The organism is Brachybacterium phenoliresistens (assembly GCF_039530785.1).
In the GTDB taxonomy this organism is placed as follows: domain Bacteria; phylum Actinomycetota; class Actinomycetes; order Actinomycetales; family Dermabacteraceae; genus Brachybacterium; species Brachybacterium phenoliresistens.
In genome coordinates this window covers 169738-278410 of the sequence record NZ_BAAAOW010000002.1, presented here as the reverse complement: position 1 = coordinate 278410, position 108673 = coordinate 169738, and the positions used below count along the sequence as shown (strand labels likewise).

General features: G+C 72.8%; 125 protein-coding genes and 2 pseudogenes (2 of these 127 running past the window's edge). 65 read left to right on the top strand and 62 right to left on the bottom strand.

Going from position 1 to position 108673, the window contains the following annotated elements:
- The 4 genes from infB to ABD234_RS05700 form a co-directional block, all read right to left on the bottom strand.
- Positions 1-1247, bottom strand: the beginning of a protein-coding gene (infB, locus tag ABD234_RS05715) for a translation initiation factor IF-2 (protein ID WP_344354579.1). The gene continues 1708 nt to the left of window position 1, outside the view; only the first 1247 of its 2955 coding nucleotides appear in the window; it begins with the start codon at positions 1245-1247; its stop codon lies beyond the left edge, outside the window.
- A gap of 95 nt (positions 1248-1342) precedes the next feature.
- Positions 1343-1648, bottom strand: coding sequence for a YlxR family protein (locus ABD234_RS05710; RefSeq protein ID WP_344354578.1), 306 nt, complete (start codon positions 1646-1648; stop codon positions 1343-1345).
- A 167-nt stretch (positions 1649-1815) separates the two neighbouring features.
- Positions 1816-2841, bottom strand: a complete 1026-nt coding sequence (nusA, locus tag ABD234_RS05705) for a transcription termination factor NusA (RefSeq protein ID WP_344354576.1) — start codon at positions 2839-2841, stop codon at positions 1816-1818.
- Position 2842: 1 nt separating this feature from the next.
- On the bottom strand, positions 2843-3418 hold the full coding sequence (locus ABD234_RS05700; protein WP_051486827.1) for a ribosome maturation factor RimP: 576 nt from the start codon (positions 3416-3418) through the stop codon (positions 2843-2845).
- A 151-nt stretch (positions 3419-3569) separates the two neighbouring features.
- Between ABD234_RS05700 and ABD234_RS05695 the strand changes: the two genes are divergently transcribed.
- The gene (locus ABD234_RS05695) at positions 3570-4655 is read left to right on the top strand and encodes a DUF4439 domain-containing protein (protein ID WP_051486826.1); all 1086 of its coding nucleotides are present in this window, start codon (positions 3570-3572) and stop codon (positions 4653-4655) included.
- Here ABD234_RS05695 and ABD234_RS05690 read toward each other — a convergent pair.
- A complete protein-coding gene (locus ABD234_RS05690) occupies positions 4652-6433 on the bottom strand; it encodes a proline--tRNA ligase (RefSeq protein ID WP_344354573.1) in 1782 nt (593 codons plus the stop codon). The genes ABD234_RS05695 and ABD234_RS05690 overlap by 4 nt on opposite strands.
- A gap of 311 nt (positions 6434-6744) precedes the next feature.
- Between ABD234_RS05690 and ABD234_RS05685 the strand changes: the two genes are divergently transcribed.
- Positions 6745-8376, top strand: coding sequence for a ribonuclease J (locus ABD234_RS05685; protein WP_232226321.1), 1632 nt, complete (start codon positions 6745-6747; stop codon positions 8374-8376).
- Between the two features lie 117 nt (positions 8377-8493).
- Here the strand turns inward: ABD234_RS05685 and ABD234_RS05680 are convergent, their stop codons facing one another.
- The 9 genes from ABD234_RS05680 to rpsB all read right to left on the bottom strand — a co-directional run bounded on the left by ABD234_RS05680 (position 8494) and on the right by rpsB (position 17405).
- Positions 8494-9351, bottom strand: coding sequence for a GNAT family N-acetyltransferase (locus ABD234_RS05680; RefSeq protein ID WP_038372453.1), 858 nt, complete (start codon positions 9349-9351; stop codon positions 8494-8496).
- A gap of 224 nt (positions 9352-9575) precedes the next feature.
- Positions 9576-10916 carry a M50 family metallopeptidase gene (locus ABD234_RS05675; RefSeq protein WP_344354569.1) on the bottom strand — a complete coding sequence of 447 codons (1341 nt, stop codon included), beginning with the start codon at positions 10914-10916 and terminating at the stop codon, positions 9576-9578.
- 46 nt (positions 10917-10962) lie between these two features.
- A complete protein-coding gene (locus ABD234_RS05670; protein ID WP_038372450.1) occupies positions 10963-11511 on the bottom strand; it encodes a DivIVA domain-containing protein in 549 nt (182 codons plus the stop codon).
- A 116-nt stretch (positions 11512-11627) separates the two neighbouring features.
- Positions 11628-12914, bottom strand: a complete 1287-nt coding sequence (gene rlmN / locus ABD234_RS05665) for a dual-specificity RNA methyltransferase RlmN (RefSeq protein ID WP_344354567.1) — start codon at positions 12912-12914, stop codon at positions 11628-11630.
- On the bottom strand, positions 12911-13948 hold the full coding sequence (locus tag ABD234_RS05660) for a phosphatidate cytidylyltransferase (RefSeq protein WP_344354565.1): 1038 nt from the start codon (positions 13946-13948) through the stop codon (positions 12911-12913). Before ABD234_RS05660 ends, rlmN begins: the two co-directional genes overlap by 4 nt.
- Before the next feature lie 24 nt (positions 13949-13972).
- Entirely contained in the window at positions 13973-14539 is a 567-nt protein-coding gene (gene frr, locus ABD234_RS05655; protein ID WP_344354563.1) for a ribosome recycling factor, read from the bottom strand.
- A gap of 124 nt (positions 14540-14663) precedes the next feature.
- A complete protein-coding gene (gene pyrH, locus ABD234_RS05650; RefSeq protein WP_038372447.1) occupies positions 14664-15419 on the bottom strand; it encodes a UMP kinase in 756 nt (251 codons plus the stop codon).
- A 158-nt stretch (positions 15420-15577) separates the two neighbouring features.
- Positions 15578-16402, bottom strand: coding sequence for a translation elongation factor Ts (tsf, locus tag ABD234_RS05645; protein WP_038372445.1), 825 nt, complete (start codon positions 16400-16402; stop codon positions 15578-15580).
- A 91-nt stretch (positions 16403-16493) separates the two neighbouring features.
- Positions 16494-17405: a 30S ribosomal protein S2 gene (rpsB, locus tag ABD234_RS05640; protein WP_344354560.1), complete on the bottom strand. Its 912-nt coding sequence runs from the start codon at positions 17403-17405 to the stop codon at positions 16494-16496.
- A 390-nt stretch (positions 17406-17795) separates the two neighbouring features.
- Between rpsB and ABD234_RS05635 the strand changes: the two genes are divergently transcribed.
- Positions 17796-18482, top strand: a complete 687-nt coding sequence (locus ABD234_RS05635; protein ID WP_344354558.1) for a murein hydrolase activator EnvC family protein — start codon at positions 17796-17798, stop codon at positions 18480-18482.
- Positions 18483-18618: 136 nt separating this feature from the next.
- Here ABD234_RS05635 and ABD234_RS05630 read toward each other — a convergent pair whose 3' ends face one another.
- The 20 genes from ABD234_RS05630 to ABD234_RS05535 all read right to left on the bottom strand — a co-directional run bounded on the left by ABD234_RS05630 (position 18619) and on the right by ABD234_RS05535 (position 37759).
- Positions 18619-19626, bottom strand: coding sequence for a tyrosine recombinase XerC (locus tag ABD234_RS05630; RefSeq protein ID WP_344354556.1), 1008 nt, complete (start codon positions 19624-19626; stop codon positions 18619-18621).
- Between the two features lie 140 nt (positions 19627-19766).
- On the bottom strand, positions 19767-20948 hold the full coding sequence (gene dprA / locus ABD234_RS05625; protein WP_344354554.1) for a DNA-processing protein DprA: 1182 nt from the start codon (positions 20946-20948) through the stop codon (positions 19767-19769).
- Positions 20945-22483, bottom strand: coding sequence for a YifB family Mg chelatase-like AAA ATPase (locus ABD234_RS05620; RefSeq protein WP_344354553.1), 1539 nt, complete (start codon positions 22481-22483; stop codon positions 20945-20947). The genes dprA and ABD234_RS05620 overlap by 4 nt, the downstream gene beginning before the upstream one ends.
- The gene (locus ABD234_RS05615) at positions 22483-22899 is read right to left on the bottom strand and encodes a YraN family protein (protein ID WP_084148462.1); all 417 of its coding nucleotides are present in this window, start codon (positions 22897-22899) and stop codon (positions 22483-22485) included. The genes ABD234_RS05620 and ABD234_RS05615 overlap by 1 nt, the downstream gene beginning before the upstream one ends.
- A 102-nt stretch (positions 22900-23001) precedes the next feature.
- Positions 23002-23304 carry a DUF2469 domain-containing protein gene (locus ABD234_RS05610; protein WP_038372435.1) on the bottom strand — a complete coding sequence of 101 codons (303 nt, stop codon included), beginning with the start codon at positions 23302-23304 and terminating at the stop codon, positions 23002-23004.
- Positions 23301-24098, bottom strand: a complete 798-nt coding sequence (locus ABD234_RS05605; protein ID WP_344354549.1) for a ribonuclease HII — start codon at positions 24096-24098, stop codon at positions 23301-23303. Before ABD234_RS05605 ends, ABD234_RS05610 begins: the two co-directional genes overlap by 4 nt.
- Complete coding sequence (gene lepB, locus ABD234_RS05600) at positions 24095-24940, bottom strand: signal peptidase I (RefSeq protein WP_084148452.1); 846 nt, start codon at positions 24938-24940, stop codon at positions 24095-24097. The genes ABD234_RS05605 and lepB (ABD234_RS05600) overlap by 4 nt, the downstream gene beginning before the upstream one ends.
- 17 nt (positions 24941-24957) lie before the next feature.
- On the bottom strand, positions 24958-25533 hold the full coding sequence (gene lepB / locus ABD234_RS05595) for a signal peptidase I (protein WP_038372434.1): 576 nt from the start codon (positions 25531-25533) through the stop codon (positions 24958-24960).
- Positions 25534-25567: 34 nt separating this feature from the next.
- On the bottom strand, positions 25568-25915 hold the full coding sequence (rplS, locus tag ABD234_RS05590; RefSeq protein ID WP_038372432.1) for a 50S ribosomal protein L19: 348 nt from the start codon (positions 25913-25915) through the stop codon (positions 25568-25570).
- A gap of 262 nt (positions 25916-26177) precedes the next feature.
- Positions 26178-26936: a tRNA (guanosine(37)-N1)-methyltransferase TrmD gene (gene trmD / locus ABD234_RS05585; protein WP_038372431.1), complete on the bottom strand. Its 759-nt coding sequence runs from the start codon at positions 26934-26936 to the stop codon at positions 26178-26180.
- On the bottom strand, positions 26936-27484 hold the full coding sequence (gene rimM, locus ABD234_RS05580) for a ribosome maturation factor RimM (RefSeq protein WP_038372428.1): 549 nt from the start codon (positions 27482-27484) through the stop codon (positions 26936-26938). Before rimM ends, trmD begins: the two co-directional genes overlap by 1 nt.
- The gene (locus tag ABD234_RS05575; RefSeq protein ID WP_344354544.1) at positions 27481-28419 is read right to left on the bottom strand and encodes a hypothetical protein; all 939 of its coding nucleotides are present in this window, start codon (positions 28417-28419) and stop codon (positions 27481-27483) included. The genes rimM and ABD234_RS05575 overlap by 4 nt, the downstream gene beginning before the upstream one ends.
- Positions 28403-28645, bottom strand: a complete 243-nt coding sequence (locus ABD234_RS05570) for an RNA-binding protein (protein WP_038372427.1) — start codon at positions 28643-28645, stop codon at positions 28403-28405. Before ABD234_RS05570 ends, ABD234_RS05575 begins: the two co-directional genes overlap by 17 nt.
- 2 nt (positions 28646-28647) lie before the next feature.
- Positions 28648-29109, bottom strand: coding sequence for a 30S ribosomal protein S16 (gene rpsP, locus ABD234_RS05565; protein WP_038372424.1), 462 nt, complete (start codon positions 29107-29109; stop codon positions 28648-28650).
- Positions 29110-29335: 226 nt separating this feature from the next.
- A complete protein-coding gene (locus ABD234_RS05560; protein ID WP_344354543.1) occupies positions 29336-30748 on the bottom strand; it encodes an Nramp family divalent metal transporter in 1413 nt (470 codons plus the stop codon).
- A 30-nt stretch (positions 30749-30778) separates the two neighbouring features.
- Complete coding sequence (locus tag ABD234_RS05555; protein WP_344354542.1) at positions 30779-31936, bottom strand: amidohydrolase family protein; 1158 nt, start codon at positions 31934-31936, stop codon at positions 30779-30781.
- A 107-nt stretch (positions 31937-32043) separates the two neighbouring features.
- Positions 32044-33630 carry a signal recognition particle protein gene (gene ffh, locus ABD234_RS05550; protein ID WP_344354540.1) on the bottom strand — a complete coding sequence of 529 codons (1587 nt, stop codon included), beginning with the start codon at positions 33628-33630 and terminating at the stop codon, positions 32044-32046.
- 118 nt (positions 33631-33748) lie between these two features.
- Positions 33749-36094 (bottom strand): [protein-PII] uridylyltransferase, encoded by a 2346-nt coding sequence (locus tag ABD234_RS05545; RefSeq protein ID WP_051486824.1) that lies wholly within the window; start codon positions 36092-36094, stop codon positions 33749-33751.
- Positions 36084-36422 (bottom strand): P-II family nitrogen regulator, encoded by a 339-nt coding sequence (locus tag ABD234_RS05540; protein ID WP_038372420.1) that lies wholly within the window; start codon positions 36420-36422, stop codon positions 36084-36086. The genes ABD234_RS05545 and ABD234_RS05540 overlap by 11 nt, the downstream gene beginning before the upstream one ends.
- Positions 36419-37759: an ammonium transporter gene (locus tag ABD234_RS05535; RefSeq protein WP_038372419.1), complete on the bottom strand. Its 1341-nt coding sequence runs from the start codon at positions 37757-37759 to the stop codon at positions 36419-36421. Before ABD234_RS05535 ends, ABD234_RS05540 begins: the two co-directional genes overlap by 4 nt.
- Positions 37760-38041: 282 nt before the next feature.
- On the opposite strand from ABD234_RS05535, the gene ABD234_RS05530 reads away from it, so the two are divergent.
- Positions 38042-39421, top strand: a complete 1380-nt coding sequence (locus ABD234_RS05530; protein WP_344354537.1) for an acetamidase/formamidase family protein — start codon at positions 38042-38044, stop codon at positions 39419-39421.
- Positions 39422-39500: 79 nt separating this feature from the next.
- Here the strand turns inward: ABD234_RS05530 and ftsY are convergent, their stop codons facing one another.
- From ftsY to ABD234_RS05505, 5 genes are all read right to left on the bottom strand, one after another.
- Positions 39501-41075, bottom strand: a complete 1575-nt coding sequence (gene ftsY / locus ABD234_RS05525) for a signal recognition particle-docking protein FtsY (RefSeq protein WP_425546777.1) — start codon at positions 41073-41075, stop codon at positions 39501-39503.
- Between the two features lie 169 nt (positions 41076-41244).
- The gene (locus ABD234_RS05520; RefSeq protein ID WP_269519892.1) at positions 41245-41379 is read right to left on the bottom strand and encodes a hypothetical protein; all 135 of its coding nucleotides are present in this window, start codon (positions 41377-41379) and stop codon (positions 41245-41247) included.
- Between the two features lie 136 nt (positions 41380-41515).
- The gene (gene ndk, locus ABD234_RS05515; RefSeq protein WP_038372415.1) at positions 41516-41941 is read right to left on the bottom strand and encodes a nucleoside-diphosphate kinase; all 426 of its coding nucleotides are present in this window, start codon (positions 41939-41941) and stop codon (positions 41516-41518) included.
- Between the two features lie 89 nt (positions 41942-42030).
- Positions 42031-42435 carry a DUF4233 domain-containing protein gene (locus tag ABD234_RS05510; protein WP_038372414.1) on the bottom strand — a complete coding sequence of 135 codons (405 nt, stop codon included), beginning with the start codon at positions 42433-42435 and terminating at the stop codon, positions 42031-42033.
- The gene (locus ABD234_RS05505; RefSeq protein WP_344354531.1) at positions 42435-43784 is read right to left on the bottom strand and encodes a bifunctional folylpolyglutamate synthase/dihydrofolate synthase; all 1350 of its coding nucleotides are present in this window, start codon (positions 43782-43784) and stop codon (positions 42435-42437) included. The genes ABD234_RS05510 and ABD234_RS05505 overlap by 1 nt, the downstream gene beginning before the upstream one ends.
- A 700-nt stretch (positions 43785-44484) precedes the next feature.
- Here ABD234_RS05505 and ABD234_RS05500 point away from each other — a divergent pair.
- Positions 44485-45795, top strand: coding sequence for a hypothetical protein (locus tag ABD234_RS05500; protein ID WP_344354529.1), 1311 nt, complete (start codon positions 44485-44487; stop codon positions 45793-45795).
- Here the strand turns inward: ABD234_RS05500 and ABD234_RS05495 are convergent.
- The 4 genes from ABD234_RS05495 to ABD234_RS05480 all read right to left on the bottom strand — a co-directional run bounded on the left by ABD234_RS05495 (position 45782) and on the right by ABD234_RS05480 (position 53235).
- Positions 45782-46999 (bottom strand): cation:proton antiporter, encoded by a 1218-nt coding sequence (locus tag ABD234_RS05495; protein ID WP_344354528.1) that lies wholly within the window; start codon positions 46997-46999, stop codon positions 45782-45784. The genes ABD234_RS05500 and ABD234_RS05495 overlap by 14 nt on opposite strands.
- A 405-nt stretch (positions 47000-47404) precedes the next feature.
- Entirely contained in the window at positions 47405-50701 is a 3297-nt protein-coding gene (ileS, locus tag ABD234_RS05490; protein WP_038372409.1) for an isoleucine--tRNA ligase, read from the bottom strand.
- Between the two features lie 288 nt (positions 50702-50989).
- On the bottom strand, positions 50990-52498 hold the full coding sequence (locus ABD234_RS05485; protein ID WP_038372408.1) for a sensor histidine kinase: 1509 nt from the start codon (positions 52496-52498) through the stop codon (positions 50990-50992).
- A complete protein-coding gene (locus ABD234_RS05480; RefSeq protein ID WP_038372405.1) occupies positions 52495-53235 on the bottom strand; it encodes a response regulator transcription factor in 741 nt (246 codons plus the stop codon). Before ABD234_RS05480 ends, ABD234_RS05485 begins: the two co-directional genes overlap by 4 nt.
- 269 nt (positions 53236-53504) lie before the next feature.
- Here ABD234_RS05480 and ABD234_RS05475 point away from each other — a divergent pair, with 269 nt between their 5' ends.
- Entirely contained in the window at positions 53505-53777 is a 273-nt protein-coding gene (locus ABD234_RS05475; RefSeq protein ID WP_038372403.1) for a 2Fe-2S iron-sulfur cluster-binding protein, read from the top strand.
- Between the two features lie 53 nt (positions 53778-53830).
- Here ABD234_RS05475 and ABD234_RS05470 read toward each other — a convergent pair whose 3' ends face one another.
- Positions 53831-54847, bottom strand: coding sequence for an N-acetylglucosamine kinase (locus ABD234_RS05470; protein WP_198025404.1), 1017 nt, complete (start codon positions 54845-54847; stop codon positions 53831-53833).
- A gap of 82 nt (positions 54848-54929) precedes the next feature.
- Between ABD234_RS05470 and ABD234_RS05465 the strand changes: the two genes are divergently transcribed.
- Positions 54930-55919 carry an N-acetylmuramic acid 6-phosphate etherase gene (locus tag ABD234_RS05465; RefSeq protein WP_038372400.1) on the top strand — a complete coding sequence of 330 codons (990 nt, stop codon included), beginning with the start codon at positions 54930-54932 and terminating at the stop codon, positions 55917-55919.
- Positions 55920-55990: 71 nt separating this feature from the next.
- On the opposite strand, the gene ABD234_RS05460 is transcribed toward ABD234_RS05465, so the two are convergent.
- The 3 genes from ABD234_RS05460 to ABD234_RS05450 all read right to left on the bottom strand — a co-directional run bounded on the left by ABD234_RS05460 (position 55991) and on the right by ABD234_RS05450 (position 59013).
- Complete coding sequence (locus tag ABD234_RS05460) at positions 55991-56236, bottom strand: hypothetical protein (protein ID WP_038372399.1); 246 nt, start codon at positions 56234-56236, stop codon at positions 55991-55993.
- Positions 56237-56380: 144 nt separating this feature from the next.
- Complete coding sequence (locus ABD234_RS05455; RefSeq protein WP_051486823.1) at positions 56381-58162, bottom strand: ABC transporter ATP-binding protein; 1782 nt, start codon at positions 58160-58162, stop codon at positions 56381-56383.
- A 56-nt stretch (positions 58163-58218) separates the two neighbouring features.
- On the bottom strand, positions 58219-59013 hold the full coding sequence (locus ABD234_RS05450) for an SDR family oxidoreductase (RefSeq protein ID WP_344354524.1): 795 nt from the start codon (positions 59011-59013) through the stop codon (positions 58219-58221).
- Positions 59014-59156: 143 nt separating this feature from the next.
- Between ABD234_RS05450 and ABD234_RS05445 the strand changes: the two genes are divergently transcribed.
- A complete protein-coding gene (locus ABD234_RS05445; protein WP_038372395.1) occupies positions 59157-59816 on the top strand; it encodes an HAD family hydrolase in 660 nt (219 codons plus the stop codon).
- 34 nt (positions 59817-59850) lie between these two features.
- Here ABD234_RS05445 and ABD234_RS05440 read toward each other — a convergent pair whose 3' ends face one another.
- From ABD234_RS05440 to ABD234_RS05410, 7 genes and pseudogenes are all read right to left on the bottom strand, one after another.
- Complete coding sequence (locus tag ABD234_RS05440) at positions 59851-60870, bottom strand: cation diffusion facilitator family transporter (RefSeq protein WP_084148448.1); 1020 nt, start codon at positions 60868-60870, stop codon at positions 59851-59853.
- On the bottom strand, positions 60867-61307 hold the full coding sequence (locus ABD234_RS05435) for an ArsR/SmtB family transcription factor (protein WP_084148447.1): 441 nt from the start codon (positions 61305-61307) through the stop codon (positions 60867-60869). Before ABD234_RS05435 ends, ABD234_RS05440 begins: the two co-directional genes overlap by 4 nt.
- An 85-nt stretch (positions 61308-61392) precedes the next feature.
- On the bottom strand, positions 61393-62673 hold the full coding sequence (locus ABD234_RS05430) for a dicarboxylate/amino acid:cation symporter (protein WP_038372393.1): 1281 nt from the start codon (positions 62671-62673) through the stop codon (positions 61393-61395).
- Positions 62670-63191: pseudogene (locus tag ABD234_RS05425) on the bottom strand (MFS transporter); the annotation flags it as partial. The gene ABD234_RS05430 and the pseudogene ABD234_RS05425, both read right to left, overlap by 4 nt.
- Before the next feature lie 15 nt (positions 63192-63206).
- Complete coding sequence (locus ABD234_RS05420; RefSeq protein ID WP_344354521.1) at positions 63207-64613, bottom strand: recombinase family protein; 1407 nt, start codon at positions 64611-64613, stop codon at positions 63207-63209.
- A 69-nt stretch (positions 64614-64682) separates the two neighbouring features.
- Entirely contained in the window at positions 64683-65066 is a 384-nt protein-coding gene (locus ABD234_RS05415) for an ImmA/IrrE family metallo-endopeptidase (RefSeq protein WP_344354519.1), read from the bottom strand.
- A gap of 107 nt (positions 65067-65173) precedes the next feature.
- Positions 65174-65776 (bottom strand): helix-turn-helix domain-containing protein, encoded by a 603-nt coding sequence (locus ABD234_RS05410; RefSeq protein WP_344354517.1) that lies wholly within the window; start codon positions 65774-65776, stop codon positions 65174-65176.
- A gap of 273 nt (positions 65777-66049) precedes the next feature.
- Here ABD234_RS05410 and ABD234_RS05405 point away from each other — a divergent pair, with 273 nt between their 5' ends.
- The 25 genes from ABD234_RS05405 (at position 66050) to ABD234_RS05285 (ending at position 75926) form a co-directional block, all read left to right on the top strand.
- Positions 66050-66376: a hypothetical protein gene (locus ABD234_RS05405; protein WP_344354516.1), complete on the top strand. Its 327-nt coding sequence runs from the start codon at positions 66050-66052 to the stop codon at positions 66374-66376.
- Positions 66376-66600 (top strand): hypothetical protein, encoded by a 225-nt coding sequence (locus ABD234_RS05400; protein ID WP_344354514.1) that lies wholly within the window; start codon positions 66376-66378, stop codon positions 66598-66600. The genes ABD234_RS05405 and ABD234_RS05400 overlap by 1 nt, the downstream gene beginning before the upstream one ends.
- A 32-nt stretch (positions 66601-66632) precedes the next feature.
- Positions 66633-67022 (top strand): hypothetical protein, encoded by a 390-nt coding sequence (locus tag ABD234_RS05395; protein ID WP_344354512.1) that lies wholly within the window; start codon positions 66633-66635, stop codon positions 67020-67022.
- A 103-nt stretch (positions 67023-67125) separates the two neighbouring features.
- Positions 67126-67440 (top strand): hypothetical protein, encoded by a 315-nt coding sequence (locus tag ABD234_RS05390; RefSeq protein WP_344354511.1) that lies wholly within the window; start codon positions 67126-67128, stop codon positions 67438-67440.
- Positions 67437-67607 (top strand): hypothetical protein, encoded by a 171-nt coding sequence (locus ABD234_RS05385; protein ID WP_344354509.1) that lies wholly within the window; start codon positions 67437-67439, stop codon positions 67605-67607. The genes ABD234_RS05390 and ABD234_RS05385 overlap by 4 nt, the downstream gene beginning before the upstream one ends.
- Positions 67607-68032 (top strand): hypothetical protein, encoded by a 426-nt coding sequence (locus ABD234_RS05380; protein ID WP_344354507.1) that lies wholly within the window; start codon positions 67607-67609, stop codon positions 68030-68032. The genes ABD234_RS05385 and ABD234_RS05380 overlap by 1 nt, the downstream gene beginning before the upstream one ends.
- Positions 68032-68373, top strand: a complete 342-nt coding sequence (locus tag ABD234_RS05375; RefSeq protein ID WP_344354505.1) for a DUF6248 family natural product biosynthesis protein — start codon at positions 68032-68034, stop codon at positions 68371-68373. Before ABD234_RS05380 ends, ABD234_RS05375 begins: the two co-directional genes overlap by 1 nt.
- Before the next feature lie 9 nt (positions 68374-68382).
- Positions 68383-69129, top strand: a complete 747-nt coding sequence (locus tag ABD234_RS05370) for a hypothetical protein (protein ID WP_344354503.1) — start codon at positions 68383-68385, stop codon at positions 69127-69129.
- Positions 69129-69623 carry a hypothetical protein gene (locus ABD234_RS05365; RefSeq protein WP_344354501.1) on the top strand — a complete coding sequence of 165 codons (495 nt, stop codon included), beginning with the start codon at positions 69129-69131 and terminating at the stop codon, positions 69621-69623. The genes ABD234_RS05370 and ABD234_RS05365 overlap by 1 nt, the downstream gene beginning before the upstream one ends.
- Positions 69620-70261 carry a hypothetical protein gene (locus ABD234_RS05360; protein WP_344354499.1) on the top strand — a complete coding sequence of 214 codons (642 nt, stop codon included), beginning with the start codon at positions 69620-69622 and terminating at the stop codon, positions 70259-70261. The genes ABD234_RS05365 and ABD234_RS05360 overlap by 4 nt, the downstream gene beginning before the upstream one ends.
- On the top strand, positions 70258-70491 hold the full coding sequence (locus ABD234_RS05355) for a WhiB family transcriptional regulator (protein WP_344354497.1): 234 nt from the start codon (positions 70258-70260) through the stop codon (positions 70489-70491). Before ABD234_RS05360 ends, ABD234_RS05355 begins: the two co-directional genes overlap by 4 nt.
- Positions 70488-70637, top strand: coding sequence for a hypothetical protein (locus ABD234_RS05350; RefSeq protein WP_344354495.1), 150 nt, complete (start codon positions 70488-70490; stop codon positions 70635-70637). Before ABD234_RS05355 ends, ABD234_RS05350 begins: the two co-directional genes overlap by 4 nt.
- Complete coding sequence (locus tag ABD234_RS05345) at positions 70634-70822, top strand: hypothetical protein (protein ID WP_344354493.1); 189 nt, start codon at positions 70634-70636, stop codon at positions 70820-70822. Before ABD234_RS05350 ends, ABD234_RS05345 begins: the two co-directional genes overlap by 4 nt.
- Positions 70819-70971, top strand: coding sequence for a hypothetical protein (locus ABD234_RS05340; RefSeq protein ID WP_344354491.1), 153 nt, complete (start codon positions 70819-70821; stop codon positions 70969-70971). The genes ABD234_RS05345 and ABD234_RS05340 overlap by 4 nt, the downstream gene beginning before the upstream one ends.
- A complete protein-coding gene (locus ABD234_RS05335; protein ID WP_344354489.1) occupies positions 70971-71294 on the top strand; it encodes a hypothetical protein in 324 nt (107 codons plus the stop codon). The genes ABD234_RS05340 and ABD234_RS05335 overlap by 1 nt, the downstream gene beginning before the upstream one ends.
- A complete protein-coding gene (locus ABD234_RS05330; protein WP_344354487.1) occupies positions 71291-71479 on the top strand; it encodes a hypothetical protein in 189 nt (62 codons plus the stop codon). The genes ABD234_RS05335 and ABD234_RS05330 overlap by 4 nt, the downstream gene beginning before the upstream one ends.
- Positions 71476-71637: a hypothetical protein gene (locus tag ABD234_RS05325; RefSeq protein ID WP_344354485.1), complete on the top strand. Its 162-nt coding sequence runs from the start codon at positions 71476-71478 to the stop codon at positions 71635-71637. Before ABD234_RS05330 ends, ABD234_RS05325 begins: the two co-directional genes overlap by 4 nt.
- The gene (locus ABD234_RS05320) at positions 71634-71798 is read left to right on the top strand and encodes a hypothetical protein (RefSeq protein ID WP_344354483.1); all 165 of its coding nucleotides are present in this window, start codon (positions 71634-71636) and stop codon (positions 71796-71798) included. The genes ABD234_RS05325 and ABD234_RS05320 overlap by 4 nt, the downstream gene beginning before the upstream one ends.
- Before the next feature lie 2 nt (positions 71799-71800).
- Positions 71801-72019 carry a hypothetical protein gene (locus ABD234_RS05315; protein WP_344354482.1) on the top strand — a complete coding sequence of 73 codons (219 nt, stop codon included), beginning with the start codon at positions 71801-71803 and terminating at the stop codon, positions 72017-72019.
- Between the two features lies 1 nt (position 72020).
- Positions 72021-73535, top strand: a complete 1515-nt coding sequence (locus ABD234_RS05310) for a hypothetical protein (RefSeq protein WP_344354481.1) — start codon at positions 72021-72023, stop codon at positions 73533-73535.
- A 208-nt stretch (positions 73536-73743) separates the two neighbouring features.
- Positions 73744-74145 (top strand): hypothetical protein, encoded by a 402-nt coding sequence (locus tag ABD234_RS05305; protein ID WP_344354479.1) that lies wholly within the window; start codon positions 73744-73746, stop codon positions 74143-74145.
- Positions 74142-74603 carry a hypothetical protein gene (locus ABD234_RS05300; protein ID WP_344354477.1) on the top strand — a complete coding sequence of 154 codons (462 nt, stop codon included), beginning with the start codon at positions 74142-74144 and terminating at the stop codon, positions 74601-74603. Before ABD234_RS05305 ends, ABD234_RS05300 begins: the two co-directional genes overlap by 4 nt.
- Complete coding sequence (locus ABD234_RS05295; RefSeq protein WP_344354475.1) at positions 74600-75016, top strand: DUF4326 domain-containing protein; 417 nt, start codon at positions 74600-74602, stop codon at positions 75014-75016. The genes ABD234_RS05300 and ABD234_RS05295 overlap by 4 nt, the downstream gene beginning before the upstream one ends.
- Positions 75013-75291: a hypothetical protein gene (locus ABD234_RS05290; protein ID WP_344354473.1), complete on the top strand. Its 279-nt coding sequence runs from the start codon at positions 75013-75015 to the stop codon at positions 75289-75291. The genes ABD234_RS05295 and ABD234_RS05290 overlap by 4 nt, the downstream gene beginning before the upstream one ends.
- Positions 75288-75926, top strand: coding sequence for a hypothetical protein (locus ABD234_RS05285; RefSeq protein ID WP_344354471.1), 639 nt, complete (start codon positions 75288-75290; stop codon positions 75924-75926). The genes ABD234_RS05290 and ABD234_RS05285 overlap by 4 nt, the downstream gene beginning before the upstream one ends.
- Positions 75927-75930: 4 nt before the next feature.
- On the opposite strand, the gene ABD234_RS05280 is transcribed toward ABD234_RS05285, so the two are convergent.
- Together ABD234_RS05280 and ABD234_RS05275 are read right to left on the bottom strand one after the other, a co-directional pair.
- Positions 75931-76149: a DUF3263 domain-containing protein gene (locus ABD234_RS05280; RefSeq protein WP_344354470.1), complete on the bottom strand. Its 219-nt coding sequence runs from the start codon at positions 76147-76149 to the stop codon at positions 75931-75933.
- Positions 76150-76335: 186 nt separating this feature from the next.
- The gene (locus ABD234_RS05275) at positions 76336-76893 is read right to left on the bottom strand and encodes a hypothetical protein (protein ID WP_344354468.1); all 558 of its coding nucleotides are present in this window, start codon (positions 76891-76893) and stop codon (positions 76336-76338) included.
- 686 nt (positions 76894-77579) lie between these two features.
- Between ABD234_RS05275 and ABD234_RS05270 the strand changes: the two genes are divergently transcribed.
- The 29 genes and pseudogenes from ABD234_RS05270 (at position 77580) to ABD234_RS05135 (ending at position 102743) form a co-directional block, all read left to right on the top strand.
- A complete protein-coding gene (locus tag ABD234_RS05270; RefSeq protein WP_344354467.1) occupies positions 77580-78104 on the top strand; it encodes a hypothetical protein in 525 nt (174 codons plus the stop codon).
- 180 nt (positions 78105-78284) lie between these two features.
- The gene (locus tag ABD234_RS05265; protein ID WP_344354466.1) at positions 78285-78509 is read left to right on the top strand and encodes a hypothetical protein; all 225 of its coding nucleotides are present in this window, start codon (positions 78285-78287) and stop codon (positions 78507-78509) included.
- 278 nt (positions 78510-78787) lie between these two features.
- Entirely contained in the window at positions 78788-79099 is a 312-nt protein-coding gene (locus ABD234_RS05260) for an HNH endonuclease (protein ID WP_344354464.1), read from the top strand.
- On the top strand, positions 79096-79437 hold the full coding sequence (locus ABD234_RS05255; RefSeq protein ID WP_344354462.1) for a hypothetical protein: 342 nt from the start codon (positions 79096-79098) through the stop codon (positions 79435-79437). Before ABD234_RS05260 ends, ABD234_RS05255 begins: the two co-directional genes overlap by 4 nt.
- A 165-nt stretch (positions 79438-79602) precedes the next feature.
- Positions 79603-80031 (top strand): hypothetical protein, encoded by a 429-nt coding sequence (locus tag ABD234_RS05250; RefSeq protein ID WP_344354460.1) that lies wholly within the window; start codon positions 79603-79605, stop codon positions 80029-80031.
- A 25-nt stretch (positions 80032-80056) separates the two neighbouring features.
- Entirely contained in the window at positions 80057-81538 is a 1482-nt protein-coding gene (locus ABD234_RS05245) for a hypothetical protein (RefSeq protein WP_344354458.1), read from the top strand.
- 11 nt (positions 81539-81549) lie between these two features.
- The gene (locus tag ABD234_RS05240; RefSeq protein ID WP_344354457.1) at positions 81550-82866 is read left to right on the top strand and encodes a phage portal protein family protein; all 1317 of its coding nucleotides are present in this window, start codon (positions 81550-81552) and stop codon (positions 82864-82866) included.
- On the top strand, positions 82847-84076 hold the full coding sequence (locus tag ABD234_RS05235) for a head maturation protease, ClpP-related (RefSeq protein WP_344354455.1): 1230 nt from the start codon (positions 82847-82849) through the stop codon (positions 84074-84076). Before ABD234_RS05240 ends, ABD234_RS05235 begins: the two co-directional genes overlap by 20 nt.
- Position 84077: 1 nt before the next feature.
- Positions 84078-84434 carry a capsid cement protein gene (locus ABD234_RS05230; RefSeq protein ID WP_344354454.1) on the top strand — a complete coding sequence of 119 codons (357 nt, stop codon included), beginning with the start codon at positions 84078-84080 and terminating at the stop codon, positions 84432-84434.
- Positions 84435-84450: 16 nt separating this feature from the next.
- The gene (locus tag ABD234_RS05225; RefSeq protein WP_344354453.1) at positions 84451-85362 is read left to right on the top strand and encodes a phage major capsid protein; all 912 of its coding nucleotides are present in this window, start codon (positions 84451-84453) and stop codon (positions 85360-85362) included.
- Between the two features lie 2 nt (positions 85363-85364).
- Positions 85365-85748, top strand: a complete 384-nt coding sequence (locus ABD234_RS05220) for a hypothetical protein (RefSeq protein ID WP_344354452.1) — start codon at positions 85365-85367, stop codon at positions 85746-85748.
- 15 nt (positions 85749-85763) lie between these two features.
- Positions 85764-86171, top strand: a complete 408-nt coding sequence (locus tag ABD234_RS05215; protein WP_344354451.1) for a hypothetical protein — start codon at positions 85764-85766, stop codon at positions 86169-86171.
- A gap of 2 nt (positions 86172-86173) precedes the next feature.
- Positions 86174-86509 (top strand): hypothetical protein, encoded by a 336-nt coding sequence (locus tag ABD234_RS05210; protein ID WP_344354449.1) that lies wholly within the window; start codon positions 86174-86176, stop codon positions 86507-86509.
- A complete protein-coding gene (locus tag ABD234_RS05205; RefSeq protein WP_344354447.1) occupies positions 86509-86799 on the top strand; it encodes a hypothetical protein in 291 nt (96 codons plus the stop codon). Before ABD234_RS05210 ends, ABD234_RS05205 begins: the two co-directional genes overlap by 1 nt.
- Positions 86796-87239, top strand: a complete 444-nt coding sequence (locus ABD234_RS05200; RefSeq protein ID WP_344354446.1) for a hypothetical protein — start codon at positions 86796-86798, stop codon at positions 87237-87239. Before ABD234_RS05205 ends, ABD234_RS05200 begins: the two co-directional genes overlap by 4 nt.
- A 2-nt stretch (positions 87240-87241) precedes the next feature.
- The gene (locus ABD234_RS05195; RefSeq protein WP_344354444.1) at positions 87242-87823 is read left to right on the top strand and encodes a hypothetical protein; all 582 of its coding nucleotides are present in this window, start codon (positions 87242-87244) and stop codon (positions 87821-87823) included.
- 118 nt (positions 87824-87941) lie between these two features.
- The gene (locus tag ABD234_RS05190) at positions 87942-88259 is read left to right on the top strand and encodes a hypothetical protein (RefSeq protein WP_344354442.1); all 318 of its coding nucleotides are present in this window, start codon (positions 87942-87944) and stop codon (positions 88257-88259) included.
- Positions 88260-88378: 119 nt separating this feature from the next.
- The gene (locus tag ABD234_RS05185; RefSeq protein WP_344354440.1) at positions 88379-88669 is read left to right on the top strand and encodes a hypothetical protein; all 291 of its coding nucleotides are present in this window, start codon (positions 88379-88381) and stop codon (positions 88667-88669) included.
- Between the two features lie 17 nt (positions 88670-88686).
- On the top strand, positions 88687-92988 hold the full coding sequence (locus ABD234_RS05180; protein ID WP_344354439.1) for a phage tail tape measure protein: 4302 nt from the start codon (positions 88687-88689) through the stop codon (positions 92986-92988).
- Positions 92985-93794 (top strand): hypothetical protein, encoded by an 810-nt coding sequence (locus ABD234_RS05175; protein WP_344354438.1) that lies wholly within the window; start codon positions 92985-92987, stop codon positions 93792-93794. Before ABD234_RS05180 ends, ABD234_RS05175 begins: the two co-directional genes overlap by 4 nt.
- Before the next feature lie 266 nt (positions 93795-94060).
- Positions 94061-96043 carry a hypothetical protein gene (locus tag ABD234_RS05170; protein ID WP_344354437.1) on the top strand — a complete coding sequence of 661 codons (1983 nt, stop codon included), beginning with the start codon at positions 94061-94063 and terminating at the stop codon, positions 96041-96043.
- Complete coding sequence (locus ABD234_RS05165; RefSeq protein WP_344354436.1) at positions 96040-97512, top strand: SGNH/GDSL hydrolase family protein; 1473 nt, start codon at positions 96040-96042, stop codon at positions 97510-97512. The genes ABD234_RS05170 and ABD234_RS05165 overlap by 4 nt, the downstream gene beginning before the upstream one ends.
- A 72-nt stretch (positions 97513-97584) precedes the next feature.
- A pseudogene (locus ABD234_RS19175) lies at positions 97585-98469 on the top strand (sialate O-acetylesterase); the annotation flags it as partial.
- Positions 98470-98716: 247 nt separating this feature from the next.
- Positions 98717-98941 carry a fibronectin type III domain-containing protein gene (locus ABD234_RS05160; protein ID WP_344354434.1) on the top strand — a complete coding sequence of 75 codons (225 nt, stop codon included), beginning with the start codon at positions 98717-98719 and terminating at the stop codon, positions 98939-98941.
- 10 nt (positions 98942-98951) lie between these two features.
- A complete protein-coding gene (locus ABD234_RS05155; protein ID WP_344354432.1) occupies positions 98952-99560 on the top strand; it encodes a hypothetical protein in 609 nt (202 codons plus the stop codon).
- Between the two features lie 77 nt (positions 99561-99637).
- On the top strand, positions 99638-101479 hold the full coding sequence (locus ABD234_RS05150) for a peptidoglycan-binding protein (protein WP_344354430.1): 1842 nt from the start codon (positions 99638-99640) through the stop codon (positions 101477-101479).
- Positions 101479-101901: a hypothetical protein gene (locus ABD234_RS05145; RefSeq protein WP_344354429.1), complete on the top strand. Its 423-nt coding sequence runs from the start codon at positions 101479-101481 to the stop codon at positions 101899-101901. The genes ABD234_RS05150 and ABD234_RS05145 overlap by 1 nt, the downstream gene beginning before the upstream one ends.
- Before the next feature lie 12 nt (positions 101902-101913).
- The gene (locus tag ABD234_RS05140) at positions 101914-102360 is read left to right on the top strand and encodes a hypothetical protein (RefSeq protein ID WP_344354428.1); all 447 of its coding nucleotides are present in this window, start codon (positions 101914-101916) and stop codon (positions 102358-102360) included.
- Positions 102357-102743 carry a hypothetical protein gene (locus tag ABD234_RS05135; protein ID WP_344354426.1) on the top strand — a complete coding sequence of 129 codons (387 nt, stop codon included), beginning with the start codon at positions 102357-102359 and terminating at the stop codon, positions 102741-102743. Before ABD234_RS05140 ends, ABD234_RS05135 begins: the two co-directional genes overlap by 4 nt.
- Before the next feature lie 166 nt (positions 102744-102909).
- Here the strand turns inward: ABD234_RS05135 and ABD234_RS05130 are convergent, their stop codons facing one another.
- From ABD234_RS05130 to ABD234_RS05105, 6 genes are all read right to left on the bottom strand, one after another.
- Positions 102910-103449, bottom strand: a complete 540-nt coding sequence (locus ABD234_RS05130; protein WP_344354424.1) for a hypothetical protein — start codon at positions 103447-103449, stop codon at positions 102910-102912.
- Positions 103450-103496: 47 nt separating this feature from the next.
- Entirely contained in the window at positions 103497-103748 is a 252-nt protein-coding gene (locus ABD234_RS05125; RefSeq protein ID WP_344354422.1) for a hypothetical protein, read from the bottom strand.
- A 26-nt stretch (positions 103749-103774) separates the two neighbouring features.
- Positions 103775-104164 (bottom strand): hypothetical protein, encoded by a 390-nt coding sequence (locus ABD234_RS05120; RefSeq protein ID WP_344354421.1) that lies wholly within the window; start codon positions 104162-104164, stop codon positions 103775-103777.
- A gap of 109 nt (positions 104165-104273) precedes the next feature.
- Positions 104274-104627, bottom strand: coding sequence for a hypothetical protein (locus ABD234_RS05115; RefSeq protein ID WP_344354420.1), 354 nt, complete (start codon positions 104625-104627; stop codon positions 104274-104276).
- Positions 104624-104857 carry a hypothetical protein gene (locus tag ABD234_RS05110; RefSeq protein WP_344354418.1) on the bottom strand — a complete coding sequence of 78 codons (234 nt, stop codon included), beginning with the start codon at positions 104855-104857 and terminating at the stop codon, positions 104624-104626. The genes ABD234_RS05115 and ABD234_RS05110 overlap by 4 nt, the downstream gene beginning before the upstream one ends.
- Before the next feature lie 51 nt (positions 104858-104908).
- On the bottom strand, positions 104909-105655 hold the full coding sequence (locus tag ABD234_RS05105) for an MFS transporter (protein ID WP_344354417.1): 747 nt from the start codon (positions 105653-105655) through the stop codon (positions 104909-104911).
- A gap of 112 nt (positions 105656-105767) precedes the next feature.
- Here ABD234_RS05105 and ABD234_RS05100 point away from each other — a divergent pair, with 112 nt between their 5' ends.
- The 3 genes from ABD234_RS05100 to ABD234_RS05090 form a co-directional block, all read left to right on the top strand.
- Positions 105768-107165, top strand: a complete 1398-nt coding sequence (locus ABD234_RS05100; protein ID WP_051486822.1) for a hypothetical protein — start codon at positions 105768-105770, stop codon at positions 107163-107165.
- Positions 107166-107199: 34 nt separating this feature from the next.
- Entirely contained in the window at positions 107200-108258 is a 1059-nt protein-coding gene (lplAB, locus tag ABD234_RS05095; RefSeq protein ID WP_038372586.1) for a lipoate-protein ligase LplAB, read from the top strand.
- Positions 108259-108405: 147 nt separating this feature from the next.
- On the top strand, positions 108406-108673 hold the 5' portion of the coding sequence (locus tag ABD234_RS05090; protein WP_344354414.1) for an ABC transporter permease. Its footprint extends 527 nt past the window's final position; 268 of the gene's 795 nt are visible here — the first part of the coding sequence; it begins with the start codon at positions 108406-108408; the stop codon falls past the right edge of the window.

The following is a 108673-nucleotide window of genomic DNA, read 5'->3' as shown; positions in this document are numbered from 1 at the left end:
ATCTCGCCCATCGCGAAGAGCACCGTGATCAGCGACGCGGGGTTGACGTCGATGCGATCGGCGAAGTCGGTCAGCGAGGCGCCGCGGCGCAGGCGCACCACGGTCGAGCCGTCACCGCGAGGGACCTGCACGCCGCCCGGGGCGGGCGCCTGCATCTGCTCGAACTCCTGGCGCTTCGCGCGCTTCGACTTGCGCGAGCGCGCCGGCTTGCCGCCGCGCCCGAAGGCGCCCTGGGTGCTGCCGCGGCCGCCGCGGCCGGCGCGCAGCGAGCCGCCACCGCCGCCGGGGAAGCCCCCGCCGCCGCCGGGACCGCCGCCGGGACGACCGCCGCCGCCGGCACCGGGACGACCGCGGCCGCCCGGTGCGGGACGTGCTCCGCCGCCCTGACGGGAGTCGGCGAGACCGCCGGAGGAGTGCTGGCGCATGATGCCGGGGGTCGGCATGCCCGGACGGGGCGCACCGCCGCCGGGACGCGGGGCGCCGCCGGGACGGGGCGCGCCCTCGCCGCGGGCCGGACGGCCTGCGGACTGGTCGTTCCCGCCGCGCTGCGGACGCGGACCGCCCGGACGGGGCATGCCCTGCGAGGACGCGAAGGGGTTGTTGCCCGGACGGGCCGGACCGCCGCCGGGGCGCGGGGCACCGCCGCCGCGCGGACGGGGGCCGCCCGGACGGGGCATGCCCTGCGAGGTGGCGAAGGGGTTGTTGCCCGGACGGTTGGAGCCGCCGGGACGCGGCGCGGAGCCCGGCTTGGGGGCGCCGCCGGGGCGGGGCGCGGACTGCTCCTCCGCCGCCGGAGCGGGCTTCGGCTGCGCTCCGGGACGCGGTGCCGCGCCGGGACGGGCGGCGGGGGCGCCGGGACGACGCTCGGACGGCGCCGGGGCGGCGGGGCGCTCCTCGGCCTGCGGGCGATCCGCGGCCGGGGTGCGGGGAGCGGACTGCTCCGCCGGCGATCCGGCGGCCGGGGCCGCGGGCTTCTCGGCGGCAGGGCGCGGCGCCGGCTTGGAGCCGGGCTTGGGCGCGGACGGGCCGCCGGGGCGCGGGGCGCCGGCGGGCTTGGGGGTTGCGGGGCCGCCGGAGCTGCCGGCGGAGTCGCCGGGGAACTGCTCGCGCAGACGGCGGGCGACGGGTGCCTCGATGGTCGACGAGGCGGAGCGGACGAACTCGCCCATGTCCTGCAGCTTCTGCAGAACGACCTTGCTCGGCTGTCCGAGCTCCTTGGCGAGCTCGTGGACGCGGACCTTAGCCACATTTCTCCTGTCTCGGTCCGGCCGACAAGAGGGCGCGGACCATTAATTCCTGAGGGTGCTCATGCTCGAGTACTCATCGGATGTCCATGGTTCTTCTACCTTTTCCACGATGTGGTGGGGGCGAGCTCCTCGAGGTCTCCCACGAGAAGCCCGGTGTCGACCGCGCCCCGGAAGGACCGGGCCAGGCCGCCCCGCGTGATGGCGAGGTCGAGGCACTGCGCGTCGGCGTGGATCCAGGCCCCGCGTCCGGGTGCCGACCGCGAGGGGTCGTACCGGATGCGCGGCGCGGCTCCGGAGAGGGTCTCCTCCCGGACCAGGCGCAGCAGCTGCGCGCGGGGGGCGGCCTTGCGGCAGCCGACGCACGTGCGCTCGGGACCGGTGCGCTCCGCGTCATGTCCCACGTGCGCACCTCCGTTCCCAGCGCCTCCGCGCCCCCTGCCCGGCCCGCGAGGCGAGCCGGCCGATGAGGCGTGAACAGCCTCCCCAGTGTAGCGGACGGCGTCCGGGACCGGCGGGCCGGGGAGGCGTGGGCCACATCGCACCGCCCGGCCTCCCCGCGGCCGGCGGCTCAGGAGGGCGGATCCTCCGGGGCGGGCGCCGGCGCGACGGCGACATGGGCGCTGTCCTCCCCCGCCCCCTCGGGACGGATGTCGATCTTCCAGCCCGTGAGCTTGGCCGCGAGGCGCGCGTTCTGCCCCTCCTTGCCGATCGCGAGGGAGAACTGGTTCTCCGGGACCGTCGCGCGGACGGCGCGGCCGACCTCGTCGATGACCACGACGCTGGTCACCCGCGAGGGCGAGAGGGCATGGGCGACATAGCTCGCCGGGTCCTCGTCGAAGTCGACGATGTCGATCTTCTCGCCGCCGAGCTCGTTCATGACCGCACGCACGCGCGCGCCCATCGGCCCGATGCAGGCGCCCTTGGCGTTCAGCCCGGGGATCGTCGCCCGCACGGCGATCTTCGTGCGGTGGCCGGCCTCGCGCGCCAGGCCGGCGATCTCGACCGAGCCGTCGGCGACCTCGGGGACCTCGAGCGCGAACAGGCGCCGCACCAGGTTCGGGTGCGAGCGCGAGAGCGTGATCTGGGGGCCCTTCATGCCGCGGCGGGCCTCCACGACGTAGGCGCGGATCCGGCGGCCGTGGGAGTAGTCCTCCCCCGGCACGCGCTCGTGCGGGGGCAGCACCGCCTCGACGCCGCCGAGGTCCACCAGGACCATGCGCGGGTCGCGGCCCTGCTGGATCACGCCGGAGACGATGTCCTCGGTGCGGTCGGCGTACTCGCCCAGCACCGCCTCGTCCTCGAGCTCGCGGATGCGCTGGAAGATGACCTGCCGCGCGGTGGACGCGGCCACCCGGCCGAAGTTCTCGGGGGTGTCGTCCCACTCCTCGACGATGTTGCCCTCGCCGTCGAGCTCGCGGGCGAGCACCGAGACCGCGCCGGTCTTCTCGTCGATGACGACCTCGGAGTCCTTCACCGGATGGTCCGTGTGCAGGTAGGCGGCGTGCAGCGCCCGGCGGATCGCGTCCAGCAGCACGGGCAGGCTGATGTCCCGCTCGCGCTCCAGCGCGCGCAGTGCGCCCATATCGATGTCCATGTCAGCGCTCCTTCGTAGGGGTGTCGGTGCTCGTCGCGCCGTGCGCGTCGCCCGGAGGGGCGGAGAACTCGATCTCGACGCGGGCGCTCTCGACGTCCGCGATCGGCAGGTCCAGGACCTCCGGGGTGCCGGCGGGGAGGCGCTGCGGCCGGCCGCGGGAGTCCAGGGGGCGCTGCGGGCGCAGGCGCAGGACATCGCCGTCGACGTCCTCCAGGCGGGCCAGCAGCTCGGTGCCGTCGGTGCGCACCAGGCGCACGAGGCGGGTCCGGGCGCGGCGGAAGTGCCGGGGCTCGCTCAGCACGCGCTCCGCGCCGGGGGTGGTGACCTCCAGCACGGACGGGCCGGGGCCGATGAGGGACTCGTCCTCGTCCAGCAGCGCGGAGATCTCCCGGGAGGCGTCCGCGACGGTGTCGAGGTCGGCGCTGCCGATCCGATCCTCGGGCAGGTCCACGACGACGCGGATCTCGGTGGTGCCGCCGCGCGTGCGCAGGCTCAGCTCCTCGAGCACGAGCTCGTGCCGGGCGAGGATCGAGGAGATCGGTCCGTCCAGCGCGGCGGGCATGTGCTCATCGGTCATGCGGAGCTCTCCTCGTCTTGATTTGTCATGCGCCCCTGCGGCGGCTCCCGGCGCGCCGGAAGCGCAGCGGATGCGTGGTCCAGCCTATCGCGAGCGGCCGCGCTCGCGCCCCGAGGCGGGCCGGTCAGGACCGGATGCGAGAATCAGCACCGTGACCCGTGCCGCCCGCCGCTCCCGTCCGCACCCGAGCTCCCCCGTCACGGCCCGCCGGTCCCTGCTGCTCGCGGCGGGCGTCGGGAGCCTGGGCCTCGCCACGGGCTGCGCCCGGCTCCCGGTGCGCCTGGGGCAGCCGGACGCCTACACGCCGCCGCCCCCGGGGATCGACGACCTGTACCGGGTCGATCTGCTCGACGCCCTCGCGCAGGCGATCGCGCTGGCCGGCTCCGCGAGCGACGTGCGCGCGGCCCAGGCCGAGCTGCCCGACCTCCTCGTGGGCGCCCTGCAGGAGCAGCGCGGGGCGCTGCTGACCGGCGCCGAGGCCGAGGACGAGACCTCTGCGGCGGCGTCCGGGGGCGCGGAGTCCCCCACCGTCGCGGCCCCCACCGCCATGGCCTCCGACGGCGGCGGGGCGACGGTCGACGCGGTCGCCCTGGTCGCCTCCCTGGTCGCCCTGCGGGATCTGTGCGTGCAGGCGGCTCGGCAGGTCTCGGGCTCGCTGTCGCGGCCCGTCACCGCGATCGGGGCATGGACGGCCTGGGCGACGGCCCGGCTGGTGGCGCTGCTGCCGCAGGCGGCATCGGCCCTGACCCCTCTGCCCGCACCCGAGGACGTGGTCCCGACCCGCGAGGTGCCCGAGACCGATCCCCCCTCGGTCGGCGCCCAGGTCGACTTCCACGGCACCCTCGAGACCGCGCAGACGGACGAGTGGTACGTCGGCTACGTGTACGAGGTGCTGGCCGCACGCAGCGGGGGAAGCACCCGCGAGGCGCACCTGGCCGCCCGCGACCTGCACCGCTCGCGGGCCGAGCAGCTCGCCGCGATCGCCGTCGAGGCCGGGGCCCCGGTGCCGGTGCGCCAGGCCGTCTACCCGCTGCCGAGCTCCTTCGGGTCCGCCGCAGGCATCGACGCCTGGCCGTCCCAGGCGTCGCACGATCTCCTGACCACGTACCTCGCCCTGGTGGGCGCCGCCCCCTTCGCGCAGCGACCGCTGCCGATCGTGGTCGCGCTGACCGAGGCGGCGGCGCTCGCCCCGCACGTCGGCCGGCTCGAGGCGCTGCCCTCCTTCGACGAGGACTAGGCGCGGACCTCCGCGAGGGTCTCCTCGACGACCTCGGACAGCGCCACGTTCCGCGAGGTGCCGCCGGCGCGGTCGCGCAGCTCGACCGTGCCCTCGGCCAGCCCCCGCCCCACGACCACGGAGGTGGGGATGCCCAGCAGCTCGGCGTCCTTGAACTTCACGCCCGGGGACACCTTGGGGCGGTCGTCGTAGAGGACCGTGAGCCCGGCGGCCTCGAGGGCGAGGGCGATCCTCTCGGCCTCCTCGAAGACGGCGGCGTCCTTCCCGGTGGCGAGGACGTGGACATCGGCCGGGGCCACGGCGCGCGGCCAGGCGAGGCCCTTCTCGTCGTGGTGGGTCTCGGCCAGGGCCGCCACCGCGCGGGTGACGCCGATCCCGTAGGAGCCCATGGTGACCGTGGCCTGCTTGCCGTTCTCGTCGAGGACCTTCAGATCCAGCGCCTCGGCGTACTTGCGGCCCAGCTGGAAGATGTGCCCCATCTCCATGCCGCGGGTCTTGCGCAGCGGGCCGGAGCCGTCGGGGGCCGGGTCGCCGTCGCGCACCTCGGCGGCCTCGATGGTGCCGTCGGCGGTGAAGTCGCGGCCGTACACCAGGTCGTAGACGTGCTTGTCCGCCTCGCCGGCGCCCGCGACCCAGCGGCTGCCGGGCACGACCCGCGGATCCACCAGGTACCGGATCTTCGAGGGCGCGTCGAGGCCGAGGCCCTCCGGGCCGATGAATCCCTTGGCCAGCACCGGGTAGCGGGCGAAGTCCTCGTCGGTGAAGGGCGCGGCGATCGCCGGGGCCAGCGAGGACTCCAGTCGCTTGGGGTCGACCTCGCGGTCGCCGGGCAGGGCGATGACCAGCGGCTCGGTGGAGCCGTCGGGCATGGTGAGCATGTAGACGAGGTGCTTGAGCATCTCGTAGCGGGTCCACTCCCCCGAGGGCGCGACCGGCCCCTGCCCCGGGAACGCCTGGTTGGAGAAGTCCGTGAGGGCGGCGATCGTGCTGGCGCCCGGCGTCTGCTCGACATGGGCGGCCGGCAGCGCGGCGATCTCCTCCGCCGACAGCGAGGCCGGAGGCAGCGTGGTGACGGCCTCGACGTTGGCGGCGTACCCGCCGTCGGAGACCACGAAGGTGTCCTCGCCGACGGGGGTCGGGTGCAGGAACTCCTCGGAACGGGAGCCGCCCATGGCGCCCGCATCGGCCTGGCAGATCACCGTCTCCAGCCCCAGGCGCGCGAAGATCCGCTGGTAGGCGGCGCGCTGGGCGGCGTAGGACGCCTCCAGCCCCTGGTCGGAGATGTCGAAGGAGTAGGCGTCCTTCATGACGAACTCGCGCACCCGCAGCAGACCGGCGCGGGGACGGGCCTCGTCGCGGTACTTCGTCTGGATCTGGTACAGCGTGGTCGGCAGGTCCTTGTAGGAGTTGAACAGGTCCTTGACCGTGAGCGCGAACATCTCCTCGTGGGTGGGCGCGAGCAGGTAGTCCTCGCCGCGCCGGTCCTGGAGGCGGAACAGCAGCGGGCCGTACTCCTCCCAGCGGCCGGTCGCCTCGTAGGGCGCGCGCGGCTGCAGCGCCGAGAACAGCACCTCCTGGCCGCCGGCGGCGTCCATCTCCTCGCGCACGATCTGCTCGACCTTGCGCAGCACCTTCAGACCCAGCGGCAGCCACGTGTAGACGCCGGCGGCGCTGCGGCGGATATAGCCGGCGCGCACGAGCAGCTTGTGGCTGGCGACCTCGGCGTCGGACGGATCCTCACGCAGGGTGCGGATGAACGACGAGGACATGCGGATCATGGGCGGGCCTTTCACGATGACGGGTGACGTCATCGTAGTAGAGCGGCGACCCCCTCACGGACAGGGCCGGGCACCCGGATCGCCGCGGAACCGGCCGCCCCCGACCGGCCAGGAGTGACGTGCATCGGATCCGGGGATCCGGGACCCCGGCCCGGCGCCCGCCGTGCCGTACCGTGACGGTGTACCTCGCTGCGCCCACGTGAGCGCGCGAGCACCGAACTTCGACCGCAGTCCCCCCTTTCGAGAGAGAGTCCTCCATGCCCCTCGGCCATCGTCACCTCACCGCACCCCCGCGCCTGCCCAAGGGAGGGATGCGCATCACCGCCCTGGGCGGCCTCGGCGAGGTCGGCCGGAACATGACCGTGTTCGAGCACGCCGGCCGGCTGCTCATCGTGGACTGCGGCGTGCTCTTCCCCGAGGAGCACCAGCCGGGCATCGACGTGATCCTGCCCGACTTCACCTCGCTGCGCGACCGCCTCGACGACATCGACGCCATCGTCCTCACCCACGGGCACGAGGACCACATCGGCGGCGTTCCGTACCTGCTCAAGGAGCGGGCCGACATCCCGATCATCGGCTCCGAGCTCACGCTGGCGTTCATCACCGCGAAGCTCAAGGAGTTCCGCATCACCCCCAAGACCATCCAGGTCGCCGCCGGGGAGCGCCGCACGGCCGGAGGCTTCGACCTCGAGTTCGTCGCGGTCAACCACTCCATCCCCGACGGCCTCGCGGTGGCGATCCGCACCCGCGCGGGCCTGGTGCTGCACACCGGCGACTTCAAGATGGACCAGTTCCCCCTGGACGACCGGATCACCGACCTGCGCGCCTTCGCCCGCCTCGGCGAGGAGGGCGTCGACCTCTTCCTCACCGACTCCACCAACGCCGAGGTCCCGGGGTTCACCATGTCCGAGCGGGACCTCACCCCCGCGATCGACAAGGTCTTCGCCTCCTCCCCGCGCCGGATCATCGTCTCGAGCTTCGCCAGCCACGTGCACCGCATCCAGCAGGTGCTCGACGCCGCCCACGCCAACGGCCGCAAGGTCGCCTTCGTCGGCCGGTCGATGGTGCGCAACATGGGGATCGCCCGCGACCTGGGCTACCTGAACATCCCCAAGGGCCTGGTCGTCGACTTCCGCAAGATCCAGTCGATGCCCGACCACAAGATCACCCTGATCTGCACCGGGTCGCAGGGCGAGCCGATGGCCGCGCTGGCCCGCATGGCCAACGGCGACCACCAGATCCAGGTCGGCGAGGGCGACACCGTGCTGCTGGCCAGCTCGCTGATCCCCGGCAACGAGAACGCCATCTACGGGATCATCAACAAGCTCATCGACCTCGGCGCGAACATCGTCCACAAGGGCAACGCCAAGGTCCACGTCTCCGGCCATGCCAGCGCCGGCGAGCTCGTCTACTGCTACAACATCGTGCGCCCCAAGAACGTCATGCCGGTGCACGGCGAGTCCAAGCACCTCCATGCCAACGCCGAGCTCGCGCGGCGCACCGGCGTGCCGGCGGAGAACGTCGTGGTGGTCTCCGACGGCGTCACCGTCGACCTCGTCAAGGGCCGCGCCCGCGTCTCGGGGAAGGTCCCGGCCGGGCTGGTCTACGTCGACGGGCAGACGATCGGCACCGCCACCGAGGACACCCTCGCCGAGCGCCGGCTGCTCGGCGACGGCGGCGTCGTCACCGTGGTGGCCCTGCTGGACCCCAAGACGAACCAGCCCGCCGAGCCGCTGGAGTTCCTCACCAAGGGCTTCGTGCACGACGACCACACCTTCGACGGCGCCTCGGTCGCCGTGTCGAAGGCGCTCAAGCACGCCACCCCGGACCAGGTCGACGACATCGGCGCCCTGGAGAAGATCATCGTCGAGGCGGTCAGCTCCTACCTGCGCCGCACCTACCGCCGCGAGCCCGCGGTGATGGCGGTCGTCGTCGACGCCTGATCCCGCGGAGATCCCGGCACGCCGGCCGGACGGGGCGGGGGCATCCACCAGGCGGTGGACGCCCCCGCCTCGTCCTGTTCGCGAGGGAGCACCGGGAGCCCGGTGGCCTCCGGGCGCTCAGAACAGGATCGTGGCGAGCTCGCCGGCCTGGGTGAAGCCGGCGGCGGCATAGGCGCGGCGCGCCGGATCGTTGAAGTCGTTGACGTACAGCGAGACCTGCGGGGCGTGGTCCCGGCGGACCAGCTCGACCATCTCCCGCATGGCCCGCCGCGCGATGCCCTGGCCGCGCAGCGGCGGCGGCACCCACACCCCGTGGATCTGGGCGACAGGGCCGAAGATCGCCCCGACGTCGGCCTTGAAGCAGATCTCGCCGTCGCGCTCGACGATGTAGGTGCGCCCCGCGCCGACGAGCGCGCGCACGCGCGCCCAGTAGGCCCGGCCGCCGTCGAAGGCGGTGGGATCCGTGCCGACCTCCTCGCGGAACATCGCCACGGCGTGGTGGTACACCTCCTCGGCGTCCTCGGGCCGGGCGGGGCGCACGGCGAGCCCGCCGTCGCCCGGCAGCGCTCCCGGGGCCTCGGTCGCCACCAGCAGCGGCTGGCTCCACCGGTACTCGCGCACCATCGGCCCCCAGCGCGGGGCCAGGGTGCGCCAGACCCGTTCGACGGCGCGCCGCTCCCCCACCACCGAGCTCGCCCGGCGCCTCCCGGTCGCGACGGAGGCGGCGAGGTCGTCCAGGACCGCGTCGTCCTGCGCCATCGGCGAGAGGTTCACGCCGTTCCACAGCAGCCCGGTCGGGGCGTCCTCGGGACCGGTCCGGCTGAACTCGTGCGCCAGGCTCGCCGTGCCGCGCAGCTCCATCAGCCGCGCCCCGGGCAGGGCGTTCACCAGCGGATCCCGCAGGGCGTGGCGCAGCGCCGCGGCCTCGCCGTCGTGCCGCACGGGTCGCACCCGTGCCTCGGACCGTCGGAACATGCGCGCCTCAGCCACCGTGCTCCGTGCCCGCACGGCGGTGCACGGCGCCGTGGGGCACGAGGCGGGGCGCGGCCACGGCGGGCGCACGGCCCGGCCGGGGCGCAGGGCCGGTTGCGGTCATCGCCCCATTATGTGGCACCGATCGGCTCATCGGGGACGGTCCGGGGAGCGCCGTGCTCCCGGGCACGGCGGCGCATGCCGCGGGCCGCGCCGGCGGGGTGCAGTCAGGGGAAGAGGGTGATGGGCTTGACGATGTCCGCATACAGCAGCAGCACCGTCATCACCAGGAACACCGAGGCGACCGCATAGGTCAGCGGCAGCAGCCGCGACATGTCCACCGGCCCCGGGTCGGGGCGCCCGCGCAGACGGGCCCACGCGCGCCGCACCCCTTCGACGAGGGCGCCGAGGACATGGCCGCCGTCCAGCGGCATCAGGGGGATCAGGTTGAAGACGAACAGGGCCATGTTCAACGAGGCGAGCATCGACAGCAGGGTCGCGATCTTCTCCCGCAGCTCGAAGCCGGGCTGCTCGGCGGCGGCGACCTCCCCCGCGAGGCGGGACACGCCCACCACGCCGATGGGACCGTTCGGGTCGCGCTCCTGGGTGCCGAAGGCGGCCTGCCCCACCTCCCACAGGCGCACCGGGAGGCTGATGACGATCCGGGCGGTGCCGGTGAACGCCTCCCAGGCCATGCCCGGAACCCGGGCGGGCGACTGCCGTACCAGGTCCGGGGTGCCGGCGACGCCCAGGAATCCCACCTGCTCGGTGACGAGCTCGCCGTCCGCGTCGAGCACGGCGCGGCCGTCGGCGTCCAGCACCGGCCGGGCGTCGACGATCGGGGTGGCCTGCAGGGTCAGCTGCTCGCCGTCCCGGGAGACGACGACGTCGACGGTGCGGTCGCCGGCGGCCCGCACCGAGGCCGTCACGTCGCCCCAGCCGTCGATGTCCCGACCATCGATGCTCAGCAGCACGTCCCCGGGCTCGATGCCCGCGGCGGCCGCGGGCGCCGGCGGCATGCCCTCGCAGCTGGTGCCCTCCGGCGCATCGGCCGGCAGCACGCACTGCGAGACGGTGCTCACCGTCGGGGTGACGCCCGGCAGACCGATGCCGCACACCAGCACGCCCAGGATCAGCACCGACAGCACCAGGTTCATGGCGGGCCCGCCGAGCATGACGACGAGCTTCTTGGGCACCGCGAGTGCGCTGAAGGTGCGGTGCGCGTCCTCCGGGCCGTACTGGGATGCCTCCCAGTCCTTCGCCTCCGCGGACATCTGCTGGAAGAACCCGGTGGAATGCTCGCGGATGGTCCCCGGGGCGTCGTCGCGGCGCGGCGGGTACATGCCGATCATCCGGATGTAGCCGCCCAGCGGCAGCGCCTTGATCCCGTACTCCGTCTCGCCGCGCCGGCGCGCGAGCACGGTGGGGCCGAAGCCGATCATGTACTGGGTCACGCGCACGCCGAAGGCCTTCGCGGGGACCAGGTGCCCGAGCTCGTGCAGGGCGATGGACACCGCCAGCCCCACGGCGATCGCCAGCACGCCCAGGACGAACAGCAGGACGCTCATGCGCGGGGTGCCCGGCGGGGCGGCCGCGGCGCCCGGGGTCCACGGGTCACGGCACGGACGCCATCACATCCGCGACATGGTCGAGGTACACGTCGACCACGGCCTCCTGGTAGCCGACCGGGCCCTTGCGGCGGCGGAAGGCCGCCCGGCGGACGTCGTCCACGCTCATCGGCAGCCCGTCGGTGAAGTAGGCGATCAGCTGGTCGCAGAGGGCGTCGACATCGGCCATGTCGTAGGAGGGCTCGCCCGCGGAGGCCGGGGCGAAGCGCTGCCCGGCCGGGCGCTCGAGACGCTCCTTGAGGGCCTCGGCGCGCTCGGTCAGCTGGGCGATCCACGCGGCCTCGCCCTCGCGGGCGATCGCCTCGTCGCGGGCCTGCAGCGCGAACGCGTCGGAGAGGCGGTCCAGCGCCTCGTCCACGGTGCGCATGTCGTAGCCGCCGCGCTCGGTGCCGAAGCTCGCCGTGGCGACATCGGAGCCGTCGAACGAGGGGTCCTTGCTCTCGTAGGCGCTGCGGGCCCGCGAGAGGAAATCGTCGACCTCCGCCGTCGCATAGCCCACGCTGAAGCGCGAGACGCGCTCGAAGGATGTGCTCACCTGTGGTCCTTCCTCGATGCCGGAACGGGTACCACTGTAACCATCCGGGGACTGTCCTCCTGGGAGGCCGCCCCGCTCCGCGGACGGGGCGGGCGCGGCCGGGCCGGCGGCCGCGGTCACGAGTCCTGGGTCGCGATCGCCTCGACCCGGGCGACTCGCGCCTCGCGGTCCGCGCGATGGGCGTCGGACTCGAGCACCTCCGCGGCCAGCTGGCCGCAGGCGCCGTCGATGTCCGAGCCGCGGGTGTCGCGGATCGTGGCGCGGATCCCGGCCGCGCGCAGGGTCTCCACGAAGCGCCTCTCGACGAAGGGATCCGATGCCGTCCACTTCGAGCCCTTCACGGGGTTCAGCGGGATCGGGTTCACGTGCACCCAGCCGGTGCCGCCCTTGGCGATGAGACGGTCCGCGAGCAGCTGCGCCCGATGGGCCTGGTCGTTGATGTCGCGGATCAGCGCGTACTCGATGCTCACCCGGCGGCCCGTGGCCTGGAAGTACTCGTGGGCGGCCGAGAGGATCTCGTCCACGTCGAAGCGCGTGTTGATGGGCACCAGCTCGTCGCGCAGGGCGTCGTCCGGGGCGTGGAGGGAGACCGCGAGCGTCACCGGGATCTCCTCCTTGATGAGCTTGCGGACCGCCGGGGCCAGGCCGACGGTGGAGACGGTGATGCTGCGCGCGCTCATCCCGAAGCCCTCCGGCGAGGGGGCGTTCAGGCGCTTGCAGACCGTCGCCACGGGGCGGTAGTTCGCCAGCGGCTCGCCCATGCCCATGAAGACGATGTTGCTCACGCGGGTGACGGGGTTCTCGCCCTCCTGGGCGGGGACCTCCCCGGCCGCGAGCTTGGCGTTGGCGATGCGGACCTGCTCGAGGATCTCCGCGGCGGAGAGGTTGCGGGTCAGGCCCATCTGCCCGGTCGCGCAGAACGGGCAGTTCATGCCGCAGCCGGCCTCCGAGGAGATGCACAGCGTGACCCGGCCCGTGTAGCGCATGAGCACCGACTCCACGAGGGATCCGTCGAACAGGCGCCAGAGCATCTTCTGCGTGGCGCCGTGGTCGGCGGCCTGCATCGAGACCAGCTCGAGCAGCGGCGGGAAGAAGCGCTCGACGAGCGTGGCGCGCAGATCCTTGGGGATGTCCGTGAGGTCGTCCGGATCGGTCGTCGCGTGGTCGAAGTAGTGCTTGGACAGCTGGTTGGCCCGGAAGGCGGGCAGGCCCATCTCCACCACGGCGGCGCGCCGCTCCGCGAGGGTGAGGTCGGCCAGGTGCGAGGGGGCCTTGCCGCGGCGGGTGGGCCGCAGCTGCAGCTGGCCGGGGGCCAGGGCGACCTTCTCCCCCGGCACGGCCTCCCGGGAGAGGTCGGGCAGGTCGACGGGGCGGCGGGAGGGGTCGGAACCGGTGGCGCTCATGGGAGCAGGATCTCCAGGAGGATGTAGGTGCAGGGGGCGGCGAGAAGGATGGAGTCGACGCGGTCCAGGACCCCGCCGTGCCCGGGCAGCAGGTGCCCCATGTCCTTGAGGCCCAGGTCGCGCTTGATGAGGGACTCGGCGAGATCCCCGCAGGTCGAGACGACCACGATGACGGCGCCGAGGATCAGCCCCGCCCACCAGGGCGCCCCCAGCCCGAGGACCATGACGCCGACGGCGCTCGCGACGCCGATGACGAGGGAGCCGGCGAAGCCCTCCCAGCTCTTCTTCGGGCTGATCCCCGGGGCCATCGGATGCGCCCCGAACAGGACGCCGGCGACGTAGCCCCCCACATCGTTGGCGACGGGGACGACGATCGCCAGCAGCACGGCGAAGGCGCCGGCGGGACGGTCGTGCAGGAGCAGCAGGAAGCAGCCGAGGAAGGGGATCCACGCGATCGTGAGCACGCCCGCGCACACGTCGCGCAGCGCCGGCAGGCCGAGGGACTCCGAGACCCGCCAGACGATGAGCACGCAGATCGCGACGGCGGTCGCCACGATCAGGCCGTCCACCCCGAACACGACGGCCGAGACGACCATGCCGATGCCGCCGACGAGGACGGGCATCGCCGGGACCTGCAGGCCGCCCTGGCCCAGGGCGCGGGTCAGCTCGAGCACCCCCAGCACGATGCCGACGGCCACCACCGCGGGAAGGGCCGCAGGCAGCAGGAACAGCGTGCCCAGGACGACCGCGCCGAGACCGAGACCGACCCCGATCGCCGCCGGGAGGTTGCGCCCCGGCCCCCGACGGGCGCCGTGGCTCTCCGCCCCGTCCCCGCCGGCCGAGCGCGCCTCGGCGGCCTTCTGCACGCGCGAGCGGGCATCGGCCTCCTGGGCGCGGGCGAGGACCGCGCTGTGCCGGATCCCGCCCGTGCCCGCACCGTGACGGTCGGGGCGCCCGGGGACGCCGACGACCGCCTCGGCGGGTGCCGAGGCGGTCTGCGGGCCGCCGGGCTGCGGCGGGGTCGGGGAGGTCACGGGAGCGGCCGGCTCTGCTCGGTCTCAGACCGTGGCCAGCTCCGTCTCCTTCGCGGAGAGGGCGACGTCGACCAGCTCGATGTACTTCTTGGTGAGGACCTCGAGCTCCTTCTCGGCGCGGGTGCCCTCGTCCTCGCCGATCTCCTTGTCCTTGACCAGCTTCTCGATGGCCTTCTTCGCGTTGCCGCGCGTGCCGCGCACGGCGACCTTGCCGTCCTCGGCCTTGTTCTTGGCGAGCTTGACGTACTCCTTGCGCCGCTCCTCGGTGAGGGCGGGCAGGACCACGCGGAGGTTGTCGCCGTTGTTGGTCGGGTTGACGCCGAGATCGGACTCGCGCAGCGCGGACTCGACGGCGGGCATCGCCGTCTTGTCGTACGGGGTCACGATCACGGTGCGGGCCTCGGGGAACTGCAGCGAGGCGAGCTGGTTCAGGGGGGTCGGGGCGCCGTAGTACTCGACCTCGATGCCCTGGAACATCGCCGCGTTGGCCCGCCCGGTGCGGATCGCGGAGAAGTCCTCCTTGGTCACCTCGACGGACTTGGTCATATTGGCTTCGGCGTCCTTCAGGATGCCGGCGACGTCGTCGCTCACGATGTGCTCCTCTTGGTTCTAGCGGATCTCACGGGACATTCTCCCCCACCGCGGCGCACAGGTCGGGGACCTCGGCGGGGCGGGGCGGTCGGGCGCCGGTCGCCGCAGCGGCCGGCACCGGGGCTCAGCTGCCGGTGACGACGGTGCCGATCCGGTCGCCCTTCATGGCGCGGGTGATGTTGCCGGACTCGTCCAGGCCGAACACCATCATCTGCTGCGCGTTGTCCATGCACAGGCTGAAGGCGGTCGCGTCGACGACCTTGAGCCCCTTCTTCAGGGCCTCGTCGTAGGTGATGTGCTCGAGCTTCTCGGCGTCGGGGTTCGAGCGGGGATCGGCGGTGTACACGCCGTCCACCCCGTTCTTGGCCATCAGCACCTCGTCGCAGCCGATCTCCAGGGCGCGCTGCACGGCCACCGTGTCGGTGGAGAAGTACGGCATGCCGGCGCCGGCGCCGAAGATGACCACGCGGCCCTTCTCGAGGTGGCGCACGGCCCGCAGCGGCAGGTAGGGCTCGGCGACCTGGCCCATGGTGATGGCGGTCTGCACGCGGGTGGAGACCCCCTTCTGCTCGAGGAAGTCCTGCAGGGCCAGGCAGTTCATGACGGTGCCGAGCATGCCCATGTAGTCGGCGCGGCGGCGGTCCATGCCGCGCTGGGAGAGCTCGGCGCCGCGGAAGAAGTTCCCGCCGCCCACGACGATGGCGCACTCGATCCCCTGGGCGACGCCCTCGGCGATCTCCGCGGCGACGCGGGAGACGACATCGGGATCCACGCCCACGGCCCCGCCGCCGAACGCCTCTCCGGAGAGCTTGAGCAGCACGCGCCGGCCGTCGCCCTTCTTGGGGAGGACGGGGATCGGGGAGGTGTACGTCTGGGTCATTCGGGGGTCCTTCCGCTGAGGGTCACCGGTGATGCTACCGGCGCGCCCCCGCACCGAGAGTGCGGGGGCGCGGGTTGGAGAGGGCGATCACGCCGGGCCGGGAGAGGTTCTCCGGGCCGATGGCGCGACCGCCCTGCTCGGGTGCTGCGATGCGTCGGTCAGTTGCCGACGCGGAAGCGGACGAATCCGGTGACGGTGCCGCCGGCGGCCTCGAGGACCTTGCCGACGGTCTGCTTGGCGTCCTTGGCGAAGGCCTGCTCGAGCAGGACGTTCTCCTTGAAGAAGCCGTTGAGGCGACCCTCGACGATCTTCGGCAGAGCCTTCTCGGGCTTGCCCTCGTTCTTCGCGGTCTCCTCGGCGATGCGACGCTCGTTCTCGACCTGGTCGGCCGGGACCTCGTCACGGGTGAGGTACAGCGGCGAGTACGCGGCGATGTGCATCGCCACGTCGCGCGCCACCTCGGCGCCGGCGGCGTCGGTGGCCACGAGGACGCCCACCTGCGGGGGGAGGTCCTTGTTGGTGCGGTGCATGTAGGCGGTGACGACCTCGCCCTGCACCCGGCCGATGCGGCGGACCAGGATCTTCTCGCCCATGGTGGCGCCCGCGTTGGTGAGCGCCTCGCCGAAGGGGGTGTCGGCGAGCTGCTCCGGCTCGGTCGCGCCGGACTCGACGGCGGCGGCCACGGCCTCGTCGCCCAGGGCGACGAACTTGTCGTTCTTGGCGACGAAGTCGGTCTCGGAGTTCAGCTCGACGAGGGTGCCCTGCTGGCCGCCCTCGACGTCGCGCACGTCGAAGGCCACGAGACCCTCGGAGGCGCTGCGGCCCTCGCGCTTGGCGATGCCCTTGAGGCCCTTGACGCGGATCAGCTCGACGGCCTTCGCCTTGTCGCCGTCGGCCTCGTCGAGCGCCTTCTTGACGTCGAGCATGCCGGCGCCGGTGGCCTCGCGGATCTCCTTGATGTCAGCAGCGGTGTAGTTCGCCATATGTCTCTCCCTAGGGATGGTGGGGAATGTCGATGGGTGACGGGGCTGGTCACAGTTCCGGGGAGGCGGATCCGCCTCCCCGGAACGATGATCACTCGGCCTTGGCGGCCTCGGCGTCCTGGGGCGCCTCGGCGGGGGCCTCGGTGGACTCCGCGCCCTCGACGGCCTCGGCGCTCTCGGCCTGGAGGGGGGTCTCCTCGGCCGGGGCGTCGGACTGCTGGACCTCGGACTGCTTGAGCAGCTCCTGCTCCCACTCGGCCAGCGGCTCGGCCTCGACGGCCGAGACGTTCTTCTCGCCCTGGGTGTTCTTCTGGTGACGCTCCTGCAGGCCCGCGGCGACGGCGTCGGCCACCACGCGGGTCAGGAGGGTGACGGAGCGGATCGCGTCGTCGTTGCCCGGGATCGGGTAGGTGACCTCGTCGGGATCGCAGTTGGTGTCCAGGATCGCGACGACGGGGATGTTGAGCTTCTGCGCCTCGTCGACGGCGAGGTGCTCCTTGTTGGTGTCCACGATCCACACGGCCGAGGGGGTGCGGGCCATGTCGCGGATGCCGCCGAGGGTCTTCTCCAGCTTGTCCTTCTCGCGGCGCATCATCAGCAGCTCCTTCTTGGTGCGGCCGGAGGAGGCCACATCGTCGAAGTCGATCTGCTCGAGCTCCTTGAGGCGGTTCACGCGCGCGGAGACCGTCTGCAGGTTGGTGAGCATGCCGCCCAGCCAGCGCTGGTTCACGAAGGGCATGCCCACGCGGGTCGCCTGCTCGCGGATGGACTCCTGCGCCTGCTTCTTGGTGCCGACGAAGAGGATCGTGCCGCCGTGCGAGACCGTCTGCTTGACGAACTCGTACGCCTTGTCGATGTAGGTGAGCGTCTGCATCAGGTCGACGATGTAGATGCCGTTGCGCTCGGTGAAGATGAAGCGCTTCATCTTCGGGTTCCAGCGGCGGGTCTGGTGTCCGAAGTGGACGCCGCTCTCGAGGAGCTGGCGCATAGTGACGACTGCCATGATGTCCTGTCTTCCGACCCGGGGCTCACGCGGCGCACCCGAAGGGCGTCCACGGTCGTGGCGCCGGGCCTTGTTCTCGGTTGTCCCCCGCACCGGGATGATGCGGAGCCTGGTGCCCAGGTCCCGGACCGCCCCGCGAGGGGACCGATGGTCCGGGCGTCCCTGATGGGCACGCGAAGTCATCCGGACGGACCGGATGCCACGGCGAGTCTATCCGATGGCCCGGGCCGGGCACGCCCTCCCGGGGGCGCGATCGGTCACGTCCTCCCGCACCGGCTCCTGTTGCCCGCCCGCTCCCGCGCCGGGGCCGCTCCTCCTCCCCAGGCGCCGGGCGTCCCCAGTCCCCGTCCGGGCCTGGCCCGCGCCGGCGCCCCGGAGGATCCTGCGGTCATGACCAGGATCATGCCGGCCGGGCGGGCGCCCGGCGCACGCGGGCCCCTGCACCTCCTCGCCCTCCTCGCCCTGCTGCTGGCGGTGCTCGTGCTCCCCGCGGCCCCGGCGCACGGCGAGGGATCGGGCCGATGGCTGTGGCCCGTCGCCCCGCCGCACCCGGTGGTGCGCCCCTTCGAGGCGCCCGCGCATCGCTATGCGGCGGGGCACCGCGGGATCGACATCTCCGGCGCGGACGGGACCGTGCGCGCCGTGGAGGACGGGACGGTGCGCTTCGCCGGCATGGTCGCGGGGCGCCCGGTGCTCTCGATCCTCCACGGCGACGGCCTCGTCTCGACCTACGAGCCGGTGGTGGCGAGCGTGGCCGAGGGCGATCCGGTCACGGCCGGGAGCGTGGTCGGCGCTCTGTGGACGGAGGGCACGCACTGCCCCACCGGTCCGTGCCTGCACCTCGGCGCGCGGCGCGGCGAGGACTACCTGGACCCGCTGATCCTGCTCGGCGAGCGCGGACCGAGCGTGCTGCTGCCGCTGGAGGGGGCGGGCTCCGGGGCCGATGCCCTCGGCGGTTCCCGGGCCGGTCCCGGAGGCGTCCCCCGCAGCGGGGCTCGGGGCGCGCAGGGGGCGCCTCCCGCAGAGGCCCGGTCTCCCCGCTGCGCGCCGCGTGCGCCGTGCCCGATGCTCCGGTGACGTCGGGCCTCGCGACGCGCTGCCTGATGCTCCGGCGCCCCGGCGCGCTGCCCCGTGCTCCGGCGCCGCGGCGCGAGGCCCGGCGGTCGGCGCGCGACGCTGCGCAGCGCGGCGCGGCGCAGCCTTAGGCGCAGCCTCAGGCGCGGGGGTGGGCCTGGTCGATCGTGCGGCGCAGCCTCTCGGCGCTGACGTGGGTATAGATCTGCGTCGTCGCGAGGGAGGAATGGCCCAGGAAGTCCTGCACGCTGCGCAGATCCGCGCCGCCCTCGACGAGGTGGGTCGCCGCGGTATGGCGCAGGGTGTGCGGGGTGACGTGGCGCGAGATCCCGGCGCTGCGCGCGAGCCGGTCCACGAGCGTGCGCACCGCCCGATCGCCGATGCGCCGCCCCCGCACCCCGAGGAACAGCGCGTCCGCCTCCAGCGGCGCGGCGCCCGCGCCGAGGACGGGCCGACCGTCCTGCTCCCAGGCCTGGATCGCGGCGAGCGCCGGGATGCCGACGGGGACGATGCGCTCCTTGTCCCCCTTGCCGATCACCCGGACGGTCCGCCGGCGCCGATCCAGGTCCCCAGTGTCCAGGCCGACCAGCTCGGAGACTCGAAGCCCCGAGGAGTACAGCAGCTCGAGGATCGCCGTGTCCCGCAGGTCGACCGCACGCTGCCGTGCCGCCGCGTCGGGATCCGTGCCGCCGTCCCGCGCCGGAGGCGCGCCGTCGGGCGACGAGGTCGACGAGGGCGGCGGATCGGCCTGGGCCGGTCCTGCGGCGGAGACGAGGTCGAGGGCCTGGGACCCGGTCAGGACGGTCGGGAGGTGGCGACCGCGGCGCGGCGCCTTGAGCCGGTGGCCGACGTCGTGGGGCGCCCGTCCGGTGGCGGCGAGCCAGGTCGAGAAGGTGCGCGCCGCCGCGGCGGACCGGGCGAGCGTCGCCGAGCTCGCCCCCGACTCCGCCCGCGTCCCGAGCCAGGACCGCAGTGAGGCGACGTCGAGCTCGGCCAGCTCGATCCGCTCGACCCTGCGCAGGTGCTCGAGGATGCCGCGGGCCTCGCGCACGTACCCGCGCACGGTGTGCTCGGAGCGGCCGCGTTCGAGGCGCAGATGCGCCGCGTAGGCGTCCACCACGGCCTCGTCCTGCTCCTCCGCATCCATCCCCCCAGTGTGACAGGCCCGCCGCCCCGCGCACGGCGGCGCGCCCCCGGGCCGCCGGCTGCTCGAGGCGCCAGCGGCCCGCGCGGCGTCGACGGCGCTCGCGGGTCAGCGGCGCTCGCGGGGTCAGCGGCGCGCGCGGGTCAGCGGCGCGCCCGGCGCACCAGGTCCCCGTCCATCCGCACCGCGCCGAACAGCTCGAGCCGGCCCACGGCGGCCAGCACCTCCTCGGGGGTGCGCCCGACGGAATCGGCGAGCGCGGCGAGGGTCGCCGCGGAGCGCGGGGGCACGGCGTCGAGCACGCGCCGGTCGGCAGGGCTGAACAGGTCCAGCTCGTCCTGCACGGCGTGCGAGGAGTCCCCGGCGGGTGCCGCGCCCGGCAGCAGTTCCATGACCTCGGCGGCCTCGGTGACCAGGACGGCGCCGCGCTCGCGGATCAGTCGGTGGCACCCCGCGGAGGCCGCCGAGGTGACCGGCCCCGGAACGGCCGCGACCTCTCGGGAGAGGTCATCGGCCCGGCGCGCCGTGGACAGGGCGCCCGAGCGCCAGGATGCCTCCACCACGACGGTCACCTGGGCGAGCGCTGCGATCAGGCGGTTCCGGGCGAGGAACCGCCAGCGGGTCGGGGCGGTGCCCATCGGCGCCTCGCTGACCAGGACGCTGCGTTCGCGGATCGACTCCAGCAGCCGCGTGTTGCCGCGCGGGTAGAGGGAGTCCAGGCCGCCGGCGAGGACGGCGATGGTCGGGGCGCCGTCCGCGGCCAGGGCGCCGCGGTGCGCGGCGGCGTCGATCCCGTAGGCACCGCCGCTGATCACCGCGATGTCCCGCGAGGCCAGCGCGGCCGCCATGGTGCCGGCCGCATCCTCCCCGTAGGGGGTGGAGGCGCGCGACCCGACGAGCGCGACGGAGCCGCGGCGCGCGGAGAGGTCCACGTCGCCCTCGCCCAGCGCCCACAGGCAGGGCGGGACGGCGCTGCGGAGGTCGGCCAGGACGTGCGGCCACTGCGGGGTCTCGGGCACGAGCACGCGGATGCCGCGGCGGCCGGCCAGCTCGAGGTGCTGCGCCGGATCGACCACCCGCAGCCGCGCCCTCCAGCGGGCGAGGGCCTGCTCGATGCGGCGCCGGGGGTTCCTGCTGCCGCCGTCGGCCGCGGGATCCGCCGGCGGATCGCCGAGGATGGCATGCGTCTCGGCGGCGCTCGCCTCCCGCGCCAGCGCGAGGGCGTCGACGGGCCCCAGCTCGTCGCGGGCCGTCATCGCGATGATGTCGGAGGGTTCGGCGATGAGCGACCAGGTGACCCGGGCCAGGAGGTCGTCGGGGTTCATGTGCGGTCCTTCCCGCGCAGGGAGAGCGCAGTTCCGATGTGGTCGCCGTCCGGGATCTCCGCCCCGTCGAGATCGGCGAGGGTCCATGCCACGCGCAGCACGCGGTCGTGGCCGCGCAGGGTCAGACGCCCCTGGTCCACGGCCTCCTCGAGCATCCGCCGGCCGCCCCGTTCGGGGGCGAGGTCCCCGCGCAGGGCGCTTCCGGGGATCTGGGAGTTCGTCGTCCAGGGCAGGGCGGCGAAGCGCCGGCGCTGGCGCTCGCGGGCCGAGCGGACGCGCCGCGCGATCGCCGCGCTGGGCTCGCCTGCCGCGTCGACGCGGCGCAGGTCCACGGGTCCTACCTCGACCCGCATGTCGATGCGGTCCAGCACCGGCCCCGACAGGCGTGCCAGGTAGCGCCGCCGCTGCAGGGGTGTGCACGTGCACCGGTCCCCGCGCCCCCACGCATGACCGCAGGGGCAGGGGTTCGCCGCCATGACCAGCTGGAACCGGGCGGGATAGCGGGTGATGCCGCGGGCACGGTGCAGGGTGACGTCGCCCGTCTCCAGCGGCTCGCGCAGCGCCTCCAGCACCCGGGAGGGGAACTCGGGCGCCTCGTCGAGGAACAGCACCCCGGCGTGGGCGCGGGAGATCGCGCCGGGCCGGGCCAGCCCCGGTCCGCCGCCGACCACGGAGGCGGTGGTCGCCGTGTGGTGCGGAGCCTCGAAGGGCGGATCCGTGATCAGCCCGGCGCGGGCGTCGAAGCCGCCGCTGAGGGAGTGGATCGCGCTGACGTCGAGCGCGTCCCGGTTCCCCAGCGGAGGGAGGATCCCGGGGATCCGCGCCGCGATCATCGTCTTGCCGGCGCCCGGCGGCCCGGCCAGCAGCAGGTGGTGGCCTCCCGCGGCGGCGACCTCGGCGGCGCGCCGCGCCTGCAGCTGCCCGAGGACGTCGCAGAAGTCGAGCCGCTCCCTCCGCTCCGGGTCCGGGGCCCGGGCCGCGGCGGGCAGCGACTGCTGCGGGGTGGGCGGGTGCACCTCGGCGCGCGAGCCGTGATGGCGGAGCACCTCGCACAGATCCTCCGCCGGGACCACGCCGATGCCCTCGACCAGGCGCGCCTCATCGGCATCGGCCGCGGGCACGACCGCCCGGCCCACCCCGGCCCGGCGGGCCGCCAGCAGCGCCGGCAGGGTCCCGGGGACGGGACGGATCCGCCCGTCCAGACCCAGCTCGCCGAGATGGACGACCCCGGCGATGTCCTCCGCCTCGAGGTCCCCCTGGGCGGCGAGGACGGCGATCGCGATCGCCAGGTCGAAGCCCGAGCCGTGCTTCGGGAGCCAGGCCGGCTGCATGTTGACCGCGATGCGGCGCTGGGCGATGCCGGCCCCGATCTGGGCGGCCGCGGCGCGCACGCGCTCCCGGGCCTGGAGCATGGAGGAGTCGGGGAGGCCGACGAGGTGGAAGGCCGGCAGCCCGGCGGCGACATCGGCCTCGACCTCCACGACGGTGCCCTCGAGGCCGGTGAGGGCGACGGCGAGCGTCCGTGCGACGGGCATCAGGCCACCGCCCGCAGGTGCTCCAGGGAGCAGACGTCCTGCGCGGCGAACACGGCGAGGACGTCGATGCGCAGATCGCGGTGCGGCGGGGAGCTGTGCAGGAGGTACTCCCCCGCCAGGCGCCGCAGCCGGCGCACCTTCTCCGGGGTGACGGCGGCCTGCGGCACCCCGGTCAGGAGGGTGCGGCGCGTCTTCACCTCCGCGAAGACGAGGGTGGTGCCCTCCAGCGCGATGATGTCCAGCTCCCCGCGACCCACCCGGACGTTGCGGTCGATCACCTGCCACCCGGCCCGGGCGAGGTGGTCAGCGGCGAGATCCTCGCCGAGGCGGCCGAGCTCGAGGGTGCTCAGGCGGGCGATGCGGACGCCCGGCGGGACGGGGATGAGATGCGGCGGGGCCGCGGCGGCGCTGTTCATGCGCCTCAGCGTCGTGCGCGGGGCGCCGCCGCGCATCCGTCCGCGGCCGACTGTGGATGGGCGCCCGGTGGGGAGGACCAGCCGGACCCGCCGCCGCCGGGATCAGGGCAGCGAGATGTCCGGCTTCGCGATCTCCTCGATGTTGACGTCCTTGAACGTCACCACCCGCACCGAGCGCACGAAGCGGCTCGAGCGGTAGATGTCCCACACCCACACGTCGGCGAGGGTCAGCTCGTAGAAGACCTCCCCGCCCGCGGAGCGGACCTGCAGGTCCACCTGGTTGGCGAGGTAGAAGCGCCGCTCGGTCTCGACGACATAGGTGAACAGGCTCACCACGTCGCGGTACTCGCGGAAGAGCTGCAGTTCGAGGTCGGACTCGTAGTTCTCGAGGTCCTGCGTGTTCACCGGTGTCCCTCCTGCTCCGCGGGGATGCTGCGGCGCGGGTCGATCTCCCACAGCACGCCGGCGCTCGGCGTGCCCGTCAGGTTCCACGACGCGCGATGCTCGGCATGGATTCCGTGCTCCGTGATCGCGTCGCGGTGCACAGCCGCACCGTATCCCTTGTTGGAGTCCCACGCATACTGCGGGGCGCTCGCATGCAGCTGCGTCATCCGCGCGTCGCGGGCGACCTTCGCCAGCACGCTCGCGGCGGCCACGCTGCGGCAGTCCCGGTCGGCCTTGACCCGCACGGTCACCGGCACCGGCGGCAGACCGCGGCCGCGCAGGGCGCCGCTGAGGACGTCGACGGAGCCGTCGATGATCACGGCGTCGGGCAGGACGCCGTCGCCCTCGGGGGTGCGCAGGTCCTCGAGGGCCCGCAGGGCGGCCTCGGTGAGGGCGGCGGAGATACCGATCCGGTCGATCTCCTGGGCCGGCACCCAGCCGATCCCCGTCGCCGCGGCGGCGACGGCGATCGGGGCGACCAGCGCCTCGCGCCGGCGCGCGGTGAGGGCCTTGGAGTCGCGCACGCCCTCGGGCAGGGCGGTGACGACCTGTCCCTCGAGCACGCGGACGGCGCAGGCGCCCACGGTGACCGGGCCGGCCAGGGCGCCGCGGCCCACCTCGTCGAGGCCGACCACGAGCACGTCGGGGCCGATCGCGCGGGCGACCTCGAGCTCGACGTCGAAGCTGGGCTCCGTCGCGGCGCGAGGGGCGGCGGTGCGGCGGGCGGCAGGGCCCGCGGCGGTGCGGGGGCTCACGGTGCGGCGGGGACCTCGGCGAAGGCGTCGCTGCCGTCGCCCAGCCCGGCCCAGTTCCGGACCGGCCAGAAGACGGACACGGCCTTGCCGGTCACGTCCTCGACGGGGACGAAGGCCTCCTCGCCGTGGGTGAAGTGCCAGGCCGAATCGGCGGAGGCGTGGCGGTTGTCGCCCATCACCCACACCGAGCCGGAGGGCACGGTGACGTCGAAGGGCCGCTGGCAGGCTCCGCCGTCGGGGTTGATGTAGGGCTCGTCGACCTCGACGCCGTTGACCTGGACCGCCGCGCCGGAGGCGCTGCAGACGACGTGGTCGCCGGGCAGGCCGATGAGACGCTTGACCAGGTGGTCCTGCGAGGGGTCCGGGGCCAGCCCCACCACGCTCAGGACCATCATGATCCGGGTGCGCACGGTGGGGTTCTCGGTGGCGTCGCCCTCGAGCCAGTTCGCGGGATCCTCGAAGACGATGACGTCTCCGCGCTCGAGGTCGAACACGCCGGGGGTGAGCTTGGATACGATGATCTTGTCGTCCACCTGCAGGGTCGGGTTCATCGACTCCGAGGGGATGTAGAACGGCTGGATGAGGAAGGTCTTCACGAGCACCGCGATGATCAGCGCCCCGACCATCGTCACGAGGTACTCCATCCAGCCGCCGCCGCGGGATCCGCGGTGGCCGCGACGCCCCTCGGCGTGACCGCCCTCGTCGGCGGGGCCGTCGTCCTCGTGCTGCGCCTCGGGATCGACCCCGGCCGCGGAGCTGTCGCCGGCAGGATCCCGCCGCGCGCCGGAGGGACCGGTGCCGGGGTCGCCGGCCGGGCCGGTCGGGGGCGTGGAGGTGCTCATCGCCCCGATCCTATCCGTCACAGCGCGCCGCTCCTGGGAGGCGGCCAGACGATGCGACGCGCCTCACCGACCACCCGATCCACGGGCACCATCCCGCCGCCGGGCGCGCCCAGGAGGCTGCGGGAGTCGGTGGAGTCCGCACGGTTGTCCCCCAGCAGGAACATCCGCCCCTCGGGCACCTCCAGGTCGAAGGCGACGAGCGAGGGCGCGGTGCCGGGCGCGAGATAGGGCTCGGCGATCGGCTCGCCGTCCACGAGGATCGCGCCGGCGTCGTCGCAGCAGGTCACGCGATCCCCGCCGACGGCGATCACGCGCTTGACCCAGTAGTGGCCCGTGCCGTCCTGCCCGCCGAAGTAGCCGCGGCCGTCGAAGACGACGACCTGGCCCCGTTCCGCGGAGCGCCGGCTCTGGCGGTCCACCAGGATCACGTCGCCGGCGCGCAGGGTCGGCTCCATCGACGCCGAGGGCACCTCGAAGGGCTCGACCACGAGGTGACGGATCGTGAACGCCGCCACCAGCAGCAGCACGACGAGAACGGCGGCAGCCACCAGTGGGGGCTGCCGCCGTCGGGGTCGATCCTCGAGCTCGCTCATGCGCGGCTCGGCACGGACCGGGATCCTCGCGCGATCAGTTGAAGCGCTTCTCCTTGATGCGGGCCTTCTTGCCGGTGAGGCCGCGCAGGTAGTACAGCTTCGCGCGGCGGACGTCGCCGCGGGTGACGACCTCGATCTTCTCGATGGTCGGAGCGTGCACCGGGAACACGCGCTCCACGCCCACGCCGAAGGAGACCTTGCGGACGCGGAACGTCTCGCGGATGCCGTCGCCCTGGCGGGCGATGACGTAGCCCTGGAAGACCTGGACACGAGAGCGGTTGCCCTCGACGACCTTCACGTGGACCTTGACGTTGTCGCCGGAGCGGAACTCCGGGATGTCGTCGCGCATCTGCGCCTTGTCGAGCTCGTCGAGCTTCTGCATGTGTTCACTCCCGCTGACCGCCTCAGGTCGGACAGCTCGCTGGGGACGGGCCGTGGGCCCCTCCGGGGAACTGGTGATCCGGCGGGAGCCTGCGCTCCCGTGCCGGTGTGCTGGGCCTCTGGCAGCGACTCCCATCGCCACGGACCTGCCCGGTCGCTTCTGCGCGCCTCCCCTGAGGCAGGGGCGCGCGCGACACGCACGAGGAGTCATTCTGCCAGGTGCCGGGGTGCCCGGCAAGCGCCCGGACCGGCCGATGCGCTGGTCAGGCGGCCGATCCGCTGTCGCCTGCGTCACGCCCGGCGTCCAGGAGGTCGGGGCGGCGCTCCCGCGTCCGGGCGAGCGACTGCTCCTCCCGCCAGCGCGCGATGCGCCCGTGGTCCCCGGACAGCAGGATCTCGGGCACGCGGCGCTCGACCCCGTCGGGGTCGATCCACAGCGCCGGCTTGGTGTAGATCGGGTACTCGAGCAGCCCGTGGGAGTGGGACTCCTCGACCACGGACTCCGGGTTGCCGAGCACGCCGGGGACCAGGCGCACCACGGCCTCGGTGATCGCGAGCACGGCGACCTCGCCGCCGTTGAGCACGTAGTCCCCCAGGGAGATCAGGCGCACGCTCGCGCCGCGCGCGGCGAGGTGCTCGTACACGCGCTCGTCGATCCCCTCGTAGCGGCCGCAGGCGAAGACCAGCCACGGGCTCGTCGACAGCTCCCGGGCGGTCGCCTGGACCAGCGGCGCCCCGGCGGGGTTGGGGAAGAGGATCTCCGGACGGGCCTGCTCGCCGAGGGCGGCGCGGCCCTCGGCGAGCACGTGGGCGAAGGCCTCCGCCCACGGCTCGGGCTTCATGACCATGCCCGCTCCCCCGCCCACCGGGGTGTCGTCCACGGTGCGGTGCCGGTCATGGGTGAAGGTCCGCAGGTCGTGGACGTGCAGATCCACCAGGCCGTCGCGCCGCGCCTTGCCGATCAGCGACAGCTCGAGGGGCGCGAGGTACTCGGGGAAGATCGTGACGACGTCGATGCGCATCAGGCGCGCTCGCTCTCGGCGTTCTCCGGATCGAACAGGCCGCCGGGCGGGTCGGCGATCACCACGCCCGCCTCGAGGTCGACCTCGGGCACGAGCTGCTCGACCAGCGGCAGCATGACCCGGCGGCCATCGGCCGTGCGGACGATCAGCAGATCCTGCGCCGGGTAGTGCTCGAGACCCGCGACCACGCCGAGCTCGGTCCCGTCGACGTGCCGGACGGGCAGGCCCTGCAGGTCGGAGGGGTACCAGGCGTCGGGGTCCTCATCGGCCTCCTCGTCCAGGTCGATCTCCAGGGAGAGCTCGGCGCCCCGCAGCGATTCGGCGGCGCTGCGGTCCGCGACCTCCGCGAAGCGCGCGTACCAGCGGCCCGACTGGGTGCGGGTGGAGGCGATGGTGAGGGTGCGCGGCCTGCCGCCGTCCTCGATCTCGAAGGCGGTGCCGTCGGCCAGGCGCACCTCCGGCTGATCGGTGCGCACGATCAGAGCGACCTCCCCGCGCAGCCCGTGCGCCTTGCCGATGGTCGCCACGACCACATCGCGATGGTTCATACCAGTCCCTCTCCGTCCTCGTCGTCCTGCTCGTCCTGCTGCTGCTCGCCCACGCCGGCGTCGTACCCGACGGCCCCGCAGGCCCCGCCCAGCTGCTCGAGGGGCTCCTGCAGCCCCGGCGAGCGGAGGTCGCCCTCGACCGCATCGGAGAAGGGCGCCCGCACCGCGGTGAGGGCCTCGCGCACGCCGTCGTCATCGACCGCGGCGATCTCCTGGTCCAGCCGGGCGAGGGTCGCCTCGACCTCGTCCATCCCGTCCTCGGGGACGGTCTGCGGGGTCCGGCCCACGAGCTTGAACATGTTCGAGGTGAGCACGTTGGCGTTGCCGAAGACGGTGAAGGTGCTCGGGGTGTCGAAGATGTCCGCACAGGTGAGGGCGGCGGGCTTGGTGCCGTCCTCCCCGGGGGCGTGGAACCATGCCGCGGCATCCGAGACGGGCGCGCACCCCTGGGCGAGCTCGTCCATCGCGGTGCGCAGCGCCTCGAGGTCGCCGTCGGCCCCCTGCGCCGCCTCGGTCCGGAACCATGCGGCGACGGCGCCCGCGCTGCCCTGGAGCTCTGCCGGCGCCCCCGAGAACGCCGCATCGACGTCGTCCCCGGTGAGGGCATAGAACATGGGGTCCGACGCCCCGTTCTCGGAGGCGGTGCCGGCACGGTCCAGCACGTCGCGGGACAGCGGCCGGGTGTAGTCGGGATCGCCCCAGAATCTCGTGCAGGCCTCGACGGCGGCCGGGTCGGCGCTCGGCTCGGCCGTGGTCGCGGGAGAGGACGCCTCCGGGGTGGTGCCGCCGCCCGGACCCGCGGTCGGCACCGTGCAGGCGCCGAGCACGCCGGTGCCCAGCAGCAGCACTCCCGCGGCATGCCGGAGGCGGCGCCGGAAGCCGGCGCCGCCTCGGGTCTTGCGGTGTGCTGTGCGCGCGTCAGCGGCGGTCGACATCGACGATGTCCACGCGGACCGAGTCCTCGGACAGGGCCGCGGTCACCGTGCGCAGGGCGCGGGCGGTGCGACCGGACCGGCCGATCACGCGGCCCAGGTCCTCCGGGTTGACGCGGACCTCGAGAAGAGGACCACGGCGCGTGGACTTCTCCTGGACGCGCACGTCGTCGGGGTTGTCGACGATCCCGCGGACCAGATGGTCCAGTGCCTCGGCGCGAGCGCTCATGCTCAGGCCTCGTCGGCAGCGGCCTGGGCGTCCTCGGTGGTCTCGCCCTCGGCGGGAGCCTCCTCGGAGCCCGGCGCGACCTCGTCGGAGGCCTTCGCCTTCTTGGCACCCTCACGGGACTCGACGGCGGCCTTGTCGGCCTCGGCGATGAGGTCCTCGGCGGAGGCCTTGGCGGACTTCGAGCGGAGGGTGCCCTCGGCGCCCTCCTCGCCCTTGAACTTCTGCCAGTCACCGGTGATCTTGAGGATCGCCGCGACCTGCTCGGTGGGCTGCGCGCCCACGCCGAGCCAGTACTGCGCACGCTCGGAGGCGACCTCGATGAACGAGGGCTCCTCGGTGGGGTGGTACTTGCCGATCTCCTCGATCACGGCGCCGTCGCGCTTCTTGCGCGAGTCGGCCACGACGATGCGGTAGTACGGTGCACGGATCTTGCCCATGCGCTTGAGACGAATCTTGACGGCCACGAGTGTGGACTCTCCTTCGAAGGATGTTCGGGTGAGATCTGCCGCGGCCTGTGGGGTCATGCGGGCGCCGGCGTCACTCGGGGTGTCGCGCCATGGCGGGTAGAGGGCCGGCCAGGACGCATACAGCGCCCAAGTATGCCAGCACGGGCCGGACGCTTCCACCCGCCCGCCTGTGCCGCTGGGCACAGGCGGGCCCGTCGGCCCCTCGGCGGCGGCCCCTCGGCCCTCAGCCCATCAGCGTCGAGACCGCGTCGATCAGCTGGTTCACGCCCAGCACCAGGAAGATCAGCGCGACGATCCCGAGCACGATGTTGCCGCCCGCACGGCTGCGCCAGGCCGGGGGGACATGGCGCGAGTTGAGCAGGAACAGCAGCGTGAGCGCGAGGAACGGCATGAAGAACGACCCGAGCACGCCGTAGGCGACGATGATCTGCACCGGCTTGCCCAGCAGCAGCAGGAGCATCGGCGGGAAGGTCAGCCACAGGATGTAGAAGCGGTAGGAGCGGCTGCCGATCCGCCGGGCGGGGTCATCGGCCGGGAGTCCTCGCACGCTCCCCCAGAAGTCGGCGAACATGATCGAGACGCCGTTCCACACCCCGATCACGGAGGAGAACGAGGAGGCCCAGAACCCGATGAGGAAGACCCAGCTCATGACCGCGCCGTAGCGGTCCGCGAGCACGCCCGCGAGGTCCACGAGCCCCTGGTCGCCCTGTCCCACGGCGATCCCGGCGCTGTACAGCAGCTCCGCGCCGACGATGAGCATGGCGATCACGAACACGCCGGAGAGCACGTAGGCCATCGCGTTGTCCAGACGCATGACCTTCATCCAGCGCGGGGTCGACCAGCCCTTCTCCACCAGCCAGTAGCCGTAGGCCGCGAGCGTGATGGTGCCGCCGACGCCGCCGGCGATGCTCAGGGTGTAGACCAGGCCGCCCTCGGGGATCCGGGGGATCAGGCCGGAGGCGATCTGGCCGAGGTTCGGCACGGTCACCGCGGCGGCGCCGACCACGGTCACGAACATGACGCCGACCAGGACGGCGATGATCTTCTCCAGGCGCCGGTAGTGGCCCAGCCACACCAGGGCGGCACCGATCAGGCCCGAGGCGATGGCGTACGCGATCAGAGGGATCCGCGTGATCGCCTCGATGTCCCCGATCACGGGCAGCTGCGGGATCAGCGCGACCAGCGGCAGCGCGGAGGCGGACATGGCCGTCGCGCCGTACACGAAGCCCCAGATCACGATGTACAGGCCGAAGTAGATCGAGGCCCAGGCGCCCAGGCGCCGCCAGCCCTCGAAGATCGACAGGCCGGTGGCCAGCGTCCAGCGTCCGGCGCCCTCGACGAGGAAGATCTTGATGATCACGCCGGCGACGGCCGCCCACAGCAGGGTGTAGCCGAAGCGGGACCCGGCCACGAGCGTGGCCACGAGGTCCCCGGCGCCGATGCCGGTGGCGGCGACCAGCAGCCCGGGGCCGATGATCTTCCAGCGCGGCGGCGGCCCGTCCTGCACGCCGGGATCCGCGGGGGCCGGACCGTCCGCCGAGGAGGGGCGGGCCGAGGAATGCGGGGAGGAGGAGCGGGGCTGGGGGGTGCGGGGCTGGGGGGTGCGGGCGTCCTCGCCCGATCCGGGAGCATCCATGCTCGCGATCGTACGTGCCCTCCTGCGGTCTCAGGCGCCGCGACGGATGATCTCCCCGCGGAGCACCACGGCCGACAGGTCCCGCAGCACCCGATGATCGCGACGCGGGTCCGCCGCGGTGACCAGCAGATCCGCCGGGGCGCCGTCCTCGAGACCGGGCACGCCGAGGAACTCCCGCGGGGCCCAGGCGGCCGCGGTGAGGATCTGCGTCCCGTCGAGGCCCGCGCGGGCGAGCTCGTCGAGCTCGTCGTGGATGATCCCGTGCCCCAGCACCCCGCCGGCGTCGGTTCCCACCAGCAGCGGCACCCCGGCCTCGAGGGCGCTGCGGGTCCTCTCGAAGCGCCCGTCGCGCAGGCGGCGCATATGGGCGGCGTAGGCGGGGAACTTCCGCTCGCCCTGGTCGGCGTACTCGGTGAAGTGGTCGACGTTGACGAGGGTCGTCACCACCGGCACCCCGGCCGCGGCGGCGCGGGCGATCGTCTCGTCGGTGAGACCGGTGGCGTGCTCGAGGCAGTCGAAGCCGGCGTCCAGGACCAGCGGGAGGGTCTCCTCGTCGAAGGTGTGGGTGGTGATCCGCGCCCCGGCGGCGTGGGCGGCATCGGCCGCGGCGGTGAAGTCCTCGGCCGACCAGGTCGGGGCGAGGTCCCCGGCCGAGCGGTCGATCCAGTCCCCCACCAGCTTGACCCAGCCGTCCGAGCGCTCCGCCTCGGTGCGGACGGCGTCGGCGAGCTGGTCCGGTTCGATCTCGTGGGCGTAGCCGATGAGGTAGCGCCGGGTGCGCGCGAGGTGGCGGCCGCAGCGGATCAGCCGCGGCAGGCGGTGCCCGGCCGCGCCGGGGGCAGGGTCCTGGAGGGCCCGGGTGTCGATGATCGAGCCGGCATCGCGCATCAGCAGGACGCCGGTGTCGCGGTCGGTGATGGCCTGCGCCCGTGCCTCGGCGAGGCTGGTGCCTCCCCCGCCGTCGCCGATGCCGATGTGGCAGTGCAGGTCCGCCAGCCCCGGCACGACGAATCCGTCGATCTCGAGCACCTCGGTGCGAGGGGCCAGCTCCGGCCGCCGATGGTGGATGCGGCCGCCCGCCACCCAGGCCTCGGCCAGCTCCTCCTCGGGGCCCAGCAGGATCGGCCCGCGCAGATGCAGCACGGGATGGCCGGGGGTCAGGGCAGCGTCGTCCGTCGTCGTTTCCACACCCCGAGGGTAGCCCGCACCGCGCTCGCCCTCGACGAGATCGACCAGAGCATCCCGGGGCGGGACGCTCTGGTCGACGTCGTGCGACGGGGCCTGCCCCGGCGGGGTCAGAGGCCCTTGCCGAAGAGCTTCTGCATCTCGGGCGGGAGCTGCGAGGGGTCGAGGTCGGCGAGGTCCCCGGCGCCGGCCGGTCCGCCGCCGAAGGCGGAGCCGCCCTCGGCCCGGCGCTCCTCGGCCTTCCGCGCGAGCTCGGCCTCCTCGCGGGCGGCCTTGGCGGGGTTGCGGGACTTGGACTTCTTGACCTTCTTCGGCGCCTGCTGCTTGCCGCGGGACTTCTTGCCCATCCCCATGCCGGGGCCGCCCGGCATGCCGGGCGCGCCGCCGCCGGCCATGCCGCGGCCCATGGTGCGCATCATCTGCTGGGCCTGCTTGAAGCGCTCGAGCAGCTGGTTGACGGCCTGGACGGTGGTGCCGGAGCCCTTGGCGATGCGGGAGCGGCGGGACCCGTTGATGAGCTTGGGGTCGTGGCGCTCGGCCGGCGTCATCGAGCGGATGATCGCCTCGATGCGGGTGAGCTCCTTCTCGTCGAAGTTCTCGAGCTGGTCGCGGAACTGGCCCATGTTCGGCAGCATGCCGAGCATCTTCTTGATGCTGCCCATGTTCTTGAGCTGCTGCATCTGGGCGAGGAAGTCGTCGAGGGTGAAGTCCTCGCCGCTGGCGAGCTTCTTCGCGGCCTTCTCGGCCTCGGCCTGGTCGAAGGTCTTCTCGGCCTGCTCGATCAGGGTGAGGACGTCGCCCATGTCGAGGATCCGGTTGGCCATGCGGTCCGGGTGGAAGCGCTCGAAGTCGCCCAGCTGCTCGCCGGTGGAGGCGAACAGGATGGGGCGCTGGGTGACGCCCGTGATCGACAGGGCCGCGCCGCCGCGGGCGTCGCCGTCGAGCTTGGACAGGACCACGCCGGTGAAGCCGACGCCGTCGCGGAAGGCCTCCGCCACGCGGGCGGCGTCCTGGCCGATCATGGCGTCGACGACGAACAGGGTCTCGTGCGGGTTCACGGCATCGCGGATGTCCCGCGCCTGCTGCATCATCTCCTCGTCGATGCCCAGGCGGCCGGCGGTGTCGACGATCACGACGTCGTGCTGCTGGAACTGGGCGGTGGAGACGCCGTTCATGGCGACCAGCACCGGGTTTCCGACCCCGTTGCCCGGCTCGGGGGCGAACACGGGCACGCCCGCCCGCTCCCCGACGACCTGCAGCTGGGTGACGGCGTTGGGGCGCTGGAGATCCGCGGCGACCAGCAGCGGGGTGTGCCCCTGCTCCTTCATCCACCGCGCGAGCTTGCCCGCGAGGGTCGTCTTGCCGGCGCCCTGGAGGCCCGCGAGCATGATGACGGTGGGCGGGTTCTTGGACCAGGTGAGCTCCCCGGTCGCTCCGCCGAGGACGTCGACCAGCTCGTCATGGACGATCTTGACGACCTGCTGGGCGGGGTTGAGGGCCTTGGAGACCTCCTCGCCGAGCGCCCGTTCGCGCACCTTGGACGTGAAGTCCCGGACCACCGGCACGGCGACGTCGGCGTCGAGCAGGGCGCGCCGGATCTCGCGGATGGTCTTGTCGACGTCCGCCTCGGACAGGCGGCCGTGGCCGCGCAGCCCCTTGAGGGAGGCGGTGATGCGATCGGAGAGGTTGTTGAACACGAAGAGATTCCCCTTGGTCGTGCGGACCGCACCAGTGTAGTGGCCGCGGCCCCGCCCGGTCCCCTTCCGGGGCCCGGGCGGAGACCTGCCGCACTCGCGGCGGCCCGATCCGCCCCGCTCAGGTGGCGGCGGCGTCCATCAGCGCGGCGATGATCCGGCCCACCGCCGGCGCCTCGAGGGCGCGTCCCTTCTCGTCGGTCAGGTAGAGCACGTCGACGGCCCGCTTGCCCAGGGTCATCACGTGCGCGCTGCGCAGCTGCAGCTGGTGCACGGTGATGGCCTCGGCGACGTCCGCCAGCAGGCTGGGCCGGTTGCGGGCGTTGACCTGGATGACCGTCGCCTCGCTCGAGGCGCCGGGCAGGAGGGTGACCACCGGGGTGTCGTCCGCGGTGCGCGGCGGCGGCGCCGGGGCCAGCTCGAGCACCCGTGCGGCGGGCTCGTCGCGGCGCCCCAGCTCGCGGTCCAGGGCGGCGCGCAGCGCCGTGGGATGCGGCAGGTCGCCCTGCGTCCCCGAGACCCACCAGGTGTTCACGGCGACGCCGTCCATGGTCAGGACCACGGCGCTGCGCACATCGATGCGCTGGCGGGCCAGGACCCGCGCCATGGCGGCGAACACGCCCGCGCCGTCCGGGGCGCCCAGGCAGATCTGGCTGATGGCCTCGTCCCCCGTCGGCGCCGGGTACAGCACGTGGGCGCTGCCGCTGCGCCTCACGGCGGTGAGCACCGCGTCCTGCACCGAGCGCTGCGGGGTCAGCAGCAGGCGCGGCACCGGGGCGCTGCCCGAGAGCGAGTCGCGGGCCAGGTCGGTGAGGTGGTCCACCAGCGAGGAGCGCCAGCTCGACCAGGCCGAGGGGCCGGCGGCGATGGCATCGGCCTCGGTGAGCGCCCGCAGCAGCTCGAGCGTGCCCGCATCGTGCCCCACGGCCCGGAGCAGGTCCTGCAGGGTCGCGGGATCGGCGAGGTCGCGTCCCGTGGCCAGGCCCACCAGGGTCAGGTGCTCGCGCACCAGGGTGCCGATGACGCGGACGTCGTCCTCGTCGAAGCCCAGATGCCGGGCGGCGACCTCGGCCAGGGGCGCCCCCTCGGCCGAGTGGTCGCGGGCATCGGCCCGCTTGCCGAGATCGTGCAGGAGCGCGACCACCAGCAGCAGATCGGGGCGGGAGACCGTGGCCAGGAACCGGCGGGCCTCCTTGACCGTCTCGATCTGGTGGCGGTCCACGGTGAAGCGGTGCACCGCCGAGCGCTGCGGACGGTTGCGCACCTCCGTCCAGCCCGGGACCCAGCGGGCGAACACGCCCTGCACGTCGAGCGCCTCGTAGACGTCGGCGATGTGCTCGCCGGCCAGGGCGTCCACGAACACGTCGCGCTGGGCGGCGGTGAACGGACGCACCGGGACGGCGGCCATGCGGGCGAGCGTGGCATCGGCCAGCGGCAGCCCGGTCGCCGCCGCGTGCGCGACCGCCGAGAGATCGCGCAGCGGATCCTCGACCTGCGGGTCCACCGAGACCTCCCCGGACTGCACGAGCACCCCGTGCTCGAGGCGGGTCAGGGCGGGGCGGCGGTCCGCCCCGGAGCCGCGGGTGGCCGAGCCGCCGGGGGCGACGGCGGCCTGCGCCGCCCGGATCGTCCGATGCAGCTCCCAGGTCACCGACCGCGCCGCATCGGCCAGCACCGCGAGATGGTCATCGGCGGTGGCGTGCCCGGTCAGCGCGGCGACGGCGTCCTGATCCGCCCGGCCCAGCCGGGTGCCGGACTTCCCGGTCACCGCCTGCAGCGCATCACGGGCGTCGCCGAGGACGCGGGAGGCATGGTCGACGACGGCATGGTCGTGATCGGCCAGCCAGCTCTCGGCGAAGGCGCGGATCACGGTGACGTCGCGCAGGCCGCCGCGGTCGGACTTGAGGTTGGGCTCGGTGGAGTGCGCCAGCGGGCCGTAGCGGTGGGAGCGGTCCTCGGCGAGGTCCACGAGCTCGCCGATGCGCCGCCGGGCGCCGCGGCGCCACTGCGCCCGCACCCGGGCGGAGGCATCGGCCACGAGGCTCTCCTGCCCCACGACCAGCCGCAGGTCCAGCAGGGAGATGGCCGCGCGCAGATCCTCGCCGGCGACCTCCTCGCACTGCGCGGGACTGCGCACCGCGTGGTCCAGCGAGGTCCCCGAGTCCCAGATGGGGTACCACAGGGCGCTCGCGAGCCGGGCGGACTCCTCGGCGTCGACCTGCTCGGGGTCGATCAGCAGCACCAGGTCCAGGTCGCTGACCGGGCCGAGGTCCCGCCGCCCCAGCGAGCCGATGGCCGCCAGGGCGGCGCCGGACGCGGGGGCGCCGGCCCCGGCCCACAGGGAGACCAGCCACTCGTCGACGAGAGCGGCATGGTCGTTCCTGCGGGAGGGACCGGCGGCCGGATCCGCGAAGCCGGCGTGGAGGACGTGCGTGAGCCGGCGTGCGGACAGCGCCTCAGACGGCATCCGCACCTCGTTCGCCGGTGCGCACGCGGACGACGGTGTGGACGTCGGTGACCCAGACCTTGCCGTCGCCGATCCGACCGGAGCGGGAGGCGGCGACGATCAGGTCGATGATGTCCTCCTGGGCCGGGTCGTCGGCGATGACCTCGATCTTCGCCTTGGGGATGGTGTCGATGTCGTACTCGGCGCCGCGGTAGACCTCGGTGTGACCGCCCTGGCGGCCGTAGCCGGCGACCTCGGTGACGGTGAGCCCGCTGACCCCGTACTCGCGCAGCGAGTCCGTGACGGCCTGGACGGCGTGCGGCTGGACGACGGCGGTGATGAGCTTCATCGGACCTCTCCTGCGGTGGCGGGCTGGGCGCCCTCGGCTGCGGCGGGGGCCGACGGCGCGGGACGGGGGACGCTCGGTCGACGCGAGGCCGGGGCTCCGACGAGATCGTAGCCCGACTCCGCATGGTGGGTGATGTCGATGCCGGCGCGCTCGTCGGCCTCGGGGACCCTCCAGCCCATGACGGCCTTGAGGACCAGGGCGATGACGGCGGTGAGCACGCCGGAGAAGACCATCGCGGCGACCGCGACCAGGATCTGCACCAGCAGCAGGCTGAAGCCGCCGCCGAAGATGAGGCCGCCGTCGGTGGCCAGCACGCCGATGAGGATGGTGCCGACGAGCCCGCCCACGAGGTGGACGCCCACGACGTCCAGGGAGTCGTCGATCCCGAAGCGGTACTTCAGGCCCACGGCCAGGGCGCAGGCGACGCCGGCCAGGAGGCCGATGACGATCGAGGTGACGGGGTTCAGCGCGGCGGCGGCCGGGGTGATGGCCACGAGGCCCGCGACCACGCCGGAGGCGGCGCCGAGGCTGGTGACGTGCTTGTCGCGGATCTTCTCGACCAGGGCCCAGCCGAGCATGGCCGCGGCGGTGGCGACGGTGGTGTTGACCCAGGCCAGGCCCGCGGTCGCGTCGGCGGTGCCGGCCGAGCCCGCGTTGAAGCCGAACCAGCCGAACCACAGCAGGGCGGCGCCGAGCATCACCAGGGGAAGGTTGTGCGGTCGCATCGGCTCCTTGCCGAAGCCCTTGCGGGCGCCGACGACCAGGGCCAGGACCAGGCCGGCGATGCCGGCGTTGATGTGGACCACGGTGCCGCCGGCGAAGTCGACCGGCTCGGCGATGGCCGCGAAGGGGCCGTCCCCGCCCAGCAGGCCGCCGCCCCAGACCATGTGGGCCAGGGGTGCGTAGACCACCAGCACCCACACGGCGCAGAAGACCATCCAGGTCCCGAGCTTCACGCGGTCGGCGATGGCGCCGGAGATGATCGCGGCGGAGATGATCGCGAAGGTCATCTGGAAGCCTGCGGCGACGAGGAAGGGCACGCCGCTGCCGGCGAGGATCGACTGCTCGTCCGTCCCGGCGAGGCCGAAGAACTGCACCGGGTTGCCGAAGAGCCCGCCGATCCCGTCGCCGAAGGCGATCGAGTAGCCGCCCAGCGTCCAGGCGATGGCGACCACGGCGATCGCGGTGAAGGACATCAGCATCATGTTGAGGACGGTGCGGGCGCGCACCATGCCTCCGTAGAACAGCGAGAGTCCTGGGGTCATGAGCAGCACGAGGGCCGCGCTGATCAGGATCCAGGCCGTTGCCCCCGTATCCAGGGTGAAGGGGTCGTCCATGTCGGCTCCTTGGGAGTTCGGCCGGTCCTCGGGTTCGGGCCGCGGGACCGGTCGACCCGGTGGGTCGTGGTCTCATCGTGCGGGGGTCCCCTCCCGCGGCCAATGCCGGGAGGCTCCCGTGATCTTTCCGTGACATACCCGTTCGTACCGCGGGACGCCTCTCGCATCCCCTCCTCCGAAAAGCATCGTGAGCTGGGTGGCGACCGCCACGATCGACGCGCTGCCGCGGCTCCCGACCGCGCCGCGGCCGGATTCCGGGGCCGCGAGAGGGAGATGGATCACATGAGCGGACAGTCCTTCGAGGAGCACGCGGCCAGGACCCTGGTGCGCGGGATCGGACGCCGGGGCCTGCTGCGCGCGAGCGCCGCACTCGGCGCCGGGGCAGGCCTCCTGGGCGCCTGCGCACCGCAGACGGCCACCGCCCCGGGCGAGGCGCCGTCCCCGGCCGAGGACGCCGGAGCCGGGTCCGGGGCGACGGCCGGCGCGGTCCTGCAGCCGGGCGCCGGCGACATCCCCGGGGACCACTACCTCCCCTCGGAGCCGGATGCGGTGCTGTGGGGCTACGTCCCGACCGCCCACACGCCGCCGAGCCTGACCATGGCCTCCGGCCAGACGGTGACCATCGACTCCGTCTCCCACGAGGGGATCCTCGAGGACCAGGGCCGCGACCCGCGGGCCTTCTTCGGCGGGCACGGCGTCCCGGAGGCGTCGGTGCTGGAGGACGCCGTGGCGATCGCCGCCGAGTACGACCGCACCCCGCGGGACTTCGCCCTGGACGGACCGCACGTGGTCACCGGCCCCGTGTTCGTGGAGGGGGCGCAGCCCGGGGACGTGCTCAAGATCGAGACGCTGGAGGCGGTCCCCCGCGTGCCCTACGGCGTGGTCTCCAGCCGCCACGGCAAGGGCGCCCTCGCGCTCACCCCTGCGGGCGAGGCGCCGGCGGGCATCACCCGCGAGCAGGTCATGCCGCCGGTGGGGACCGACGGGCGTGCCGATGCGGATCCGACGCAGTGGGGCGGCGTGTCCACCTTCACCGCCATCGAGGACGGGCACGGCGTGATGCCCTTCGCCGGCGGCCGGGTGCGGTTCCCGGTGAGCCCCTTCTTCGGGATGATGGGCGTGGCCTTCTCCGATGCGCAGGAGCCGACCGATCCCTCGGCGAACTCGATCCCGCCCACCCTCGGCGGCGGCAACATCGACATCAGGCTCCTGGGCCCCGGCTCGACCTTCTACCTCCCGGTGCACGCCGAGGGGGCGCTCTTCCACGTCGGGGACCCCCACCATGCGATGGGCGACGGCGAGGTCGCGCTGACCGCCATGGAGGGGTCCCTGCGCGGCACCTTCCGGCTGACCGTGTGCAAGGCCGGCTCCGGGGACGCCCCCGCGATCGCCCACCGGTACCCCTTCGCCGAGACCGCCGACGCGTGGATCCCCATCGGCCTGTCGGACCCGGACGGCAGCGTCGGCGGCCAGGGCGGCGACCTGGACGTCGCCCTGCGCCAGGCCGTGGTCAACGCCCTGGACTTCCTCGAGCAGGATCGCGGGATGGACCGGGCCACGGCCTACGCGTACCTCTCCGCCGCCGCGGACTTCACCATCTCGCAGGTCGTGGACCGCACCGTCGGCGTCCACGGCGTGATCTCCAAGTCGCACTTCTCCTGATACGCCGAGCGCCGGGCCCGATGCGAAGGCATCGGACCCGGCGCTCGTGTGCTCGGGCCGGGGCTCGCGAGCGGGCGGCTCAGTCCCCGATCAGGGCGTCGACGAAGCCGTAGGGGTCGAAGGGCGCGAGGTCGTCCATGCCCTCGCCGAGCCCGACCATCTTCACCGGCACGCCCAGCTCCCGCTGGACGTTGACCACGATGCCGCCCTTGGCGGTGCCGTCGAGCTTGGTCAGGACGATGCCGGTGACGTCCACGGCCTCCGAGAACACGCGCGCCTGCTGCATGCCGTTCTGCCCGGTGGTCGCGTCCAGGACCAGCAGCACCTCGGCGACCTGCGCCCCGTGGAGGTTCTTCTCGGCGACCCGGCGCACCTTGCCGAGCTCGTCCATCAGGCCCTTCTTGTTCTGCAGGCGGCCCGCGGTGTCGATGATGACGACGTCGCAGTCCTGCTGGACGCCCTCCTGCACCGCCTCGAAGGCGACGGCGGCCGGATCGGCGCCGTCGCGGTCCGAGCGGATGGTCTCGACGCCGACCCGGGAGCCCCAGGTGGCCAGCTGGTCCGCGGCGGCGGCGCGGAAGGTGTCCGCCGCGCCGAGGACGACGCTGCGGCGCTCGGCGACCAGCACGCGGGCCAGCTTGCCCACCGTGGTGGTCTTGCCGGTGCCGTTGACGCCGACCATGAGGATCACCGACGGGATCGAGGAGCCGTCCGGGGCCTCGCGGCGGGTGGCGGCCAGGCGCCGGTCCAGGCCCGGGTCGATGAGCTTGACCAGCTCCTCGCGCAGCACCTCGCGGACCGCGGCGGGGTCGTTCTCCCCGAGCACCTGGAGGCGCTCGCGCAGCCCCTCGAGGAGCTCGTCGGTCGCATCGGGCCCGAGGTCCGCCAGCAGCAGCGTCTCCTCGATCTCGTCCCAGGTGCCCTGGTCGACCGTGTCGCGGGTGAGCAGTCCCAGGATCCCCCGGCCGATGGCGCCGGAGCGGGCCAGCCGCTCGCGCAGGCGGACCATGCGATCCGCGGCGGGCTCGGGGGTCTCCAGCGGCGGTGCGGCGCCGGCGGCGATCGCGCGGGCGTCCTCCTCGGCGGTCTCCGGGGCGGCGGTCGGCGCCTCGCCCGCGGCGACGGCGTCCTGTGCGGGCGCGGCCTCCGCGGGCGCATCGGGCGCGGTCTGCGGGGCCGGAGCGGTCTCGACGGCCGCGGGCTCGCCGGGGGCGGTCTCGCCGGTCGGGGCCGCGGCATCGGCCAGCTCCTGCCCGGTCTGCGGCGCGGCGGCGGGAGCCGCGCCGGCCGGAGCCTGGGGCGCCGGGGCGCCGGCGGAGCGCTCGGCCGCCGGTCGCGTCTCGACGGTGCCGGTCGGGGTCTCGACCTCCTGGTCGAAGGGGGCGTCGGCCTGCTCGGGCTCGGCGGTCGGCGGCGTCGCCTCGGGGCGTCCGGCGGTGAGGGTGTCCCCCCAGGTCGGGGCGGCCGGCCGGTCCTTCACGGCGGTCGCCGCTCCGCGCTGGGCGGTGCCGTCGCGCGTCTCGGCGCCGGGCTCGTGCGTCGCGCCGGGCCGATCGCCTCCGGACCGGCCGCGCGTGCGCAGCCAGGCCCAGGTTCCGGCGCCGAGCACCGCGATGCCGCCGACAGCGCCGCCGACGGCGGCAAGGATCTCCACGGGATCCACAGGTCACCTCCAGGGTCGTGGGGGCGCTCCGGGCGCCGGGACTCGGATCAGTCTAGGGGGAAGCTCCGGGGGCCCGAGAGGCGCGACCGTCCGCGGGACCCGCACAGCGCCGGTCCCGATGCCGCTGCCGCGAGCCCGATGCCTGCTCGCGCGGCGGAGCTCAGCTCTCGCGGTGCGTCCGGGAGCTGTGGCGCGTCTCCTCCTGCGCCTTGCGCAGACGCGGCAGGGCGGTGGCCCCCACGATGCCGCCGGCGACGAGCAGGGTGACGAAGGCATAGACGATGGTGATCCCCATGCCCCCATTGTGGCGCGTGCGCGCGCCGCGACGCCTCCGCGGCACGCCGGATGTGCGCGACCCCGCCGCGCGGATCCGGGGATCGGCGCGACGGGGTCGCGAGGTCGGGGACCCGGGGGTCGGTCCCGGGCCGGGATCAGGCGAGACCGGGGAACCAGATCTCGATCTCGCGGGCCGCGGACTCGGGCGAGTCGGAGCCGTGGACGAGGTTCTGGATCACCGGCAGGTCCCACTCCCGGCCCAGGTCCCCGCGGATCGTCCCCGGCGCGGCGGAGGTCGGGTTGGTCGAGCCGGCCAGCGAGCGGAAGCCCTCGATGACGCCCTCGCCCTCGGCGACGACCGCGACCAGCGGGGCCGATCCCATGTACTCCACGAGCGGGGCGTAGAAGGGCTTGCCCTCGTGCTCGGCGTAGTGCGCGGCGAGCTCCTCCGCGGTCGCGGTGCGCTGGGCCAGCGCCGTGATCTCGTAGCCCTTGGCCTCGATGCGTCGCAGGATCTCGCCGCGCAGGCTGCGCTGGACGGCATCGGGCTTGAGCAGGATGAGGGTGCGCTGTGTGGTCATGCGCCCAACCCTACCGATCACCGGGCGCGCCCCGGGCACGGATCCGGTCCGGCCGGGGCGCGGCTCACTCCGCCGCGGGAGGGTGCGGCTCACTCCGCCGCCGGAGGGTGCGCCGCGTGGTAGCGCCGGTCGACCTCGTCCTTCTCGGCATCGAGCTGGTGGCCCTTGAAGACCCCGAAGACGTACAGGCCGCCGAAGACGACGCCGATCACCCACATGGCGGGCACCAGCAGGCCCAGCGCCAGCACGGGCAGCTGCAGGGCCATCCCCGCGTAGTACGGCCAGGACCCGCGCTTGAGCGCGCCCGAGACCAGGACGAGCGCCGCCGCGGTCGCGAGACCCCACACCCAGGTCGTGACCCGGTGGTCGGGGCTGAGCTGGTGGGCGACCAGCACGGCGAAGAAGACCACGAAGGCCTCGACGGTGAGCGTGGTCGCCGAGAGCATCCGCTGGGCCCCGTGGGCGCGCGGGGAGGGCGTCAGGTCGCGCAGCATCACGCCTCCTCGCCGTGCCCGAGCAGGTCCCGGGCCTCGGCGGCGAGGGTCACCGAGCCGGCCACGACGACGCCGGAGAACTGGTCGCCGTGCTGCTCGGCGAGGTCGACGGCGCGCTGGATCGCGTCCGGCAGCGCGGCGACCTCGACCACGCGGTCCTCGTCCTCGAAGACCTCGCGGGCGATGTCGGCGAGGCGATCCGCGGGGATCGCCCGCGGGGAGGAGGACTGGGTGATCACGACCTCGTCCAGCAGCGGCTCGAGCGTCTCCAGGATGGCCTCGGCCTCCTTGTCCTCGAGGATCCCGACCAGGCCCACGGTGCGAGTCAGACGGAAGTTCTCCCGCACGGTCGCCACGAGGGTCGCGGCACCGGAGGGGTTGTGGGCCGCGTCCACGAGGATCGTCGGCGCCTGGCGCACGACCTCGGCGCGTCCCGGGGAGCTGACCTCGGCGAGCGCCGCGGAGAGCACCTCGGCGCCCAGCGGCGTCTCCCCGCCGCCCAGCAGCGCCTCGCAGGCCGCGACGGCCAGCAGCGCGTTGTGCGCCTGGTGCTCCCCCAGCAGGGAGAGGAAGACCTCGTCGTAGCGGGCGGCCACGCCCTGCAGGGAGAGCATCTGCCCGCCCACGCCCGGGGTGCGCGAGAGCACGGCGATCTGCTGGCCCTCGATGGCGGCCTCGGCCCCGATCTCCTCGAGCCGGTCGCGCAGCACATCGGCCGCATCCTCCTCGAGCTGCTCGGCGAGGACGGCGAAGGCGCCGGGGGTGAGGATGCCGGCCTTCTCTCCGGCGATCTCGGCGATCGTCTCGCCGAGGTACTCCTGATGGTCCAGGCCGATGGCGGTCACGACGGCGACGTCCGGGGCGACCACGCCGGTGGCGTCCCAGGTGCCGCCGAGCCCGGTCTCGACCACGGCGACGTCCACCGGCGCCGAGGCGAAGGCCTGGTAGCCCATCGCGGTGAGGTACTCGAAGAACGTCAGCCGTACTCCCCCGGCCTCGAGCTGCTCGCGGTCCACGACCTCGGCGAAGGGCTCGACGTCGTAGTAGGCCTGGAGGAAGCCCTCCTCGTCGATGCTCTCGCCGTCGATGGCGATGCGCTCCGTCGGCGAATGCAGGTGCGGGCTGGTCATGCGCCCGGTGCGCAGCCCGGTCTCGCGCAGGATCCGCTCGATGATGCGGGCGGTGGTGGTCTTGCCGTTGGTGCCGGCGATGCGGATGCTGCGATAGGAGTTCTGCGGGTCGCCCATCAGCTCCATCACCCGGCGGATCCGCGAGAGATCCGGTTCGATCCGGTTCTCCGGGGCACGCTCGAGCAGCGCGGCGTAGACCTGACGCAGCTCCTGCGACATGGCAGGTCGGGACGGACGAGGCACAAGAGCTCCTGGGGGCGCGGGGCGGGTGACGGGCGCCGATCAGTCTACGAGCCGGGACGGGGCGCGACCGCGCCCGTCCTCCCCATGTCACGTCGGTCCACATCGGCCGGCGGTCGCCGACGGTCCTGCCTAGCGTGGGCGGCGCGGGCGAGGGCCGCCCGCGAGGGTCGAGCGGAGGCGCCATGAGCAGCGGGACGCCGGGCGGGGACGGTGCGCGATGAGCGCCTTCTGCGGCATGGACACCGGGCGCGGTCGTGAGCAGTCCGGCCGGCTCCTCGCCGGGGCCGATCGGCTGCATCTGCTCGCGCTCCTCCTGCGGACCGCGACCACGGCCGCCGCCTGGGAGGGGGCCGATGCCGAGGCGTTCCGGGACAGGATGAGCACGGCGGCGGTGGGACCGCTGCTGCGCGCCGAGCTCGCCCTGCGCGCGACCGGCGCCCGTCTGCGGGCCGAGGCGGCCGCCCAGGAAGCGGCCTCCGCCGTGGACCGCGCTCCGGCCCCCGGCGCGGGGGCCAGTCCAGTCATAGCTACAGGACCTGCCATGGGTGCAGGCCCTGAGATGGGTGCCGTCCCTGCGATGGGTGCCGCCCCTGCGATGGGTGCCGTCCCTGAGATGGGTGCAGGCCCTGCCGTAGGTGCCGCCCCTGCCCTGGGGGCGGTCCCTGCCCTGGGGGCCATGGCTGCGGCCTCTGCCACGGCGGCCCCGTCGGGTCCGAGCGGCCGTGTCCTCGGGGTCGCGGCCGTGGGACGCGGGTGCGCCGGCTCTCCCGGCGCATCGGCGTGGCCCTCGAGCGCTGCGGAGATCTCCGCGGGCATCGGCGGGGGCCTCGACCTCGCCGGGGAGCGCGTGCTGTCCGAGCTGGACGCACGCGGGGTGCGCACCGAGGGCCTCGAGCAGCTGGGACGGGACGCCGACCGCTTCGGTGCGGTCCTCGAGGACTGGACGGCCGGCGGCAGGACGCCGACTCTCGCCCAGCTCGTCTCCGGCGCGATCCTGGTCACCGGGTCCGGCGGGGTCGGGATCCTCGAGGCCGCCACCGGCGAGGACTCCCCGTTCCTGGACGATCGCCCCGGAGGGATCGTGCACGCGGTGCGCAGCGACGAGACGCGCACCCCCGCCCCGGCGAGCCTGCCGGACCTCATCCGGGACAACGCCGCGCTACGGCGGCGGGCCGGTGACGCGGGGCCGCTGCCCTTCGGGAGGATCGGCATCCAGGAGGTGCTCGGGGCCGATGGCGCACGCGCCTACATCGTGCAGGTCCCTCCGACCGAGGGGGCGCCGATCACCTCGGCGCCCGATGCCTGGGGCGGGCAGGGCGCCTCGCGGGACTGGGCCTCCAACCTGCGTCTGGTGGCCGGACAGCACCCCGCGGCCATGGACGACGTGCGGGCGGCCCTGTCCGCCCCCGGGCCCGGCGGCGACCCGCTCGTGCCGCCGGGATCCCGCGTGCTGCTGGTGGGACACTCCCAGGGCGGGATCGTCGCGGCCCACCTCGCGGCGGACCCGACGTTCAACAGCACCAGCGGCGCCCCGGGCACGTACGCGGTCACGCACACCCTCTCGATCGGCTCGCCCGTGCAGACGGTGCTGCCCGCGGGTCCCGCGACCCAGGTCGTCAACGTCACCCACGGGCCGCTGTCGCTCGGCACGCACGGCGCGAGCGGCGACCCGATCGCGCACCTGGACCTGCAGGGGCTTCGGATCGACGGCAGCCGGCTCAGCTCGCCCCAGGTCCACGAGGTGCTGCTGGACAGCGGGGAGAGCGCCTGGGACGCCGAGGACTGGCTGCGGCGCAACCACGACTCCCTCGGCCCGCAGGGCGAACCGGCCCTCGGCTACGCCGGGACCCTCGCCCGCGGCACCGCGCAGGATCCCGTGCTGCGCGGCCTGGAGCGCGAGCTGACCGGGGTCTACCTCGGCGAGGGGGCGACCGTGACCGCCTCCCACGTCGTCGAGGTGGGACGCACCGACCTCAGCGGGACGTGACCTCGTCCCCGCTCCGCGCCGTCAGCCGCGAGGCGACGAACGGGAAGACCAGCACGGTGACGGCGCCGCCGGTGACCATGATCGAGGCCATCGTGCTGGAGATCAGCTCCGCGGACACGGCCAGCTGGGTGACGGCGACGATGATCGGCAGCCCCGTGGCCGCATAGAACCCCAGCCCCGCCTGCTCCCGCACCGTGGTCAGCCCCGAGCCGGTGGGCGTGAGCATCTCCCGCAGCATCACCGGCAGGCCGCGGACCGCGGCGATCACCACGACGAACCCCACCAGCAGCGGCCACCGGGCGAAGACCGCCCCGAGGTCGATGCCCATCCCGCTGGTCACGAAGAACACCGGGATCAGCAGGCTGAACCCGACCACCTCCACCTTGTGCATGATCTCCTCGGCGTGCTCCGGAGCGACCGCCCGCATGCCGGTTTGGATCAGCAGGCCCGCCGCGAAGGCGCCGAGCGCGACGTCCAGGTCGAGCACCGCCGTGAGGAGCATGAGCGTGATCAGCACCCAGATCGTCACGCGCAGCGTGGTCTGCATCGTGGAGTTCGAGGCGGCGGCGAACGCCTTCGTCAGCAGCGGGACGCGCCGGAAGAACCGGGCGGGGATGGCGACGGTCAGCACCGCGGCCACGGCGAACAGCAGCAGGACCAGCGCCGCCTGCCAGGTGCCGCGCGTGGACAGCAGCAGGGACATCGCCACGATCGGCAGCAGCTCCCCGTAGGCGCCGTGGACCATGGTCGCCCGGCCCAGCGGCGTCGACATCGCCCCGGAGTCCTTGAGGATCGGCAGCAGCGTCCCCAGCGCCGTCGAGGTCGAGGCGATGCCGAACACGACCGCGACCCGGCCCTCCCCCTGCAGCAGGAGCAGCCCGGCGCCGACCCCGAGGACGGCGCACAGGATCCAGGTCAGGGCGGCGTGGCGCCCCTGCCTGCCGCGCATGTCCGCCGGGTTCACCTCGAAGCCCGCGAGCAGGAACAGGAAGCCCATGCCGAGCTCGCGCAGGAAGGCGACGGAGTCCGTCTGCTCGGCCAGGCCCAGCATGTGCGGGCCGATCACCACGCCGAACGCCAGCAGCCACACCACGTCGGGGATGGTGCGCCGGGTGGCGAGGGCGAGCATCGGCGCGAGGACGGCCGACAGCGCGATCCACCACATCGACAGCAGGTCGTCCACCAGCATGTGCTCCGCTCCCATGGGGCGACCCTATCCGGCCGGGACGAGCCCGGACACGACGCCGATCGAGGACGGGCGCGACATCGAGTGCCGGTCTTCGAGCCACACCGAGGTCGGTTTCGGCTCGTAGACCGGCACTCGACCGGGATGCGGCGCCGAGTGCCGAACTACGAGCCACAACGGGTCGGTTTCGACTGGCAGACCGGCACTCGCCCGGGATGCGGCGCCGAGTGCCGGTCTACGAGCCAAAACGGGGTCGGAAATGGCTCGTAGACCGGCACTCGATCCGGGGCGCGGGCCCGGGACGACGCCTCCGGGCTCGACGCCGGGACGACGCCTCCGGGCTCGACGCCGGGACGACGCCTCCGGGACGCTGCCCTGGGACGACGCCCCGGAACGACGCCCCCGGGGCGGGGCCCGGGCGGGTCAGGCGCGGGCGACGGAGAGGCGGACGGCGCCGCCGGCGACCTTCTCCTCGGCGGTGTGCGCGCCGGCGGCGGGCTCCGCGGGGACGTCGAGCGAGGAGGCGAGGACCTCCCCGGCGACCAGATCGCGGTGCGCGGCGACGGCCGCGACCACGGCCTCGTCCCCGGCGACGGTCAGGGCGATCCGATCGGAGACCTCCAGGCCCGCCTCGCGACGCGCCTGCTGGATCGCGCGGACGACGTCACGGGCGGTGCCCTCGGACTCGAGCTCCGGGGTCAGCCGCGTGTCCAGCACGAGGAAGTCCCCGCCGCGCAGCACGCCGATGGCCCGGCCCTCGGCGGCCGCCCCGGAGCCGGCGACCAGCTCGAGGGTGTACTCGCCCTCGACCAGCGCGAGGCCGCCGGCGGTGACGGTGCCGTCCTCCGCCTGGGACCAATCCCCGGACTTCGCGCCCTTGATGGCCAGCTGCACCTGCTTGCCCAGGCGCGGGCCGGCGGCGCGGGCGTTCACGCTCAGGCGCTGCTCGACGCCCATGCCGCGGGCCTCCTCGCCGGCCACGTCCAAAAGGCGCACGGACTTCACGTTGAGCTCGTCGGCGATGATCTCGGCGAAGGGCGCGAGCTGCTCGGGATCGGCGCGCACCACGGTCAGCTCCGCCAGCGGCAGGCGGGCCCGCAGGCCCTCCTTCTTGCGCAGGGAGTTGCCCACGCTCGCCACCCGTCGCACCTCGTCCATCCGCGCGACGAGCTCCTCGTCGCGCGGGAAGAGATCGGCGTCGGGCCAGTCGGTGAGGTGGACGGAGCGGCCGCCGGTCATCTGCTGCCAGATGTCCTCGGTGACCATCGGCAGCAGGGGGGCCGCCACCCGGGTGAGGGCCTCCAGGCAGGTCCACAGCACGTCGATCGCCTGGGCGTCGCCGGCCCAGAAGCGGTCGCGGGAGCGGCGCACGTACCAGTTGGTGAGCATGTCCAGGTGGTCCTGGATCGCCTCGGCGGCATCGGCGATGGACAGCGCGGTCATGCGCTCCTGCACCGTGCGCACCAGATCTCCGGTGCGGGCCAGGAGGTAGCGGTCCATGACGTCGTCGGCCTCGTGGCGGGGCGCGGCCTCGTAGCCGGCGGGCCGGCCGGCGGCGTCCTTCTCCCCCGCGGCGTTGGCGTACAGCGCCAGGAAGTACCACACGCTCCACAGCGGCAGCACCGTCTGGCGGACGGCGTCGCGGATGCGCGGCTCGTCCACCACGAGGTTCCCGCCGCGCAGGATCGGCGAGGACATGAGGAACCAGCGCATGGCATCGGCCCCGTAGGCGTCGAACATCTCGCGCACGTCGGGGTAGTTGCGCAGGGACTTGGACATCTTCTGCCCGTCCTCGCCCAGCACGATGCCGTGGCAGATCACGCTCGAGAACGCGGGCCGGTCGAACAGCGCCGTGGACAGCACGTGCATGACGTAGAACCAGCCGCGGGTCTGCCCGATGTACTCGACGATGAAGTCCGCCGGGTTGTGGGTCTCGAACCAGTCGGCGTTCTCGAAGGGGTAGTGGACCTGCGCGAAGGGCATCGACCCGGAGTCGAACCACACGTCGAACACGTCGGTGACGCGGCGCATGGTGGACTTCCCGGTCGGGTCGTCGGGGTTGGGCCGGGTGAGGTGGTCGATGTAGGGCCGGTGCAGGTTGACCTCGCCCAGCTCGTCGGTGGGCACCCGCCCGAAGTCCCGCTCCAGCTCCTCGAGGGAGCCGTACACGTCGGTGCGCGGGTGGTTCGGGTCATCGGACTTCCACACCGGGATGGGCGTGCCGAAGTAGCGGTTGCGGGAGATCGCCCAGTCGCGGGCGCCCTCCAGCCAGGTCCCGAACTGCCCGTGCTTGACGTTGCCGGGCACCCACTCGATCTGCTCGTTCAGCGCGAGCATGCGCTCGCGCTGGTCGGCGACCTTCACGAACCAGGAGCTGACGGCCTTGTAGATCAGCGGGTTCCGGCAGCGCCAGCAGTGCGGGTACGAGTGGACGTAGCTGGTCTCCTTGAACAGCCGGTGCATCCGCTGGAGGTTGCGGATGATCGGCCGGTTGGCCTCGAAGACCTGCAGGCCGGCGATCTCGTCCAGGGCGGTGCCGCGGAAGTGGTCCAGGAACTGCGCGCCGTCGTCGACGGAGACGATCACGGGGATGCCGTAGGCGGCGTTGACCTTCTGGTCCTCCTCGCCGTAGGCGGTGGCCTGGTGGACGATCCCGGTGCCGTCGGAGGTGGAGACGTAGTCCGCCACGGTGATGATCCAGGCGTTCTGGGTGCCCCACTTCTCGCGGTCGGCGGAGTACACGTCCCACAGCACGTCGTAGGTGATGTGCTCGAGCTCGGCGCCGGCGTACCGGCGCTCGCCGACGGCGGCCTGCACGGCCTCGAGGTCCTCGTAGCCCAGCTCCTTAACGAAGGCGCCCAGCAGGTCCTCGGCCAGGAGGAAGGTCCCGGCGCCCTCGGCGGTGCCGTCGGCCGCGCCCCGGGGCCCGGCGGGGACGGTCACGTACGTGATCTCCGGGCCCACGGCCAGGGAGAAGTTGGTGGGCAGCGTCCACGGGGTGGTGGTCCAGGCCAGGGCCTTCACCCCGGCCAGGCCCAGCTGCTCCGCCCGGTCGCCGGTCAGGGGGAAGGTGATCACGACCGAGGGGTCCTGGCGGTCCTGGTAGACGTCGTCGTCCATGCGCAGCTCGTGCGTGGACAGGACGGTCTCGTCCTTCCAGCAGTACGGCATGACGGAGTAGCCCTCGTAGGCGCGGCCCTTGTCGTGCAGGGTCTTGAAGGCCCACAGCACCGACTCCATGAAGGTGGGGTCGAGGGTCTTGTAGTCGTTCTCGAAGTCGACCCAGCGCGCCTGGCGGGTGACGTACTCCTCCCACTCCTTGGTGTACTTCAGCACCGAGGCGCGGGCGGCGGCGTTGAACTGCTCCACGCCCATGGCCTCGATCTCGGACTTCTCGGTCATGCCCAGCTCGCGCATGGCCTCGAGCTCGGCGGGCAGGCCGTGGGTGTCCCAGCCGAAGCGGCGCTCGACCCGGTCCCCGCACATCGTGCGGAAGCGCGGCACCACGTCCTTGACGAAGCCGGTCAGCAGATGGCCGTAGTGGGGCAGGCCGTTGGCGAAGGGCGGGCCGTCGTAGAACACGAACTCCGGGGCGTCGGCGCGCTGCGCGATGGAGGCCCGGAAGGTGTCGTCGGTGCGCCAGAACTCCTGGATGCGGTTCTCGAGCGCAGGCAGGTTCGGCGAGGGGACGAGGGGGGATCCGTTCTTCGGATACACCATGGGGACCTCCGGGGCGGCGTGGACTGTGCTGTCCCGAGGACGCCCTGCGGCGCGGTACCACCTCGGTTGACGCCTCGCGCACGGCCGGGCCGCGGGCCAGGTGCCCCCTTGTTCCTCAGCTGTGACGGGCTGGTCCCGGCGGGTTCTACTGGGCGCCTCCGCGTGGGGCCGATGGGCCGGCGCTCGGGGACGCTGTTCTTCCCGCGGCTCTCCGGTGATGGCCGGGTCGATGCCGATGCCCCCGATCCTAGCCCGCCCGCGGCCGATGGCCCACCCGGCAGGCGCACGTCACACCGCAGGCGGCGCCAGCGGGAGGCGGACGGTGAAGACGGTGCTCCCGGGGCGGGAGTCCAGGGCGATGTCGCCGCCGTGGGAGACCACGATCGCCCTGACGATCGGCAGCCCGAGCCCGGTGGTGCCGTCGCGGCCCGAGCGGGCGCGGTCGGCGCGGGTGAAGCGGTCGAAGACGTCGCCCTGGACGGAGGGGTCGATGCCGGGGCCGTCGTCGGCGACCTCGAGCACGGCCTCGCGGCCGTGGAGGCGCAGCCGGACCTGCACGGTGGTTCCGGCGGGGGTGTGCTTGCGGGCGTTGGAGAGCAGGTTCGCGAGGACCTGCGCGAGCTGGCGGGGATCGCCGAGGACCTCGACGGGCTCGTCGGGCAGGTCCAGGCGCCAGGTGTGCTCCCGCGCCGTGACGCGGGCGTCCATGGCGGCCTCCATGAGCAGCTCGGCCAGGTCCAGGCGCTGCTGCTCGCGGGGGGCGCCGTCGTCCAGGCGGGCCAGCAGCAGCAGGTCCTCGACCAGCGCGGTCATGCGGGCGGACTGGGCCTCCATCCGTTCCAGCGACTCGGCGCCGCGGTCGCCGAGCGGCTCGGTCATGCGCAGCAGCTCGGTGTAGCCGCGGATCGCGGTGAGCGGCGTGCGCAGCTCGTGGGAGGCGTCGGCGATGAACCGACGCATCCGCTCCTCGGACCGGTGCCGGGCGTCCAGGGCGCCGTCCACGTTCTCGAGCAGGGCGTTCAGCGCCCGGCCGACCTCCCCCACCTCGGTGCCGGCCCGCGCGAGCTCGGGATCGACCCGCTCGGTGAGCGCCACCGATCCCTGCTCGAGCGGCATGTCCGCGACCCGGGCGGCGACGGAGGCGACCTGCTCCAGGGGGCGCAGGGTGCGCCGCACGATCGCCGATCCTGCCAGCCCGGTGACCAGCAGGGCGGCGAGGGAGACCAGGGCGAGGGTCAGGTCGAGCCGGGCGATGGTGAGGTCGGCGCTGTCGGTGCGGATCCCGACCGCGAGCTCCGCCGCGCCCCCGCCTCCCGGTCCCCTCCCCGCGACGGGGTCCTCCTCGGTGATCCGATAGCGGCCGATGCTCAGGCTCACGTCCCGCGTGCCGTCCTCCTCCTCGAGGGCCGCGCTGATCCTGGCGAGGTCCTGGGCGGTCAGGGGCTCGAGGTCGCCGTCGTCGTCGCGCCAGGCCCCGCGCACGGCGGTGCCGTCCTCGAGGACGGCGCCGAGCAGGTACTCGCCCTGGCCCGGCGCGTCGAGGAACGCGAGCAGGTCGCCGGAGGGCTGGGGCCCGGGGCCGCGCGCGAGGGTCCGGGCGAGCTCGGCGTCCAGCTGGGCGTCGAGCTGCGAGCGCAGGGACACGTGGGTGGTGACGGCGACGATGAGCAGCACGGCGGCCAGCGCCGCCAGCAGCACGGCCACCAGGGCGGTGCGCAGGCTCGCGCGGCGGCGCAGGGCCCGCTGCGGCGCATCCTCGCTGTCTCCCGGCCCGGCCGGGGCATCGACCGCGGTCATGCCGGCTTGAGCACGTAGCCGGCGCCGCGCACGGTGTGGATCATCGGCTCCCGCCCGGCGTCGATCCGCTTGCGCAGATAGGAGATGTACAGCTCGACGATGTTGGCCTGGCCGCCGAAGTCGTAGTTCCAGACCGCGTCGAGGATCTGCGCCTTGGACAGGACCCGCTGCGGGTTCTCCATCAGGTACTGCAGCAGCTGGTACTGGGTGGCGGTCAGGGCGACGGGGTCCCCGCCGCGGGTCACCTCGTGGGTGTCGAGGTTCATCACGAGGTCGCCGACGATCAGCTCGTGCGCGGCCTGGGAGGTGATCCCGGAGCGCTGGACCAGGCGGTGCAGGCGCAGCAGCACCTCCTCCATCGCGAAGGGCTTGGTGACGTAGTCGTCGGCCCCTGCGGCGAGCCCGCCGATCCGGTCCTGCGGGGCGTCCATGGCGGTGAGCAGGAGCGAGGGGACCTCCGGCAGGAAGGCCCGGATGCGGCGCAGCACCTCCACGCCGTCGATGCCGGGCAGCATGCGGTCCAGCACGAGCACGTCGGGGCGGATCTCCCGGGCCGCCCTCACGGCCTCGAGGCCGTCGGCGCAGATCGTCGCGTCCCAGCCGATCATCTGCAGCGGGAAGCGCAGGAGATCGGCGATGGTCGGCTCGTCCTCGACGACGAGCACGCGCACCGGCGTGCCGTCGGCGCGGGAGAGCCGCGGGAGGGCGGCGAGGGCGGCGGCGGGGTTCTGCGTCATCACGGGTCCTGGGGTCCGGGGCCCGGCGCGGAGGCCGCGCCCGGCGGGGTCGGGAGATGCTCCGAGACTAGACCGCCCGGGCGGCCCGCGCCGGGTCCCGGGGCCGCTGCACAGGCACGGCACAGGCGCGCGCACAGCGCAGCCACAGATCCCCGGCGGGCACGTCACATTCGGACACCTCGCACGCCGCCGTCGCAGGGGCGCGGCGTACCATCTGTGCTGTCGTCGGAGGCCGGCGGCACCACTGCACTGACCATGAAGGGTTCACAATGTCGCTGTTCGGAGAGCCGTTCACCGCGAAGGCGCTCAAGTCCGGGGTCACCGTCGAGGTCGAGGAGGGCCAGTCCCTCCTGCAGGCGCTGCTGGACGCGGGCGTCTCGATGGACTACTCCTGCGAGGGCGGCGTATGCGGCACCTGCATCGTCCCCCTGGTCGCCGGCGAGGTCGAGCACCTCGACGAGTTCCTCGAGGACGAGGAGAAGGACACGCACATGATCACCTGCGTCTCCCGCGGCGTCGGCGAGATCGAGATCGACGTCTGATCCTTCCCGGCGGCGAGCGCCTCAGCTGCCGGGCGCCTCAGCTGCTGGTCGCCTCAGCTGCGGAGCGCCTCCGCCGCCCGCTGCGCGGCCAGACGCAGCGCCCCCTCCACGGGCGGTCCCGCCTCCAGCACCTCCAGCTGCCGGTCGGCGAGCTCCGCGCGCACCCGACGGGACACCTCCGGGTTCTCGCTGAGCACCGACCCCGCCAGCACGATCTCCGCCGCTCCGTCGCGGACGGCGTCGACCTTCGCGACGAGCTCGGCGGCGGCCCGCGCGAGGATCTCCCGGGCGATCCCGTCCCGCGGATGCCGCTGCGCGATGGGCGCCAGCCTCCCCCAGTGCGCGGGCGCGAGCGGACGCACCGCGGCGATCAGCCCCTGGCGCACGTCGTCCCCGGACCCGTCACGCGGGGCGCCCGGGCGCGGCACCGGCAGGCCCAGCTCGGCGAGGACGTCGGCGGTCAGGGCCGTGGCCGGCCCGCGCCCGTCGAGGTCGCACGCCGCGGCCTGCAGCACCTCCCGGCCGATCCAGACCGCGGACCCGGTGTCGCCCAGCAGCCAGCCCATGCCGTCGCAGCGCCGGACGGGGGCGAAGCCCGAGAAGCGCACCGCGGCCGATCCGGTGCCGCCCAGCAGCAGCAGCCCCTCGCCGTGCGCGCTGCCCGCGGCGAAGGCCGGCAGCATGTCGTCCACGATGCTCACGTCCCGCGCCGGGAGGCCCAGGGGCGCGAGCGCCGCGCGCACGACCTCCTCGACCTGCGCGTGATGGGCCGCGGCGGCCCCCGCGATCCCGAGCACGGCCACCGTGCGGACCGGGGCCTGGAGGCGGGCGCCGGCCTGCGCCGCCAGCAGGGCCGTGCGGACCGCGTCGACGAGCCCCGCCGGGCCGTCCGGTCCCGAGGAGTTGGGGTTGTAGCCGGGCCCCTCGGCCGAGGCCAGCAGCGTGCCGAGCTCTCCGTGCGGGCCGAGCGCGCGGATCCGCACCCGGGCGCGGGTCGCCCCGACATCGGCTCCCAGCACCTGGAGGCCGGGCACGGCCGATGAGGAGGGCGCGGGGTCGGGGTCAGCCATGGTGGTCATGCTAGCTTCGGGATCCCGTGGGGGCCGTCCGCGCCGCCGCGACCGGCCCCGTCGCCCCGCAGGAGGATCCCCGATGACCTCGTCCGATGCCGACCCCCGCCCCGTGACCCCGCAGGACGCCTGGGAGGCGCTGCTGACCCTGGACTCCCCCACCGAGCAGCGTCATCCCGGCACCGCCGACCTCGACACCCTGGGAGCCGAGGGCCTGGTGCGCACGATCCTGGGCGCCGATGCGGCCGTGGTCACCGCCGTCCAGGCCCTGGCGCAGCCGCTGGCAGGGCTCGTGGAGGCATGCGTGGGCACGATCGCCGCGGGCGGCACCGTGCACTCCGTCGGGGCGGGCACCTCGGGCCGGCTCGCCGTGCTGGACGCGGCGGAGCTGGGGCCGACGTTCAACGCGGGCTCGGACCTGTTCCGGGCGCATCTGGCCGGCGGGGACGCCGCGATGCTCGTCGCGGTCGAGGGCGCGGAGGACTCGGCCGAGGCCGGGGCGCAGGTGGTGGCCGAGCAGGTGCGCGACGGTGACCTGGTGATCGGGGTGGCCGCCTCGGGCCGCACCCCGTACGTGCGCGGGGCCCTCGAGGCGGCCCGCTCCCGGGGGCTGGTGACGGCGCTGATCTCCGCGAACCCTGCGGCGCCGCTCGCGTCCCTGGCCGATCATGCGCTGCTGGCGGACGTCGGCCCGGAGGTGGTGACCGGATCGACCCGGATGAAGGCCGGCACCGCGCAGAAGCTCCTGCTCAACGCGCTGTCGACGGCGACGATGGTGCGCCTGGGCAAGACCTATTCCAACCTCATGATCGACGTGCGTCCCAGCAACGAGAAGCTCGTGGCCCGGACCGTGCGGATGCTGGTGCAGGCCAGCGGTGCGCAGCCGGAGCGGGCGCACCGTGTCCTCGAGGAGGCCGGAGGGAGCGTCCGCATCGCCCTGGTGGCCCTGCTGGCGGACGCCGAGGTGCCGGCGGCGCGATCGGCCGCCGAGCGCTTCCTGCCCGATCCGGCGCGGTCCGGCGATCCTGCGGGGATCCGCGCCGCGGTCGAGGCCCTGCGGCGTCACGGCTGAGCGGCGTCACGGCTGAGCGACGTCACGGCTGAGCGGCGTCACGGCTGAGCGTCCGGCCGCGCCGGAGCCGGTCAGGAATGGGGACCGGCGACGCCCCAGCCGGTGGCCACGAGCGCGAGCACCGCGCCGACGGCGCCGAGCGCCACGGCGATCGACATCGTCGGACCGGTCATGAGGATCCACAGCACGATCAGCGCCGCGAGCGCCATGAGGGTGAGGAAGACGGCGGGGCGCCCGGCGCCGCTGCGGGACGCGTCGGGGCGAGGGGCGGATCGGCGAGCTGTGCTGCGGTGGGTCCTCGGCGGCATGACCGTCATCTCGGCGCTTCCTTCCCTGATGCGCGCCCGTGCGGTGCGGGCCTGCGCTCTCGATGGCTCCACCCTCTCGCAGCGCGGGGCGCAGGGGATCATCCTCGGAGACCGGATCGCCTCCGACGAAAGGAGGGGGCGGCGCCGCCGGGGTCATCCCTGGGGGTGAGGTCGCAGCGCGTCCGGGGTCGCGGCGAGGCGGGCGAAGGCGCCGCCCGCGGCGAGCAGCTCCTCGTAGGTGCCGCGCTCGAGGATCCGGCCGTGGCCGAGCACGACGATCTGGTCGGCGTGGCGCACGGTCGAGAGCCGGTGGGCGATCGAGAGGGTGGTGCGGCCGCAGCTGAGCGCCTCCAGGGCGCTGCCCATGGCGCGCTCGGTGGCGGTGTCCAGGGCGCTGGTGGCCTCGTCCAGCAGCAGCACGGGCGGGTCGCGCAGGATGGTGCGGGCCAGGGCCAGGCGCTGCTTCTCCCCTCCGCTGAAGCGGTAGCCGCGCTCCCCCACCACGGTGGCGTAGCCCTCGGGGAGGGAGGCGATGTGCTCGTGGATCTGCGCGATGCGGCAGGCCTGCTCGAGGTCGGCGTCGCTCGCGTCGGGGGCGGCGAAGCGCAGGTTCTCGGCGATGCTCGCGTGCAGCAGGTACGTCTCCTGGGTGACCACGCCGATCGCGGCGGCGAGGGACTCGCGGGTGATCTCCCGCAGATCGTGGCCGTCCAGGGTGATGCGCCCGGAGCTGGGCTCGTACAGCCGGGCCAGGAGGTAGCCGGCGGTCGTCTTGCCGGATCCGGTCGCGCCGACCAGGGCCGTGTGCGATCCCGGGGCGACGTGCAGGTCGATGTCCTGCAGGGCCGGGGCATCCGCGCCGGGGTAGGTGAAGCTCACGCCCTCCAGCCGCAGCTCGCCGCGCACCGCCCGCATCTCCAGGGCCCGGGCGCCGGGGGCGTCGGAGATCGTGATCGGCGCATCGAGGTACTCGAAGACCCGCGTGAACAGCGCGAGGGAGGCGTTGACCTGGGCGGCGACCCGCAGCAGCCCGTTCATCTGCGGGAACAGCCCGGACTGCAGGGCCACGAAGGCGACCAGGGTGCCGATGGACACCCCGGCGTCCCCGCCGAACAGGAGCATGCCCCCGAGCAGGTAGGTCAGGGCGGGGATCACCGCCAGCAGCACTCCGTACAGCCCCTGGTGCCAGCGGCCCGCCATCTCGGAGGAGATCTCGAGGTCGGCGAGCTCGCGCGAGTCCTCGGAGAAGCGCTCGGTGAGCGCGGCGGTGCGCCCCATGGTCGTGGCCAGCAGCACGCCGGAGACGCTGAGCGACTCCTGGATCCCCGCGGAGAGGTCCGCCGCCTTCGCCTGGCGGCGCACCACCACGGCGCGGCGGCGCCGGCCCACCCGGCGGTTCATCCACACCGCGATCGGCAGCGTCACCAGGGAGAACAGGGCCAGGCGCCAGTCCAGGGCGAGCATGGCGACGAAGGCCATGAGGATCCCCGCCCCGGCGGAGACGATCTGCGTCATCACCGTGGTGACCACGGCCTGCATCGAGCCGATGTCGGAGAAGATCCGCGACTGCACCTCGCCGGTGCGGGTCCGGGTGAAGAAGCCCAGTCCCATCCGCTGCAGGTGACCGTAGACCGCGACCCGCAGGTCGTGCATGACGGACTGGCCGACCCGAGCGGACAGCATCGACTGCACCACGCCCAGCGCCGCCCCGACGACGGTCACCGCGACGAGCCCGGCCACGCACCAGGCCAGCACGTCCGGTCGCTGCTGCGGCAGCGCGACGTCGACGATCTCGCGGATGAGGAACGGGGAGACGACCCCGGCCCCCGCCCCCAGCACGATCAGCAGGGCGACGACCAGGAGGGCCGGCCGGTACGGGGCGAACAGCCCGAGCACCCGGCGCACATCGGCCTTCTGGCCCGGGGCCAGGCGCATGTCCTCGCCCAGGCGGCGACCCAACCCGCCGCCGGGAGCGCCCGGCCCGCCGAAGGTCACAGGCCGACGTCCCGGGCGACCTTGTGCGCGGCCGCCTGCGCGATGGGGCGGATCGTCACCAGGTCGAGGTTGACGTGCTGCGGGGCGTTGAGGGAGTAGGCGATCACATCGGCGCAGTCCTCGGCGGTGAGCGGGTTCTCGACGCCGGCGTAGACCTGCTCGGCGGCCTCCGCGTCTCCGAGGCGCACCAGCGAGAACTCCTCGGTGCGGACCATGCCGGGGGCGATCTCGATGACGCGGATCGGCTCACCGGCGAGCTCGAGGCGCAGGGCGCCGGCGACCATGTGCTGACCGGCCTTGGCGGCGTTGTAGCCGCCGCCGTTCTCGTAGGCGACCTGCGCGGCCGTCGAGGAGAGCACCAGGATGCTGCCGCGGCCGCTCGCCCGCAGGGCCGGCAGCAGGGCCTGGGTCACCCGCACCGTTCCCAGCACGTTGGTGTCGTACATGCGCTGCCAGGCGTCGAGGTCCGCGGCGCCGACGGGCTCGAGGCCGAAGGCGCCGCCGGCGATGTTCACCACGGCGTTCAGCTGCCCGCCGAACAGCTCCTGGACCCGCTCGGCCAGCGCCTGCACGGAGGACGGGTCGGTCACGTCCACGGCCTGGACCTCGACGCCGCTCTCCTCGGCGAGCCGGGCGAGGCGCTCCTCGCGGCGGGCGACGGCGAGCACCCGCCAGCCGTCGGCGGCCAGGCGCTGCGCGGTCGCGCGGCCGATGCCGGAGGAGGCTCCGGTGACCACGGCGGTGAGGGCGGGGGCGGGGGTCCGGGGGGTCTGAGCAGGCGCATCGGTCATGCTGCGAGGATACGGCGAGCACCCGCCTGCGCGGGAGCCCGGTCGGTGCGGGACCACCCCGGACGGTGCGGCACCACCCCGGTCGGTGCGGCACCACCCCGGACGGTGCGGGACCATCGCGGACGGTGCGAGACCATGGGGCCATGTCCTCGACGCCCCTCGCCCATTCCGCCGTCCTCTTCGACCTCGACGGGACCCTCGTCGACTCGGTGGAGGTGATCGTCGAGTCCTACCGCCATGCGCTGGCCGCCTTCGACGTCACGGGCATCGACGAGGCGCGGATCCGCAGCTGGATCGGCATGTCCCTGGACGAGACGTTCCAGCAGCTGTCCCCTCGGCATGCGGCGGCGATGGCCCGGACCTATCGCGAGTACAACCTGGCCCATCACGACGGGCGGGTCTCCGCCTATCCCGGGGCCGCGGAGCTGGTCCGCTCGCTGCAGGAGCAGGGGCGCCGGGTGGGGGTGGTGACCTCCAAGGGCCGGGAGCTGGCGCTGCGCGGCCTCGAGCTGACCGGCATCCCCGTGCCCGAGGTGCTGGTGGGCAAGGAGGACACCCCACGCCACAAGCCGGACCCGCAGCCGCTGCACCGTGCCCTCGAGCTGATGGGGGTGGAGGCGGCCGATGCCGTCTACATCGGCGACGCGGCCACCGACCTCAGGGCCGCCCGCGCCGGGGGCCTCGCCGCCGTGGGCGTGACCTGGGGCGCCGGGCGCCGCGAGGACCTCGCGGCCGAGCGGCCCGCCGCCGTGGTCGAGGACGTCTCCGAGCTCGCCGCCCTGCTGGTCCCCCTCGCGGCCTGAGCACGGACCGCCTCCCCGCGGCGGAGGGCACGACCTACCAGGAGGATTCCTCGTCGATGAGGTGGGACTCCGGCTCGATCTGCAGGGTGGAGTGGTCCAGCCCGTGCTCGCGGCGCAGCAGCGCCTGCGCCGCGTCGAGCACGGCGTGCGCATCGGCCTGCGCGCCGATGCGCAGATGCGCGGTGATCACGTCCATCCCGGAGGTGAGCGTCCACAGGTGCAGGTCGTGGACGCCGAGCACGCCGGGGATCGCGCAGAGATCGGCCTCGACGACGCTCGGGTCCAGGTGGCGCGGCGTCTCCTGGCCGAGCACCGCGAGGACCTCCCGTCCCAGCATCACCGCCCGCACGGCCACGAAGGCGCCGATCGCCAGCGCCAGCGCGGTGTCCCACACCGGGGATCCGGTGACCCGCACCAGCACCGCGGCCAGGATCACGCCGAGGGAGCCGACGGTGTCGGCCATGACCTCGAGGTAGGCGCCCTTGAGGTTGAGGCTCTCCCCCGCCCCGGAGCGCAGCAGCGCCATCACCGTCAGGTTGACCACCAGGCCCAGCACGCCGACCACGAGCATGGCCCCGGTGCCGACGCCCTCCGGGGAGCCGATGCGGCGCACCGCCTCGAGCACCACGAAGGCGGCCACGGCGAGCATCACGAGCACGGCGAACAAGGAGGCGAAGACCTCCGTGCGGTAGCGGCCGTAGCTGCGGCGGCCGCTGCGGTCGGGCCGGGCGGCCACGACCGTCGCGGCGAGGGCCGCGCCGAGGGTGAGGACGTCCGCGGCCATGTGCCCGGCGTCCGACAGCAGCGCCAGCGATCCGCTGGCCAGCGCCGTGACCAGCTCCACGACGAAGAAGACGCCGATCGCCGCGACGGCGATGCTCAGCCGCCCCCTCCAGCGCCCGGCGGCCGAGCCCGAGAGCTCGGCCGCGCCCGGGCCGTGGGAGTGCCCGCCCCGCCCCCGGCCGGGATGGTGCTGCTGCGCCGCGTCCTCGCCGGCGGCGCACCGCGCGCGGTCCTCGGCCGCCTCGCCCCCGGGGAGGTCCTGCCCGGTCATCGGACCGCCTCCGCGCCCGGCCGCGGCGCGTCGCCGGCCGCCGCGGGAGCATGCGCCCGCTCCGCGTGGCGGCCCTCGTCGTGGGGCGTCGCCCCGTGCTGGGGCACCGCGTGCTCGATGTGGGCGAGGGCGACGTCCAGCAGGGTGCGCACGTGGGGGTCGGCGAGCGCGTAGTGCACCCGGCGCCCCTCGCGTCGCGCGGAGACCACCCGATGCGCGCGCAGCAGCTTGAGCGCGTGGGAGGCCGCGGAGTCGGACTGCGCGGACAGCTCGGCGAGCTCGTGGACGCTGTGCTCCCCGGCGCGCAGGGCCAGCAGCAGGCGCAGCCGGCCCGGGTCGCCGAGCAGCGAGAAGACGTCGGCCGCGTCCCGGACGGCGGGATCGGCCGGCAGCACGGGCGCCGGGCCGCCGCCCCCGTCATATGACGATATGTTCATATGTTCAGGCTAGGGGTGGTGACCGCGGCCGTCAACGGCGCGGCCCGGCGGCGGGCCGCGGCGGGGGCCGGGAGGCCCCGGGGGCTCAGATGCCGCGGACCTCGACCTCGTCGCTCGCGCGGGTCGCCTCCTCGGCGACGCGGCCGCGCGAGAGCCGGGTCATGATCGCCGCGATGGCGCCGTCTCCGGTGACGTTGGTGGCCGTGCCGAAGGAGTCGATGGCGATGTAGGAGGCGATCATCAGCCCCACCGCGGCCTCGCTGAAGCCGAGCATCGAGGAGAGCACGCCGGCGGCCGCCATGATCGCCCCGCCGGGGACGCCGGGCGCCGCGATCATCACCACGCCCAGCATCAGCACGAAGCCGACCAGGATCGGGACCTGGATCTCCATGCCGGTGACGATCATGATGGCGACCGCGAAGGTCGTGATCTTCAGGGTGGAGCCGGCCAGGTGGATCGTGGCGCACAGCGGGACGACGAAGTCGCCGATGGGTGCGGGCACGCCGTTGCGGCGCGTGCACTCCGCGGTCACCGGGATGGTGGCCGCCGAGGAGCTGGTGCCCAGCGCCGTCATGTACGCCGGCGCCATCGTCCACAGCATGCGCAGGGGGTTGCGGCGCATCGCCGCCCCCGCGACGGCGTACTGCGCCAGCAGCACGAGGACCGTCATCACGAGCACGACGACGACCACCACGAGGAAGGTGCGGATCACCGTCCAGATCTGGCCGTTCATCGTCATGCCCAGGAACATCCCGAAGATGTACACCGGCAGCAGCGGGATGATGACGGCCTCGATCACCCGCACCACGATGGTGCGGAACTGGTCGAAGGACTCGTGCAGCGCGCCCCAGGGCACGAAGCTGAGGCCGATCCCCACGCAGAAGGCGAGCACGAGCGCGGTCATCACGGGGAACACCGGCGGGATCTCGAGGGCGAAGTACGGTGCGATGGCCGTGTCCTCGGGGTTCCCGAGAGAGGCGACGTCGGCCCCGCCCAGCAGGCCCGGCAGCAGCGTGAGGGAGACGAGCAGGGCGAACAGTCCGCACAGCATCGTCGAGAGATAGGCGATGCCCGTGGTCGCCGCGAGCATCCTCCCGGCGCCGCGTCCCAGCTCGCCGATCGCCGGGGCGACCAGCCCGAGGATGATCAGGGGGATGAGGAAGCCCAGGAAGGCGGAGAACAGCCCGTTGAAGGTCGTGAAGACGCGGGCGACCGCCTCGGGCAGCACCAGGCCCAGCAGGATGCCCAGCACGATGGCCACGAGGATCCGCGGCAGCAGCCCGAACCGGGGGCGCCGATCCTCGCCGACGGCGGCAGGCGGCGCGGTCGCAGGGGTCGAGGGGCGAGGGGAGGCAGGAGAGGTCACGACGACTCCGAGGGGACGGGGGCGGGGGCGTCCTCCCGGAAGGCGAGGACGAAGAACACGGCGACCACGACGGCGAGCGCCGCAGGGATCAGCCAGACAGACTGCCATGCGTGGGTGCCGTCGGCGCGGAGGAACGCGTCCACGATCGGCCCGGAGACCAGGGAGCCGATGAGCAGGCCGACCCCGTAGGTGGCCAGGGAGATGAGGCCCTGCGCGGCCGAGCGCACCCGGGCCGGGGCGAAGCGGTCGGTGTAGATCTGCCCGGCGACGAAGAAGAAGTCGTAGCAGACGCCGTGCAGGACGAGGCCCAGCAGCACGAGGGCGAACAGCGAGTCCGCGTCCCCGAGGGCGAACAGGACGTAGCGCAGCGCCCAGGCGGCCATCCCGATCAGGAGGGTCCGCTTCACGCCCAGCTTCCGCAGCATCAGCGGCATGGCGAGCAGGAACGCGACCTCGGAGAACTGCCCGAGGGTCTGCCACCCGGCCGCGCCGCTCACCCCGATCTCGTTGAGGTAGAGGTTCGTGAAGCTACGTCAACGGATACGCCTCCTCTCCTCCACGTGGACAGCCTTGCTGTCGGTGAAGTCGACGGTAACGGACGCGATGAGGTGCTGCAGCTGCTCTCGGTGAATCCGCACGGACAGGGCGTGCCAGTCGCGGAGGAGGTCGATCGCGGCCGCGGCGCCGGGCTCGGGCTGCGCAGGCACTGCCTGGACGCGCAGGAGGGCCTCTCTCGCGCTGTCGAGGCGCTGTTGGAGGTCTGGGGCCGCGGCGTCGTACGCGTCGTCGGAGACGGCGCCCTGTGCGTTCCTGACGGTGAGTCTCGACAGCGCACGGCGCGCTCGGTCGACCTCGGCCTGCAGCGCGTCGATGTCGGCCTCGGGGCGCCGCTGCTCGGCGAGGTCGACGTGCTCGGGTGCGCGCTGCGCGATCTCCTGGACGGTCTCGAGGACCCGCTGCTCGACGGTGGCGACGGGGATGGTCATGGAGTCGTGGGTGCGGCTGCGCGGCGGCTCGCCGCACCGGTAGTAGGCGTAGGTCCGCTCGCCGCGCCCGACGGTCCAGCCGTCCATGCGCCGCTGGCAGGTGGCGCACCAGATGAGGCCGGAGAGGAGGTACGTCGATCCCTCGCCGCGGGGCCGTCCGGCGCGGCGCTTCCGCGCGACCTGGTAGGCGGCCCAGGTCGCTTCGTCGATCACGGGCTCGTGGATGCCGGGGCGCTGCTCGCCGTGGTAGGTGATGAGCCCGGCGCCGAATCCTCGGTCGAGGAGCTGCTGGACGCCGGCGGCGGTCCAGCGGCCCCCGCGCACGGACGGCACGCGCGCGCTCTCGAGCCACAGCGCGAGGCCGTTGAAGCTCTCGCCGGCCACGAACCGCTGGTACAGCTCGGCGAGGATCGGCGCGGTGACGGGGTCGTGCACGAAGCCCTTCGTCTCGGGGTCGCGCTGGTACCCGAAGCGATCCTTGCCGTGGGGCGGCAGCCCCATGGAGACCCTCCGCTCCTGGGCCTCGCGCCACTGGTCGCCGGCGCGCTCGCTCTCGAAGGCCGAGATCTCGATCATGAGGCCCCGCGCGAGACGGCCGATGCTGGTGCTGGTGTCGATGGGCTCGGCCGCGGCCTCGATGACGCCGCCAGCGGTGGCGGCGCGGTCGGCCGCGAGGTACCAGTCCAGCCTGTTCCTCGAGAGCCTGGACCACTTCCACAGGACGATGACGTCAGCGGCGCGGCGCTCGAGCATGTCCATCGCCGCCGCGACCCCGGGCCTCTTGAACGTCCTTCCGGTGAGGCCGGCATCGGCCTCGACGCCGACGACCTCGTACCCCTCCCGTGCCGCGTGCTCGCGCGCCGCGGTCTCCTGCAGCTCGAGGCTGATGGACTCCTCGCGCCAGGTGCTCTGGCGGGTGTAGATGACGGCGCGCCGTCGGGCCTTCGTGGCCATGGTCGACTCCCTGTCCCCTTCTCGCCGGGCTTCCCCTCCCGGCGCTGTCGTGCGGTCCCCTGGTCGGGCTCAGTCTGCCCAGTGGGCCTCGGCCAGCCTCTCGGCGAGCCGGTCCCGCTCCTCGTCGGTCAGGAGCTGCAGGCGCAGCTCCACGGTCTGGGGGCGGACGGCCAGCTCCTCGGCGACGACGCAGACGTGCTCGGACCAGGCGGCCGCCCAGGCGAGGTCCTCGAGGTGGATGATGCCCTGGGCGACAGCGGCCTCGATCCGGGCTTCGACCTTCGGGGCCTGGTGTCCCGCGTCGCCGTGCAGGAAGTGCGCGAGCTCGTGGTCGAGAGTCTCCCGCATGCTCGCCGCGCTCTGCCGGCGATCGATCCAGATGTACCGCTGCCCGTCGGTCTGGCCGAGCAGGCCGGGCTCGAGGTGGTCGTAGATGATCCTTGGTTCATTCATCCCGACAGCATGAAGTCAAGCACCGACACGCCAAGGGGCGGGGGGAATGCAGTCGCCCTCTCCGCGTGGGGACAGAGAGGGCGACCGCGCGACCATCCTCGCACGGCCTACGCGCCGCCGGCCTCCGCATCGCGATCCTGCGGATCCCGGTGCTGCTCGTCCAGATCGATCTTGCCCTCACGCGCAGCGAGCTCGAGCCCCTCCCGCAGCACACGCAGCTCCCGGTCATCCTCGAGCATCTCCGGCGTCGCCGGCACCCGCGGCCACGACCGCCCGCCGGCGCCGCCGCGCTCGCCGGCGGTAATCCCATCTGGCTGAGCCGGATCTTCCACATCGCCGCCGCCGGCCGTCGACCCCGACTCCGCCGTTCCGCCTTCGTGCTCATTCGTCCGTGCCCTCCTGAGCCGCTCCGCCAGCACATGGAGCAGCTCCTCGTCGCTGAGAGCAGAGGCGTCCGGCGCCGACACGCGCCCGGACGGGAACCCCATCGCTTCGGCGACGAAGGTCAGCACGTAGTCCGACGACATCCCGAACGCCCGAGCGAGGGCGTCGATCGTGGCCGACTCCGGCCTCCTCTGCAGCACGTCGCGGTCGTCGTTGAGGATGCGAGAGAGGTGCTGGGCGGTGAGCCCGGAGGCTCGTCCCAGATCAGCTGCGGACCATCCGCGCTTGTCCATCTCGGTCCTGACGAACCGCAGGTATGCGTGCATGAGGCAAGAGTCCCGATCGTCTCGAGGGTTGGGCAACTGGGCGCAGTCAAGACCGTCACCCGTGGGTGGACCAACTTTCGCACGTTTCGCGTCAACCAACTAGTGAGGGGCCGGTGCGTGTAAGCACACGTGGGCCGCACGATTCGATCCGCCATAGCGGTTGACGAAGTGTCAACCGTGGTGCAAGATCGTCTCCATCGACAGTTGACAACCATTCGAGAGGAGCCCAGACTCATGGCACAGCACTTCCGACGCAAGCGAAGGGATCGATGGATGAAGATCCGCGACCGAGACCTCCTGATCCAGTACATGGAGGACCGGGACTTCAGTCAGGCGCGCCTCGGCAGGTACGCAGGAGTGAGCCGACAGTTCATCCACAAGCTCACGAGCGGAGAGACCCGAACCTGCTCGCAGCGCGTGGGCACCCTCATCGAGGAGGGACTGGCGGTTCTCCCCGGAACTCTCTTCGTGCCCGAGAAGTCGTGCGTCGGGCGAGAGTCTGTCGCCTCTGGCGCGAGTACGTCGGAGGGCAAGCACGAGGCTCCGAGGCCGCGTCGCGCCGCCGCGCACAGGACCACGACCACGAAGGCGGCCGCGTGATGGCGACGTTGCCGTTCCGGACCGAGACCGAGCTGCCGGCCGACGAAGACGGCGACCTCGTCGTCAAGGACCTCCGGTACGCGAAGCGGGCCGCCATGCACGCGACCGCCTGGGCCCGGCTGAACCGCCCCGCGCTCGCGGCCTCCCAGATCCGCGAGGCCCGCGCCGCGCTCGACCGCGCCGAGCGGATCCTCGCCCGCTACACCCCGCCCGACCCCACCTGACCCACACGCCCACCGCATCGAAGGAGTCGTCGATGACCATCACCCCGATCCGCGCGCCCCGCTCCCACGAGCGCCCGCTCGCGATGCTGACCGCGCCGAGCACCAGCGCCACCGCGCTCCCGCTGCCCGCCCCGGCCGGCACCCTCACGGACCCGGAGCCCTGCACCTACTGCGGCGGCCGCCGGCCCGCCGAGGGCCTCCCCTCCCCCGACCACATCATCCGCGACCTGCTCGCCACCCACCGCAAGCAGTGCGACTGCATCACCGCCCACGGCCGCCGCGACCTCGCGCTCGACGACCAGATCCGCGACCTGCTCAGCGACCTTGACGCCGCCGACCGCCTCGCCCACCAGGACGCCCGCGACGAGCAGCTGCAGCGCTGCGCCGGCGTGTGCTGCGACCCCGCCGAGGTGGCCCGATGACCGCGCGCCGCGGCCGCCGCCGCGCTCGCCGCCGCTGGCTCGCTGACCTCAGGGACGCCCTGGCCGTCCTCCCCGCCCCTCGTCACCGCAAGGAGAAGACGTCGTGACCACGAAGACGATCCAGCAGCAGGTGCAGGCCGGCATCGATGCCCGCGTCGACCAGGACCCGGCTGTGCGCATGGGCCGCGGCTACTCGGTCGCCTACGCGACCATGCTCGGACACGACGGGTCGACGGTCGAGCAGGCCGTCGAGGCCGCGTGGAAGCCGGGCGGCCCGTCCCGCGACGAGATCCGCCGGCACATCGAGTGGCGCCGCGCGGACCCGGCCAGCTTCCCGCCGGACTCGCTGTGCAGCGTCACGCCGCGCCCGTCCCGTCGCGCCGCGGCGTCGGCCTCCCACGGGCGGGTGGCGGCATGACGGGCCTCGGCCTGCTGCTGGTGTCCGCCGCGGTCCGGTGCGGCCTGGTGATCGCGTTCGTGATCGCGGCGGCTGGCATCGCCGGGATGCTCTGGGACTGCACGGTCGGACCGTCGGCGCAGGCGGCGAAGGCTGCACGGCGCCAGGCCCGCGGGGTCGGTGCGTGATGCGCGCGCGTCGGCAGGTGCCGCAGCGCCCGGCGCGCCCCGCACCGGAGTGCGAGGACTGCGGCGCACAGGTCTGGTGGGCGTGGTCCCTGCACGGGAAGTGCTGGGTCAGCCTCCACCCCGAGGCGTACCCGCTCGAGGGCCGCTGGGGGACCTTCGAGGTCTGGCGGGACGTGCACGGCGGGCTGCTGTGCAAGCACCTCCCGCCGGGTGAACGCGGCGAGATGGACCGCAGCTTCCGGGGCCTCCACCACAACGCGAAGTGCGGCACGTGGGCCCGCGAGACGACGGCCGCGCTCGCGCGGGAGTCCGAGGCCGCGGTGCCGGCGATGACCGACGGTGACCTGGCCGCGCTGTCGCACCGGCTCCGAGCGGTCCTGGCCACGGTCGAGGCCGAGACCGCCAGACGGCAGCAGGAGGCGTGATGGCTGACGCCGACACCGTCGACTGGCCCGCGTGGCCCGACGCGATCGCCGAGCGCGTCGTCGGCGTCCTGCTCCGTTGCCCCTGCACCTGGGGATCGTGCGGGCACTGCACCAACGGCGACCACGACCAGTGCGCCTGGGTCCGCACCCCCGCCGGCCCCAACGGCACCGAGACCTTCCGCCGAGACCGCACCACCACCCACATCGTCAACCGCAAGGGCTTCGCCGTCGCGAACGTCTACGTCACCTCCGGCACCCACGAATGGCATTGCCGGTGCGACCGCGACGGCCACGGCCAGCCCGTCCAGCTCGACCTTCTCAACCACCTCGCCGCCCTCTAGGAGTCCCCCATGTCCACCACGTACCCCGACATCGAGCTGACCGTCTACGGCACGGAGTTCACCCGCCTCCTCGAGGCGACCTCGCTCTTCCACGCCAACCCCCGCGACGACGACCGCAACGCTGTCGTCCGCTGCTTCGCCCGCCACGACGGCCTCACCCTCACCGCCACCAACGGGACCGCGCTCGGCGCCGGCATCCTCACGCCGCACGGGCAGGAGGGCGCGGGGCTGTTCGCGATCACCGCTGCGCAGGTGAAGGCCGTGCTCGCCGTCTTCAAGCGGCGCCTGCCGAAGGACGCCACCGCGGACGAGTACCTCCTCAGCATCCAGGTCTCCGAGGACCAGATCCGCATCGTCGACCGCTCGGACCTCTTCGACCACGACGAACTCACCCTCACCATCCCGCCGCCCGAGGACGGTGCGTACCGCGAGGCACCGGACGAGCAGGCCATGCGCATCGCCGCGATGCTGCGCCGCATCCTCCACGACCAGGCGCCCCTGGACCTCGCCGACGGCTGCACGATGCCCCACGACCGCCTGACCCGCTTAGCCAAGGCCGCGCGGATCCTCGGCGGCGACCTCGCGCTCCGCCCGCAGGGCAGCGTCATCGTCTCCCCCATCGGCGACACCTTCGTCGCGGTCACCGTCGTCCAGGAGGTCGACCGCGAGACGCACCGCGCCCCGTTCCGCGACGAGGTCAACGTGCGGGAGTGGATGCGCCGCGTCGACGACATCGCCGCGAGCGGAGTCCTGTGATGCGCGCCGAGATCTGGAAGGACCCCTCCGGCCGCTGGAACGCCGCCGTCTTCGAGAAGCCGGCCGAGGAAGACCGGGCCACGCCGCTCGGGCAGCGCATCCCCCACCACATGCCGCTCGCACAGCAGCACTTCACCTCCCACGACGCCGCGCAGACCTGGGTGAAGGCCCTCCTGCTCGACGGCACCCCGTTCGAGATCGAGGCCCGCGCCGAGACCCTGCGCTGCCTCCTCGACCCTAACGTGGACGAGCTCCGCCTCGGAGAGCACATGGCGCTCTGGGGCGCCGCGCACGCCGACGACCTCACCGCCGAGGAGACCCGCCCGGAGGACCGCTTCCGCGTCTACGGCGGCCGGGTCAACCACCTCACGCAGGCTCTGGACGAGGTCGAGGTCGTCGCCTGGTGCGGCATCGCCGAGCCGGCCGACACGGCCCGCTTCGGCGAGGACCGCCCGGACTGCTGGCCCTGCAAGCGGAAGCGGGCCGCAGCATGAAGGGCGAGTTCGTCGTGATCTTCCCGATCGAGGGCCTGATCTCCCCGCCGCGCATGCGGCGCATGGCCATGGACCAGATCGGCCCGATGCTCGAGAAGCAGCAGATCACCCTCACCGAGGGCCGCTGGTCCTGGCACGTCGAGTTCCACGGCCGAGACCGGTACCTCGTCGCCCGCCATGGTGCGTCGACCACAGCCCCGCCGGACCTCGTCGAGCAGCGGGCCCACGCGCTCGCCGAGGGAGTGCGCGGCCCGCTGCCGTCGATCGCTCAGCGCATCGAGGCGAGCATCGCCGCGTACGACCCCGGGGATCTCGCGGAGGAGCCGGCGCCGTCGCCTCGGGTGTGCTCGGTGGACGGCTGCGAGGGCAAGGTCGTGGCGCGGGGCTGGTGCAACCGGCACTACTACCGCGCGCGGGCGCACGGCGACCCGACACGCGGGCGCATCCCGTACAGCGAGACGCCGGCACGTCTCGACGCGCTCGAGGCCCTCCTCGCGCAGGGCGTCGATCGCGACCGGGCGGTCCAGCGCTGCGGCTGGAAGTCGTGGAAGACCGCGGTCAGGACAGCCGACCGGACTGGGCGCGCAGCGCTTGCCGGGGAGCTGCGGCGCGCCGAGCCCGCGGGGGTCGCGTCATGAGCAAGGTCGACCCGCTCGAGTGGATGGACCAGGCCCTGTGCCGCGAGGTCGACACCGGCATCTTCTTCCCGTCCAAGGGCGGCTCGACCACCGCGGCGCGGAAGGTCTGCGGCAGCTGCCCGGTCCGCGCGGAGTGCCTCGAGCTGGCCCTGCAGGACACGCTCGACGGCATCTGGGGCGGGACCACCCCGAACGAGCGCAAGGCGATGCGGCGGAAGCGGGCGGCATGAAGGTCATCCACCTCATCCCCGACCAGCCCGGCCACACGACCGAGGAGCGCTGCCCCTGCGACCCCCACACCACGGTCATCAAGCCGCTCGGCCAGCCGCCGACCGTGACCCTCACCCACCGCCACATCGACCAGGAGCAGCCGTGAAGCCCGACGAGACCCTCTACATCGACCTGGACCACGCCGGCATAACGCTCACCCGCGAGGGAGTCGAGGTGACCGCCGAGGCCGGCACCGTCGTCCTCAACGGCGCGCCGGCCGCCTTCGAGCAGCTCGCCCAGAAGGCCCTGTCCGTCGTCTGCGCCGACGCGATCGAGCGGGGGCACCGATGACCGGCCGCCCCACCCCGAAGCAGGACCTGCACCCCGACCACGACCCCATCTGGGCCGTGAACGGCTTCGGCTGGAAGTGCATCTGCGGCGCCGACCTCCCGTCCAAGAAGTCCCTGACTGACCACATCACCACCACCAAGGAGTCCTGATGACCACGAACCCCTACCTCTCCCAGATCGGTGGTCGCCTGCGCGGTGAGAGGACCGCCGACGTCGAGGAGTCCACGCTGGCCACCCTGGCGATCGCCCACGAGCTCGGCCGGATGAACGACCGAGCCGCCGCCGGTCCGGCCGAGCAGCGCGACGACGCGGTCGCCGATTCCGACGGTGACCGCCGGATCGCCGCCGCGGCCCGCCGCTGGCGCAAGAGCTACGTCCATCGCAACGATCCGGCCTACACCGCGGGCTACTACCTCTCGTGCTCTGAGCTCGCTCAGGTCATCCGCGAGGTCGACGAGGAGGCCGGGCGATGAGCGCCCGCAAGCGATTCGCGGAGGAACGGCCCTTCGCTGACCTCGTGGTGCGGTCCGCGGAGCACCTCGCGAAGACGCCGATGTTGCCCGATCAGGCCCGGACCGCCGGCCTGTACGCGATCGCCCACGCGATCCTCGACCTCTCGGACGCCGTCCGCGAGCACGGCCGGAAGGACGACCGATGACCGTCCGCCCCCGCTACACCGCCCGCCAGAAGACAAAGCACATCTGCATCGTCGCGGCCCACGTGGCCACGGCGATCGCCCCGGCCTTGCAGCTCGGCCTGCAGACCGTCGTCCTCATCCTCGAAACCCGCTACACCGATCCCAAGGAGTCCCGATGAAGATCCTGCCCCGCATGTCCAGCTACCAGCTCGCGATCCTCGGCGCCCTGCAGGGCAAGCCGATGTACGAGGGCACCGTCCCCGCGCACGTGAAGGCCCGCCGCCGCCGGCAGAACAAGGCCGCCCGCATCGCCCGCCGCGCGCACCGGAAGGCGAACTGACCATGGCCAAGCCGATCGCTCACCTCCCCTTCCCCATCCAGCTGTCCGCCACCTTCGGCGGCGCCACCCAGGTCCTCGCGACCTCGACCGTCGAGCTGCCGATCACCGTCACCGAAAGCTCGCCCGGCCACGTCCAGCTCGTCATGGACCCCGAGGAGCTCCGCGCCGCCATCCGCCGGGCGCTCAACGCCCTCGACATCGAGACCACCAAGGAGGCCTGACGTGGACATCCTCGACTCCCGCCCTTCGACCCGCACCGTTCTGCTCGGCGTCGTCGCCGTGCTCGCCGTCGCCATCGGCCCGTTCGCCTGGTTCTCGGGCCTCGGCTTCCTCGCAGCCTGGGACACCCTCATCCGCATCTTCGGCCCGATCGCCCTCGGGCTCGGCCTGCCGGTCGCCGTGGCCGCCGCCGGTCTCCTGTGGGAGAAGCCGATCGCCACGATCCTCGGTGTCCTCGCACTGCTCGGAGGCCTGGGCTACTTCATCGTCGGCCACAGCTACCTCGTCGACCACCGGTACACCGCCGGGACCACCACCACGGAGGAGACCGCGTCGTTCGCGGACCGCGCGCCGTGGACGGTCGCCAACGCGTTCGCGCAGCGCGACCAGGGCGACGTCGTCGGTGACCGCGACGAGGTCCACTACGTCCCGGCCGCAGCCGACGCCCAGGCCGCCGACGGGGAGGGCACCAGCCGCTACACGGCACTGGTGAAGGGCCGCGCGTTCCTCGGCATGGCCGGGTACGAGGCGGTGCAGACCCTCGGCATGCCGACGACGGGGCCGATCCCCGGGGACGCGTCGTCGTACTGCGAGGTCCCCGAGCACATGGACGCCAAGCTCGCCACGTTCTGGCCGACGCACTCCCTGTCGTGGGCGATCCACGCGAAGGCGCCGCTGGCGCACTACTCCGGCGGCGACGCGTACGCCTACTGCGCCGGCGACGAGCCCGTGATCGTGGTGCCGCTGTGGCGCTGGGACGGCTTCTGGTTCGCGACGAAGGTCCCCAACGGCGCCGCGGTGTACACCAGCGACGGCCTCCGGGTCCTCTCGCCCGGCCAGCTCGAGGACGAGGGGATCCAGGGCCCGACCTACCCGCGGTCCCTCGCCGAGCGGCAGCGCGAGGCCATCAACGGCGGCGGCACCCTCGCCGACTACTGGGGCAAGCGCTACGGCTACGACACCACCAGCAAGGACGACGAGGACACCAACGCCGACAACACCAGCGAGTTCACGGTCGTCACGGCCACCGGCGAGATGCAGTACGTGACCCCGCTGACCCCCCGCGGATCCTCGCAGTCCCTCACCGCGACCGCGGTGATCCCCGCCCGCCAGACCGAGCCCGCCCGCGCCACGGTCGAGATCAACACCTCGACCGACCTGCCGGCCACCTCGACGCTGATGACCAACATCAAGGAGTCCAGCGTCCAGGGCGACAACGCCTGGACGACCCGCTGGGCGTCGGGGATGACGGTCTACGAGATCCTGCCCGCCCAGGACGGCCACTGGGCCGCGTCGATCGGCCAGGGCCAGGCCGTCTCTTACCGGGCCGACATCGCCCCCGATGGCACGGTCACGGTCACCAACTCCGACACGGGACAGTCCTCCACGGGCGACGCACCGGCGGACGCCGTGACGGTGTCCGGCGGGAAGCCCCTCGCGGAGATGACCGAGGCCGAGCTCCTCGAGCAGATCGAGCACGCCACCACCGAGCTGCAGCGCCGAGAGGGAGGGGGATGAGCGGTCGACTGTGCCCCCGCTGCCTGGCCGGACAGCACCACCACGACCGACACACCGGAGTTCTGGCTCCCGAAGGCACGGACGCCGGCTGCCCCTACCGGGTCGAGGGGGCCGGAGACATCACGTGCTATTGCCCCGTCGTCCTCCCCCCGATCCGACCACGGCCCCGCCACTGCCCAACCTGCACCTGCTCACCGAGGGAGTTCTGATGACCCACCGCCCCCGCGCACTGCGCGATTTCGCGATCATCCCCGCCTACGACGACGCCCGCGCATGGGCCGCGCTCGCCGCCGGCCCGCACGCCGGCGCGGTCAGCAGCCTGATCAACGCTGACCGGCACCAGGTGTGGCCGTGGCTCCTCGCGAACGGGTTCCGCTTCTACGTGCCCTCCGACACCGCGCTCTTCCTCACGCCCGATGGACGCACGGTCTACCTCGAGCGGTACCTGATCCGCACGCCGTCCCCTTGGAACCGGGACCAGAGGCACAGCGCCTACGCGCACACCCCCGACGGCCTCTCGGTCCGCCGCCGGACCGTCGGATACCCCGTCGCCCGGCCGCTCAGTCGGTACGCGCCCACCCTCGCCGCGCTGATCGGAGCGGACCGATGACCGCCCACGATCTGTACGCCGCCGTCGCCGGCGGGCTCAACGTCGCCCGCGAGCGGGTCCGCATCGTCATGGGCCGCCTGATCCTCGGCGCCGACGATCCCCGGCGCACCATCCGCGAAGACCAGGCGTTCGCGGCGCTGCGCGCCGTCGGCGACGACGGCACCCGTTTGGAGCAGGCCGTCGCTCTCGCGGTGGCTGATGTGCCGGCGGCCGAGGTCGACGCCCTGATCTGCCGCGCCCTGGAAGGCCCCGAGTCGAAGGAGACCCCTGCCCCCGAGCACACCGGTCAGATCTGCGGAGTCATCCTCGGCACCCTCAGTCCCGACACCATCGAGGACGAGCTCTACGGCATCCGCCCCGAGGCCGGCACGTACACGCTCGTCGTGACCGGCCTGTCCGAGTACATCGCATGGGGTCCGGGCATGACCGTCACCATCCACCCGAAGGAGACCCCGTGAGCCCGCGCCGGATCCAGCGCCGGCGCACGAAGGGCTGGCGGAAGCCGGCGGGCGCGGTCTACGTCGGCCGCGGGTCCCGCTGGGGCAACCCCTGGCGCGCCCAGCGGGGCAGCTGCATCGGCCCCGTCTGGTCCTTCGCGACCTCGATGCCGACGCGCCTTCGCACCCTGTGCACTCCCGCCGTCGCCGTCGCGCTGTACAGCAGCCACGCCCCGGCCTCGACGGCAGCCGAGAGCGCCGTGGCCCTGTTCCGGACCTACTGCCAGGTCATGGCCCGCGACCACGCGGCCGAGTTCACCGAGTGGCTCGAGCCGCTCGCTGGCCGGGACCTCATGTGCTGGTGCGCGCTCGACCAGCACTGCCACGCCGACGTCCTCCTCGAGATCGCCAACACCACCCAGGAGACCTCATGACCATGATCTTCATCCCCACGCCCATCACCAGCGAGGAGCAGGCCGAGCAGCTGCCCGACTGGACGGTCGCCATGCCTCCCGACAAGGGCGGCGAGCCGATGTGGAAGTGCGAGTGCGGCTACTGGGAGACCGACGGGCACGACCGACGCAACGCCGAGATGGTCGGCTGGACGGCCCTCGTTCCCATCGAGGTGCGCATCGAGGGGCACACCGGCTACGTCGGTGATCAAGTCGAGCAGCGCACCTACTACATCCATACCGAGGTGACCCGATGACCACCATCTACGTCCCCACCCCCATCACCAGCGCCGAGCAGGCCGCGGCGCTGCCCTCTGGCACCCTCGCGTACGCCGGGACGGGGAGCAGCATGCTCACCGCGGCCCGCCTGCCCCTCGTGGGCGACCGGGACTACGGGTGGCAGGACTTCGCTGGCCCCAGGGCGAATCCCGCCATGGTCGGCTGGACCGCGCTGGCCCCCGTCGAGGCCGAGGAGGAGACCCGCACCGACCTGCCTGGGCGCCGCGGAGTCCACCCGGTGCGCCGGCTCGTCACGCGATGGGAGCCGCAGGGCGCCGCGCCGGCCGAGAACGACGGAGGCGCCGCGCTCGCCGAGAGCAGCGGGGTCGTGCACCCGGATCCGCACCCGTACGCGGGCCAGGTCGTACCGCTGCTGATGAAGGGCGCCGTGGTCGGTGGTGATCGGCCGGCGGCGATGTTCGCCGTCGAGGACTGGGCCGATCGCGTGTTCGGGGCGCCGTGGAACCACGGGTCCTCGCCGAGAGCCTGGCTGTTCCGTCTCCGCGCCCACCAGCTCGGGCTGCCGGAGACCGACGACAACGTCCTCTACGGCCGCCTCGCGGGGATCCCGCTGTTGATCCACACGCAGGAGATCGATTGGAGCCGTCTGTGAGGGCTCAGCGCTGGCGCAGGGTCCGTAGCCGGTTCACGACTGCGGGCGAGTGCTGCAGGGCGGCCGGGCTCTCGAGGAGGCGGTTCAGGCGGACGAAGTACCTCGTGGGCGTGAGCCCGGTGCGCTCGCGGATGCGGCGTTCCTTCGTGCCGACGAAGCGGTACGTCCGCGCCTCGATCTCGAGGATCGCGCGGTCGACGTCATCCAGCTCCTCCTGCGGCATGGCAGGAGGGTACAGCCCGGCCCAGACGGCCGGGAAGGCCCAGTGGACGCAGAGAGGAGGTGGACCAGATGCCGATGCAGGTGTGCGAGTCGTGTGACCGCGTGATCGATCCCGTGACCGGGGAGTGCAGGTGCAGCGCGTGATCGCGCGCTGCTTGACGATGAGAGGAGAGGCCGCGTGCCCTGGTTACGGACGGGTGATGATGCAGCGACGGACGAGCGAGTGCTCGCCGTCGCCGAGCTGGACGATGCTGACGAGCGCAGCGTCGACGAGGTCTTCGGCTTCGTGACCCGGCTGTTCATCCAGGCCGCTCAGAAGAAGAACGACTACCAGGTCAGCCTCGGCACGGCGATCCTGCTGTCTCCGCACCGATACGGGGTCCTGCTGGACCAGGCGCAGCGCGCCGGGCTCCTCGAGGTCGTCGCCGAGGAGGGCCGGAAGATCATCCGGCTCGTGGAGGATGCCGAGTTCTTCCACCTCCGCTCCCGCGAGACGATGCAGTGGGAGGCTGACCGCAAGGCGGACACCTCGAACCTCGAGCTGGTCCTCCCGGTCCGTCTCCGCGACGGGGATGCCTGCCGCTACTGCGGCAACGTCGTTGCCTGGGGCGACCAGAAGGGCGGCCGCGGCGGGACCTACGACCACCTCATCCCGGGGCAGCGTGCACGCACCCCGGACGAGCTGGTCGTCGCCTGCCGGGCCTGCAACGGCGGCCGGCGTGATGCCAAGGAATCGCGCGATCACGCCTACACGCTGTTCCCTCCCCCGCGGGATCCGTACTTCTCGAAGAGCACGATCACCTGGCTCGAGCAGCACGGCTCGAACCTCGCCCAGCTCGGCCTCACGGTCCCGAAGCGCCCTCGGGGCGCCCGGGATCGGCGTCCGGGAACCCAGACCCGCACAGACCTCGATCGGGCCGCCCAGCGGCCCTCGGCCGGCCCTGAGACCGCAGAGCACGCGGCGCCCGCACCCAGCGGCGACCAGCGATCTGCGGCCTCCCGCCCGCGCCCTGCGCACGCGGCGCCGCACACCAGCGGCGAGCAGCGAGCAGGAGCAGCGACGGAGGCACCCTCACGGCCCGCCACCGACCGGCACCAGCGACCCGCGGCAGCCGCTGAGCACCCTGAGACTGCGACCTCGACACCCAGCGAGGGAACGCGCTCAGGTCACGGCTCAGCGCTGCACGCGGGGCCCGCGGGCCCGTCTGAGGTCGGAACTGAGTTCCCGCAGAATCCCGGCGCGACCAGGCGAAAGCCGTCTGACCAATCGCTTCTGGATTCTGAGGCTGCCGGATCCGGATTCTCCGGGTCGGGTCGGGACGGGACGGGCCGGGTCGGGTCGGGACGGGACGGGGGCCCGCGCCCGCAGGGCGCCCCTGCTGCATCCCCTGGTGGACGTAGACGCAAGCGTGGTCGAAGGAGGAAGAGCTGATGATGCTGGATCCCAGGGTGAACGGGTACCTGAGGCTGATCAACCAGCTGGAGACTGCGGTGGTGGCCCTTCGTGGATGGCCGAAGCAGCGTGCCGAGGGCCCGTCCGGGTCTGGTCCGAGCTCGTCGGTGCTGATCAATGTGACGGCCGTCGACCTCGCTGACCAGATCCACGCGGTGCTCGTGGCGCTGGGCGAGCGGATCGCCGAGGAGCGTGGCATCGCGCGGCCCGACATCCGGTGGTCGACGTGGGCACGGACTCCGGCGGGCACCCGGTATGCGACGGGCGGGAACACCGGGCTCGTCGCGGGGTGGCTTCGGCGGCACGGCACGTGGCTCGTCGAGCAGGGCTGGTGGTCGGAGGACGACGGCGCACGGGATGAGCTCGTGGCCAACCTGTCGAAGGCGAAGAAGGTCCTCGGCGTGTGGCGGCCGCCGGCGGCGCTGGTGCACCTGGCCATCGAGCAGGCGGCCGCGGGGTACTCGAGGGAGGAGGTGGCCCGTGCAGGCGCAGAGGACGGATGACGGGCTGCTGGTCGACCGGGAGTGGATCACCCGCATGTACGGGCTGTCGGAGCGGTGGGCCAGGAAGGAGCTGCCGGTGCACTCGTACGCCTCGGGAGGACGGGCCCTTCACCTGGTGACGCCCGAGGTCGCACGGAGGTTATCGACGACGCAGAGCCGCCGTCGGAGAGGAGGAGCACGGTGAACGACCTGGAGCTGCTGCTGTGGATCATCGCGGGGATGACGTGGAGCATCCTGATCGGCGGCCTGTTCGTCGAGCCGGTGCGTCGCCGCTGGGGCCGGGTGCCGGTGTTCGATCGGACGTGGGACTACATCGCGTCCGGCATGAGCGGGCTGGGGCGGTGGTGCGCCCGGCTCGGGCAGTGGGCGCGCCGGCGCTGGCCCGCGAGGCGGTCCAGGAGCTGACCCGCCGGGGCGGCCTGGGGGTGCTTGACGCTATGCCACCCTTATGCCAACCTGACGGTGATCTTGGTGTACTGCACCCACGGCCCGGACCGCTTCGGCGGCCGGGCCGTTCGCATGCGTGCCAGACGACCGACTTCCCCGGGGGACTCCCCGCCCCTGGGGAGCCAGGGTCGAGACCCAGCATGGTGCGCTCCCCTGGCGCTGCGGCTCGGCGGCTGAGGACCGACTCCCCTCGGCTGCCGAGCCGCATCGCTCCCCTGCTCGAGGAGGTGGGATCGATGGCGTCCTCGACGCAGCACATCCGCTCGGGCCGCGGGCACCGGACCTACCGGCGCCAGCGCGACATCCTCGCCAACCGGTACCGCCGCAACGGCTGGCCGTGCCCGGAGTGCGGCCGGCCCTTCGACTGGGCCAACCCGCAGTCGGCCCAGGGCTTCACCGCTGACCACCCGAGAGCCCTGGCCACCGGCGGCAAGCTGATCGGTCAGCAGCTCGTGGCCATGTGCCGAGGATGCAACGCCCGAAAGGGCGCCACCGTCATGCCGGTCATCACCCCGGCCACGCTCCCCGAAGGAGACCAGACCCCATGAGCCGATACGTGATCGAAGGCGTGCTGCGTGACCTGGCCGACGGCAAGAACGTGGTCATCACCGGGCCGCGGCTCCGCGAGGCCGAGGACCTGCACCGCCAGATCGTCGCCGCGGCCGACGAGAAGGAGTGGCAGCGGATCGTCCGGGCCAACGGCAACGCCTCGGCCACACACTTCGGTGGCGGCATGGTGCGGCCGGTGGCCTCGACCGCGAGCCTGCGCGGTCGCCGCGTCGATGTGCTGCTCGTGATGCAGCCGCGGCTGCTCACCGAAGACCAGGTGTGGGAGGTCCGCGGAGCTGCCGGCGCGACCGGGGCCGAGGTTCAAGAGGTGCTCTGACCTGCGGATTCAGCGCGGCGCCCGGACCCCACCCCCGTCGAAATCATCGGCGGCGGTCGCGCTGCCTCGCTCCCGGGCCAGCGAGGCATCTCTCTCTCCGACACGCATAGTGTCTGACACTTTTTGCCACCTGACCTGCGCCGATGGTCGGTTCGGAGGTGTGCTGTGGCGAGGGAGCTGAAGCCCTGCGGGACCACCGCGGCCTACAAGCGGCACCGCCGCCGCGACGAGGAGGCCTGCGACGCCTGCAAGAGGGCCGTCCGGGACGAGAAGCGGGCCCGGCGCGCGGCCACGCTCGCCGAGCAGGCCGAGATCCTGAACGCCGAGGACGCCCCGGTGCGTGCACGGCTCGCAGAGCTGCGCTGGCAGGCGGAGCTGCTGCGGGACTCGATCGTCTGGGCCACCACGAACAGCCCCGCGCGCCTGCCCTCCCTGATGAAGGAGCGTCGCGAGACGCTCGCCGAGATCGAGCGGATCGACGACGGCGACGAGTCCCAGGAGGGCGGTGGCCTCGGTGAGTTCCTCTCGGGATCGCACAGCGGACCTCTCAGTCTTGTCGGGAGCCCAGCGCCCTCGGATCGAAAAGAGGCCTGAGGCCGCCGGCACCTACGGCCCCCGCGTGACCGCGTTCGCGGCCGCCTGCGGCGTCCACCTCGACCCGTGGCAGTCCTACGTCATCGACGCGCTGTTCGCCGTCGACGCGGCCGGCCAGTGGGCCGCCACGGAGTTCGGGCTGCTGGTGTCGCGGCAGAACGGCAAGGGCGAGATCCTCGTCGCCTACGACCTCGCGCACCTGTTCCTGTTCCCCCGCCCGGACAACCGGCCGAAGATGATCCTCCACACGGCGCACGAGATGAAGACCGCCATCAACGGATTCCAGCGCCTCAAGGGCGTCGTCGAGTCCCAGCCGCAGCTGATGCGCCGCGTGCACCAGGTCTACACCGCCAACGGCCAGGAGGGCATCATCCTGCGGCCCCGCAAGGGCCAGACGCTCCCCGACCAGATCCGCTTCGTGGCCCGCTCGAAGAACAGCGGCCGCGGCTTCTCCGGGGACGTCCTCGTCCAGGACGAGGCCCAGGAGGAGTCCCAGGCTGCGCACAACGCGCTGACCTACACGCAGTCCGCCGTGCCGAACAGGCAAGAACTTTTCATGGGCACCGTCCCCGAGGAAGGCGTCAACGACTCCGAGGTCTTCGAGGGCGTCCGCGACCGCGGCCGCGCGCCGAAGCCGTCCCGCACCGGGTGGATGGAGTGGACGCCCCACGGCTCCGAGGACCCGGAGATCGCCGAGACGATCGACCGCGCCGACCCCCACGTGTGGGCCGCCGCGAACCCGGCCGCCCCGCACCGCATCCACTGGGACACGATCCGCGACCAATACGAGCGCGACACCACCCCCGGCAAGGAAGCGTTCGGCCGAGAGCGCCTGTCGATCTGGCCGAACCGCCCCGAGGGCGCCGACGACTCCAACAGCGACGTCGACATGGCCGCCTGGAACGCCCACGAGGTCGACGCATGGCTCACGCGGCGCGTCGCGCTCGCCGTGGTCATCGGCCGCGGCGGCGGGTACTCGTCGATCTGCGGCGCGCAGCGTCTCGACGGTGGCGAGATCCTCGTCCAGCACCTGGCGACCAACGCGGGCACGCTGTGGATCCCTGAGGAGCTGAAGACGCTGCGCCGCAAGCTCGCCTCGCGCCTGATCGTCCTGGACGAGAAGAACGCCGCGACGATCACGAGCGACCTCTCGCGCGCCGGCCTGCGGTACATGGCGATGCACATGTCGGAGGTCGCTGCCGCGTTCGACATGACCGTCGAGTACATCAACGGCGGCGTGATCGTGCACCCGCCGCAGCCGGAGCTGACCGATGCGCTCGAGGCAGCTGTGCCCCGCGTGATGAACAAGGGCCAGGCCCTCAAGACGTGGGACCAGGGCGACCCCCTGGTGCCGTCCTCCGCCGTGCAGGGCATGTCCCTGGCGGTGTGGGGCCTGAAGAAGTCCGAGTCCCAGCCGACCAGCTCGGCGGCGCCGGCACCCCAGGTGCTGACCGCTGAGACCGGGCCCGCCAATGACGGCATGGACGTCCTGACCATGCGCTTCTGAGAGGAGGTCCCGTGGCATCTCCCCAGACCGAGGTCGGCTACGTCACCGGCAACGTCGCGGGCTGGTCCGATCTCGAGCCCGGACTCGACGAGAACCCCGCGCTGATCTTCCCGCAGTCCGTCGGCGTGTACGCGCGGATGCGGCGCGAGGAGACCCAGGTCCAGTCCGTGCTGAAGGCCGTGAAGCTGCCGATCCAGCGCACGGCCTGGCACCTCGACCCCAACGGAGCCGACGACGAGGTCGTCGCCTTCGTCTCCGAGAACCTCGGCCTGCCGATCGCCGGCCAGCCCGCGCAGCCCACCCGGCGCCGCAAGCGGTTCTCCTGGGGCGACCACGTCCGCCTCGCCCTCACTGCTCTCGACTTCGGCTTCGCGGCCTTCGAGCAGGTGTACCAGATCGGCGACGACGGCCGCCTCTGGATCCGCAAGCTCGGCTACCGGCCGCAGGCCACGATCTCCAAGATCAACGTCGACCGCGACGGCGGCCTCTCCTCCATCGAGCAGAACGCCTCGACCGGGTCCGCGAAGATGACCGCCGACCGGCTCGTCGTGTACGTCTCCGAGCGCGAGGGCGCGAACTGGGCCGGCGTGTCCATCCTCCGGCCCTCGTACAAGCCGTGGCTGCTGAAGGACCGCCTGCTGCGCGTCCAGGCCACCACGATCGAGCGCAACGGCATGGGCGTCCCCGTCTACACCGCGCCCGACCTCTCGACCCTGGGGCTCATGGAGGACGAGCAGACGAAGCGCCAGAAGGCCGAGATCGACCGCGGCCTCGAGATCGCGAAGTCCTTCCGGTCCGGGGAGACGGCCGGCGCCTCGATCCCCTTCGGCGCGAAGCTCGAGCTCGTCGGCGTCAGCGGGTCCCTGCCCGACGCCGACAAGCCGATCCGGTACTACGACGAGCAGATGGCTCGCGCGGCGCTCGCGCACTTCCTGAACCTCGGCACACAGACCGGCAGCTGGGCGCTCGGCACCACGTTCGCGGACTTCTTCACCCTGAGCCTGCAGACCGTCGCCGAGCAGATCGCCGACACGGCGACCCACCACATCGTCGAGGACCTGGTCGACCTGAACTTCGGCGAGACCGTGCAGGCGCCCCGGATCACCTGCGACGAGATCGGCGCGCAGACCCCGGCCACCGCCGAGGCCCTGCAGTCCCTCGTGCAGACGAAGGTCATCCGCCCCGACGAGCGGCTCGAGCGGTTCATGCGCCACCGCTACGGCCTGCCCGACGCCGACCCGGAAACCGCCCGCGAGATCGGCACCACCGACGTGCAAGGCGCCCAGACCCCCCAGGAAGGAGGCGACGATGCCACGCCCGCTCCGTGACCGCTTCAACCTCGCCCCCGGCAAGCAGAAGACGCCCGTGCTGGCATCCGTCCCCACCGCGACGGAGGGGGCCGACGCCGGGACCGCGGTGATGCGCATCTACGACCCCATCGACTCCTGGGGCGAGTGGTTCGGCCTCAGCGCGAAGGAGTTCGGCGCCGCGCTCGACTCGCTGCCTGACGACGTCGAGCACATCGAGCTGCACCTCAACTCCCCCGGCGGCGAGGTCCACGAGGGCCTCGCGATCCTCAACCAGCTCCGCCAGCACAAGGCCTCGGTGACCGTGGTCGTCGACGGGCTCGCCGCCTCGGCCGCGAGCTTCATCGCGATGGGCGCCGACAAGGTCCTCGTGGCCCCGAACGCCGAGCTGATGATCCACAACGCCTGGGCCGTCGCGATCGGCGACACCGACGACCTCCGCAAGGCCGCCGACGACCTCTCCCGCATCAACACGAACCTGGCGCGGATCTACCAGGGCCGCGCCGGCGGGACCGTCGACGACTGGCTCGAGGCCATGGCCGTCGAGACCTGGTACTCGGACGAGGAGGCCGTCGCTGCTGGCCTGGCCGACGCGATCCTCGACCAGGAGCCGGAGACCACCGCGGAGGCGCGCTTCAACCTCGGCGTCTTCGCCCACGCGGGACGGGCCGCCGCGCCCTCCCCCTACATCCCCCGCGGCGCCGCCGCGGCCGTGCCTCCGGCGGAGCCGGCGGTCACCACCACCCAGGAAGGATTCGACATGCCGAACCTGACCCAGGAGCTCCGCAACCGCCTCGGCATCGCCGAGAACGCGCAGCTCAACGAGACCGAGCTGCTCGCGGCTCTCGACGAGGCGCTCGAGGAGCGCGCGGAGCCCGCCCCCGCGGCGGCCTCCGCGCAGCTGCCGGAGGGCGTGACCCTCATCGACGAGCAGCAGCTCGCCGACCTCAAGGCCGCGGCCGAGGACGGCCGCGCCGCCCGCGCGCAGCAGACCGCAGACCGCCGCCGCGGCATCGTGAACGCAGCTATCAAGGACGGGAAGATCCCGCCCGCCCGCGCCGAGCACTGGCTGGCGCAGCTCGAGGCCGACGAGGAGGGCGCGCTCGCCGTGCTCAACAGCCTCCACGCCAACACCATCCCGGTCGCGCCGCTCGGCGAGTCCGCGGGCGAGGGCACCACCGCTGAGGACGCCGCGTACGCGGCCGTCTTCCCGACCAGCAAGGAGGCCTGAGATGGCCCAGTACCTGCCCCTCTTCCGCCCCGGCCAGACCGTCACCTTCGACGTGACGGCGGACGTCGTCGGCGGCACTCCCGTCCAGGTCGGCACCGCCGACCGCTCCGTCGCCCCCGCCGCCGCGGCGACCACGTCGTACGTCGGCATCGCCGGCCACGACGCCGCCGTCGGCGACAAGGTCACCGTCGAGGTCACCGGCCCCGTCCACGAGCTCACGGCCGCCGGCGCGGTCGCTCGGGGCGCGCAGGTCGAGGCCGCCGGCAACGGCGCCGTCCGCACCGCCACCACCGGCACCGTCATCGGAACCGCCCTGACGGCGGCCGTCGACGGCGGCCTCGTCCAGGTCCTGGCCTGAGAAGGGAACCACGAACATGAAGACCTACCCCTACTCCCCGAGCCAGCTCAACAGCGCCACCGCGCTCGAGCTGCTCGCCTTCCTCAAGTCGCCGACGATGGTCGCGCGGCGCCTCGGCGAGATCCTGCAGGCCCAGCAGTTCATCGGGAACTACCTGCTCGCCGGCCGCTACACGCTGCAGGGCGGCGCGCTCGCCGTCCCGGTGAACGAGAAGATCCGCACCGACCGCTCCTCCGAGGTCGTCGCCCCCGGCGCCGAGTACAAGCTCACCCCGCTCTCCCAGGAGCAGTACGAGATGTACACGACCTCGAAGGACGGCATCGCCACTGAGGTCACCGACGAGGAGGTCGGCCGGTCTCTGCGGCAGCCGATCGACGACGCGTTCCTGCTCCTGCAGACCGAGCTCGTCTTCGGCGCGAACGAGACCGCCATCGGCGTGATCAACAGCTCGATCACCCAGACCCTCGCCGCCGGCGCGGCGTGGACCAACGGCAAGCAGATCCTGAAGGACGCGCTGCGCGTGCAGGCCGCCGCCCGCCGGCTGAAGCTCGGCTACAGCATCGACACCGTCGTGCTGAACGGCGAGCAGTACGCCGAGGTGATCCCGGAGCTGCTCGACGTCCTCCCGGACAACGACGACACCGCCCGCAGCGGAGACTTCCCGCGGATCGCCGGTCTCACCTGGATCTCGTCCGACGACGACCAGTTCTCGGACCCGCTGTTCGTGGACCGCCGCCGCCTCGGCGGCATCGGCCGCGAGAGCATCCCGTCGCCGGAGTACCGTCCCGTCGGCAACGACACCGGCGTCGAGATCGCCCCGATCCGTGAGCCGAAGGCGGACAAGACCCGCCTGCAGGCCCGCAACCCGCACGTGCCCGTCGTGACGAACCCGCTGGCCGGGTTCCACGTGACCGGAACGGGGGCCTGAGCATGAGCTACAAGGTCACCGCGCCGGTCGTGAAGGTCTCCATCGGCTCGCTCGACGGCAACCGCGTCGCGCGGATCCTCCGCGCCGGCGCGATCGTGCCCGAGGGCGTGGCCGAGGAGTCTCTCGACCTCCTCGCCTCCCGCGGCCTCATCGAGGCCCTGCCCGAGCCCGACCTCGACCCCGAGGACGACATCGATCCCGAGACCCTCGGGGACGCCGGCGCGCAGGGCGAGGAGCGGCCCACCCCGCCGCCGAAGGCCGGCAAGGGCTCCGGCCCCGAGGCGTGGCGTGCCTACGCGGAGAAGGTCGACGTCGAGGTGCCGGCCGATGCGTCCCGCGAGGACGTCATCGCCGCGGTCGACGCGGCCGGCAAGCCCACCGAGTGATGGGAGGGGGCGAGCATGGCTGACAACCCGCTGCTGACCGAGGTGGACCACGCCCTCGTGCCTGGTCTGACCGACCCGTGGCTGTCGATCTTCTTCGATGCCGCGAACAGCGCGGCGGCCAGGTTCGCCCCCTGCGTCACCGAGACCGGCGCCGACTCCGGTCTCCGCGCCGAGGCCAAGCTCATCGTGCTCCGCGCGATCGAGCGAGTCCGCGGCACCCCTGAGTACGCACGATCCCAGACCGCCGGTCCGTTCAGCATCACCTACATCACGGGCGGCCGCGGGATCCTCGACAAGGACGACCGGGCCGCCCTGCAGGACCTCTGCGAACGGACGGGAGCCGGCAGTGCACGCGGGTCCTTCCCCGAGCCCGACAACTACGACCCGCTCTTCGCACGGCCGGGCCGCCGAGGGTGGTGGTGACGATGGCGTGGTCCACGATCGACGCTGTCGAGCATCACCCGCATCTCGGCTGGGTCGAGAACGAGCGCGGCGAGGAGGTCGAGACCTGGGGCCCCTGGACGTCCGTCCCGGACGGCGTCTGGGCGCCCGGGTCGACGTCGCAGGACCTCGCCGAGGGCCACCGCATCGACTCCGCCGGCACACTCCTGTTCGTCCGCGAGTTCCGGTACACGGCCTTCGACGAGTTCCGCATCAACGGCGACATCTACCAGGTCGTCGGGCATGCCTCGACGATCCGGCGGAACCCCTTCACCGGCACCGTGCTCGGCACGGACATCGCGCTGAAGGCGGTGAGGTGATGGTCGACATCAAGGTCGGCGTGCGGCTGCAGGTGAACCCGGACGCGGTCAAGGCGATCCTGACCCAGCCCGCCGTGTACGACGACATGCGGCGCCGGGCCGAGCGGATCGCGAAGGCGGCCAACGCTGGTGTGTCCACCGACCCCGGCGAGGAGGACCCGTACCTGGCGACCGAGCTCGTGCTCGAGGAGCCTCGCGCCGCGGCGTCGGTGATCACCCGCACGGCCCGCGGGAAGCGGGACAACCTGCGCCGCGGGACGCTGCTGAAGCACCTCGACGAGGGGCGGTGAGCATGCCATACCCGGCCGTCGACGGCGGCGTGACCGCTGTCGTCTTCCCCGATCCGATCGTCATGGTCCGCGGGTGGCTGCGCCGCTTCGCGGGCCTCGAGCGGGTCTACCTCGAGCAGCCGGCGAACTTCGCCACGAAGCTCCCGTTCGTGATCGTGCGGGAGTCTGGTGGGCCGGGCGTGCATGACCGCGTATACGCCCGTGTGCGGCTTCAGTTCGAGGTCTGGGCCCAGGACTCCATGGAGTCCGCGAAAGGCGCTCAGAACGCCGCCGCGCTCCTGCGGGCGTGGCCTGAGTACGAGGACGTCTGGAACCCCCAGATCATCCAGGACCCCACCTACCTGCCGGACCCCGACACGGGGACCCCGGTGCACAGGCTCGCCGCCGAAGTCTCCTTCGTCGGTGAGGACACCACCATCCTCTCTTCCGAAGGAGCATGACCATGGCTGAAGGCACCGCCGCAGTCTCCGCCGCCAAGCCGCTCACCGCGCGCGGCGGCATCCGCAAGGCCCCGCTGGGCACCGCGCTCCCTGTCGACGCGTACACGCCGCTCGTCGCGGACTTCGTGGCTCAGGGCTACGTGACGACCGATGCCGTCACCCAGACCGTGAACCGCACGGCCGAGGACGAGCAGGCGTGGGGCGGCGTGACCGTCGACACCCACGAGACCGAGTACGGCGTCGTCATCACGTTCACCCTGATGGAGTCCTCCAACGCGGAGACTCTGAAGTCGATCGCGGGCGAGGAGAACGTCGTCACCACTCCGGCCACCGCGACCCACGGCAACCTCATCGACGTGAAGTGGAAGTCCGGGCTGCCGCCGAAGGCGGTGTGGGTGATCGACATGCTGCGCGTCAAGGGCGGCACCCAGCGCAAGGTCATCCCGTCCGGCCAGCTCGTGTACAGCGGCGACGTCCAGTACGTCGACTCCACCTCGATCAAGTACTCGGTCGAGCTGCGCTGCCACGCGGATGACGACGACGTCCCCGTCTACGACTACTTCGACGACGGCGCGACGATCTGACCCCGCCGACCTGGCCCCGGCCCCCGGCTCGCCGGGGCCAGGTCTCCCCCTCCACGAGCCGAACCACGGCACCCCATCTCGGGGTGCCGTTCCTGTACCAGCACCCTGAGGAGTCGGAATGTCCGAGTCGAAGAGCAAGAAGTCGAAGAAGAAGCAGTTCTCGCGCACGACGAAGGTCACCTACGACCGCGTCCAGTTCACCCTGCCGGAGGTCTTCGGCGATGCGGAGTTCGACCTCCCGACGATGCGCCAGATGCCCCTCGGCGTCAGCCGCACCATGAAGACCGACCCGCGCCGATTCCTGAACTGGATCGTCGAGAACGCCACCCCCGAGGAGGCGGAGGCGATCGACTCCCTGGTCGATGACGAGGCCCTGCTGTTCATGGATGCCTGGGGGAAGGCGTCCAAGGCCGCGGCGGGGAAATCCTCGCGCTGATCGAGACCCACGAGGAGCACGCCACCGCGATCGAAGCCACGCTGATCCATGCGGGCCTGCGGTGGCGTGACCTCGAGGACCCGATCAGCACCGGCACCGACTGGGGCGACGTCGTCGCCGTGCTCGAGCACGCGCCCTGGGACGCCCCCTCCCGACGGATCCAGAACGAGAAGGACTGGGTCTGGGGAGACCCGAACCGCGACCTCCTCGCCGGCATCGTCGACCAGCTGCGCACCCTGCGCGCCCAGGTCGGCAACATCTCCGGGGTCAAGCAGCACCAGCTGCCCAACCCCATACCCCGACCGGCCAAGGCAGGCGGCAGCGAGCAGGCCGGCCAGATCGAGACCGGCGAGGCACCCCTCGCCGACATCGACCGCATGCTCGGGTGGGAGTCCCCACCCCTCCACTGAGAAGGGGGGTGGGGCTCATGGCGTCCGCAGTCGAGCTCGCCACCGCGTACGTGACCATCGCTGCCAGCGGCGACGACCTCGCCCCCACCTTCGGCCGCAGCTTCCGAGCTGTCGAGAAGGTCGCCGGCGACTCCGGCAAGCGGATGGGCAAGGCCCTCACCGGGCAGCTCGCGAAGGCCACCGGGGCCGATGTCGACAAGGCCCGCGCGGCCTATGAGCAGGCATCGAAGAAGGTCACCGCCACCGCCGAGTCCCAGGCGGCGAAGGTCGAGGCTGCGCGCCGCAAGGAGGAGATCGCCCAGGCGAAGGTCACCGAGGCGCTCTCGAAGTACCCCGCGGAGTCGTCCCAGGTCCTCGCCGCCCAGGATCGCCTCGCCCTCGCCTCCCAGAAGGTCGAAGCGGCGCAGCGCGCGCAGCAGTCGGCGATGGACCGCGCGAACCGCGAGCTCGACGAGACGTCGCGGTCGCTCCGCGAGACCGAGAAGGCCGCGGAGAAGGCGGCCACCCCCTTCGAGCGCCTCGGTGATCGCCTGCATTCGGCGTTCCGCGGCGACTTCAAGGGCGCCTTCAAGCCCGTCGAGCGCGAGGGCGAGAACGCGGCCGAGGAGATCGAGAAGGACTTCCGGCGTTCCGGAGACGACTCCGCGAAGGGCTTCAGCTCGACCTTCAAGAGCGGGCTCGCCGGCTTCGCCGGCGGCATCGTGGCCACGATCGGCTTCGACAAGCTGAAGCAGGTCGGCGGCGCGATCTGGGAGATCGGCGAGTCCTTCGACCACATGTACGACACCATCCGTGTCGGAACCGGCGCCACCGGGGAAGCCCTCGCCGGGCTCGAGGACTCGGCACAGGCTGTCGCCTCCAACGTCCCGGCCGACTTCGACCGGGTCGGATCCACGGTCGCCGACCTCAACACGCGCCTCGGCCTGTCGGGCGACACCCTCGAAACAGTCGCATCGCAGTACCTGTACGCGAGCGACATCCTGGGCGAAGAGCTCGATATCCAGGAGACCTCCGCAGCGTTCTCCGCGTTCAAGCTCGAAGGCGACCAGGTCGCCGGCGCCATGGACACCCTCTTCCAGGTGTCGCAGGCCACCGGGGTCAGCATGAACGACCTCGCCGGCTCGATCCAGAAGAACGCCCCTGCCCTGCAGAACCTCGGCTTCGGATTCGAGGAGACCGCCGCGATGGTCGGCGTGCTCGACAAGGCCGGCCTCGACGCCGACCAGGTCATGAACTCGATGTCCCGGTCGCTGGTGAACCTCGCGAAGGACGGCGAGGAGCCTGCAGAGGCCTTCGACAGGGTCACCGGCGAGATCCAGCGGATGGTCGACACCGGCGACATCGCAGGCGCGACCGACCTCGCCTCGAAGGTCTTCGGCACACGCGGCGCACCCCAGTTCGTCGGCGCCCTGCAGTCCGGGAAGCTGAACCTCGACCAGCTCCGCGAGTCCGTCGGCGCGACCGGCGACACCCTCATCGGCCTCGGCGAGGAGACCGCCGACTTCCCCCAGAAGTGGCAGCTGTTCAAGAACAAGGCGCTCATCGCCCTGGAGCCCATCGGCGACGCCCTGTTCTCCCTCGGCGGCGAGGCGATGGGCGCGCTCGCCGACTGGGTCGAGACGATCGACTTCACCCCCCTCGCCGAGGGCATCGATGCGGTGGTCGAGGGTGGCAAGGCCATCTGGGACATCCTCGTCAACGGCGACTTCGACGGCGGCCTGTTCGGGCTCGAAGAGGACTCCGGCGTCGTCGACACGCTGTTCAAGCTGCGCGACGCAGCGATCTGGCTGTGGGAGAAGGCGCTCGAGCCCCTCGGGCAGTGGATCGCTGACCACGGCAAGGACATCGCCGCCTTCTTAGCCGGGTTCGGCGGCACCGTCGTCATCGCCGGGCTCATCGCCCTCGGCGGCGCGATCGGTGGCCTCATCGCCTCCATCTCCTGGATCCCCCTGGCCATCGGGGCCGCCGTCGGCGCACTCACCTGGTTCTTCACCCAGACCGAGGTCGGGAAGAAGATCTTCGCGTCCGTCGTCGACTGGATCGTCGGCACCGCATGGCCCGCGATCAAGACCTTCGCCGGCTGGGTCGCGACCGCCGCCGTCTGGCTGTGGCAGAACGTCCTCGTCCCGGCGTGGAACGGCATCCGCACCGCGATCGCCGCGACCGTCGACTGGATCGTGGGCACAGCCTGGCCCGTCATCAAGGCCGTCTGGGACGGGATCGCGACCGCCGCCGTGTGGCTGTGGCAGAACGTCCTCGTCCCGGCGTGGAACGGCATCCGCACCGCGATCGCCGCAACCGTCGAGTGGGTCACCGGCACCATGTGGCCCGCTCTGCAGGCGACCTGGAACGCGATCGCCGGCACCGCGACGTGGCTCTGGCAGAGCATCATCCAGCCGGTCTGGACCGGCATCAAGACCGCCATCGCGATCGCCGTGGCCGTCGTGATGACGTACATCGACCTGCTCACGTGGTACTTCGAGCACGTCATCGCCCCCGTGGCCATGTGGCTCTGGAACAACATCCTCGCCCCCGCGTGGGCCGGCATCCAGGCGGCCATCGGCGCCGTCGTGGACTGGTTCCAGACCACGGCGTGGCCGGCCCTGAAGGCGGCCTGGGACGCCGTCGCGGCAGCCGCCACCTGGCTCTGGCAGAACGTCCTGCAGCCTGCCTGGGCCGGCATCCAGGCGGCCATCAGCGCCGTCGTGGCCTGGTTCCAGACCGTCGCCTGGCCAATCATCCAGACCGTCATCGGGTACATCCGCACCGGATTCGACCTGCTGAAGACCGGCCTGCAGGTGATCTGGGGCTTCATCCGGGACAACGTCATCGCCCCCGTCGTGGACTGGCTGATGGGCACCGCCTGGCCGATCGTCCAGACCGTCCTCGGGTACATCAGCACCGGCTTCGGCGTGATGCGCGATGCCCTGCGGACCGTCTGGGACGAGATCCGAGACCGCATCATCCAGCCCGTCGTGACCTGGTTCGAGAGCACGATCCAGCCGGCCATCACCACGGTGACCGACAAGATCGAGCAGTCCTTCACCACCATGAAGGATGGGATCGCGAAGGCCTGGGATGCGGTGAAGACCGCCGCCCGCACGCCGGTCGACTTCGTCATCAACAAGGTCTACAACGAGGGCCTGAAGAAGAACTTCAACGACGTCGCGGCGAAGATGGGGCTGCCGGAGTCGGCTCGACTCCCCGACATGTCCCTCCCCGCCGGGTTCGACCGCGGCGGCATCCTCCCGGGCCAGTCCTCGTGGCGCGACGGCGACGACCAGGTCGTCACCATGCGCCGCGGCGAGGGCGTCTACGTCTCCGAGGCGCTGCGCGACCCCATCGAGCGGGCACGGCTGTTCGCCGCGAACCGCTGGGCGATGGCCGGCCGCAGCATGTCCGAGTTCCGCGAGCGGTTCCCTGCCTTCGACAAGGGCGGGATCCTGGACTGGGTCAAGGACACCAGCGGCGACACCATCGACTGGATCCGCGACAAGGGCGGCTTCATCGCCGACGCGATCGCAGACCCGAAGGGCGCGATCACCCGCCTGGTGGACACGCTCACCGGATCGATCCCCGGTGCCGGCATGGTCCGGGACCTCGCGGTCGCCGTGCCGAAGAAGGTCGCCGGCGCGCTCGCCGACAAGCTCCTGGGCTTCACCACCGGCCCCGAGGGCGATGTTCCCGCCGGCGGTAGCGGCGGGTCCCTGTCGAAGACCCTCACGCTGGCCCAGTCCATGGGCCTGTCGCTGACCTCGTCCGGCCGCCGCGGCGCCCGCACGGCCCAGAACGGCCTCGTGAGCCTCCACGCCCTCGGGCGGGCCCACGACTACGCCGGGTCGAGCGGAGCCATGATGGCGTTCTTCAACGCCGTCGACCGGCTCTACAGCCCGACCGAGCTGCTGTACACCCCGGCCTACGGCCGGAACATCCACAGGAGCGGCCGGCGCTACGCCAACACCGGCAAGACGGCGACCAACCACTGGGATCACGTGCACGTCGGCTTCGACCAGGGCGGGATCTTCGACACCGGTGGGGTGCTCGACAGCGGGGCCTTCGCGCTGAACCTCTCGGGGCAACCGGAGGTCGTGCTGAACCCGGACGAGTCTCGCGCCTACATGGCCGGGCGGGCTTCTACAGGCCCTGGCGCGGCGCCCGCGGTCGTCGGGCTGTCGGACGAGGACCGCGCGCTGCTGCGGGCCATCGCTGAGGCGGTGGACCTGAAGGTCGACAACCGGAGCGTCGTCCGGTCGGTCACCCGTGCCTTCGACTCGGAGCGGATGCCGCTGATCACGGCGACAGGGGGTAGCCACCGATGAGCCTGGACCTCTGGCCACACCTCGGATCTCTCGGACGGATGATCCAGGTGCCGGGCACAGCCAGCGAGACGGCCTCGGCCGAGGAGCGCTACGTCTTCCAGACCACCGTCGAGGGAAGGCGCCGAGCTCAGGTGCTGCCAGCATCGCCCCGCTCATGGGAGGTGTCCCTGCCGTTCGCCACGGGTCCAAGGCTCGCCGCGCTCGACGCCTTCGCTCGCGGTGCGTGGGGCCCTGGCCCGTGGAACTGGGTCACCGTCCAAGCGCAGACGGGCAACCTGCTCACGCCGCGGGAGGCGTTGCTCCTGGATCGGTTCGCGGCTTCGAGCCTCTCCGACGCCGGCCCCACCCGGGTCTCGGATGGAAGCTGGGCGCCGCGGTCCCTCGACGTGGATCTGGCGTCGGGCTGGGTGTGGGTCACTCCCCGGGGCATCCCGGTCGTCTCTGACCGCTCCGTGACCTGGGCCGCAGATGTCGAAGGCTCGAGCCCGCAGATCCAGATGTCCTTCTACGACGCCGCGGGAACCCAGCTCGCTGCGCATGTCAGCTCTGCCGGCGGCGCCGGGATGACCCGTGTCGCGATCTCCGCCGCCCCGCCGCCGGGAGCTGTCTCGGTGCGTGTCGGCGCGAGGAGCTCGGTGAGCCGCCTTGCGCGGCCGCAGGTCACCTGGACCAGCGCTCCGGTGGCGTGGGCGCCCGGTCATGGATGCCCGTCGGCGGTCCTGGTCGGGCTCTCGACCTCGCTCACCGTCGTCCGCCGATCCGGCCCCCTCGGATCGGCCAGCTTCACGGTGATGGAGGTGGCCTGATGCTCCCTGGATCTCTCGCTCCTGGCATCCCCCAGTGGAAGGTCTCCGTCACCGTGGCGGGGGTGGAGCGAGCGGTGCAGTCGGTGTCGTGGGACACCGACATCGCTGGCGATCTGCCCGCTCAGGTCACTGGCGGTGGCGGGATCTCCGGCAGTACGGGGTCCATCGTCTGGGCCGCGCAGCAGCCGGTCGAGGACCGGCCGGTCTCGCCATGGGCGAAGGTCGGGCAGTGGCCGCCGTCGTCCGGTGATCCGGTGCAGGTGCGGGTGTCTGACGGCACCACCACCTGGACCCGCTGGACCGGCGTCATCGACAGCACGAGCGGGGACGCGGCTGGCGGGTACCGGTCCAAGATCATCGACCACCGCGATCGGATCGCCGGCACGTTCACGCACGAGGCGCTGCTCCGGCACATGACGCCGCGGCTGGCCGGCGGGCCGTACCGGTCGATCAGCCTGTCGCACTGGGTGCCGCTGGTCGGGGCGCTCCGCTCGGCCGGGATCTGCAACGTCCCGCCGGCGGAGGGCCCGGGTGCTCTGTCGGTCCCGCTGCAGGGCACGGTCTGGCCAGAGGGCGGGTCCGTGGACACGGCGCAGGGCATGACGGTGGGCACGCACGCGACCTTCTACCCCGCACCGTGGGGGTACGCGGCGGCGCGCCTGCGGGCGTCGTACATCCCGCGGCTCGCCGAGCCGTCCACGACGCCGGTGCAGATCACGATGGTCATCGGTGAGCCGCCGTCGCAGACGGACGCGCGCGCCTCGATCCGCGCCTACTACGGGGGCGGGAACTACGTCGAGCTGCGGCTGAATCCGAACCAGAACGTCGTCGCGAGCACGAACGCGAACTCCACGGTCGCGGTGCTGTCCGCGGGTGCTCGCGCTGGCGCGGAGATCGTCACACTCCTCGTGAAGGGCTCCACGTGGAGGATCCGTGCATCGAACGGGGTCGAGGCCACGGGCACACAGGAGGTCCCAGCAGGGACCATGTCGCGCGTCGACGTGTCCGTAGACGAGGCCCGGATCGCTGGGGTGCAGGTCTCCCACCCCAACACCACGGCCCGCGAGTTCGCGTCGCTCGGCTTCGTACCGGCCATGAAGTTCACGCCCTCGCCGATGGTGTCGACGATGGACATGTCCCCCGCGTTCCGGCAGCGGTCCGTCCGGGATCTGGTCGACGAGATCCTCACCTCGACGCTGACGGCGTCCTGGTGGGACGAGACGGGCACGCTGGTGCTCACCCCCTCGGACGTCCTGCGCTCCGGTGCGCCGGTGCAGACCGTGACCACGCTCGACGACATCACCTCCCTCGAGTGGGAGGACTCGCTGCTCTCGGCGCGGTCCAGCGTCGTCGTCGCCTGGAAGTCCCCGGTGATCTCCCGATCGCAGTGGGCCGCGCAGGAGCTGTGGCGAGGCGCCGCGACTCGGCTGCTGAACGGCGACCAGCTCGAGACGTTCGTGACCCCCGAGGGGGACGAGTGCTGGTTCGGGGTGGACCGGACGGTGCGGAAGCTCGACGACACGAACTGGGGTGCCTACAACGCCCGTCTCGGCACCTATGCGGGCATCTGGTACAGCGACGCGTCCGGCGAGGAGATCCCGACCACGAGCTCGTCGGTGACGGTGACGTCCAGCAACAAGTATGCCGACTCGCTGATCATCACCCACCAGGTCAACGGCATGCCATCGGGCGCGGAAGGCAACACCGCGACCTCCCCGAACAGCGCCGCGATCAAGCCGTACCTCCGGTCCGATCCTCTGCCGGTCGTGCGCGGCTTCGGCCGCGGCGAGTGGATCGACGAGAAGCACACCGTGACCGGTGGCCTGGCGGCAGCGCCGATCCTCGAGCACGACCTCGGCTACTGGGGCGGGGCGTTCTTCGACGGCGGCTCCGTCGCGCAGCGCCTCGCCGACTTCCTCGCCGGCCAGGTCCTCGCACCGACGCCGACGATCACGGACATGGGCCTGGTGTACGACCCGCGCCGGCAGATCGGCGACGTGATCACAGTCCGGTCGGAGCGGCTCGGCATCGAGCTGCGCGCCGTCATCGCCTCCCTGTCCGAGACCCACCAGAAGGGCGCGGCCCAGAAGGTCGCGGTGCGCGTGATCTCCGCGACGACCATCCGCCCCGTCACCTACGAGGATCTCGCCGCGGCGTGGGCACCGTCGAACTACGCCGGCCTGGCAGCTGCCTGGTCGGCTCTCACCTACAGCGACTTCGTCGCTGACCCCCTGGAAGGATCCCCATGACGGGCAGCACGATCAACTACGGATTCCCCTTCCCTGAGGGCACGAACTCCGTCCTCACCCATGAGGACATCGAGAAGCTGGCCGTCGCGGTGGATGCGAAGCTGCTTGCTCTCCTGCTCGGCGTGATCCGATTCAACCTCCCCTCGCTGTCGCCCACCTCGGACCTCGACACGCTCGAGAACAACTTCTACTCGGTGTGGAACGGCGACACGGCGCAGGCGCTGGGCCTGCCGAACGCCACTCTCGGCGTGCTCGGCAGCTTCCAGTTCGGTACGGGCGCGGGAACCCAGCTGTGGATCCCCCGCGTCTCCGGTGACGCACAGCTCTGGATTCGTAACGAACTGAGCACAGCCTGGACGAACTGGACCCGGATCGGTGGAGGCGCGGGGCAGACTGAGCGCATGCTCAGAACCGCCTCGGGGGGCGGGTTCAAGTCTGCGCCGCTAGCGCTGACGCTGGGGTATGGGGGAGCACAGACCACCGGGTCGGGGACCACGGTCGTCGTGCAGCACATGCCAGCGACGGCCGAGCGCGTGCAGCTGCACCTGCGGAACTGGAACCCCCGCTATGCCATGGCCGACAGCCCGGCCGTCCAGATCACCGCGACCGCGATCGGCCTGCACAACGGGGCCGGCGGCTCCGCCGCCTGGACGCCGCTCCCCGCCGAGGGCCCCACCGAGTACGCTTCCGGGTGGGTCGCGGTGCCCGAGGCATGGCGGGGCCAGGACGTCGCTGTCCGCTACTCGTGGTCGTCGACAGGCACCATCCAGCGGTGCATCGGCACCGGCTGGACGAACGGCGCGAAGGACAACACCCCTCCAATGTTCGGCTGGCTCGAGGTCGAGGTCCCCGCCTCCACCCCGGTCGTCGCCGCGTTCGGTGACTCGCTGTCGTCCGGGGTGTCCTCGTCCCGCCCGGTCGTCGACTCCTGGATCGACCAGTGGGCCCGGGAGAACGGCGCGGTGCCGGCGCACTGGTCGCACTCCGGCGACAAGGCCGTGAACTGGCCCGCGAGTGCCCAGCAGAAGTGGGGCTTGTACGGATGGGATATCGCGGCGCCCGACGCGCTCGTCTACTGCATGGGCTCCAACGACCTCTCCGAGGCCGGCATCACGTTCGCGGACATGCAGACCCGGATCGCCGACACGGTCAGCCAGATCAAGCGGCAGATCACTTCGAGCGTGTTCGCTGCGACTATCCTCCCGCGCACCAACCAGCCCGCGGGATCGACGTTCGAGACCGTCCGCCGGCAGGTGAACACCTGGCTCCCCGAGAGCGGGCTCGTCCGGGACGTCTTCGCGTTCGCGGCCGCGGTCTCGTCCGACGACGAGAACCTCGACCCGGCGATCGACGCTGACGGCGTCCACCTCACCAGCGCCGGGTACAAGCGCCTCGCCGACGCGATCGCCCGGCCGATCGTCACGCCCGCCGTCACGTACCTCGGAGACGGCGTCTACGAGGTCGCCTGACCCGCCTTCCTCCAGCGAAAGGCCCCTGCTGCTGCGGCACAGGGGCCTTTCGCATGCCCAGACAGGAGCAGCATGACCCGGATCCACGCACTCACCCCGGACGGGCACCTCCCGAGCACCGCGGAGGCCCACGTCGAGGAGCTCACCGCGCACTCCCCCCGAGTGCTCGACACCGATGAGACCTGGCGCGCAGCGGAGGTTGACGACCAGGGGCGCATCTCACGCGCCGTCGACGCCGAGGGTCGCACCTGGCTGGTCCCGCACCCCGACACCCCCGGCATCGTCGCTCCCGAGATCGCGGGCCAGCTGCAGAACATCGAGACCGCCGACTGGGCGTGGGCTATCGCCGACGAGGGCGGCCGAGTCGCTCTCGGCATCCGCCCCGACGGCACGCTCTACGTCGGCGGCGGCACCGCGTACCCGTACGACGTGGTCCTCGTGATCGGCCAGTCCAACGCGAAGGGCCAAGGCCGGCCGATCATGACCCGCGATCCGTGGCCGGGTGTCGACCAGTTCCCCGCCCTGAACAAGGCCGAAGCCGGCCAGATCATCCCTGCGACTGAGCCTCTGCTGCACCAGGGGCCGGTCACGTCCACGAGCGGGACGGGGTTCCCGATCCCGTTCGCCCGCCGGTACCGGCAGGAGCATCCCGGCCGCCGTGTCCTCCTCGTCCCCTCCGCGTACGGCGCGACCGGCTTCTCCACGAGCGCCCCCGCACAGGGAGGCACGTGGGACTGGACCGCCCCCGACGACGGCACGAACCTCGCCGTGAACGCTGTCCGGCAGACGCAGGCGGCTCTGGCCGCGGCGGGGCCGGGCGCACGCCTGGTCGGGATCCTCTGGCACCAGGGCGAAGGTGACGGGGCGATCGCGGACATCTACGCGTCCAAGCTCGACGGCCTGATCGCGTGGCTGCGCACCGAGCTCGACGCCCCCGAAGTGCCGTTCGTGGTCGGACAGATGTCCCCGGACCGGCAGGGGGGGGGCCACGCACGTCACCATCGATGCCGCCCACCAGCAGACCCCCGCCCGCGTCGAGCGGACGGCGTTCGCGCCGTCGCCGCGGGGCCTGCACAACCCCGGCGATCAGACCCACCTCTCCACGCGGGCGTGGGACTACATCGGCCCGGCGTTCTTCGACGCGCTGCGCCGCGCATCGTTCAACGTTGCCGGCACCGCCCCGATCGGCCCGGAGAACGTGCGCATGCGCCACGAGGGAGACACGGTGACCGTGACCTGGGATCCCGCATGGTGCCGCGTCACCGGCTACCGGATCGAGCACAGCACGGACGGCACCACATGGTCCACCGCAGGCGTGACCCACAGCCCTGCGCTCGCGACCAGCGCCACCATCACCGCGTCCACGCCAGTCCGCGTCCGCGTCACCACGATCAACGAGGCCGGGGAATCCACCCCGGTCACCGCCTGAGGAGGCCCCCTTGACTCTGGTCACCGTCATCCCCGGCAGCTTCACCGCCTCCGGGCTGCCGTCCCTCGGCGTGAAAGGCTTCGCCGACACCTTCACCCGCCCCGATGCCGCCAGCCTCGGCGACACCGAGGGCATGCCCCGCCGCTCCTGGTCCGTGTGGACGCAGTCCGGGACGTTCGCCCACGGCGTCACCAACGGCGAGGGGTACGCGTACCGCTCCGACACCGCCGGCCACACCCTCGCCACCGTCGACGCCGAGGCCGCCGACGGCACGCTCGAGCTGACGATGGGCACCCGCGGCGCGAGCGCCCAGCACGGCGCGGTGTTCCGCGCCACCGACATCGGCAACTACTACCGGCTCGTCGACGCGCAGGGCGCCGAGTACCGGCTGCAGCGGTTCATCGGCGGCGCAGTCACGCTCCTCGGCGCAGCGGCAGGCGTCACGCCCGCCGCGGGCGACGTGCTCCGGATCGTCCTCGACGGCCCCAGCATCGCCGTCCACATCAACGGGGTCCAGCGGATCACCGCCTCGGACACCCACAACCAGGTGGCGACCCGGCACGGCTTCTACAACAACGCCCAGGGCTCCACGATCCGCGACATCAGCTTCACCGTCTGACCCCACCCCGAGAGGGCCCCGGCGCTCGCCGGGGCCTTCGTCATGCCCGCGCGCCCGCGGGAGATCGGAGCATCACCATGGCGAGCAGCAACGGCCGCCTGAAGGCCGCGGATCTGACCGCTCTCCCGACGTCCTGGTCGAACCAGGGCCGGGATGAGTTCCTTCGCGAGGACGCTGCGGCGTCCCTGTCCCGGGCGATGGCCCGCGCCGTCGCCGACACCGGCGTGAACTTCCAGATCTGGGACGCCTACCGCAGCCTCGCCGAGCAGGAGGCGATGCTGCGCCGGAACTACACCCGGACCACCGGCACTCGGAAGGTCCACTCTTCGGACCGGATCTACCAGGGCCGCCGCTGGGTGAAGAAGGCCGGGGCGCCGAACACGGCCACCCCCGGCCTGTCGAACCATGGCACCGGCACGGCGATCGACCTGCACCCCGGCCCGATCCAGGCGTGGATGCAGAGCCGCGGCCGCGAGTACGGCTGGTCGTGGGAGGAGGGTCGCCGCAACGGCGAGCCCTGGCACTTCACCTACTTCCCGTCCGCGGACCAGCATCGCGACGAGGGCGCTCTCGATCACGCCTGGGTGCAGCGCATCGTGGGCGCCGAAGTCGACGACAAGATCGGGACCGGCACCGTCGCGAAGGTCCGGGCCTGGCAGGCCGAGCATGGCCTCGAGGCCGACGGCAAGGTCGGCCCGGCGACGAAGGCGGCGATGCTCGGCGCCGATGCCGCGGTCGAGGTCCCGGAGGCGCTGCCGCGCGCGGTCGTCCTGAACGACGACTACGACCTCGAGCGGCACCAGACCCGGAACCTGCGCCCGGGCCGGGTCGATGTCCGTCGGGGCCTGACCGGCGAGCTGGACACGATCGTGATCCACTGCTGGGGCGCCGATGGGCAGCGCTTCGAGAACGTCGTCGAGTGGCTGGTGGCCGACGGCAACGGCAACGAGTCCAGCTCCGCGCACGAGGTGATCGCCGGCAGCCAGGTCGCGGTCCTCGCGGACATGGAGGACGGGACCTGGTCGACGGGCGACGCCCAGGCGAACCTGGACACCTACAGCTACGAGCTCCGCCCCGAGGCCGACGAGCTCACGATCCGCACCGCGGCCGCCCGCATCAAGGAGCGCCGAGCGCTCGCCGGCAAGGACCTCCCGCTGGCCCCGCACGACGCCTTCACCGCCACCTCCTGCCCGGGCCGGTACAAGGAGCTGCTGGACGTCCTGGACCGCCTCGCGCGCGGCGAGGCCGTGGTCCTGCCCGACACCACGGCGATCGCCCCGACCGAGCCGATGAAGCCGTGGGAGTCCTCCCCGCGGGTGCAGACGATGTCCCGGGACGAGGTCCGCGAGATCCAGCAGCTGCTCCTCTCGGCCGGGCAGGATCTCGGCCGATGGGGTGTGGACGGCGGGTACGGCGCCGCGACCTACGCGGCCGTGCGCGCCTTCCAGCAGCAGGCCGGCCTCACCGTCGACGGCATCGCCGGCCCCGACACCCTCGCCGCGCTGCGCGGCCACACCGAGCTCGAGGTCGACGGCCGGTACGGCGAGGCGACGCACTCCGAGGTGCAGCGGCGCCTGGGCCGGCCCGTAGACGGTCGCCTCGGCGCCGGCGACCTCGCCGCGCTGTGCGACTTCCTCGGCCTGCCGGCGTACAGCGAGATCTCCGACCAGCCGCGCCGCGCAGAGGAGGTCGGCAACGCGATCGTCCCCGGGATCTGGGATCACGACCCCGGCCACCAGGGCCCGCGCAGCGTGATCGTGCGCGCGCTCGAGGCGTACCTCGGCGCGACCGTCGACCGCGGCGGATGGGGTGACCAGCTGTCGACCCGCTTCCAGGTCATGCTCAACGAGCATCCGCTGCTGTTCACGGACGCCGACAAGGGCGTGGCCGCGGCGCGCATCGCGAAGGCGGGCATCTGATGCTGTCCTCCCCGTACCCCGTCCCCAGGTCCCGGCTGTGGCAGGCCTTCATGCTCGTCGGCGGGGTCGCCGCCGCCGGGGCTGGGGTGTGGGTCCTCACCGACCCTCCGAAGTCGTACCAGGGCCTCGGCCTCGCCCTGACTCTCGCGTGGGGGATCTTCCTGGTGCTCGGCGCGAGCCTCGCCGTCGCCGGCCACGCCCTTCGCCAGTACCGCCTCGAGCTGCCCGGCTTGTACTTCCTCGGCGGCGGCGTCGGCCTGTACTGCTACCTCTCCTGGGAGCAGGTCGTCACCGGCTCCCCCGGGTCCGGGCCCCGTGCCCTGCTGCTGGTGAGCCTCGGCTGCTACATCGCCGCCCGTCTCGTCGCCCTCCACATCATCGACCGACGCATCAGGCGGATCGACGACCTGGCGCGGAGGTGACGGATGGAGCCCATGACCATCGTCGGCACGATCATCGGCGCGCTGTTCGGCACGAGCGGCCTGGTGGCGGGGTTCAAGGTCTGGACGGAGTGGCAGTCCACGCGAGAGCTTCGGCGGACGGAGACCGCGGCACAGGCCGCGGCCCGCGATGACGCCCGCGAGGAGTCCGCCTTCATCCGGATGGAGCGCGCCATGGAGCGGATGGACAGAGAGCTCACCCGCACCGCGGCCGAGCGGGAGCAGGACCGGGCCCGCGCCGCGGCCGAGCGGGAGCAGGACCGGGCTCGCATCGCCGACCTCGAGACCGCACACCAGGAGCTCGCCGAGGAGAACCGGACCTTCCGCACCGTCATCGCCGGCGTGGTGAACCGGCTCCGCCGCAAGCCCCCCGACAGCCCCGAGGCGATCCTCGCCTACATCCTCGAACACCTGCCGTTCCTCGGAAAGGACCCATCATGACCGAAGCCATCGCCCTTCTCGCCGACCTGACCCCCATCGGCGCGATCCTCACCATCGCCGCCGTGCTCTCCGTCGGCCTCACGCAGGCCGCAAAGCAGCAGCGCTGGACCAAGCAGCGCACGCAGCTCGTCGCCCTGGCCATCTCGGCCGTCCTCGGCGCGCTCGCCGCCCTCGTGCTCGGCCTGATCGCCGGCGTCCCGGAGAGCGTGATCGAGGCGGTGTCGGCCGTGCTCCTGTCGATCGCCGCCGTCCTCGTGCTCGCCCGCGTGCTGTACGGAGCCCTGGGCTACGCGATCCCCGACGGCACGACGCCCGAGCCGTCGGTCTCTGAACTCGCCCGGGCCCAGTACCGGATCGCGAAGGACGCGACGGAGGCCCGCTAGACGGCGCTGATCGCCCGGGCCGAGGCCGGCGCGGTCCGCCAGCTCGTGCAGCCCACGACCTCGGACGACGACCAGCCCTGAGCCGGCACAGCGAAGCGCCCCACCTCCTGCGGGAGGTGGGGCGCTTTCGTGCGTCCGGGCTGAGTGTGGCATGGGGCCCCGACGATCAGGACCCTCCCTTCGCGATCTTCGCCGCCGCGGCGTCCGTCACGCCGAGCAGCCGGGCCACGCGCGCGTTGGTGCCGCCCTCGTCCAGGACGCGGGCCCGCGCGGCCCGTCGCTGGCCGACGACCCGCTGCCGCTCCTGCTCGAGGCGCTGAAGGCGAGCATTCACGGCCACCAGTTCCCGCTCGGCGTCCGTGCGGGGCAGCGCACCCGTGACAGGCGCGATGGCGTCGCTGTAGGTGATGTGCCGGACGGGCCCGCCGGCGTGCCGCGCGAGCGTGCCGAGGTTCATGTCGAGCACGGTGCTGGCGAGGCCGACGGCATCGGCCTGCTCGATGTATGTCGCGGCGACGGGGGCGCCGTGGTGTCGGGTGTGGGCGATGATCCGCCCATCCTCCGCGACGACCACTCCGCGGCGCTTGCCGTCCGGGTCGGACGGGTCGATGGCGAGGGCCCACTCGATGGTGGGGCCGGTGACGACGGGGTCGGTGCTGTCGAGCGCGGCCTCGATGCGGGCGGTGACCTTCTCGGTGCGGTTCACGGGATGCTCCTGGGGTTGGGCGGGGCGAGGGGCCCGGCCCGGGGTGGTCAGAGGTGGGCGAGGTGGGCGTCGGCAATCTCGCGGATCTTGGCGGCGATCTGGGTGATGTGGTCGGCGAGCAGCTTCGCCTCCGCGGAGTCGACGTGGGCGTAGGCGATCGTGCTGAGCAGCTCGGCGTACGTGGCGAGGCGCGCGAGACGCTCATAGGCGGCTCGGCCGCGGAGGTAGTTCGCGTCGATCGCAGCGCCGTAGGCGGCGCGGACGCGGTCGTGGGTGGCGTGGAGGACGTGGGGTTCCATGATGGGGGTCCTGTCGTGGGTGGGGGTCAGAAGGACTTGAGGGCGTCGATGACCTCGCTCGCCTCGGCCTTGCTCAGGTCGGTCGGGTCGGCGAAGATGCGGGCGACGAGGGCCTTGTAGCCCTCGAAGTAGGCGCGACGCTGTGCCTCGCGGGCGGTCTGGCGGGCGGCACGCACCGCGGCGCGGTCAGCCATGTCGACGCCCTCGAACGCGGCGTCCATGATGCTCTCGTCCCCGCGGTGCCAGTCGAACGCGGCGGTGTCGAGGTCGATGGGGAGGGTCCGGGGGTCACCGGCGAATCGGGGGCCAACGTGCGCGGCGGCGAACGCCTCGAAGCTGTCGGTGGGGAGGACGCGGTGGGCCTTCTCGTCCTGCAGGGTGCGGATGAAGCTGATCTGGGCGGTGGTGGCGGTCATGGCTGCTGTCCCCCTGGGGTGGTCGGCTCGATGAGTCGACTCTATACCCCCGTTAAGGCGCGATGCAACCCCCGTATAGAACGTGCTGGGACCGAGACTGATTCGTGACCTAAGCCCAGGGGTTCGCATCCCGCCACGCCGCCCGCCACAGGGGGTCGCGGCGGCGCGTGCTTGTGAGGGGCACTCCACGCAGGTCGACGTGCTCGAGGATCCATCCCCGGACGTGGCCGTCCAGCTCGTCCCAGCGGCCGTCCCAGGCCATCGAGCAGATGATCAGCTCGTGCTCCCCGGCCGCCACCCGAATCCGGCCCGGCGGCAGCGTCGCGTCCAGCTCGGAGTGCGTCGTCTCCACCAGCGGCGCGCGGCGGAGCGTGAGCCGGTAGCCGATGACGACTCCATGCACGACGTGCTGCGCCGTCGTGTGCGCGCGGTACTCGCCGAGGCCGAGGCCGGTGAAGCTCATGCCGGCTCCCAGTCGCCGGGGTCCTGGGATTCCTCTCCGGCAGCCTCGGCCGCGGCGTCGAGCTCGTCCATCTCCCTCGGCTCCGGCGTCGCGCAGCCGGTGAGGTCGTGCGAGGCGAGGAAGCGGTCGAGCTCGTCGTGCTGGGCATCCAGCTCGGCGAGGTTGCGGGCCTGGTCGTCGCTGACGATGACCCGCCGCACGCCGCGGCGGTCGTGGTGGATCCTGTTCATGTCCGGCAGTGTGCACCGTCGAACGGACGTTCGAAAAGGGGGTGGGGCTGATCAGGCTGCGAGGACGAGGATGGCTCTCCGTTGGTGGGTCTTCACGTTCGTGAAGTTGTAGTAGAACGCCAGCGGGATGCAGATGAGCACGGAGGCGATGAAGAACACCAGGTAGGAGCGGCTCCTCAGGAGGGCCAGGGCGTCCAGCCCGAGGACGTCGCGCACGGTGGGGCGCTCCCCGCGCCCGTGGGGCGGGGTGTCCGGCAGGGTGAAGGCGTACACGCCGAGCGCCGCCGAGCCGAGCGCGGCCATGACGAAGGTCAGCTCGAGCCGCTCCCCGCCCTCCCAGCCGAGCCAGCCGATCAGCAGCCCCGCCACGATCCAGCCGACGGTCCCGAACAGCCGCACCCCGGGGAACTGCTTCTCGGGGCTCTCCATGCGCCGGAAGGAGATGGAGTTGACCAGCGCGAGGGTGGGCATGAAGGCGATCATCGCCAGCAGCGCGCAGACGAAGAACGCCCCGAAGGAGTCCTGGCGGCCCGCGAGGAAGAGCATCACGGCGCTGACGACGTGCAGCACGCCGAGGATCCTCTGGGCGGAGAAGAAGCGGTCCGCGATGAGGCCGACGATGAAGGGGGCGAGGATCGCGCCGAGGCTCTGGGTGAGGAAGGCCAGGGCGATCTGGCTGCCGGTCGCCTCGAGCTCCACGGCGAGGTAGGTGCCGAGGGTGACGAACCAGGCACCCCAGACGAAGAACTCGAGGAACAGCATCGTGGACAGGCGCAGTCTCATCGTCATGTCGAGCATGAGGGCATCCTAGGCCGCGAGGTGACGTGCCTCACGTGCGGCGCGCGGTCCCGGCGATGGGAGAGAATGGGGCCGCGCCGCGCGACCCGCGGCGCGCCGCACGAGGAGGAACATGGCACGCACCTACGCGACCGTCGGCCCGATGATGTCCTACGCGTACGACCGCGTCGTGGATGCCCGGATCCCCGGCACGCGGACGGAGCGCGGCCCCCTGTTCATGGCGCTGCTGCGCCACATGGTCGAGTTCGTGGCGATGTCCCCCACCAGCCGCCGCGCCTTCCTGGGCAGCATCGCCCGCACCGGCGAGGCCAGCGGCAGCATCCTCGCCGAGCCGGACCTGGACCCCTCGGCCCCGGACCTCGTCGCCCGACTGCTGCCGCCGCGCGAGGGCGCCGACGACGGCGCGATCATCGCCGTGGTCCTGGACGGGGACGGCCGCGGCGCGGCGCGGCGCATCGAGCAGCTCCTGCCCCGGCTCGGCGACTCGCCGCGCAGCCGCCTGGTGCTCGTCTCCCGCTCCTCGGATCTTCCCCGGTACGCGGGACCGGGCGCCGAGCGGGTGGTCGAGTCCAGCTGGGAGCGGATCGCCCGGAAGCTGCCCAAGGCCGATCCGGACCACGCCGAGCTGTGGCGGACCATCGGCGAGATGGGGCGCACCGCCGGGCAGCCGGTGGTGCAGCTGCCGCTGAACCCGCGCAAGCTCCTGCGCAGCCCCGAGCTGGCCGCCGAGATGCAGGCGCACCTGGAGGTCTTCCACCACGCCTGCCGCGTGCTGCTGGGCGTCTCGCCCCGCTTCTCGACGCAGGCCTCCCTGCGCGAGCCCCGCCTGCAGGCCGGCGACTCCCGCGGCCGCATCGGGCTGCAGTTCGGCGAGGTCGAGGGCGGGGTGCCCACGCATCTCGTCCGCGCCGGCTCCGTGATCGCCCCGCTGCCGCTGGGCGCCCTCGACGGCGAGGACGAGCGGTCCGCGGCCGAGGAGCTGCTGGCCCGCATGGCCCGCCGGCCGTCCTGGCGCACGCAGACGCACCCGCCGGCGCCCGACCCGGAGATCATCGGCCGCACCGCCTCGGCGGAGCTGGACGGCGCGCGGCGCCTGCTGTGGTCGCTGCTGAACCCGGCGCTGCTGCGCGAGCTCGGCTTCGAACCGGCCCCCGCCCGCAGCCAGCCGGTGGTCACCGGGCGCTCCCTCGCGCTGCGGCTGGTGCTCATCACCGACCCCGACGGCCCCGTCTACCGGATCGGCGTGGGCGGCCGGAACCGCTGGCGGTCGCTGACGCCGCGCGTGACCCGCGAGGCCACGGAGGACCTCCCCCGCGAGTCCTACTCGATCGCCCCGCAGAAGAACCAGTCCACCTCCGAGTACGTCTGGGAGGTCCACAAGGCGCTGTTCTCCCTGACGATCGCCGCCCGCGGGCGGCGCGAGCGCGGGGCGCCGGCCGCCCTCGGCGGGACGCCGGAGATCGAGCGGACGCTGGCGACCCTGGCGGCCGGCTCCGCCGCGGCGCGCTGAGAGGAGCAGGACGATGAGCGATCAGGAGCCGAGGATGCACGGCGAGTACAAGGTCCGCGGCGGCAAGCTCGTGGCCGTCGACGTCGGGACCGGCGACGGCGCGATCGTCGCCGCCCACGTCTACGGGGATTTCTTCCTCGAGCCCGACGACGCCCTCGAGGACATCGCCGGAGCCCTGCAGGGCGCCCCGGCCGATGCCGGGGTGGACGAGCTCGCCGCCCGGATCGAGGAGCGCCTGGCCGCCCGGCCCGAGCCGGTACGGATGATCGGCTTCGACGCCCGCGCCGTCGCGATCGCCGCCCGCCGCGCCCTGGGCCGTGCCAGCAGCTGGGAGGACCTCGTCTTCGACGTGATCCCGGCGGTCACCATGGCGCCGGTGATGCACGTGGCCCTCGACGAGGTGCTGCCGCTCGAGGTCGCCGCCGGCCGCCGGCCGCCGCTGCTGCGGATCTGGGACTGGGACTCGCCCCTGGTGGTCATCGGCTCCTACCAGTCGCTGCGCAACGAGGTCGACCCGGAGGGCGCGGCCCGCCACGGGATCGGCGTGGTGCGGCGCATCACCGGCGGCGGGGCCATGTTCATGGAGCCCGGCAACTGCATCACCTACTCCCTGGTGGTCCCGACCGCGCTGGTGGAGGGCCTCAGCTTCGAGCAGGCCTACGCCTACCTCGACGACTGGGTGATGGGCGCCCTGGCGGAGATCGGCGTGAGGGCCCGCTACGTGCCGCTGAACGACATCGCCTCCGAGCAGGGCAAGATCGGCGGCGCCGCCCAGCGCCGGTTCGCCGGCGGCGTGCTGCTGCACCACGTGACCATGTCCTACGACATCGACGCGGAGAAGATGGGCGAGGTGCTGCGCACCGGCAAGGAGAAGCTCTCGGACAAGGGCACCCGCAGCGCCGTCAAGCGGGTCGACCCGATGCGCTCGCAGACGGGCCTGCCGCGGGACGCGATCATCGCCGGGTTCCTGGACCATTTCCGCTCCCGCTACGCCACCCGCGAGTCCGCGTACACGGCCGCCGAGCTCGAGAGGGCCGAGGAGCTCGTGCGCACGAAGTTCTCGACCCCGGAATGGACTGCCCGCGTGCCCTGAGCCGCCGGCCGCCCCGGGGCGCCGCCGGTCCGCGCGCCGGGTCGCGGAACAGGACGATCAGGACGCATCGGACCTCCCGGGCGGCCAGGTCGCACGGATTCGTCGCATCTCTTGTGCGCCCCCTCCCCGGCCGGTACTGTCGCACGAGTGCCTGCTTACGGAACCCTCGCCGCCGCGACCTTCCGGCAGTACTCCACCTACCGCGTCGCGACCGCCGCGGGAGTGTTCACGAACTCCGTCTTCGGGCTGATCCGCGTCTCGATCCTGCTGGCCGCGCTGGACGCGTCCGGGCAGGAGATCGGCGGGTACACCGCCCTGCAGGCCGCCACCTACGTGTGGCTGGGCCAGGCGCTGCTGGCCCCCATCGAGGCGTTCGGGACCCGCACCATCGGCGAGCGCGTGCGCACCGGAGAGA

Coding starts and splice junctions, on each gene's coding strand:
- nusA (WP_344354576.1), bottom strand. CDS start 2,841: ATGGACATCGATATGGGCGCACTGCGCGCGCTGGAGCGCGAGCGGGAC.
- ABD234_RS05700 (WP_051486827.1), bottom strand. CDS start 3,418: ATGACCGATGAGCACATGCCCGCCGCGCTGGACGGACCGATCTCCTCG.
- ABD234_RS05690 (WP_344354573.1), bottom strand. CDS start 6,433: ATGATCCGCATGTCCTCGTCGTTCATCCGCACCCTGCGTGAGGATCCG.
- ABD234_RS05685 (WP_232226321.1), top strand. CDS start 6,745: ATGCGCATCACCGCCCTGGGCGGCCTCGGCGAGGTCGGCCGGAACATG.
- ABD234_RS05680 (WP_038372453.1), bottom strand. CDS start 9,351: ATGTTCCGACGGTCCGAGGCACGGGTGCGACCCGTGCGGCACGACGGC.
- ABD234_RS05675 (WP_344354569.1), bottom strand. CDS start 10,916: ATGAGCGTCCTGCTGTTCGTCCTGGGCGTGCTGGCGATCGCCGTGGGG.
- rlmN (WP_344354567.1), bottom strand. CDS start 12,914: ATGAGCGCCACCGGTTCCGACCCCTCCCGCCGCCCCGTCGACCTGCCC.
- pyrH (WP_038372447.1), bottom strand. CDS start 15,419: ATGACCCAGACGTACACCTCCCCGATCCCCGTCCTCCCCAAGAAGGGC.
- tsf (WP_038372445.1), bottom strand. CDS start 16,402: ATGGCGAACTACACCGCTGCTGACATCAAGGAGATCCGCGAGGCCACC.
- rpsB (WP_344354560.1), bottom strand. CDS start 17,405: ATGGCAGTCGTCACTATGCGCCAGCTCCTCGAGAGCGGCGTCCACTTC.
- ABD234_RS05635 (WP_344354558.1), top strand. CDS start 17,796: ATGACCAGGATCATGCCGGCCGGGCGGGCGCCCGGCGCACGCGGGCCC.
- ABD234_RS05630 (WP_344354556.1), bottom strand. CDS start 19,626: ATGGATGCGGAGGAGCAGGACGAGGCCGTGGTGGACGCCTACGCGGCG.
- dprA (WP_344354554.1), bottom strand. CDS start 20,948: ATGAACCCCGACGACCTCCTGGCCCGGGTCACCTGGTCGCTCATCGCC.
- ABD234_RS05620 (WP_344354553.1), bottom strand. CDS start 22,483: ATGCCCGTCGCACGGACGCTCGCCGTCGCCCTCACCGGCCTCGAGGGC.
- ABD234_RS05615 (WP_084148462.1), bottom strand. CDS start 22,899: ATGAACAGCGCCGCCGCGGCCCCGCCGCATCTCATCCCCGTCCCGCCG.
- lepB (WP_084148452.1), bottom strand. CDS start 24,940: ATGAGCACCTCCACGCCCCCGACCGGCCCGGCCGGCGACCCCGGCACC.
- lepB (WP_038372434.1), bottom strand. CDS start 25,533: ATGAGCGAGCTCGAGGATCGACCCCGACGGCGGCAGCCCCCACTGGTG.
- rplS (WP_038372432.1), bottom strand. CDS start 25,915: ATGCAGAAGCTCGACGAGCTCGACAAGGCGCAGATGCGCGACGACATC.
- trmD (WP_038372431.1), bottom strand. CDS start 26,936: ATGCGCATCGACGTCGTCACGATCTTCCCCGAGTACCTCGCGCCCCTC.
- rimM (WP_038372428.1), bottom strand. CDS start 27,484: ATGAACCATCGCGATGTGGTCGTGGCGACCATCGGCAAGGCGCACGGG.
- ABD234_RS05575 (WP_344354544.1), bottom strand. CDS start 28,419: ATGTCGACCGCCGCTGACGCGCGCACAGCACACCGCAAGACCCGAGGC.
- ABD234_RS05570 (WP_038372427.1), bottom strand. CDS start 28,645: ATGAGCGCTCGCGCCGAGGCACTGGACCATCTGGTCCGCGGGATCGTC.
- ABD234_RS05560 (WP_344354543.1), bottom strand. CDS start 30,748: ATGGATGCTCCCGGATCGGGCGAGGACGCCCGCACCCCCCAGCCCCGC.
- ABD234_RS05545 (WP_051486824.1), bottom strand. CDS start 36,094: ATGCCGTCTGAGGCGCTGTCCGCACGCCGGCTCACGCACGTCCTCCAC.
- ABD234_RS05540 (WP_038372420.1), bottom strand. CDS start 36,422: ATGAAGCTCATCACCGCCGTCGTCCAGCCGCACGCCGTCCAGGCCGTC.
- ABD234_RS05535 (WP_038372419.1), bottom strand. CDS start 37,759: ATGGACGACCCCTTCACCCTGGATACGGGGGCAACGGCCTGGATCCTG.
- ABD234_RS05530 (WP_344354537.1), top strand. CDS start 38,042: ATGAGCGGACAGTCCTTCGAGGAGCACGCGGCCAGGACCCTGGTGCGC.
- ABD234_RS05520 (WP_269519892.1), bottom strand. CDS start 41,379: ATGGGGATCACCATCGTCTATGCCTTCGTCACCCTGCTCGTCGCCGGC.
- ndk (WP_038372415.1), bottom strand. CDS start 41,941: ATGACCACACAGCGCACCCTCATCCTGCTCAAGCCCGATGCCGTCCAG.
- ABD234_RS05510 (WP_038372414.1), bottom strand. CDS start 42,435: ATGCTGCGCGACCTGACGCCCTCCCCGCGCGCCCACGGGGCCCAGCGG.
- ABD234_RS05505 (WP_344354531.1), bottom strand. CDS start 43,784: ATGTCGCAGGAGCTGCGTCAGGTCTACGCCGCGCTGCTCGAGCGTGCC.
- ABD234_RS05500 (WP_344354529.1), top strand. CDS start 44,485: ATGGCTGCGGCCTCTGCCACGGCGGCCCCGTCGGGTCCGAGCGGCCGT.
- ABD234_RS05495 (WP_344354528.1), bottom strand. CDS start 46,999: ATGGGAGCGGAGCACATGCTGGTGGACGACCTGCTGTCGATGTGGTGG.
- ileS (WP_038372409.1), bottom strand. CDS start 50,701: ATGGTGTATCCGAAGAACGGATCCCCCCTCGTCCCCTCGCCGAACCTG.
- ABD234_RS05485 (WP_038372408.1), bottom strand. CDS start 52,498: ATGACCGCGGTCGATGCCCCGGCCGGGCCGGGAGACAGCGAGGATGCG.
- ABD234_RS05480 (WP_038372405.1), bottom strand. CDS start 53,235: ATGACGCAGAACCCCGCCGCCGCCCTCGCCGCCCTCCCGCGGCTCTCC.
- ABD234_RS05475 (WP_038372403.1), top strand. CDS start 53,505: ATGTCGCTGTTCGGAGAGCCGTTCACCGCGAAGGCGCTCAAGTCCGGG.
- ABD234_RS05470 (WP_198025404.1), bottom strand. CDS start 54,847: ATGGCTGACCCCGACCCCGCGCCCTCCTCATCGGCCGTGCCCGGCCTC.
- ABD234_RS05465 (WP_038372400.1), top strand. CDS start 54,930: ATGACCTCGTCCGATGCCGACCCCCGCCCCGTGACCCCGCAGGACGCC.
- ABD234_RS05460 (WP_038372399.1), bottom strand. CDS start 56,236: ATGACGGTCATGCCGCCGAGGACCCACCGCAGCACAGCTCGCCGATCC.
- ABD234_RS05455 (WP_051486823.1), bottom strand. CDS start 58,162: ATGCGCCTGGCCCCGGGCCAGAAGGCCGATGTGCGCCGGGTGCTCGGG.
- ABD234_RS05450 (WP_344354524.1), bottom strand. CDS start 59,013: ATGACCGATGCGCCTGCTCAGACCCCCCGGACCCCCGCCCCCGCCCTC.
- ABD234_RS05445 (WP_038372395.1), top strand. CDS start 59,157: ATGTCCTCGACGCCCCTCGCCCATTCCGCCGTCCTCTTCGACCTCGAC.
- ABD234_RS05440 (WP_084148448.1), bottom strand. CDS start 60,870: ATGACCGGGCAGGACCTCCCCGGGGGCGAGGCGGCCGAGGACCGCGCG.
- ABD234_RS05435 (WP_084148447.1), bottom strand. CDS start 61,307: ATGAACATATCGTCATATGACGGGGGCGGCGGCCCGGCGCCCGTGCTG.
- ABD234_RS05420 (WP_344354521.1), bottom strand. CDS start 64,613: ATGGCCACGAAGGCCCGACGGCGCGCCGTCATCTACACCCGCCAGAGC.
- ABD234_RS05415 (WP_344354519.1), bottom strand. CDS start 65,066: ATGAATGAACCAAGGATCATCTACGACCACCTCGAGCCCGGCCTGCTC.
- ABD234_RS05410 (WP_344354517.1), bottom strand. CDS start 65,776: ATGCACGCATACCTGCGGTTCGTCAGGACCGAGATGGACAAGCGCGGA.
- ABD234_RS05405 (WP_344354516.1), top strand. CDS start 66,050: ATGAAGATCCGCGACCGAGACCTCCTGATCCAGTACATGGAGGACCGG.
- ABD234_RS05400 (WP_344354514.1), top strand. CDS start 66,376: ATGGCGACGTTGCCGTTCCGGACCGAGACCGAGCTGCCGGCCGACGAA.
- ABD234_RS05395 (WP_344354512.1), top strand. CDS start 66,633: ATGACCATCACCCCGATCCGCGCGCCCCGCTCCCACGAGCGCCCGCTC.
- ABD234_RS05385 (WP_344354509.1), top strand. CDS start 67,437: ATGACGGGCCTCGGCCTGCTGCTGGTGTCCGCCGCGGTCCGGTGCGGC.
- ABD234_RS05380 (WP_344354507.1), top strand. CDS start 67,607: ATGCGCGCGCGTCGGCAGGTGCCGCAGCGCCCGGCGCGCCCCGCACCG.
- ABD234_RS05375 (WP_344354505.1), top strand. CDS start 68,032: ATGGCTGACGCCGACACCGTCGACTGGCCCGCGTGGCCCGACGCGATC.
- ABD234_RS05370 (WP_344354503.1), top strand. CDS start 68,383: ATGTCCACCACGTACCCCGACATCGAGCTGACCGTCTACGGCACGGAG.
- ABD234_RS05365 (WP_344354501.1), top strand. CDS start 69,129: ATGCGCGCCGAGATCTGGAAGGACCCCTCCGGCCGCTGGAACGCCGCC.
- ABD234_RS05360 (WP_344354499.1), top strand. CDS start 69,620: ATGAAGGGCGAGTTCGTCGTGATCTTCCCGATCGAGGGCCTGATCTCC.
- ABD234_RS05355 (WP_344354497.1), top strand. CDS start 70,258: ATGAGCAAGGTCGACCCGCTCGAGTGGATGGACCAGGCCCTGTGCCGC.
- ABD234_RS05350 (WP_344354495.1), top strand. CDS start 70,488: ATGAAGGTCATCCACCTCATCCCCGACCAGCCCGGCCACACGACCGAG.
- ABD234_RS05340 (WP_344354491.1), top strand. CDS start 70,819: ATGACCGGCCGCCCCACCCCGAAGCAGGACCTGCACCCCGACCACGAC.
- ABD234_RS05335 (WP_344354489.1), top strand. CDS start 70,971: ATGACCACGAACCCCTACCTCTCCCAGATCGGTGGTCGCCTGCGCGGT.
- ABD234_RS05330 (WP_344354487.1), top strand. CDS start 71,291: ATGAGCGCCCGCAAGCGATTCGCGGAGGAACGGCCCTTCGCTGACCTC.
- ABD234_RS05325 (WP_344354485.1), top strand. CDS start 71,476: ATGACCGTCCGCCCCCGCTACACCGCCCGCCAGAAGACAAAGCACATC.
- ABD234_RS05320 (WP_344354483.1), top strand. CDS start 71,634: ATGAAGATCCTGCCCCGCATGTCCAGCTACCAGCTCGCGATCCTCGGC.
- ABD234_RS05315 (WP_344354482.1), top strand. CDS start 71,801: ATGGCCAAGCCGATCGCTCACCTCCCCTTCCCCATCCAGCTGTCCGCC.
- ABD234_RS05305 (WP_344354479.1), top strand. CDS start 73,744: ATGACCCACCGCCCCCGCGCACTGCGCGATTTCGCGATCATCCCCGCC.
- ABD234_RS05300 (WP_344354477.1), top strand. CDS start 74,142: ATGACCGCCCACGATCTGTACGCCGCCGTCGCCGGCGGGCTCAACGTC.
- ABD234_RS05290 (WP_344354473.1), top strand. CDS start 75,013: ATGACCATGATCTTCATCCCCACGCCCATCACCAGCGAGGAGCAGGCC.
- ABD234_RS05285 (WP_344354471.1), top strand. CDS start 75,288: ATGACCACCATCTACGTCCCCACCCCCATCACCAGCGCCGAGCAGGCC.
- ABD234_RS05280 (WP_344354470.1), bottom strand. CDS start 76,149: ATGCCGCAGGAGGAGCTGGATGACGTCGACCGCGCGATCCTCGAGATC.
- ABD234_RS05270 (WP_344354467.1), top strand. CDS start 77,580: ATGATGCTGGATCCCAGGGTGAACGGGTACCTGAGGCTGATCAACCAG.
- ABD234_RS05260 (WP_344354464.1), top strand. CDS start 78,788: ATGGCGTCCTCGACGCAGCACATCCGCTCGGGCCGCGGGCACCGGACC.
- ABD234_RS05255 (WP_344354462.1), top strand. CDS start 79,096: ATGAGCCGATACGTGATCGAAGGCGTGCTGCGTGACCTGGCCGACGGC.
- ABD234_RS05235 (WP_344354455.1), top strand. CDS start 82,847: ATGCCACGCCCGCTCCGTGACCGCTTCAACCTCGCCCCCGGCAAGCAG.
- ABD234_RS05230 (WP_344354454.1), top strand. CDS start 84,078: ATGGCCCAGTACCTGCCCCTCTTCCGCCCCGGCCAGACCGTCACCTTC.
- ABD234_RS05225 (WP_344354453.1), top strand. CDS start 84,451: ATGAAGACCTACCCCTACTCCCCGAGCCAGCTCAACAGCGCCACCGCG.
- ABD234_RS05220 (WP_344354452.1), top strand. CDS start 85,365: ATGAGCTACAAGGTCACCGCGCCGGTCGTGAAGGTCTCCATCGGCTCG.
- ABD234_RS05215 (WP_344354451.1), top strand. CDS start 85,764: ATGGCTGACAACCCGCTGCTGACCGAGGTGGACCACGCCCTCGTGCCT.
- ABD234_RS05210 (WP_344354449.1), top strand. CDS start 86,174: ATGGCGTGGTCCACGATCGACGCTGTCGAGCATCACCCGCATCTCGGC.
- ABD234_RS05205 (WP_344354447.1), top strand. CDS start 86,509: ATGGTCGACATCAAGGTCGGCGTGCGGCTGCAGGTGAACCCGGACGCG.
- ABD234_RS05195 (WP_344354444.1), top strand. CDS start 87,242: ATGGCTGAAGGCACCGCCGCAGTCTCCGCCGCCAAGCCGCTCACCGCG.
- ABD234_RS05190 (WP_344354442.1), top strand. CDS start 87,942: ATGTCCGAGTCGAAGAGCAAGAAGTCGAAGAAGAAGCAGTTCTCGCGC.
- ABD234_RS05180 (WP_344354439.1), top strand. CDS start 88,687: ATGGCGTCCGCAGTCGAGCTCGCCACCGCGTACGTGACCATCGCTGCC.
- ABD234_RS05175 (WP_344354438.1), top strand. CDS start 92,985: ATGAGCCTGGACCTCTGGCCACACCTCGGATCTCTCGGACGGATGATC.
- ABD234_RS05165 (WP_344354436.1), top strand. CDS start 96,040: ATGACGGGCAGCACGATCAACTACGGATTCCCCTTCCCTGAGGGCACG.
- ABD234_RS05160 (WP_344354434.1), top strand. CDS start 98,717: ATGCGCCACGAGGGAGACACGGTGACCGTGACCTGGGATCCCGCATGG.
- ABD234_RS05150 (WP_344354430.1), top strand. CDS start 99,638: ATGGCGAGCAGCAACGGCCGCCTGAAGGCCGCGGATCTGACCGCTCTC.
- ABD234_RS05145 (WP_344354429.1), top strand. CDS start 101,479: ATGCTGTCCTCCCCGTACCCCGTCCCCAGGTCCCGGCTGTGGCAGGCC.
- ABD234_RS05140 (WP_344354428.1), top strand. CDS start 101,914: ATGACCATCGTCGGCACGATCATCGGCGCGCTGTTCGGCACGAGCGGC.
- ABD234_RS05135 (WP_344354426.1), top strand. CDS start 102,357: ATGACCGAAGCCATCGCCCTTCTCGCCGACCTGACCCCCATCGGCGCG.
- ABD234_RS05125 (WP_344354422.1), bottom strand. CDS start 103,748: ATGGAACCCCACGTCCTCCACGCCACCCACGACCGCGTCCGCGCCGCC.
- ABD234_RS05120 (WP_344354421.1), bottom strand. CDS start 104,164: ATGACCGCCACCACCGCCCAGATCAGCTTCATCCGCACCCTGCAGGAC.
- ABD234_RS05115 (WP_344354420.1), bottom strand. CDS start 104,627: ATGAGCTTCACCGGCCTCGGCCTCGGCGAGTACCGCGCGCACACGACG.
- ABD234_RS05110 (WP_344354418.1), bottom strand. CDS start 104,857: ATGAACAGGATCCACCACGACCGCCGCGGCGTGCGGCGGGTCATCGTC.
- ABD234_RS05105 (WP_344354417.1), bottom strand. CDS start 105,655: ATGCTCGACATGACGATGAGACTGCGCCTGTCCACGATGCTGTTCCTC.
- ABD234_RS05100 (WP_051486822.1), top strand. CDS start 105,768: ATGGCACGCACCTACGCGACCGTCGGCCCGATGATGTCCTACGCGTAC.
- lplAB (WP_038372586.1), top strand. CDS start 107,200: ATGCACGGCGAGTACAAGGTCCGCGGCGGCAAGCTCGTGGCCGTCGAC.